This window comes from Polynucleobacter necessarius (genome assembly GCF_900096765.1).
In the GTDB taxonomy this organism is placed as follows: Bacteria; Pseudomonadota; Gammaproteobacteria; order Burkholderiales; family Burkholderiaceae; genus Polynucleobacter; species Polynucleobacter necessarius_F.
On the sequence record NZ_LT615228.1, the window covers coordinates 1,545,721 to 1,658,186 of the forward strand.

Genomic DNA, 112,466 nt, shown 5'->3' on the forward strand with positions numbered 1-112,466 from the left:
GTTTTCAAAGTCATAAAGCTTACATTTACGAGCTGTGTCGAAATACCAGGCCCAAGAGAACTTCTGAATAAAAATACGCTCTGGAAGGATGGTTTCAAGGGTTTTTTGAGCCTCTGGGAGGCGATATAGGGGTACGCTCATGTCGACGTGATGGGCAGTGTGCTCCATGATGTGGTGCATTAATGAGCCCCAGATCCAGCTAAATGTGAGATGAACGGTTGTAGACACGAAAGGTTGTGCGCGTAACCACTCTGATTTTTTGTCATACCAAGAAACAGAAGGATGGGTGTGATGAACGTAGACCACAAAACCAATCATTCCATTCCAGAATAAGAATGGGACGGCAAAACCGGCAAGCAAACCAACCCAAATAGACTGTCCAGTGGCAATTGCGCCAGCGATTAAACAGCTGACCCAGATCATTGCAAATGCAGTAACCAGTAAATTATCTTTTAAGAAGATTGGGCGATCGCCTGGTTTATTTTTAGCGTTCGGGAAGTACTCGCGTCTCCACCAAATTTCGATAAGGTAGTAGAAGACAGGACCCCAGCCGCTACGATATAAACGCTCTAGAGCCTTACGCCATCGGGGTAGCGCGTCGTATTCTGATTTTGATAAAGGCGCCCAAACAAAGTCAAAGCTCTTTAAATTTGTTTGACCGTGATGCACGACGTTGTGTCCAACATCCCACAAGCTATAAGGAGTGAGCGATGGAAGAAACGCGATGCGACCTAAAACTTTATTGAGTTCGCGATTGGGCGTGAAGCTCTGGTGACAGGCGTCGTGACCCAAGATGAAAATACGACCTGTGACAAAACCAGCAACTAAACCAAAAATCACTTTGAGGAAAATGTTTTCAACAAAAACGGTACCTGCAATGCATCCAATCCAAAGAGCAGCATCAATGAAGAGCAACATAATTGCTCGCCCAGTTTCACCTTGGGCCATTGGAATGAGCCAGCTCCGAATAATTTTGCGATGCGGCAGTGGCGCCTCAGGAGGCAGGGGATTGGTCAGGGACGGCTCAGAAAGGGCTGAATTTAGATGTGTCGACACGATAAGAATCAATAAGTTAGATGCGAATGATAGCGGTTTTTGCGATTTTTCGCATGATGTATATCAAAAATCCCCTCTATTTTGGCGCGCCCGGCAGGAATCGAACCTGCGACCCTTGGCTTCGGAGGCCAATACTCATATCCACTGAGCTACGGGCGCCAGCGAAAAATCTGATCGCCCTACTATTGTAAGTGCCTAAACCCCTTCTCTCTAGTTATAATCTGGGCAAATAAACCCTAAACCGTCAAACGATAAATTCTTATGAGCAACGAGCACGGAAATCTAATTAAGTCACCAAAACAACTCATCATCATGGTGTTTGCAAGCTTTTTTGTGCCCTTGATCATTATTTTGTTGTTGATGGTGTTTGTTAACAACGGCAAGCGCGGCGACTCATCTGCCACAACCGAGCAATTAATCAAGCCAGTGGCTCAATTAAATTTCCAGGGTGCAAGCGCAGGTTCAGTCGAGCCTCAATCTGGCGAACAAGTTTATAAGGCAGTATGTGCCGCATGTCATGCAACTGGTGCAGCTGGTGCCCCCAAATTTGGTGATACTGCTGCCTGGGCTCCGCGTATTGCTAAGGGCTATGAAGCTTTGCTGACATCGGTCCTCAAAGGCAAAAATGCGATGCCAGCTCGTGGTGGTTCAAACCCAGCAGATATCAGTGATTACGAATTAGGCCGAGCAGTTGTCTATATTGCTAATGGATCTGGTGGCAAATTGCCAGAGCCTAAGGCGCCTGCAGCTAAGTAAGGATTAAGTCATTTGAAAAAAGCTGGCTATATGCCAGCTTTTTTATTTGTTCTCGCCAACTGCTTTTGCATCCAAAGCAATTTGATAGGCGTCTTTTTTGCTGAGTCCCAGCGCCTGAGAAAGGACAGCAGCAATTTCTTTGCTGCCTAGATGTGGGCTCAAGGCATTAGCCCAGCGCAGTAACGAGCTGTGCTCTGGAGCTTCGTCCCCACTGTCTTGGCGGCCTGCTAATAGCACAACAAATTCGCCTTTTAAGCTTTCAGTATTCTCAAGCCATTGAGCTATCTCGCCTGCCTCTAATGAAATCAATTGCTCGAATTTTTTGGTTAATTCACGACAAACTAATATACGGTGTGTTGGTTCTAAATGTTTTGCAAGCGTTAAAAGAGTTTCCCGAATTTGATGTGGTGATTCAAAAAAGATGCTTGTTTTTTTGCTGGTGCAAATATCTTGTAAGAGCATTTCACGCTCTTTGGTTCTATGTGGCCAAAAGCCTAAAAATTGAAACCGCCCTTCTGAGTTCAGCATGACCGAACCAGCAGCAGAAATTGCGCAAGCAACAGAACTAGCGCCCGGGATGGGTATCACTTTAAAGCCGGCTTTTTGTACCTCATCAACCAAACGTGCGCCGGGATCTGAAACGCCCGGAGTGCCTGCATCTGAAATATAGGCCCAGCGTTCATTATTGCCAAGATGCTGAATGACGGTTTGCGCGCCACCCATTTCATTATGTGCATGTAGGGCCAAACATTTTTTGTGAATGCCAAATTGTTGGAGTAATGCGGCGCTATGCCGAGTGTCTTCACAAGCAATTCCGTCGACTAAATTGAGGATGTATAGGGCTCGAAGCGTGATATCGCCCAAATTCCCTATTGGTGTGGCAACCATGTACAGGGCCCCAGCTGGTAAATCTTGCTGTTTTAGAAAATCAAATGAGCCTAGTTCCATGGGGCTATTGTCTGCTGAAGGTTGATGAATAAGCAAGAGAATACGTTGCTTTTGGTTTAAGCTCCTTGTAGGGCAGGGCAAATTAGCTCTTCTTTGGCGCATAATATTGCTATGGAAAAAGACACTATCGAACGTTTGCGCAAGCGCGCATCCCAACATTTTTTAGACAGTATTGCGGTTAAGCAAGAAGCCGAAAAAACTCTCCCCCAATCAGTCGCACATGGTGTATTGGCGATGGTCGATTGCTTGCGGGCCGGCGGTAAGGTTATGGCATGCGGTAACGGTGGGTCGGCTGCTGATGCACAGCACTTTGCAGCAGAGCTTATTGGTAGATTTGAAAGAGAGCGCCAGGAGCTAGCAGCAATTGCCTTAACTACAGACTCATCGATCCTCACCGCTGTTGGTAACGACTACAGTTACGACGAAGTTTTTAGTAAGCAGGTGCGAGGCCTTGGTAAAAAAGCCGATATCCTTTTGGGCATATCAACCTCAGGAAATTCCAAAAACGTTATCAAGGCAATTGAAGCTGCAAAAAAATTGGGTATCAAAATTATTGCGCTTACCGGAAATGGCGGCGGAAAAATTGCTGGTTTATTAGACAAAGACGATATTCACTTGTGCGCACCATCGAATCGCACTGCGCGCATTCAGGAAACACACTTGGTCTTACTTCACGGTTTATGTGATGGCGTTGATCACGTCTTGCTCGATTAATTTTTCAATAAAGATAAGTAAATGCAAATCCAAACTTTCGGTAAGGTTGTTTTCGCTGCTATTCTTGCATCTCAATTGACCGCATGCGGAATATTGGCGGTGGGTGGTGTGGCTGCTGGTGCAAGTGTGATGGCTGATCGTCGTACCCCTGGCGTTCAAGCAATTGACCATGGCATTGAGATGGAAGCAAACGCTGCGCTATCAAAAAGATTGGGTGATAACGCACACATCAACGTTACTTCATTCAATCAGAAAGTTTTGCTAACGGGTGAAGCAAAAGATGCTGATGTGAAAGGGGAAGCAGGCGCTTATGTAAAGGCCATGAAGAATGCGCGCTCAGTGTTTAATGAGTTGATCATTGGCCCTAGTAGCTCCTACACTGCACGTGCAAACGATACTTATTTAGAGTCGAAGATCAAAACTCAGATGATCTTTACAGAAAAGTTACCGTCTAACTCCATGGCTATTGTTGCAGAAGGTAGCAATGTTTATTTGATGGGGATTCTTACTCAAAGCGAGGCGGATCTAGCCAAGAAGGTTGCGAGCAATACCAATGGTGTGAAAGAAGTGTTTGTATACTTTGACATTATTTCTGAGGCAGAAAAAAATCGTCTTGAGCAACAAGGTAAGGCCGAACAATCGCAACCAACTACCCCGCCTAAATTTCAATAAATATTTTTGAAGTGCTAATTGAGGTTTAAAGTGCGTCTGCTTACAAAAATTATTTTTGTATTTTTTGCTACGTCGCATTGCGTAGTTGTCTATGCCAATTCAGAAGACCAACAGGCAGTTGCTCTTGCAAAAAAAAGTGCATGTCTAGGATGTCATGCAACAAATAAAAAAATTGTTGGCCCAAGCTTTCAGTCGGTTGCGCAAAAATATAAGAATGATGCCGGCGCGCAAATGTTTTTGAAAAACAAAATCACAAAAGGTGGCGCAGGTTCTTGGGGTGTTGTTCCTATGCCTGCTAATCCAGGCTTAAGCGATGCCCAATTGACTTTATTAACCGGTTGGATATTGCGTGGGGCCCCCGCAGAAAACTAGCGTGAAAAACTTAGCGCGCGTGTCCTGGGCGACCTAAGAACCACCACCATACTTGACTAGCAAGTTTTAAGTTTTCTTTCACTGCGTAATCAAAGCCTGCCCACTGCTCATTAGCGGCTTCTTCCACAATGGTGCTTGGATTTGCGGGCGGTAATGTGAGGTAGGCATCTGCATCACCATAGGCATATTCGACTTTCATGCCCGCTTTTTGAGCCAAATGCATCATTGCCTTATTGTTTGCAAGGCAATGAACATAAAGTGTTTGAATATTGCTATTGCGGGAATGTACGGCTGAGCGCTGTAGCAGTGCGGTTCCCAGTCCTTGCGCGCGGCCCTCGGGGAGCACTGAGACGCCAAACTCAGACGCATGTACCCGTCCTTTAACTTGCGGTAAATAAGCCAGATGGGCCATACCTACAAGCCTTAAGTCCGAGTCAAAGACGCCAAACACAGAATCTTTATTGAAATCTAGATGCTCTACGTAATGCTTAATAACCTCGTCAGGTGTTTGAGTACCAAAGCGTAGACGACGATCTTCTTCATCTAGCTGCAGTAGATGGTTAAGAATTTGCTCGCGGTGCCCTGCGTGGAGTTCTCGAACTGGGACAGCCAGCCTTGCCAAATAGGGCTTGGTAGGTGAGTGCCGGCTCGCTAATATATTGTGCATAGCACAATATATTAACAGAGTACAAGCAAAATTTCAGGGTTTTCCCTGATTTGTGGTTAATGCGCAAAGAATCATCAAAAAGAGGGTTTAGTACTGTCAATCTTTTTCTAAAAATTGAAAAAATTTGAATTTTTTTAAAAAAATTTTCAAATTTTTTGAATTGGCAAACCACTGATTTTAATTGAGATTAATTCCCCTGTAGGAAAAAAAATTAAACTTTTTTAGGAAAAATAGTGGAATAGGTGTTGACGACCCCCCAAAAGTGCGCTATAGTTTAACCCCTCTGCTGAATGTTTTTTTAAATAATAAATAAAAATCAAAAATCAAAATCAGCCCTCTTTAAAAATTAGTCAACCGATAATTGTGGGTACTAAGTGAAAGCATCCAGTCCTTCGGGACAGATGTAAATAAATAGTACTCATAGACAGTAGATTTGGTTTTTTACCAAGTCGATTTCTTGAATGAGTGCGACGATCCGCAAGGATCACAGGAATTGAACTGAAGAGTTTGATCCTGGCTCAGATTGAACGCTGGCGGCATGCCTTACACATGCAAGTCGAACGGCAGCACGGGTGCTTGCACCTGGTGGCGAGTGGCGAACGGGTGAGTAATACATCGGAACGTACCTTATCGTGGGGGATAACGCAGCGAAAGCTGTGCTAATACCGCATACGCCCTGAGAGGGGGAAAGCGGGGGATCGAAAGACCTCGCGCGATTAGAGCGGCCGATGCCTGATTAGCTAGTTGGTGGGGTAAAAGCCCACCAAGGCGACGATCAGTAGCTGGTCTGAGAGGACGATCAGCCACACTGGGACTGAGACACGGCCCAGACTCCTACGGGAGGCAGCAGTGGGGAATTTTGGACAATGGGGGCAACCCTGATCCAGCAATGCCGCGTGAGTGAAGAAGGCCTTCGGGTTGTAAAGCTCTTTTGTCAGGGAAGAAACACCGGCTCTAACACAGTCCGGGAATGACGGTACCTGAAGAATAAGCACCGGCTAACTACGTGCCAGCAGCCGCGGTAATACGTAGGGTGCGAGCGTTAATCGGAATTACTGGGCGTAAAGCGTGCGCAGGCGGTTATACAAGACAGGCGTGAAATCCCCGGGCTTAACCTGGGAATGGCGCCTGTGACTGTATAGCTAGAGTGTGTCAGAGGGGGGTAGAATTCCACGTGTAGCAGTGAAATGCGTAGATATGTGGAGGAATACCAATGGCGAAGGCAGCCCCCTGGGATAACACTGACGCTCATGCACGAAAGCGTGGGGAGCAAACAGGATTAGATACCCTGGTAGTCCACGCCCTAAACGATGCTGACTAGTTGTTCGGGATTTACATCCTGAGTAACGTAGCTAACGCGTGAAGTCAGCCGCCTGGGGAGTACGGTCGCAAGATTAAAACTCAAAGGAATTGACGGGGACCCGCACAAGCGGTGGATGATGTGGATTAATTCGATGCAACGCGAAAAACCTTACCTACCCTTGACATGTCACTAACGAAGTAGAGATACATTAGGTGCTCGTAAGAGAAAGTGAACACAGGTGCTGCATGGCTGTCGTCAGCTCGTGTCGTGAGATGTTGGGTTAAGTCCCGCAACGAGCGCAACCCTTGTCTTTAGTTGCTACGCAAGAGCACTCTAAAGAGACTGCCGGTGACAAACCGGAGGAAGGTGGGGATGACGTCAAGTCCTCATGGCCCTTATGGGTAGGGCTTCACACGTCATACAATGGTGCATACAGAGGGTTGCCAACCCGCGAGGGGGAGCTAATCTCAGAAAATGCATCGTAGTCCGGATCGTAGTCTGCAACTCGACTACGTGAAGCTGGAATCGCTAGTAATCGCGGATCAGAATGTCGCGGTGAATACGTTCCCGGGTCTTGTACACACCGCCCGTCATACCATGGGAGTGGGTTTTGCCAGAAGCCGTTAGCCTAACCGCAAGGAGGGCGACTGCCACGGCAGGATTCATGACTGGGGTAAAGTCGTAACAAGGTAGCCGTATCGGAAGGTGCGGCTGGATCACCTCCTTTCTAGAGAAAGATGCTGGAGCTATAGTGCCCACACTTATCGGTTGACAATAAAAGCCACGGGTCTGTAGCTCAGCTGGTTAGAGCACTGTGTTGATAACGCAGGGGTCGTAGGTTCAAGTCCTACCAGACCCACCAATCAGAAGTGATATGGATTTAGTGGACGTTGGGGGATTAGCTCAGCTGGGAGAGCACCTGCTTTGCAAGCAGGGGGTCGTCGGTTCGATCCCGTCATCCTCCACCAACATATAGATGTCAAAACTAAGCGATTCTTTATTGTTTAGTTTTGCTATTTATGGCTGTTCTTTAAAAATTTGAGTAAGCAAAGTGTCAAACGTATCTTTGAGAGTGCGTTTGACAATGTAATAAGGGTAAAGATTGAATCATCAATCAGTAATATCAAACGAGTTTTACAAAGTTCTTAACAAGTACTTACAGTTTGGATTACGGCAAACATGTCAGAAGTAGAAGTAAAACCTATAACGGTTACTAGCAATGGTGCTCGTTATAGGATCAAGTGAATAAGTGCACATGATGGATGCCTTGGCGATTACAGGCGAAGAAAGACGTTATAACCTGCGATAAGCCCCGGGGAGCTGGTAAATAAGCTTTGATCCGGGGATTTCTGAATGGGGAAACCCACCACTTTTGTGGTATCCATACCTGAATACATAGGGTATGAAAAGCGAACCTCGTGAACTGAAACATCTAAGTAGCGAGAGGAAAAGACATCAACCGAGATTCCCAAAGTAGTGGCGAGCGAAATGGGAAGAGCCTTCTAGTGATAGCTCAGTAATTAACAGAATGGAATGGAAAGTCCAACAATAAAGGGTGATAGTCCCGTATGTGAAAATTATTGAGTGGTACTAGACTAGAGACAAGTAGGGCGGGACACGTGAAATCCTGTCTGAATATGGGGGGACCATCCTCCAAGGCTAAATACTCGTAATCGACCGATAGTGAACAAGTACCGTGAGGGAAAGGCGAAAAGAACCCCGGGAGGGGAGTGAAATAGATCCTGAAATTGTGTGCATACAAACAGTAGGAGCCTCGTAAGGGGTGACTGCGTACCTTTTGTATAATGGGTCAGCGACTTACATTCAGTAGCAAGCTTAACCGAATAGGGAAGGCGTAGCGAAAGCGAGTCCGAATAGGGCGCTAGTTGCTGGGTGTAGACCCGAAACCAGTTGATCTATCCATGGCCAGGTTGAAGGTGCGGTAACACGTACTGGAGGACCGAACCCACTAACGTTGAAAAGTTAGGGGATGAGCTGTGGATAGGGGTGAAAGGCTAAACAAAACTGGAAATAGCTGGTTCTCTCCGAAAACTATTTAGGTAGTGCCTCGTGTATCATCGTAGGGGGTAGAGCACTGTCATGGTAGTGGGGTCCATTGCGGATTACTGCGCCATAGCAAACTCCGAATACCTACGAGTGCAAGCACGGGAGACAGACATCGGGTGCTAACGTCCGGTGTCAAGAGGGAAACAACCCAGACCGCCAGCTAAGGTCCCTAATATATGCTAAGTGGGAAACGAAGTGGGAAGGCTAAAACAGTCAGGAGGTTGGCTTAGAAGCAGCCATCCTTTAAAGAAAGCGTAATAGCTCACTGATCGAGTCGTCCTGCGCGGAAGATGTAACGGGGCTAAGCATATAACCGAAGCTGCGGATCACAGCAATGTGATGGTAGGAGAGCGTTCTGTAAGCCTGTGAAGGTGTCTTGTAAAGGATGCTGGAGGTATCAGAAGTGCGAATGCTGACATGAGTAGCGATAAAGGGGGTGAAAAGCCTCCTCGCCGTAAGCCCAAGGTTTCCTGTTCAACGTTCATCGGAACAGGGTGAGTCGGCCCCTAAGGCGAGGCAGAGATGCGTAGCTGATGGGAACAAGGTTAATATTCCTTGACCATTGTTAGATGCGATGGGGGGACGGATCGCGGAAAGTTGTCCGGGTGTTGGAAGTCCCGGTTCTTGCGTTGGAGATGGCTATTAGGTAAATCCGGTAGCGCAATTCAAGGGCGTGAGACGAGAAACACAGCACTCTGCAAACACGAAAGTGGACGTATAGGGTGTGACGCCTGCCCGGTGCTGGAAGATTAAATGATGGGGTGCAAGCTCTTGATTGAAGTCCCAGTAAACGGCGGCCGTAACTATAACGGTCCTAAGGTAGCGAAATTCCTTGTCGGGTAAGTTCCGACCTGCACGAATGGCGTAACGATGGCCACACTGTCTCCTCCTGAGACTCAGCGAAGTTGAAATGTTTGTGATGATGCAATCTACCCGTGGCTAGACGGAAAGACCCCATGAACCTTTACTGTAGCTTTGCATTGGACTTTGAACCGGTCTGTGTAGGATAGGTGGGAGGCGTTGATAACAGGATGCTAGTTCTGTTGGAGCCAACCTTGAAATACCACCCTGATTTGTTTGAGGTTCTAACCTTGGCCCGTTATCCGGGTCGGGGACAGTGCATGGTAGGCAGTTTGACTGGGGCGGTCTCCTCCCAAAGTGTAACGGAGGAGTACGAAGGTACGCTTGGTACGGTCGGACATCGTACCTAAAGTGCAATGGCAAAAGCGTGCTTAACTGCGAGACCGACAAGTCGAGCAGGTGCGAAAGCAGGTCATAGTGATCCGGTGGTTCTGTATGGAAGGGCCATCGCTCAACGGATAAAAGGTACTCTGGGGATAACAGGCTGATACCGCCCAAGAGTTCATATCGACGGCGGTGTTTGGCACCTCGATGTCGGCTCATCTCATCCTGGGGCTGTAGCCGGTCCCAAGGGTATGGCTGTTCGCCATTTAAAGAGGTACGTGAGCTGGGTTTAAAACGTCGTGAGACAGTTTGGTCCCTATCTGCCATGGGCGTTGGAGATTTGACGGGGGCTGCTCCTAGTACGAGAGGACCGGAGTGGACGTACCGCTGGTGTACCTGTTGTTTCGCCAGAAGCATCGCAGGGTAGCTATGTACGGAAGAGATAACCGCTGAAAGCATCTAAGCGGGAAACTTGCCTGAAGATGAGATCTCCCGTAGGTTTAACCTACATAAAGGGTCGTTGAAGACCACAACGTTGATAGGTCGGGTGTGGAAGCGCAGTAATGCGTTAAGCTAACCGATACTAATTGCCCGTTAGGCTTGATCCTATAACCAGCACTATTGTGTTGGATGTTTGCCAGATTTAATCTGCATCCTTATTACATGCTTACTCAAATAGAGTTGTTGAACTATCAGCAACTCAACCCTCTACGCCCGGTGACCATAGCGAATTGGAACCACTCCTTCCCATCCCGAACAGGACAGTGAAACGATTCTACGCCGATGATAGTGCGGATTACCCGTGTGAAAGTAGGTAACTGCCGGGCACCAATGCGACGCCCAGACCCTTAAGGGGTCTGGGCGTTTTTACTTGTGCAGAGCGTTTAGAGAGATTGACAGATACTCCATTTGGAGTCAGAATATTTTGGGTTCGCGGAGGGGTGTCCGAGCGGCTAAAGGAGGCAGACTGTAAATCTGTTGGCTACGCCTACGTAGGTTCGAATCCTACCCCCTCCACCAGATGTGCGGGATTAGTTTAATGGTAAAACAGCAGATTTCCAATCTTCGGTCAAGAGTTCGATTCTCTTATCCCGCTCCAGTATTTGCAGGAAAAAGAAAGGCCCATGTGGCTCAGTGGTAGAGCACTCCCTTGGTAAGGGAGAGGTCGGCAGTTCGATCCTGCCCATGGGCACCAGGTTTCGTATTATTTTTTATTAAATGTGTATTCGTGTTTTGGTTTAAGAGTTAACTAAAGGCAGACAAAAATGGCAAAAGAAAAGTTCGAGCGGACAAAACCGCACGTAAACGTAGGCACCATCGGTCACGTTGACCACGGTAAAACCACATTGACAGCAGCAATTGCAACTGTGCTCTCAAAGGCATTCGGTGGCGAAGCGAAAGCATACGATCAGATCGATGCTGCTCCAGAAGAAAAAGCCCGCGGTATTACGATTAACACTGCCCACGTTGAGTACGAGACAGCGAACCGTCACTACGCACACGTTGACTGCCCAGGACACGCTGACTACGTTAAGAACATGATTACGGGTGCTGCTCAGATGGACGGCGCTATTTTGGTGTGTTCTGCTGCTGACGGCCCAATGCCACAAACTCGTGAGCACATCCTCTTGGCACGCCAGGTTGGCGTTCCATACATCGTTGTGTTCTTGAACAAGTGCGACATGGTCGATGACGCTGAATTGTTAGAACTCGTTGAAATGGAAGTTCGTGAACTTCTGTCTAAGTATGACTTCCCAGGCGATGACACTCCAATCATCCAAGGTTCTGCTAAGTTGGCTCTTGAGGGCGACGAAGGCAAATTGGGTAAAGAAGCCATCATGAAATTGGCTGAAGCACTCGATACTTACATCCCAACTCCAGAGCGTGCTGTTGACGGCGCGTTCTTGATGCCAGTAGAAGACGTATTCTCTATCTCCGGTCGCGGTACTGTAGTGACTGGTCGTATCGAGCGCGGCATCATCAAGGTTGGTGAAGAGATTGAAATCGTTGGTATCAAGCCAACTCTCAAAACCACTTGTACTGGTGTTGAAATGTTCCGTAAATTGCTCGACCAAGGTCAAGCAGGCGACAACGTGGGTATTTTGCTCCGTGGTACAAAACGTGAAGAAGTTGAGCGTGGCCAAGTATTGGCTAAGCCAGGTTCAATCACTCCACACACTCACTTTACCGCCGAGGTTTATATCTTGGGTAAAGACGAGGGTGGTCGTCACACTCCATTCTTTAACAACTATCGTCCACAGTTCTACTTCCGTACAACGGACGTCACTGGTTCAATCGAGTTGCCAAAAGATAAAGAAATGGTGATGCCTGGTGATAACGTCACTATTACCGTCAAGCTCATCGCGCCAATCGCGATGGAAGAAGGTTTACGTTTTGCGATCCGTGAAGGTGGCCGTACTGTTGGCGCCGGTGTGGTTGCAAAGATTTTGGCTTAAGTAGTTTCTATAAAGGGGTGTAGCTCAATTGGCAGAGCGTTGGTCTCCAAAACCAAAGGTTGGGGGTTCGATGCCCTCCGCCCCTGCCACGATTTGAACTGAAAGTAATATGTCTCATCAAACTGCAAGTCACACTGAAGAAAAGAGCAGCTGGGTTTCAGGCCTCGCTGCTTTAATCGTCGTTGCTGCGTTAGTGCTCTACTACACGCTCATTGACCAATCTTTATTGGTGCGCTTGGCAGTATTGTTTGGTGGCATTTCAGCTGCAGTTTTGATTGTGGCGATTTCTCCTGATGGGCGTCGTTTTATCGCCTACGCAAAAGATTCTTGGTATGAAGTAAAAAAGGTTGTTTGGCCGACTCGTAAAGAGACCACCCAAATGACTCTAGTCGTATTTGGCTTTGTTCTGATCATGTCCCTGTTTTTATGGATTGCAGACAAATTGATTGAATGGCTAGTTTTTTCAGTCTTTTTGGGCTGGAAGTGAGTAAAAAATGATTGATTCTGAAGTAGCCGCAAATCCACAAGCTACCGGCAATATGCGTTGGTACGTTATTCATGCTTATTCAGGCATGGAAAAAAGTGTCAAAAAAGGTCTTGAGGAGCGTATTGCGCGTTCTGGGATGCCTGAGAAATTTGGCCGCATTTTGGTTCCTTCCGAAGAGGTCGTAGAGATCAAATCTGGTGCCAAATCGGTTACTGAGCGCCGTTTTTTTCCTGGATATGTCCTAATTGAGATGGAAATGACCGACGAAAGCTGGCATTTGGTGAAAAATACGCCAAAAGTGACCGGATTCGTGGGTGGTGTACGTAACCGTCCAAGCCCGATTTCTACAGCAGAAGTCACCAAAATCATGGATCAAATGCAGGCTGGGGTGGATAAACCAAAGCCTAAAACCCTGTTTGAGGTGGGCGAGATGGTACGCGTTAAAGAAGGTCCGTTCACTGATTTCAATGGAAATGTTGAGGAAGTGAATTATGAGAAGTCAAGATTGCGCGTTTCTGTTACAATTTTTGGCCGCGGTACCCCAGTTGAGCTGGAGTTCGGTCAAGTAGAAAAGATGTAAAAACAAGGACTTAGTCCTGTTTTTGTAGTGCAACAAGTGGTTTTTAGTGGTTATTTAGTTTTTGTAATTAACCGAGGAGCGGAGCTAGAAAGCCAAAAACTAGCAAAGCGTTTACTCAACGGCGGTCTTTCCTAATGAGGTTAGGCGCGCTTTAAGGAGCAACACATGGCAAAGAAGATTATTGGCTTTATTAAGCTGCAGATTCCTGCAGGTAAAGCAAATCCATCACCGCCCGTAGGTCCAGCATTGGGTCAACGCGGCCTCAACATTATGGAATTCTGTAAGGCGTTTAATGCTCAAACTCAGAGCATGGAACCTGGCCTGCCAATTCCAGTTGTGATTACAGCGTTCGCTGATAAGAGCTTCACATTCATCATGAAGACTCCTCCAGCGACCATCATGATTAAGAAGGCTGCGAAAATCGAAAAAGGATCACCACGTCCTCATACCGATAAGGTAGGAAAAATTACACGTGCTCAAGCGGAAGAAATTGCTAAAGCAAAAATGCCAGATTTGACAGCAGCTGATATGGACGCAGCTGTTAGAACAATCGCTGGTAGCGCCCGTTCCATGGGCATCACTGTGGAAGGTCTCTAATCATGACTAAATTATCTAAACGCGTAAAAGCAATTCAATCTAAAGTTGATCGCAACAAGTTCTACCCATTAGAAGATGCATTGAACCTTGTTAAAGAGTGTGCAACTGCAAAGTTTGATGAGTCTATCGACGTTGCTGTTCAGCTCGGTATTGATGCCAAGAAATCTGACCAAGTTGTGCGTGGCGCAGTAGTGCTCCCAGCTGGTACAGGTAAGCATGTTCGTGTTGCTGTTTTTGCACAAGGCGAGAAAGCCGAACAAGCTAAAGCTGCTGGTGCAGAAATCGTTGGTATGGAAGATTTGGCCGATCAAATTAAGAGCGGCAAGATTGATTTTGATGTGTTGATCGCATCTCCAGACACCATGAAAATTGTTGGTACTTTAGGTCAAGTATTGGGCCCACGTGGCTTGATGCCAAATCCAAAAGTCGGAACAGTGACTCCTGACGTTGCTACTGCAGTTAAAAATGCAAAAGCAGGTCAGGTTCAGTTCCGTGTGGACAAAGCCGGTATCGTGCACGCAAGCATTGGCCGTCGTTCATTCGAGCCAGCTGCATTGAAATCGAACTTGCTCGCATTGCTTGAGGCTTTGAATAAAGCAAAACCTCCTGCATCTAAGGGCGTGTATTTAAAGAAGGTTGCCGTAAGCAGCACCATGGGTGCAGGCGTACGTGTAGACCAAGCATCGTTACAGGCAGCAGCTTAATTAGCTTGTAGCAAAAAAGAACTTTGGGTCGACTTTTGTCTAAAAGCAAAAGTCGAACATCAAAGACCGTTGGCGAGTTAATTGCATCCAAAGAATTAATTCTTAATTGTTACGAAAGTAATAGCCAACGCAGATGGCGACCCTGAAAAGATTTTCACAAGACACTTTGTGAACAAATGATCAGACGCTGGTGTGTAACCCCAACTTTTATTAGTTGGTTTTTATGGAGTTAAACCGTGCCTTTGAATGTACAAGACAAAAAAGCGATTGTTGCTGATGTCGGCGCTCAATTGGCTGGAGCCCAAACTGTCGTGCTTGCTGAATACCGTGGTATTCCAGTAGAGCAGTTGACAAAGCTACGTGCTAGCGCACGTGACCAAGGTGTCTATCTTCGCGTTTTGAAGAACACATTGGCACGCCGCGCAGCCCAAGGCACACAGTTTGAGCCTCTTGCTGATTCGATGGTTGGCCCCTTGATTTACGGCATCTCTGCTGATCCGATTGCTTCGGCGAAAGTATTGCAGAACTTTGCTAAGACTCAAGACAAGTTAGTCATTACTGCTGGCTTATATAACGGCAAGTTGTTAGACGTTGCAGGCGTAAAAGCTCTCGCAACAATTCCAAGCCGCGAAGAGTTGTTATCTCAGTTGTTGGGCGTGATGTTGGCCCCAGTTTCTGCGATGGCTCGCGTATTGGGCGCAGTAGCAGCTCAAAAGGCAGAAGGAGCACCTGCTCCAGCAGCCGAAGCCGCAGCACCTGTTGAAGCAGTAGCCCCGGCAGCAGTAGCCGCTGAAGCCGCACCTGAAGCAGTCGCTGAGCCTGCAGCCGCAGCCCCAGAAGCTGGAACAGAAGCAAACGAAACCCCTGCCGCTGAATAAGCGACAGATTAACTATTTAAGTATTAGGAGCTAAAAATGGTGATTACTAAAGAAGAAATCATTGAAGCAGTAGGTAGCATGTCCGTTATGGATTTGAACGACTTGGTTAAAGCGTTCGAAGAGAAGTTTGGTGTTTCAGCTGCAGCGATGGCTGTTGCTGGTCCTGCAGGTGCTGGTGGTGGTGATGCTGGTGGTGCAGAGCAAACTGAATTCACAGTAAACCTCGTTGAAGCTGGCGCAAACAAAGTTTCAGTAATTAAAGCAGTTCGCGAAATCACTGGCCTTGGTTTGAAAGAAGCTAAAGATTTGGTTGACGGTGCACCGAAGCCAATCAAAGAAGGCGTTGACAAGAAGACTGCTGAAGAAGCTAAGAAGAAGCTTGAAGAAGCTGGCGCTAAAGCAGAACTCAAGTAATACAAACACTGCTGGCGCCTCTCACAAAGGGGCGTTAGCCATGTTGGGTTTGCCTTCTGATACGACTGCAGAATGCAAGTTTGGTCGGACACTAGATCTATCGGTTTAGTGTTGTCCGCCAGTGATTGGTAGTGGCCAATCGCCAAATCTTTGTACAGTCGCTGAATTCGGAGATGAAATGAACTACAGCTTCACCGAACGCAAGCGAGTCCGTAAAAGCTTTGCTAAGCGAGTAAACAACCACCAGGTTCCGTACCTGATCGCAACGCAGCTGGAATCCTACGCTAAATTTTTACAGGCTGATAAGCCACCAATGTCTCGTCTTACTGAGGGACTTCAGGCTGCCTTTACATCAGCATTCCCAATTGTGTCTAACAACGGCTATGCACGTATGGAATACGTGTCTTACCAGTTGTCACAGCCACCGTTTGACGTTAAAGAATGTCAACAACGTGGTTACACATACCACTCAGCCTTACGCGCAAAAGTTCGCTTGATTATTTATGATCGCGAGGCGCCTACCAAGGTTAAAGAGGTAAAGGAGAGTGAAGTCTACATGGGTGAAATTCCACTCATGACAGAAAACGGCTCTTTTGTGATCAACGGCACTGAGCGCGTGATCGTTTCTCAGTTGCATCGTTCCCCAGGCGTGTTCTTCGAGCACGATAAGGGCAAGACACATAGCTCAGGTAAGTTGCTGTTCTCAGCACGCATCATTCCTTACCGTGGTTCATGGCTCGATTTCGAGTTTGATCCAAAAGATATTCTCTATTTCCGCGTTGACCGTCGTCGTAAGATGCCTGTCACCATTTTGCTCAAGGCAATTGGTTTAAACAACGAACAGATTCTTGCAAACTTCTTTAACTTTGACCATTTCTCATTGACCGCCAATGGTGCATCAATGGAATTTGTTCCAGAGCGTTTGCGCGGACAGTTGGCTAGCTTTGATGTGCTCGATAAGAATGGCGTTATAGTCATTCAAAAAGACAAGCGTATCAATGCTAAGCACATTCGCGAACTCGAAGCTGCCAAGACAAAGACAATCGCTGTACCTGATGACTACTTAGTTGGTCGCGTTGTTGCACGCAATATTGTTGATCCAGATTCTGGTGAAATCTTGGCTTACGCTAACGATGAAATCACTGAAGAGTTGTTGGCAACATTGCGCGATGCTGGCATCAAGCAATTGGAAACCATCTACACGAACGATTTAGATTCTGGTGCGTACATTTCTCAGACATTGCGTACTGACGAAACTGCTGATCAAACAGCAGCGCGTATCGCGATCTATCGCATGATGCGTCCTGGTGAGCCTCCAACAGAAGATGCTGTTGAGGCCTTGTTCCAGCGTTTGTTCTACAGTGAAGATACTTACGATTTGTCACGAGTTGGCCGTATGAAGGTCAATAGCCGTCTTGGTCGTGCTGAGATGGAAGGCCCAATGGTTCTGTCGAACGAAGATATTCTCGACACCATTAAGTCTCTCGTAGATTTACGTAACGGCAAAGGTGAAGTGGACGATATCGATCACTTAGGTAATCGTCGCGTACGTTGCGTTGGCGAATTGGCTGAAAACCAATTCCGCGCTGGTTTGTCACGTGTTGAGCGTGCAGTGAAGGAGCGTCTCGGTCAGGCCGAAACAGAAAACCTCATGCCGCATGACTTGATTAACAGCAAGCCAATCTCTTCTGCGATTCGTGAGTTCTTTGGTTCATCACAGCTGTCCCAGTTTATGGACCAAACCAACCCACTCTCAGAGATCACGCACAAGCGTCGTATTTCCGCATTGGGACCAGGTGGTTTGACACGCGAGCGCGCAGGTTTCGAAGTGCGCGACGTGCATCCAACTCACTATGGACGCGTTTGCCCAATTGAAACACCAGAAGGACCAAACATTGGTTTGATCAACTCACTCGCGTTGTTTGCGCGTTTGAATGAGCATGGCTTCCTCGAGACTCCATACCGTAAAGTTTCTAATAGCAAGGTAAGCGATGAAGTGGTTTACCTCTCTGCGATTGAAGAAGCCAAGTATGTGATTGCTCAGGCTAATGCGACGATCGACAAAAACGGTAAGTTGGCTGACGAATTGGTTTCTGCTCGTCAAGCTGGCGAGACGATGATGGTTGCGCCAGAGCGCATCGATTTTATTGACGTTGCTCCGAGCCAGATCGTTTCTGCTGCTGCTTCACTCGTTCCATTCTTAGAGCACGATGATGCAAACCGTGCGTTGATGGGTGCAAACATGCAGCGTCAAGCAGTTCCTTGCTTGCGTCCAGACAAGCCTTTGGTTGGCACTGGTTTGGAACGCATTGTTGCAGTTGACTCAGGCACCGTTGTATTAGCAGCGCGTGGCGGAATTGTGGATTATGTTGATGCGAATCGTGTTGTGATTCGTGTAAATGATGATGAAACTGCAGCTGGTGAAGTTGGTGTAGATATTTATAACCTCATCAAGTACACTCGTTCAAACCAAAACACCAATATCAATCAACGTCCAATCGTGAAGGTTGGAGATCGTGTAGCCCGCGGCGACGTAGTTGCTGACGGCGCTTCTACCGATTTGGGCGAATTGGCTTTGGGTCAAAACATGACTGTGGCGTTTATGCCATGGAACGGTTACAACTTCGAAGATTCCATTTTGATCTCTGAAAAGGTTGTTGCTGATGACCGCTACACCTCTATTCATATTGAGGAGTTGTCAGTGGTTGCGCGTGACACCAAACTTGGTTCAGAAGAAATTACACGCGATATCTCCAATTTAGCTGAGTCACAACTCTCCCGTTTAGATGAGAGCGGTATTGTGTACATTGGTGCCGAAGTTGAGGCTGGCGATGTATTGGTAGGTAAGGTAACTCCAAAGGGCGAGACTACACTCACTCCTGAAGAGAAGCTCCTACGTGCGATCTTCGGGGAAAAAGCATCTGACGTAAAAGATACTTCTTTGCGCGTTCCATCAGGTATGGTTGGTACGGTGATTGATGTTCAAGTCTTCACTCGTGAAGGTATTGAGCGCGATGCCCGTGCTCAGTCCATTATTCAAGAAGAATTACAACGCTATCGTTTGGACCTAAACGACCAATTGCGTATTGTTGAAGGCGATGCCTTCATGCGTTTAGAAAAACTGTTGGTTGGCAAAGTTGCTAACGGCGGTCCTAAGAAATTAGCTAAAGGCACTAAGATCGACAAGGATTACCTTACTGACTTGGATAAATACCATTGGTTCGATATTCGTCCAGCAGATGATGAGGTTGCCTCACAAGTTGAAGCAATCAAATCTTCTATCGAAGCGAAGCGTAAACAGTTTGATGAGGCGTTTGAAGAGAAGCGTACCAAGCTCACCCAGGGCGACGATTTACAACCTGGCGTAACAAAGATGGTTAAGGTGTACTTGGCAGTGAAGCGTCGCTTGCAGCCTGGAGACAAGATGGCCGGTCGTCACGGTAACAAAGGCGTGGTTTCTAAAATCGCCCCTGCGGAAGATATGCCATTTATGGCTGACGGACGACCTGTAGACATCGTCTTGAACCCATTAGGCGTTCCTTCCCGTATGAACGTTGGTCAGATCTTAGAAACCCACTTAGGTTGGGCAGCTCAAGGTATTGGTAAGCGTATCGATGAGATGGTTCGTCAACAAGCTAAGCAAGCAGAGCTGCGTAAGTTCCTCAAGCAACTTTACAACGAAACAGGTCGCATTGAAGACATCGACAATTTCACTGATGAGCAGATCACAGTATTGGCAGAGAATTTGCGCCAAGGTTTGCCATTTGCAACCCCAGTGTTTGACGGTGCTACTGAGGCTGAAATTGGTCGCATGCTCGAGTTAGCATATCCAGAAGAAGTTGCTGCATTACTGCAGATGACTCCTTCACGTCAGCAAATGGTTCTGTTTGACGGCCGTACTGGTGATCAGTTCGAGCGTCCTGTAACTGTTGGCGTAATGCACGTCTTGAAACTCCACCATTTGGTTGATGACAAGATGCATGCTCGTTCAACGGGGCCTTACTCTTTAGTAACGCAACAGCCATTGGGCGGTAAAGCACAGTTCGGTGGACAGCGCTTTGGTGAGATGGAAGTCTGGGCCCTTGAAGCATACGGTGCCTCATATGTCTTGCAAGAAATGCTGACTGTGAAGTCTGATGACGTGACAGGCCGTACCAAGGTTTATGAAAACATCGTCAAGGGCGAGCACACGATTGATGCTGGCATGCCCAAATCCTTCAACGTGCTGGTAAAAGAAATCCGTTCGTTGGGTATTGACATTGACATGGAGCGCAACTGATATGAAAGCATTGCTCGATTTATTTAAGCAAACGCAGGGTGATGAGCAGTTTGATGTCATCAAGATTGGCCTTGCATCTCCTGAGAAAATTCGCTCATGGTCTTTTGGTGAAGTACGCAAACCAGAAACCATCAACTACCGGACTTTTAAGCCCGAGCGTGATGGTTTGTTCTGTGCCAAAATTTTTGGACCAACCAAAGACTACGAGTGCTTATGCGGCAAGTACAAGCGCTTAAAGTTCCGTGGCGTCATTTGCGAGAAGTGCGGTGTTGAGGTTACTCTCGCTAAAGTACGTCGTGAGCGCATGGGCCACATTGAGTTGGCGGCCCCAGTAGCGCACATCTGGTTCTTGAAGTCCTTGCCATCCCGTTTGGGTATGGTTCTCGATATGACATTGCGTGATATCGAGCGCGTTCTTTACTTTGAAGCATATGTAGTGGTTGATCCTGGTATGACCCCTGAAGGCGCAATGAAGCGCGGTCAGATCATGTCTGAAGATGAATACATTGCTAAGACTGAAGAATATGGTGACGGTGCATTTACCGCCATCATGGGCGCAGAAGGTATTCGTGATCTCTTGCGTTCAATTGATATCGATCGTGAAGTAGAGACTATTCGTGCCGAATTGAAAGCCACTGGTAGCGACGCTAAGATCAAGAAATACGCTAAGCGCTTAAAAGTGCTTGAGGCATTCCAGACTTCAGGGATTAAGCCTGACTGGATGATCATGGAAGTGTTGCCAGTATTGCCACCAGAGTTGCGCCCATTGGTGCCGTTGGATGGCGGTCGCTTTGCTACTTCTGATTTGAACGACCTCTATCGTCGTGTGATCAACCGTAACAACCGTTTGAAGCGTTTGTTAGAGTTGCGCGCACCTGAGATCATCGTTCGTAACGAAAAACGCATGTTGCAAGAAGCGGTTGACTCATTGCTCGACAACGGCCGTCGTGGCAAGGCGATGACTGGCGCTAACAAGCGTCCTCTCAAGTCCTTGGCTGAGATGATTAAAGGTAAGAGTGGTCGTTTCCGTCAAAACTTGTTGGGTAAACGCGTTGACTACTCTGGTCGTTCAGTCATCGTGGTTGGTCCTACATTGAAATTACATCAGTGCGGCCTACCAAAATTGATGGCTTTGGAATTGTTCAAGCCATTCATTTTCAACAAGCTTGAGACTTTAGGAATTGCAACCACGATTAAGGCTGCGAAGAAAGAAGTTGAAAGCCAGACGCCAATCGTTTGGGACATTCTCGAAGAAGTGATTCGTGAACATCCAATCATGCTCAACCGTGCACCTACATTGCACCGTCTCGGTATTCAGGCTTTCGAGCCAATGCTGATTGAAGGTAAAGCAATCCAATTGCACCCATTAGTCTGCGCGGCATTTAACGCGGACTTTGACGGTGACCAAATGGCGGTTCACGTTCCTTTGTCGCTCGAAGCGCAAATGGAAGCTCGTACATTGATGTTGGCGTCGAACAACGTTTTGTTCCCAGCGAACGGCGAGCCATCCATCGTTCCTTCTCAGGACGTGGTGTTGGGTCTCTACTACGCTACACGTGACAAAATCAATGGTAAGGGCGAGGGTATGGTGTTCGCCAACATTACGGAAGTAGTGCGTGCATACGAAGCAGGTCAAGTTGAATTGGCTTCTCGTGTTGCTGTCCGTATTACTGAGTATGAGATCGTGGATAAGAAGGCAGAAGGCGACGCGCGTTTTGCTGAAAAAACCAAGATTTATCACACCTCAGTTGGCCGCGCTATCTTGTCTGAGATTTTGCCAAAAGGCATGTCTTTCGAAGAAATTAACAAGCCTTTGAAGAAAAAAGAAATCTCACGCTTGATCAATACATCATTCCGCAAGTGCGGTTTGCGTGAAACAGTGATTTTTGCTGACCGCCTCTTGCAGTCTGGTTTCCGCTTGGCTACTAAAGCCGGTATCTCGATTGCGATCGACGATATGCTGATTCCTACTTCTAAAGAGCGCATCATCACTGAAGCGTCTACCAAGGTTAAGGAGTATGACAAGCAGTTCATGTCAGGCCTTGTAACCAATCAAGAACGTTACAACAACGTGGTTGATATTTGGGGTGCTGCTGGTGACCAAGTTGGTAAGGCAATGATGGATGAGTTGTCACACGTTGACGTACTCGATCGTAACGGCAAGGCGGCTCGTCAAGAATCCTTTAACTCTATCTATATGATGGCGGATTCTGGTGCGCGTGGATCTGCAGCGCAGATTCGTCAGTTAGCTGGTATGCGTGGTTTGATGGCTAAGCCAGATGGCTCCATTATTGAAACCCCAATTACTGCGAACTTCCGTGAAGGTTTGAACGTGTTGCAGTACTTCATTTCAACCCATGGTGCTCGTAAAGGCTTGGCTGATACTGCATTGAAGACGGCGAACTCAGGTTACTTGACACGTCGTTTGTGCGACGTAACCCAAGATCTCGTAGTAATCGAAGAAGATTGCGGCGCGACTACTGGCGTAACAATGAAGGCTTTGGTTGAAGGCGGCGAAATTATCGAAGCATTGCGTGACCGTATTTTGGGTCGTGTATGCATCGGTGACATCGTTCACCCTGATACACAAGAAGACATCGTTCCTAACGACACATTGCTTGACGAAGATCACGTTGATCAAATCGTTGCATTGGGTATCGACGAAGTTAAAGTTCGTACAGTATTGTCTTGCTCAATCCGCTATGGTTTGTGCGCGAAGTGCTACGGACGTGACTTAGGTCGCGGTGGTTTGGTTAACGTTGGCGAGGCAGTTGGTGTGATCGCCGCTCAGTCCATCGGTGAGCCAGGCACACAGTTGACTATGCGCACCTTCCACATCGGTGGTGCAGCATCACGTGCTTTAGTTGCAAGCAATATTGAAGCTAAATCTAATGGTTCCTTGAAGTTCTCCGGCACGATGCGTGTTGTTAAGAACGCGAAGGGTGAGCAGATCGTGATTTCACGTTCTGGCGAGGCCTTGATCGTTGATGACAATGGTCGTGAGCGCGAGCGTCATAAAGTGCCTTACGGCGCAACTCTCTTGTTAAAAGAAGGTGCAGCAGTGAAGGCCGGCGCAAGCTTGGCGACATGGGATCCACTAACACGTCCGATTATTTCTGAGTACGCTGGTATTGCACGCTTTGACAACGTTGAAGAAGGTGTAACCGTTGCTAAGCAGGTTGACGAAGTGACTGGTCTTTCCACTTTGGTGGTGATTGACGGTAAGCGTCGTTCTGCGGCAAGCAAAGGCGTTCGCCCTGTGATCAATTTGATTGATGACAAAGGCAATGATGTGATGATCGCTGGTACTGATCACCCAGTAAACATTGGCCTCCAAGTGGGCGCTTTGATTACTGTGAAAGATGGTCAGAAAGTCGAAGTTGGTGAGGTATTGGCACGTATTCCAATCGAATCACAGAAGACTCGCGATATTACCGGTGGTTTGCCACGCGTTGCAGAATTGTTCGAAGCACGCTCCCCAAAAGATGCAGCTGTATTGGCGAAAGTTACTGGAACAGTTTCCTTCGGTAAAGAAACCAAAGGTAAGCAACGTTTGGTCATTACTGACATGGATGGCGAAGCGAATGAATTCTTGATTCCTAAAGAGAAGCAAGTTCTCGTTCATGACGGTCAAGTTGTGAACAAGGGCGAGATGATTGTGGAAGGCCCTGCCGATCCGCATGACATCCTCACTCTCAAAGGTATCGAAGAGTTGGCTATCTACATCGTTGACGAAGTTCAAGACGTTTATCGTCTCCAGGGTGTGAAGATTAATGACAAGCACATTGAAGTGATCGTGCGTCAGATGTTGCGTCGTGTTCAGGTAACTGATCCAGGCGATACATCATTCATCCCTGGTGAGCAAGTTGAGCGCTCCAAACTGTATGACGAGAATGATCGCGTCATTGCTGAAGGTAAGCGTCCAGCTTCATTCGATAACGTATTGCTTGGAATTACTAAAGCATCTTTGTCGACAGACAGCTTCATTTCAGCGGCTTCTTTCCAAGAAACCACCCGTGTATTGACCGAAGCCGCCATTATGGGCAAGACCGATACACTCCGTGGCCTCAAAGAAAACGTCATTATTGGTCGCCTGATCCCTGCTGGTACTGGCTTGTCTTACCGCCGTGCACGCAAGGTCAGAGAGCAGTTCGAGCGTGATCGTGCTCAAATGATTGCCGCCGAAGAGGAAGCATTGGCTAGCGCCCCTGTAGAAATGGAGGCGGAAGTCGTGGCTCCTACTGGGGAGGCTGATCCAAGCTAACTTAGTAATTCTGGCTAGAAATGGCCAGTTTTTCCCAGAAGGTTGACGGGAAAGGCTGGCCAAGCTAGAATGCTGAGTTCTACTGATTCAGGAGAGGATCTTTTTGACCTAGAAATTGTCTAAGTCATTGATTTTCTTGAAGAAAGCAACAAAGAAGTACTAACCGAGCTATTTTATGCCAACAATTAATCAATTATTACGCAAGCCAAGAACAAGACTTACCGTTAAAAGCAAAAGTCCTGCGCTGCAAAACAGCCCGCAGCGCCGTGGTGTTTGTACACGTGTGTATGCAACCACTCCAAAAAAGCCTAACTCTGCGCTTCGTAAAGTAGCCAAAGTTCGCTTAACCAATGGTTTTGAAGTAATTTCATACATTGGTGGTGAAGGCCATAACCTCCAAGAGCACTCAGTAGTTTTGATTCGTGGTGGTCGTGTGAAGGACTTGCCAGGTGTGCGTTATCACATCGTTCGCGGTTCTTTGGACTTACAAGGCGTTAAAGATCGTAAGCAAGCCCGTTCTAAATACGGTGCTAAGCGCGCTAAGAAAGCTGCTTAATTCTTCTGTAATTAAGCAGCTTTAGTATTTGTAGTAAGTCATCGTTTGTCAGACTTAAAAGACAAGTAAGTGGCTGTTCCGTCTAGGAGTTTCTTGGATAGTAGGACAGCCGGAGCGGGTGATTCGGGTGAATCTCCCCTAACTGAACTGAAGGAGTAGTTATGCCACGTCGTCGTGAAGTTCCCAAAAGGGAAATTTTGCCGGATCCAAAATTCGGTAATGTAGAAGTCGCCAAATTCATGAACGTCCTCATGTTGGACGGCAAGAAATCGGTTGCAGAGCGTATCGTTTACGGTGCCTTTGATCACATCGAGAAAAAAGCTAATAAAGAACCGCTCGAAATTTTTTCAACAGCCATGGGCAACGTTAAGCCAATGGTTGAGGTGAAGAGCCGTCGTGTTGGTGGTGCTAACTATCAAGTTCCTGTTGAAGTTCGCCCATCACGTCGTTCTGCTTTGGCAATGCGTTGGTTGCGCGAAGCTGCAAAGAAGCGTGGCGAGAAATCAATGGCTCAACGTTTGGCCAATGAATTATTAGAGGCTGCTGAAGGTCGTGGCGGCGCAATGAAGAAGCGTGAAGAAGTTCACCGTATGGCAGAAGCCAACAAAGCTTTCTCACATTTCCGCTTCTAATCCAATAGTTAAGAAAAAGTGGCACGTAAAACCCCCATCGATAAATACCGCAATATCGGTATTTCTGCGCACATTGACGCAGGTAAGACAACAACTACAGAACGCGTTTTGTTCTACACCGGTGTTAACCACAAGATCGGTGAAGTGCATGATGGCGCAGCTACCATGGACTGGATGGAGCAAGAGCAAGAGCGAGGCATCACGATTACCTCTGCTGCTACCACCACTTTCTGGAAGGGTATGGCAGGCAATATGCCTGAGCACCGTATCAACATTATTGACACCCCAGGACACGTAGACTTCACGATTGAGGTTGAACGTTCAATGCGCGTTCTCGACGGTGCCTGTATGGTGTATTGCGCGGTGGGTGGTGTTCAGCCTCAGTCTGAAACCGTTTGGCGTCAAGCAAACAAATATCAAGTGCCGCGTTTAGCATTCGTAAACAAGATGGACCGTACTGGTGCGAATTTCTTCAAGGTCTATGACCAAATGAAGACTCGCCTCAAAGCGAACCCAATCTTGATTCAAATTCCAATTGGCGCTGAAGAAAACTTCAAGGGCGTTATTGACTTGGTAAAAATGAAAGCCGTCATCTGGGATGAGGCTTCACAAGGTACTAAGTTCACATACGAGGATATCCCTGCTGAGTTGCAAGCTTCTGCTGAAGAGTGGCGCGAGAAAATGCTCGAAGCTGCCGCAGAGAGCTCAGAAGAGTTGATGGAAAAGTATCTCGGTGGCGAAGGCTTGACCGAAGAAGAAATCAAAAAAGCATTGCGTCAACGTACTATTGCTAACGAAATCGTTCCAATGTTGTGCGGAACAGCGTTTAAGAACAAAGGCGTTCAGGCCATGTTGGACGCGGTGGTTGAGTTGTTGCCATCTCCATTAGATGTGCCACCAGTTCCCTGTGAGTTGGAAGACGGTACACCTGCGGTTCGTCAAGCTTCTGATGATGAGAAATTCTCAGCATTGGCTTTTAAGATCATGACCGACCCATTTGTTGGCCAGCTCATCTTCTTCCGTGTTTACTCAGGCGTAATGAAGTCTGGCGATACCATCTATAACCCAATTAAGGGTAAGAAAGAGCGTGTTGGTCGTTTGTTGCAAATGCATGCAAACGAACGTGAAGAGATTAAAGAAGTTTTTGCGGGCGATATTGCAGCGGCTGTTGGTCTGAAAGACGCAACTACTGGCGAAACATTGTGTGATCCAGACAGCATCGTTGTCTTGGAGCGCATGGTATTCCCAGAGCCAGTGATCTCTCAAGCTGTTGAGCCAAAGACAAAAGCTGACCAAGAAAAAATGGGTCTGGCTTTGAACCGCTTGGCACAAGAAGATCCTTCTTTCCGCGTGAAGACAGACGAAGAATCTGGCCAAACCATTATTTCCGGTATGGGCGAGCTCCACTTGGAAATTTTGGTTGACCGTATGAAGCGTGAATTCGGTGTTGAAGCAACTGTTGGTAAGCCACAAGTTGCATACCGCGAAACCATTCGCAAGACTTGTGACGAAGTTGAAGGTAAGTTCGTTAAGCAGTCTGGTGGTCGCGGTCAATACGGTCACGTTGTATTGAAACTTGAGCCACAAGAACCAGGCAAAGGTTTTGAATTCGTTGACGCAATTAAAGGTGGTGTGGTTCCGCGCGAATACATCCCTGCGGTAGAAAAAGGCATTATCGAAACATTGAACTCCGGTGTCTTGGCTGGTTACCCAGTTGTGGATATTAAAGCAACCTTGTTCTTTGGTTCATACCATGATGTTGACTCCAACGAAAACGCATTTAAGATGGCGGGCTCAATGGCGTTTAAAGACGGTATGCGCAGAGCAGCTCCAGTATTGCTTGAGCCAATGATGGCTGTTGAAGTTGAAACACCAGAAGATTTCATGGGCAACGTAATGGGTGACCTCTCATCACGTCGCGGTATTTTGCAAGGTATGGATGACATTCCAGGCGGCGGCAAGATTGTTCGCGCTGAAGTGCCATTGGCAGAGATGTTTGGTTACTCAACTGGCTTGCGCTCGTTGACCCAAGGTCGCGCTACTTACACCATGGAATTTAAGCATTACGCAGAAGCACCTAAGAACGTAGCAGAAGCAGTTATGGCTGCTAAAGCGAAGTAATTGATTAATTTTTGAATATTGACTAGCTAAAGAAGGCAGACAAAAATGGCAAAAGAAAAGTTCGAGCGGACAAAACCGCACGTAAACGTAGGCACCATCGGTCACGTTGACCACGGTAAAACCACATTGACAGCAGCAATTGCAACTGTGCTCTCAAAGGCATTCGGTGGCGAAGCGAAAGCATACGATCAGATCGATGCTGCTCCAGAAGAAAAAGCCCGCGGTATTACGATTAACACTGCCCACGTTGAGTACGAGACAGCGAACCGTCACTACGCACACGTTGACTGCCCAGGACACGCTGACTACGTTAAGAACATGATTACGGGTGCTGCTCAGATGGACGGCGCTATTTTGGTGTGTTCTGCTGCTGACGGCCCAATGCCACAAACTCGTGAGCACATCCTCTTGGCACGCCAGGTTGGCGTTCCATACATCGTTGTGTTCTTGAACAAGTGCGACATGGTCGATGACGCTGAATTGTTAGAACTCGTTGAAATGGAAGTTCGTGAACTTCTGTCTAAGTATGACTTCCCAGGCGATGACACTCCAATCATCCAAGGTTCTGCTAAGTTGGCTCTTGAGGGCGACGAAGGCAAATTGGGTAAAGAAGCCATCATGAAATTGGCTGAAGCACTCGATACTTACATCCCAACTCCAGAGCGTGCTGTTGACGGCGCGTTCTTGATGCCAGTAGAAGACGTATTCTCTATCTCCGGTCGCGGTACTGTAGTGACTGGTCGTATCGAGCGCGGCATCATCAAGGTTGGTGAAGAGATTGAAATCGTTGGTATCAAGCCAACTCTCAAAACCACTTGTACTGGTGTTGAAATGTTCCGTAAATTGCTCGACCAAGGTCAAGCAGGCGACAACGTGGGTATTTTGCTCCGTGGTACAAAACGTGAAGAAGTTGAGCGTGGCCAAGTATTGGCTAAGCCAGGTTCAATCACTCCACACACTCACTTTACCGCCGAGGTTTATATCTTGGGTAAAGACGAGGGTGGTCGTCACACTCCATTCTTTAACAACTATCGTCCACAGTTCTACTTCCGTACAACGGACGTCACTGGTTCAATCGAGTTGCCAAAAGATAAAGAAATGGTGATGCCTGGTGATAACGTCACTATTACCGTCAAGCTCATCGCGCCAATCGCGATGGAAGAAGGTTTACGTTTTGCGATCCGTGAAGGTGGCCGTACTGTTGGCGCCGGTGTGGTTGCAAAGATTTTGGCTTAAGTTTTTAATAAATATTTAGCGGTTTGCTAACCGGTGACATCAGTGCTGCTGATGTCACCGCGCTCTTTAGATGTATAACGTGGCAGCACCACATCGCTCTTTGGAATTAATATGCAAAACCAAAAAATTCGTATTCGCCTTAAAGCATTTGATTACCGTTTAATCGACCAGTCTGCGGCTGAAATCGTAGATACAGCTAAGCGCACTGGTGCAGTTGTTAAGGGTCCAGTACCTTTACCAACCCGTATTGAGCGCTTTGATATCTTGCGTTCACCACACGTTAACAAGACATCCCGCGATCAGTTAGAGATCCGCACCCATCTTCGTTTGATGGATATCGTTGATCCTACAGAGAAAACCGTAGATGCTTTGATGAAATTAGACCTCCCAGCTGGTGTGGATGTCAAAATTAAGTTGCAGTAATTTGTTGTTTCCGGTCTTTTGCTTGTCAAGATCGGCTTTTCAGGATAGAATCTAAGGCTTCGCTCAACTATTTCAACTATTTGGGCGAAAATCTTGGTTTTATCAGCACTAAAAACATTGTAAGTTATTGATTTAGAAGTACTTTTACTTGTAAATCATTTAAATTAATTTTGCCGACCAATCGAAGTCGGGAAGTCGGCGTGGAGCATGAATATGAGCTTAGGCTTAATCGGCCGCAAGGTCGGCATGACCCGTCTATTTACGGACGAAGGGGAAGCGATTCCTGTCACCGTAATTGACGTGAGCGACAACAGAATCGCTCAAATCAAGACCCAGGCAACTGATGGCTATGACGCTATCCAGTTGGCACATGGCACACGTAGAGCTACTCGCGTTACCAAATCAATGGCTGGTCACTTTGCTAAGGCAGGTGTGATGGCTGGTAATGCGCTCAACGAATTTCATTTAGATGCAGCAAAAATTGCAGAAATGACGCCAGGACAAGTTGTGCCTGCTGATGCTGCATTTACAGCTGGTCAAAAGGTGGATGTGCAAGGCGTAACTATCGGTAAAGGTTACGCAGGTACCATCAAGCGTTATCACTTCGCTTCTGGTCGCGCATCACACGGTAACTCACGTTCACATAACGTACCAGGCTCAATCGGTATGGCGCAAGATCCAGGTCGCGTTTTCCCTGGTAAGCGTATGACCGGTCACTTGGGTGACGTTACACGTACCGTACAAAATTTAGTCATCGCACGCATTGATGCAGAACGTAATCTCATCATGGTTAAAGGCGCTATTCCAGGCGCCCCAGGCGGTAAAGTTATTGTTACTCCAGCGGTTAAGACACCGTTGAAGAAGAAGAATTAAGGAGAGCGAATATGGAACTTAAGCTTCTCCAGGACAACGGTACTTTAGGTGCAGGCGTACAAGCTTCACCAGAAGTATTCGAGCGCGAATATAACGAAGCGTTGGTACACCAAGTTGTAGTGGCTTACCAAGCAAATGCACGTAGTGGTAACCGTGCACAAAAAGACCGTGAGCAAGTTAAGCACACAACTAAGAAACCTTGGCGTCAAAAAGGTACTGGTCGCGCACGTGCTGGTATGAGCTCTTCCCCTCTGTGGCGTGGAGGTGGTCGTATATTCCCAAATTCTCCAGAAGAGAATTTCAGTCAAAAAGTAAACAAGAAAATGTACCGCGCTGGTATGAGATCAATTTTGTCTCAGTTAGCACGCGAAGGACGTTTGAATGTTGTTGATCAATTCAACCTTGATGCTCCAAAGACCAAAGTTTTAGCTGAGAAAGTGAAAGCAATGGGCTTGGATTCAGTCTTGATCATCGTTGATCAAGTTAGCGAGAATTTGTACTTGGCATCACGTAACTTGCATAAAGTTGCTGTGGTTGAGCCGCAGCACGCAGATCCATTAGCTTTGGTTCAATACAAAAAAGTATTGGTAAGCAAAGCCGCGATCGCAAAAATTGAGGAGTTGCTGAAATGAGCCAAGTCCGTAAAAACGATCACAACCTGATGAAGGTTCTGCTTGGTCCGGTGATCTCTGAAAAAGCCACTATGGTTGCAGAGAAAAACGAACAAGTAGTTTTCCAAGTAGCTCGCGATGCAAACAAGAGCGATGTAAAACAAGCAGTTGAATTGCTCTTCAAAGTGCAAGTTGACTCAGTTCAAATCGTGAATCAAAAAGGTAAGCCTAAGCGCTATGGCCGTTTTGAAGGTCGTCGTGACCACACTAAGAAGGCCTACGTGAATTTGAAGCCAGGTCAAGAAATTAACTTTGAAGCGGAGGCGAATTAATCATGCCTTTGATGAAAACAAAACCGACCTCACCAGGTCGTCGCTCAATGGTCAAGGTGGTCAATCCTGACCTGCACAAAGGTAAGCCTTTTGCAGCGTTGGTAGAGCCACAATTCCAAAAAGCGGGTCGTAACAATAATGGTCATATCACTACTCGTCACAAGGGCGGTGGTCATAAGCATCACTATCGTGTTGTTGATTTCAAACGCAACGATAAAGATGGCATTCCAGCAAAAGTGGAGCGCTTGGAATATGATCCAAACCGCAGTGCAAATATTGCATTAATCGTATTTGCTGATGGTGAGCGTCGTTACATTCCTGCCGCAAAAGGTATGACTGTTGGTCAGCCAATCATGAATGGCTCTGAAGCGCCAATCAAGTCTGGTAACAATTTGCCTATTCGCAACATTCCAGTTGGTAGCACTATTCACTGCGTAGAAATTTTGCCTGGCAAAGGTGCTCAAGTTGCACGTTCAGCTGGTGGTTCAGCAGTATTGCTAGCTCGTGAAGGCGTATACGCTCAAGTGCGCTTGCGCTCTGGTGAAGTTCGCCGTGTTTTGATCGAGTGCCGTGCCACTATTGGTGAAGTAGGTAACGAAGAGCACAGCTTGCGTCAAATTGGTAAAGCAGGTGCAAATCGCTGGCGTGGTATTCGCCCAACCGTTCGCGGTGTGGCAATGAACCCAGTAGATCACCCACACGGTGGTGGTGAAGGTAGAACCGGCGAAGGCCGTGTACCGGTATCCCCATGGGGCACTCCAACCAAAGGTTATCGCACACGTTGCAATAAGCGTACAACTTCGATGATCGTTCAACGTCGTCAAAAACGTTAAGCGATAAGGATAAATAGATATGACACGTTCAGCTAAAAAAGGCCCATTCTGCGACGCCAGCTTAGTAAAAAAAGTTGAAGTTGCACAAGCCAACAAGGACAAAAAGCCGATCAAAACTTGGTCACGCCGTTCAACAATCCTCCCAGACTTTATCGGTCTGACGATTGTTGTGCATAACGGTCGTCAACACGTTCCGGTTTATGTATCAGAAAGCATGGTGGGTCATAAGTTAGGCGAATTTGCTTTGACCCGTACTTTCAAAGGTCACGCTGCTGACAAGAAAGTAACGAAGAAGTAAGGGGATGATGATGGAAGTTAAAGCTATTCACAAGGGTGCCCGCATTTCTGCGCAAAAGACACGTTTGGTCGCTGACCAAATTCGTGGTTTGCCAATTGCTCGCGCATTAAACATTTTGAACTTCAGCCCCAAAAAAGCTGCCTTCATTGTGAAAAAAGTAGTTGAATCAGCAATTGCAAATGCTGAACACAATAAAGGTGCTGACATTGATGAGCTCAAGGTATCAGCGGTAATCGTTGATAAAGGTACCTCCTTGAAGCGCTTCACTGCTCGCGCTAAGGGTCGTGGCAATCAAATCGAAAAACAAACTTGTCACATTAGCGTGACCTTGAGTAACTAAGGAAAGATATGGGCCAAAAGATTAACCCCACCGGATTCCGACTCGCGGTAACGAAGAATTGGACATCACGTTGGTATGCAAACAATACTGACTTCGCAAAGATGCTGAAAGAGGACGTAGATGTCCGCAGCTATTTGAAGAAGAAGTTGAAGAATGCATCCGTTAGCAAAGTTGTGATCGAGCGTCCCGCTAAGAACGCACGTATCACCATCTATAGCTCACGTCCAGGCGTTGTAATTGGTAAAAAAGGCGAAGATATTGAAGTTCTCCGCCACGAATTGCAAAAGCGTATGGGCGTTCCAGTTCATGTGAATATCGAAGAAATTCGTAAGCCTGAAGTTGATGCGCAATTGATCGCTGACTCTATTACTCAGCAGCTCGAAAAACGGATCATGTTCCGTCGTGCAATGAAGCGTGCAATGCAAAGCGCAATGCGTCTTGGCGCACAAGGTATCAAGATCATGTCTTCTGGCCGTTTGAACGGCGCTGAAATTGCTCGTCGCGAATGGTACCGTGAAGGTCGCGTTCCACTTCATACGTTGAAGGCTGATATTGATTACGCAACATCAGAAGCTGAAACAACATACGGCATCATCGGTGTAAAAGTTTGGGTTTACAAAGGTGACACATTGGGTCGCGGTGCTGAAGCTCAAGTAGCTGCTCCATCTGCTGAGCCAGCTGCCGAAGAAAAGAAAACTCGTCGTGCTCCAACCAAAACAGCTGCTCGTAAACCAGCTGCTGGTGCTGACAAGCCATTAGTTGCTGCTAAACCAGCAGTAAAGCGTGTGCGTAAGGTTGAAACACCAGCCGCAGATACGCAGAAGTCAGGAGAGTAAGCATGCTACAACCAAAGCGTCGCAAGTATCGTAAGGAACAAAAAGGCCGTAACACTGGCGTGGCAACACGCGGTAGTTCTGTAGCTTTTGGTGACTTTGGATTGAAGGCCGTTGGACGTGGTCGTTTGACAGCTCGTCAAATTGAGTCAGCACGTCGTGCGATGACTCGTCACATTAAACGTGGTGGCCGTATTTGGATTCGCATTTTCCCAGATAAGCCAATTTCACAAAAACCAGCTGAAGTACGTATGGGTAACGGCAAAGGTAACCCAGAGTACTACGTAGCTGAAATTCAACCGGGCAAAGTGCTCTACGAGATGGACGGTGTTGATGAGCAATTGGCGCGCGAAGCTTTTAAGCTTGCTGCAGCTAAATTGCCTTTACAGACCACTTTCGTGATTCGCCACTTAGGTTGATCGGGATAGAGATTATGAAAAATACAGAATTAGCTTCAAAAGATCTGGCTGCATTGAATGCAGAGTTAACCGAGTTGTTAAAGACTGGTTTTAAGCTCCGTATGCAAAAAGGCACTCAGCAACTCACTAATACCAGCCAATTGGGTAAAAATAAGCGCGATATCGCTCGTGTGAAGACTTTTATTGCCCAAAAGACTGCACAGAAATAAGGAAAAAGGGATATGACGGAATTATCTAAACCCTTGCGCCGTACCCTAGTAGGACGCGTTGTTAGCGACAAAATGCAAAAAACTGTGACCGTGTTGGTAGAGCGTCAAGTTAAGCATCCTGTGATTGGTAAGTATGTTGGCCAGTCCAAAAAGTACCACGCTCATGATGAAGCTGGCACATACAAGATGGGTGATACTGTTGAAATTGCTGAATCTAAGCCAATTTCACGCACTAAATCTTGGGTTGTGACTCGTTTAGTCCAGGCCTCTAAGGGTATTTAAAGAAATTTTAGGGATTTTGGTGAAGATTCTTCCCAAATCCCTGTTTTACGTAGTAAAATGGAAAGCTTCTCTGGTTTTATTAGAGAAGTAGTGTTGTAGTGTTGAAGTAGTGTTTTTCATTAATTCCGGGTTTTAGCTCACGTTAAGACCCATAGACGGAACCAAGACTGTTTGCCTTTGGCTAATAAGTTGGGGATTAGAAATGATACAAACCGAAAGTAGATTGCAGGTCGCCGATAACACAGGCGCCAGTGAAGTTTTGTGCATCAAGGTATTGGGCGGCTCTAAGCGTCGTTACGCCAGTATCGGTGATGTGATCAAAGTCAGCGTTAAATCCGCTGCTCCACGTGGCCGCGTAAAAAAAGGTGATATTTATAACGCTGTTGTAGTTAGAACAGCTAAGGGTGTTCGCCGTCCAGACGGTTCATTGATTAAGTTCGATGCAAACGCTGCGGTATTGCTCAACGCAAAGTTAGAGCCAATTGGCACACGTATCTTTGGACCTGTCACACGCGAATTGCGTACTGAGAAGTTCATGAAGATCGTTTCTCTCGCCCCCGAAGTGATTTAAGAGGCTGACATGAAAAAGATTCGTAAAGGCGATTCGGTAGTTCTGTTGACTGGCCGTGATAAGGGCAAGCAAGGAACTGTAACGGCTGTTCTCGATAACAAATTAGTTATCGAAGGCGTAAATATTTACAAAAAGAGCGTTAAACCTAATCCAGCTGCTGGTGTTACTGGTGGCTTGATTGATAAGACGATGCCTGTTCACATTTCTAATGTGGCTTTGGTTGACGGTAACGGCAAACCATCACGTGTTGGTATCAAACTCGTTGATGGCAAAAAGCAGCGTTTCCTGAAAACCACTGGCGCAACATTAAGCGCATAAGGGGCACGGAGAAATTATGAGCACACGTTTTCAAGAGCACTATCAAGCTAAAGTAGTTGCAGATTTGATTGCTAAGTTTGGCTACAAGTCTGTAATGGAAGTTCCACGCATTACTAAAGTAACCCTGAACATGGGTCTTGGTGATGCGGTGAATGACAAGAAAATTATCGAAAATGCAGTTGGCGATTTAACTAAAGTTGCGGGCCAAAAGCCAGTAGTAACTAAAGCGAAAAAAGCGATTGCAGGCTTCAAGATTCGTCAAGGTTACCCAATCGGTGCCATGGTGACATTGCGTGGTTCACGCATGTACGAATTCTTGGACCGTTTTGTTACTGTTGCATTGCCACGCGTACGTGACTTCCGTGGTATTTCTGGCAAAGCATTTGACGGCCGTGGTAATTACAACATCGGTGTTAAAGAACAGATCATTTTCCCTGAAATCGAATATGACAAGATTGATGCCCTCCGCGGTCTCAATATCAGTATTACGACGACTGCTAAAACCGACGAAGAAGCAAAAGCTTTGTTGGCAGCATTCAAATTCCCTTTCCGCAATTAAGAGGCTAACGTGGCAAAACTATCCCTAATTGAGCGCGAAAATAAGCGCGCAAAAACTGTAGAGAAGTACGCTGCCAAGCGTGCTGAACTCAAAGCGATCATTGCTGATCAATCACGCAGCGATGAAGAGCGCTATGAAGCTCGCTTGAAGCTACAGGCACTTCCACGTAACGCAAGCCCGATTCGTCAAAGAAATCGTTGTTCATTAACCGGTCGCCCACGTGGCACATTCCGTAAATTCGGTTTGGCTCGTAGCAAGATTCGTGAAATCGCCTTCCGTGGCGAAATCCCCGGTTTAACCAAGGCCAGCTGGTAAGCGGCGTAAGAATTAGGAGAACTCATGAGTATCAGCGATCCAATCGCCGACATGTTGACCCGGATCCGCAATGCGCAAGCAGTGCAAAAACCGCTCGTCACAATGCCGTCGTCAAAAGTTAAAGTAGCCATCGCAAAAGTATTGCAAGATGAAGGCTACATCGAAAGTTTCGAAATCAAAGGTGAAGCAGCTAAGCCAGTGCTCCACATTGATCTCAAATACTATGCAGGCCGTTCTGTTATCGAGTGTATTGACCGCGTATCAACACCAAGTCTGCGTATCTATAAAGGCCGTCATGACATTCCAGAAGTAATGAATGGCTTGGGCATTGCAATTATTTCAACCCCTCAAGGCGTAATGACAGACCGTAAAGCACGTGCAACAGGCGTGGGCGGCGAAGTTATTTGCTACGTAGCTTAAGGAGCGAAATATGTCCCGCGTAGGTAAATCACTAATTCCAGTTCCTAAGGGAGCTGAAATCAGCATCAACGGTGCAAACGTGACAGTTAAAGGTCCATTAGGTACTTTGTCCCAAAATTTGCATCCTTCTGTTGGTTTGAAACAAGAAGATGGCGTACTGACAGTTGTTTTGAATAACGACTCACCAGAAGCTGGTGCTCAGTCAGGTACTGCACGTGCTTTGGTCAACAACATGGTTGTTGGCGTAACTACTGGCTTTGAGCGCAAGCTCAGCTTGGTAGGCGTTGGTTATCGTGCTGCTGCTCAAGGCGAAACATTGAAATTGCAGTTGGGTTTCTCACACGACATTATTTACAACCTGCCAAAGGGCGTGAAGGCTGAGACTCCATCGCAAACTGAAATCATTATCAAAGACTCCAACAAGCAGCAAGTTGGCCAGGTCGCAGCTGAAGTTCGCGCATACCGTTCACCAGAGCCATACAAAGGCAAGGGTGTTCGCTACGTAGATGAGGTTGTGCATCTAAAAGAAACTAAGAAGAAGTAAGCGAGATTAAAAAATGAATAAAGATGAATCCAGACAAAGACGTGCTCGGCAGACTCGTATTCGCATTGCTGAAGCAGGTGCAAATCGCTTAACTGTTATCCGTAGCAATTCTCATATTTCTGCGCAGGTTTATAGCCCGTGCGGAACCAAAGTTGTAGCAGCCGCTTCAACAATGGAAAAAGATTTGCGCCAATCGATCAAAAACGGCGGCAATGCTGATGCAGCTGCACAAATCGGTAAGTTAGTTGCTGAGCGTGCTGTTAAAGCAGGCGTTAGTGATGTTGCTTTTGATCGCTCTGGTCAACGTTACCACGGCCGTATTAAGGCCTTAGCTGAAGCTGCGCGTGAAGCCGGCTTGAAGTTCTAATCGGGTTTAGGAAAAAACATGGCAAAAATGCAAGCTAAGATGCAAAACGAAGAGCGTGATGATGGTCTTCGCGAGAAGATGATCGCTGTTAATCGTGTAACTAAAGTGGTAAAGGGTGGTCGTATTCTCGGCTTCGCTGCACTCACAGTGGTTGGCGATGGTGATGGTCGTATCGGTATGGGTAAAGGCAAATCAAAAGAAGTTCCAGTTGCTGTTCAAAAAGCAATGGATGAAGCTCGTCGCAAGATGATCAAGGTGCCTTTGCGTAAGGGTACATTGCAGCATTCAGTGATTGGTCAACATGGCGCGTCACGCGTTTTGATCTCTCCAGCGAAAGATGGTACTGGCGTTATTGCTGGTGGCCCGATGCGCGCTATTTTTGATGTGATGGGTGTAACCAACGTTGTAGCTAAGTCACTTGGCTCAACCAACCCTTACAACATGGTTCGTGCAACGATTGATGGTTTGAGCAAGATGAGTACTCCTGCTGAGATTGCCGCTAAGCGCGGTAAGTCAGTTGAAGAGATCCTCGGCTAAGACCAAAAAATTAGGAATCTACAAATGACAAAATCAAACTCCAAAGTCAAACTGCAATTAGTGCGCAGCTTGATCGGTACACGCGAAAGCCACCGTGCAACAGTACGTGGCTTAGGCCTTGGACGTATCAATTCAGTTTCTGAATTGGAAGATATGCCAGCTGTTCGCGGCATGATTAATAAAGTTTCTTATCTAGTTAAAGTCATTGGCTAATAACTAGCAAGTAAATAGGCGAAGAATATGCAACTCAACACAATTAAACCTGCAGAAGGCTCCAAGAAAAATCGTCGTCGCGTAGGTCGCGGCATTGGTTCTGGTCTTGGTAAAACTGCCGGCCGTGGTCACAAAGGTCAAAAGTCCCGCTCTGGTGGATTCCACAAAGTTGGATTCGAGGGCGGTCAGATGCCTATGTATCGTCGTTTGCCAAAACGCGGATTTGTGTCTTTGACACGCCGTCATATTGGGCAAATTACTTTGAGCGACTTGGCAAAAATCAATTTGCCAGAAGTAGATCTGTTGGTATTGAAGGCTCACGGTTTTGCTGGTGAACAAATCAATGCAGTAAAAGTAATCAAAACTGGTGAACTCAAGATTGCAGTAACCCTTAAGGGCATTACTGCGACTGCTGGCGCAAAAGCAGCAATTGAAGCTGCTGGTGGCAAATTGGTTGAATTGGCTTAAGGGTCTATACAGCAACTATGGCATTAGCACCTACCAATAACGCAAGCACTACAGCAGCAGGAGGCAAGTTCGGCGATCTTCGTCGTCGCTTGGTATTCCTGGTGCTGGCTTTGCTAGTCTATCGTTTGGGTGCTCATATTCCTGTGCCTGGTATTGATCCAGACCAGTTGGCCCAGTTATTTGCTGGTCAAAAAGATGGTATCTTGGGAATGTTTAACTTGTTCTCAGGCGGAGCTTTATCGCGTTTTACTGTATTTGCCTTGGGAATCATGCCTTACATCTCTGCATCGATCATCATGCAGTTGATGACGATTGTTGTTCCTTCTTTAGAGTCTTTGAAAAAAGAAGGTCAGGCTGGACAGCGCAAGATTACTCAGTACACCCGTTATGGAACTGTTTTCTTGGCAACTTTCCAAGCGTTAGGAATTTCGGTTGCACTGCAAGCTCAACCTGGCTTGGTGATTAACCCAGGTTTAATGTTTGAACTGAACACAGTTGTTACCTTAGTAACTGGAACAATGTTCTTGATGTGGTTGGGTGAACAAATTACTGAGCGTGGTCTTGGTAACGGTATCTCCATCATTATTTTTGGAGGTATTGTTTCTGGTCTGCCAAATGCCTTAGCAAGCTTGTTGGAGCTGGTTCGTACGGGCTCTATGAATATTATTTCTGCACTTCTTATCGTTGTGATTGTTGTGGCAGTGACTTACTTTGTAGTGTTTGTAGAGCGTGGACAGCGCCGTATTTTGGTGAACTACGCCAAGCGTCAAGTTGGTAACAAGATTTACGGTGGTCAATCTTCATACTTCCCATTGAAGTTGAATATGGCAGGCGTTATCCCTCCAATTTTTGCCTCTTCAATCATTTTATTTCCTGCAACGATTGCTGGTTGGTTCACATCGGGCGAGCCTACCAATGTATTTAGCAGAATTATTAAAGATTTAGCGGCAACTTTAGCTCCAGGACAGCCTGTGTACACCATCCTGTATGCAGCAGCAATTATTTTCTTCTGCTTCTTTTACACAGCTCTGGTGTTTAACAGCCGTGAGACTGCTGATAATTTGAAGAAGAGCGGTGCTTTCGTGCCTGGTATACGTCCTGGTGATCAAACAGCGCGCTACATCGATAAGATTTTGATGCGCCTGACTTTGGCTGGTGCAATTTATATGGTTCTGGTTTGCTTGTTACCAGAATTCTTGGTGTTGAAGTACAACGTGCCGTTCTATTTCGGCGGTACTTCATTGTTGATTATTGTTGTTGTTGCAATGGATTTCATGGCTCAAGTTCAGTCATTTGTCATGCAGCAGCAGTACGGCTCTTTGATGAAAAAAGCCAATTTTAAGATGGGCGCTTAACTGAATGTCTAAAGACGATGTAATTCAGATGGCGGGGGAAGTTGTAGAGAATTTGCCGAACGCAATGTTTCGCGTGAAGCTAGAAAACGGACATGTGGTTTTAGGGCACATTTCCGGAAAGATGCGGATGCACTACATCCGTATTTTGCCGGGAGATAAGGTGACGGTGGAGATGATTCCTTACGACCTAACAAGAGCCAGAATCATTTTCCGTGCGAAGTAAAGATTAAGTAGTACCTATTTTTAAGAGGTGAGTTATGAAAGTTTTAGCATCCGTTAAGTGTATTTGCAGAAATTGCAAGATCATTAAGCGCAAACGCGTTGTGCGCGTGATCTGTTCTTCAGACGCACGTCATAAGCAGCGTCAAGGCTGATCTGGTTAATTAAGAGGAAATCTCATGGCACGTATCGCTGGGGTAAACATCCCAAATCATCAACATACTGTTATCGGTTTAACAGCAATTTTTGGCATTGGCACAACTCGTGCTCACCAAATCTGCAAAACCACAGGTGTTGCAATCGACAAAAAAGTTAAAGATCTTACTGACGCTGACTTAGAAAAGTTGCGTGATGAAGTAGGTGAGTTCGTCACCGAAGGTGATCTACGTCGTGAAGTAACTATGAGCATCAAGCGTTTGATGGACTTGGGTTGCTATCGTGGCGTGCGTCATCGCAAGGGCTTGCCTGTACGTGGTCAACGTACTAAGACAAACGCACGTACCCGTAAGGGCCCACGTAAGTCTGGCATTGCACTGAAGAAATAATCAAGAAAGTTTATTGACATGGTACAACAAAAATCCGCTTCCGCTGCAGCACAGCGCGCTCGTAAGAAGGTTAAAAAGAACGTTGCTGACGGTATTGCACACGTTCATGCTTCTTTTAACAACACCATCATTACGATCACTGATCGTCAAGGAAATGCGCTTTCATGGGCAACTTCTGGCGGCCAGGGCTTCAAAGGCTCACGTAAATCAACACCTTTTGCTGCTCAAGTAGCTGCTGAAGTTGCTGGTAAGACAGCTATTGAATGCGGTATTAAGAACTTAGAAGTTCAAATCAAAGGCCCAGGCCCAGGTCGTGAATCAGCAGTTCGTGCATTGAACTCTTTGGGCATCAAGATCACTGAGATTCAAGACGTGACTCCAGTTCCACACAATGGTTGCCGTCCTCCTAAGCGTCGTCGTATCTAAGCTAGGAAGTTGGCATTACAAGTTTTAGTAGTTTTTTATTAAAGCCCACTGTTCGCCTGATTTAAAGGGCGAACTCACCGCCGGTCGATAGACTGCGGCAAAGAAAGGAAAGCATCGTGGCACGTTACTTAGGGCCTAAGGCCAAATTAGCACGTCGGGAAGGTACCGACTTATTTTTAAAGAGCGCACGTCGCGCCTTGTCAGACAAGTGCAAGTTAGATACTAAGCCTGGTCAACATGGTCGCACATCTGGCTCAAGAGCATCTGACTACGGTAATCAATTGCGTGAAAAGCAAAAGGTTAAGCGTATCTATGGCGTATTAGAGCGTCAATTCCGTCGTTACTTCGCTGAAGCTGAGCGTCGTAAGGGAAATACTGGTGAGACATTGCTCCAGTTGTTAGAGTCACGTCTCGATAACGTGGTCTATCGCATGGGCTTTGGCTCAACACGCGCAGAAGCACGTCAACTGGTTTCTCACGGCGCCATCATGCTTAACGGTAGCGCAGTGAATATTCCGTCTATCCAGGTTAAGCCTGGTGACGTTGTTGCTATTCGTGAAAAAGCGAAAAAGCAAGCGCGTATTGCAGAATCGCTGAGCTTGGTTGGACAAATTGCAGCTGTTACTTGGGTTTCAGTTGACGCAGCTAAGCTCGAGGGAACATTTAAGCAAGTGCCTGACCGCGAAGATATTAGCGGTGAGATTAATGAAAGTTTGATCGTCGAATTGTATTCACGCTAATTAGGCACTCTCAAGGAAAAAATATGCAAACAAATTTGCTCAAGCCAAAGATTATTTCTGTTGAAGCGCTTACTGCCAACCAAGCTAAGGTTGTTATGGAGCCGTTCGAGCGTGGCTATGGCCACACACTCGGAAATGCATTACGTCGCGTACTCTTGTCCTCGATGGTTGGTTATGCACCAACTGAAGTAGCCATTGCTGGTGTTGTACATGAGTACTCCACATTGGATGGGGTTCAAGAGGATGTTGTTAACCTCTTGTTGAACCTTAAAGGTATCGTATTCAAGTTGCAGTCGCGCGACGAAGTTACTATCAATTTGCGTAAAGAAGGTCCAGGCGTCGTTACAGCAAAAGATATTGATTTGCCACATGATGTAGAAATCATGAATCCTGATCACGTGATCGCTCACTTGTCTGCTGGTGGCAAGTTGGATATGCAGATCAAGGTTGAAAAAGGCCGTGGTTATGTTCCTGGTAACGTACGTCAATACAACGACGAAGCTACCAAGATCATCGGTCGTATCGTATTGGATGCCTCATTTAGTCCGGTTAGCCGTGTTAGTTATGCAGTGGAGTCTGCTCGTGTTGAGCAGCGTACCGATCTTGATCGTTTGGTAATGACTATTGAAACTAACGGAGTGTTGTCTCCTGAAGAGGCAATTCGTCAGGCAGCCAGCATCTTGGTTGACCAATTAGTTGTATTCGCAGCTCTTGAGAGCAGCGAAGTTTCTGGTGATCTTGCACCAAGCCGCTCTTCAATGGTTGATCCAATGTTGATGCGTCCAGTAGATGACCTCGAGCTCACAGTTCGCTCTGCAAACTGCTTGAAGGCTGAGAACATTTACTACATCGGTGACTTGATTCAACGTACTGAAAATGAATTGTTGAAGACGCCTAATCTGGGTCGTAAGTCTTTGAATGAAATCAAAGACGTATTGGCTGCTCGTGGCTTAAGTCTTGGCATGAAACTCGAAAGCTGGCCTCCAGCTAACCTCGAGAAATAATTAGAAAGGAAGCATCATGCGTCACGGAAACGGCTTACGCAAACTAAACAGAACATCTTCACATCGCTTGGCGATGCTGCGCAACATGTCCAATTCTCTTTTGGAGCACGAAGTGATTAAGACCACTTTGCCAAAAGCAAAAGAATTGCGCATGGTTGTTGAGCCTTTGATTACCTTGGGTAAAAAAGATAACTTGGCAAACCGTCGCTTGGCATTTAACCGCACACGTGATCGCGATATCGTGACCAAGCTCTTTACAGAACTCGGCCCACGCTATGCAACACGTCCAGGTGGCTACCTTCGCATTTTGAAGTTTGGCTTCCGTCATGGCGACAATGCTCCAATGGCATTGGTTGAGTTGGTAGATCGTCCAGAAGTTGAAGAAACAGCAGTTGTAGCGCAAGAGGCTTAAATCTCTTGGTTGCATTGAAAAGCCAGGCTTCGGTCTGGCTTTTTTCATTGATAGGTTTATAAATACGATATGCCTCAAAACTTCACAAACGACTTAATTACGAATCAAAACCAGCTCTTGGTGGTAGTCACGAGCCTTCCTAATATGGAAGACGCCAAAGCATTGGCTCATCATTTGTTGGGGGAAAAGTTAGCAGCCTGTGTTCAGTTAATGGGAGGAATGCAATCGTTATATCAATGGGAAGGAAAAGTTTGCGATGAGCAAGAGGTTTTGCTTGCAGCAAAAACGACTCAAAGTAAGTGGGCAGAAATCTCACGTTTTATCCAAGAAAAACATTCATATGATCTCCCAGAGATTTTGGCGTTCTCACCAATGCAATATGCACGGCAATACGGTGAGTGGGTGCAAGCTGAGGTAAAGTCAAAGCCATGAGAATGCATTCATTTCTGATAAAAATCTTTGCTCTAATGGCGCTGCTTTCAGCGCAAGTATTTGCAGCAACAGATTTCCTCCCCCCAGAAAAGGCATTCCGAGTTGAAGCCACATGGGTAGAAAATACCAATCAAGTTGAGATTGAGTTTTTGCCGGCTAAGGGCTACTACATCTATCAAGAGTCTCTCAAGTTTGATGCTGGCACGCAGCCTGGAAAGTTATATTCCATAAGGCCTGCCCTGCCATTGGGGGTAGAAAAGTTTGATGAAACTTTTCAGAAAAAACTACAGATATATAAACAAGCATTTTTAGTATTGCTTGATTTCAAATCAGAGCCAAGTAAGCCGATTCATCTTCAGGCAACTTTGCAAGGGTGTGCAGAGGCAGGAATTTGTTATCCACCGATGACCCTGAAATTTTTGTTAGCTGCTCCCGGGGTTAAAGTAGGTCCTGTCCCAGAAGCGCTGGGAGATATGCCTGTTGCGGTAAATATCCAATCTGAATTTAGCCTCTCGAATTTATGGCGTGAGAGAGATGACGTAAATGCAATAGGTCGTTTTTTAGAGGGTACTTCAACTACTTATTTATTTTTAGCCTTTTTTGTATTGGGATTGGCTTTAGCGTTTACGCCTTGCGTACTTCCAATGTTGCCAATTCTGTCTAGCGTGATTTTTGGAACTACTGATGGCAAGCCCATCTCTAAAGGCCGTGCGAGTACTTTGGCTGTGGCCTATGTCTTGGGTATGGCAACGATTTATGCCTTGGCTGGCGTCCTCATGGCGGCCTTGGGAGGCAGCGTTCAAAGGGTGTTGCAAAGCCCATTTGCACTGGCTAGTTTTGCTTTACTACTCTTGGTCCTGTCAGGCAGCCTATTTGGACTTTACGACTTACGTTTGCCCCAAGCTTGGCATCACCATGTTGATCGATTGGCAGGGCGTCAAAAGGGTGGCAGCGTCATAGGGGCCCTCGCTCTGGGCGGGATTTCGACGCTGGTCGCTAGCCCATGTATAACAGCCCCATTGGCGGGTGTTTTAGCCTTTATTGCTCAAACGGGGTCTATGACCCTGGGTGCCGGCTTATTGTTTGTGATGGCCCTAGGAATGGGCTTGCCACTCCTCTTTATCGCAGTCGAGGCGCGCATTCTGATTCCATCGACGGGCATCTGGATGGTGTACTTGCAACGTACTTTGGGTGTTTTATTAGTAGCCACAGCTGCCTGGATTGCATCACCCTTATTAAAAGCGAGCGAACCACTGGAGTTCGTCAAAACGATTAACGGTCAAGTTATTCATCAAATTGGTGATGTTAGTTTTGTGGTGATTCACTCACCAGCCGATCTAGAGGCGCAGTTAAGTAAAGCGAAAGAAGAAAAGAAATTATTGCTTCTCGATTTTTATGCCGACTGGTGTATTAGTTGTAAAGAAATGGAAGTGAATACGTTTGCAAATCTAGAGGTGGGTAAAGCGCTAAGAGAGTTTATCTTGGTTCAGGCAGATGTCACCGCAAATTCTCCTGAGAATCAGGCTTTACTAAAGCATTTTGGTTTATTTGGCCCACCAGGCATTTTGATTTTTAATCAAAATTCACAAGAACAAAAAGATCAGCGCATCATAGGCTACATGCCGCCTCAGCGCTTCATCGAGCGTTTGGGGGCGTTAAATAGCCATTGAAGTAGTAGTAATTATTTGCTTGCTTTCATTAGGCGTGCAGCTTCAAGTGCAAAATAAGTTAGTACGCCGTCAGCTCCTGCACGTTTAAATGCGAGCAACGACTCCATCATCACTGCATTATGATCTAACCAGCCATTTTGAGCGGCTGCTTTGAGCATGGCATATTCACCACTGACTTGGTAAGCGTAGGTCGGGTAATTGAATTCTTCGCGCACACGACGCACAATGTCCAGATAGGGCATCCCAGGCTTAACCATGACCATGTCTGCACCCTCGCTAATATCGAGAGCAACCTCCCGCAAAGCTTCGTCACCATTGGCGCAATCCATTTGATACGTTTTTTTATCTGCCTTGCCCAGATTCTTTGCCGAGCCCACTGCATCTCTAAAGGGACCATAAAAAGCAGATGCATATTTGGCGGAGTACGCCATGATACGTGTGTGAATCAAATTCTTTTGCTCAAGTGCTTCACGAATCTTTCCAATGCGCCCATCCATCATATCTGATGGCGCAACAATGTCTACACCAGCTTCGGCTTGCGCAATCGCTTGCTTTACGAGAATCGCTGTTGTCTCATCATTCAGAATGCGGCCTTGTTCATCAAGCACTCCATCTTGCCCATGGCTTGTGTATGGATCAAGCGCAACATCAGTCATGACGCCTAAATTGGGATAACGTTTTTTAAGTTCGCGAACAGCTGTCGGAATCAAACCATTCGGATTAAACGCTTCTTTGCCATCGGATGTTTTTAGTGCAGCATCAATGACCGGAAAGAGTGCTAGAACTGGGATCCCAAGATCAACACATTCGTGCGCAACTGGAAACAGTAAATCTAGAGAAACCCGATTGACGCCAGGCATGGAGGCAACGGCCTCTGATTTGCTTTGGCCTTCAAGTAGGAAAATGGGATAAATCAAATCATTTGCACTAACTTGATTTTCTTGTATCAAACGGCGCGACCAGTCATCACGACGCATGCGACGAGGACGATGACCTGGAAAATTAAGCAATAATTTAGGTGGTGATTTCATCTTCATGGGTTTCTGATTCAAATAGCCATTTAATAATTAAATTATCAGCCTCTTCAAGGCCAATACGTTTGGTACTTGAAAACAATTGTGCCGTAAGTTGTTTTGAGTCACCCGTTCCATCAGGTAAAGCTGGGTCGTATTGCTGGAGCTGCTTTTTGACAGCTTCAAGAGCGTGTTTGCATTCACTTTTGTTCAGCTTATCGCATTTGCTAAGCAAAACATGGATCGGCTTGCCGGTTGGGACAAACCATTCAATCATTTGCTCATCCAGATCGGTAATGCCCCGTCTAGCATCCACAATCAGAACCATTCCAACAAGCTGCTCACGCTCCTGGAGATAATCGCTTAGAAGGCTGTTCCAATGGTATTTGGTTTCATGGTTGACGGCAGCGTAGCCATAACCTGGTAAGTCAACCAAATTGGCTAAAAGGTCATCTTTGGCAAAAAGACCGAAATAATTGATATGTTGGGTCCTGCCGGGCATTTTACTGGCAAAAGCGAGCCTTTTTTGGTTACAAAGGACATTTATAGCGCTAGATTTGCCCGCATTTGACCGTCCAGCAAAGGCCACCTCACGCAGGGGTGAGGCAGGCAGGCAATGGGTGTCATTGACTGTGGTGGCGAATCGGGCTTGAAAGAGTTTAGACATGTCTAGAAGCTATTGTAAAATTACGCAAAATCATGAAATATCTCATGGTGTTGGGTAAGAAGGTTGTAAATGCAGGGCCCAAACACTTTTAGGAATTTTTGCCAAGGTAAACATAATGCGTCAAACCTCCCAAATCTCCAAATTCACTAGCTTGCGCGCTGGTTTTGCAACTCTATCCATTTTCGCTCTGATCGGCGTTTCGGGTTTTGTTGGTGCAAATGAGGCTGCGCCTGCTGCCCCAACCGCACAAGCCAAAGTCGAAGTTCCAGGCAAGCCAAAGGCTGATGCAGCTGCTGGCGAGACCCTGTACTCTGCTGGTGATGCAACGCGCGGAGTGACCGCCTGTATTATTTGTCATGGACCTAAGGGTCAAAGTGCAGTAGGAACATGGCCAAAACTCTCTGCTCAGCATGCTGCTTACACTGCAAAGCAATTAAAAAACTTTAAAGAAGGTACTCGCGCAAATGCAGTCATGATGGGTATGGCTGCAACTTTGACAGAGCAGGACATGATTAATATCGCTGCCTTTTTGTCTAAGCAAGCAGTATCTCAAGGTGTTGCTCAAAACAAAGACACCATTGAATTAGGACAAAGTATTTATCGTGGCGGCATTGCCTCTAAAGGCGTTCCAGCTTGTGCTGCATGTCATAGTCCAAACGGTGCCGGTATTCCTGCACAGTACCCTCGTTTAGGAGGTCAGTGGGCTGATTACTCCTATGCGCAGTTAGTTGCTTTCAGTAACGGTACTCGTAAGAATGGTCCAATGATGACTACCATAGCTAGCAAGATGTCTGATTCAGAGATGAAAGCAGTTGCTGACTACATGGCTGGCTTACATTAAAAACAACTCAGTGATTCAATAAAAACCCCGCTACATAAGCGGGGTTTTTATTTGTGCTGCACTACAAAATATGTGAGCTTATCTACAGAATTATTTAGGCAAAACCGTTTCGCTTGCAAATAAGTCTGAAGTGTTTTCTCGCGCGCGAATGACATAAGCATTTTTGCCCTCAACCATAATTTCTGCTGGCTTAGGGCGAGTGTTGTAGTTGGATGCCATCACAAAACCATAGGCACCAGCAGACAGAATGGCAAGCACATCTCCCTCTTCAACCTTGAGTTGACGATCTCTGCCGAGCCAATCACCAGATTCGCAAACAGGGCCAACTACGTCATAGGTCAAGCCTTTGGCGTCTTTGTTTTCTACTGGGACAATGCCGTGATGGGCTTCATACAGTGCGGGGCGCATTAATTCGGTCATGGCGGCATCAACAATACAAAAGTTTTTTTCTGCACCAGGTTTGAGGTACTCCACAGTGGTTAATAAGACACCAGCGTTGCCCACCAAGGATCTTCCTGGCTCGAGCACAATATCTAGATGGCCAAAGCCACGTTCAGCCACACGATTTAAGAGTGTATTGGTGAACTCTGTAATGTCGGGTGGGGTTTCGTCGCTATAAGAAATTCCTAGGCCGCCACCAAGATCTAAATGGTGAATCACAATGCCTTCTTTTTTCAGTTGCGCAACCAAATCTAAAACCTTATCGAGCGCGTCTAAGTAAGGTGCAGTAGTGGTAATTTGCGAGCCAATGTGGCAGTCAATGCCAACAACATCAATTTGTGAAAGTTGTGATGCTTCACGATAGGTTTTTAATATCTCATGGTAAGCAATACCAAATTTGTTTCCTTTTAAGCCGGTAGAGATATAAGGATGAGTTTGAGCATCCACATCGGAATTCACGCGCAAAGAAATTGGAGCACGAACTTGCAGCTCAGCGGCGACGCGATTAATTTTGTGGAGCTCTGCTATCGATTCCACATTGATGCATTTTACGCCGGCTTTAAGAGCTGCTGCGATTTCACTGGCAGACTTGCCGACACCCGCAAAGACCAGACTTTTCGGATCTGCACCAATGGCAAGGGCGCGCGCTAATTCACCGCCGCTGACTAAATCAAATCCGGCGCCCAATTGCTTAAAGCAATCAATCACAGCTAGATTGCTGTTGGCTTTCATAGCGTAATGAACCCGCGCACGTCGATTGCCTTTGTTATCTACACAGGCTTTGTCATAGGCCTGATATGCCAGTGTGAGGGCTTTTTTGCTATATACATAAAGTGGCGTGCCAAACTCTTTTGCTAAATCTGCCAAAGTAATATCTTCGACGAACCAAGTGCCATTACGTTCACTAAATCCGGAAAGCTGGGGGAGTGGAAGTGCTGTGCTTGTCATTACTGATTAGAAGTTGGGTTGCTTGCCGCAGGTGTCTGTGGTGGATAGAGTTTGCCTTTGGGCTCTGGCTCAGTAGGTGCTGTAGGGGCAGGTGGCACATTTGGCATATATAAAGGCCCTCTAACCCCACATCCAATAAGGGATATTAGGAGGCCAATACTAAGGGCTCGATGAAGAATCGCTATCATATCGCTATCATGAATGTCTCTAAAATGAATGATTGAATATAGCATGCAGGACACTGGTATGAACCCAAATAATTCAGGTGTAGAAACGATTGATGACAAGCAGTTTTATCTACTGGGAGCCCAGGTCTTGCATTCAATCGAAGTGGCTCTAGAGGCCGCAGACGATGCTTTAGATCTCGATTTGGATGTTGAGCGCCAAGGCGGTAATGTGATCAATATTCGCTTTAGGGATAAAAGCGTGATTGTGGTGAATACCCAACCTCCTTTGCATGAGCTTTGGGTTGCTGCTAAATCTGGCGGTTATCACTATCGTTGGGCCGGTACGCAGGCGCAACCCTTATGGCTTGATACTAAGACTGGAAATGAGCTGTTTAGCGATCTATCTCAGTTTGCTAGCGCTCAAGCTGGCCAATCAGTCAAAATCGACCTCATTAAGAGCTGAGTAAGAACTAAGTCTTCTCTAATTAGGCTGCGCCAGTAGCTACCAGCGTTTCAATCACCTGCTCATCAGCCACACTCTGAATTTTGGCTTTGCCGATATTTTCTAAAACGACATAGCGTATCTGACCACCTTCAGTTTTTTTATCCACTTGCATGAGTTCCATATAACGCTGGGAACCAAATTTTGGTGGCGTGATCGGCAAGTTCATAGACTGAATAATATTGGTCAGGCGCTGTACTTCTGCTTGGCTAATGTAGTTGAGTCTGCAAGATAAGTCTGCGCCCAACACCATGCCGCAGCCAACCGCTTCACCATGGAGCCATTCTCCGTAGCCCATCCCCGCTTCAATAGTATGACCAAAGGTGTGACCAAAATTGAGTGTCGCACGAATACCACCCTCTCTCTCATCAGCAGAAACAACCGCTGATTTGATTTCGCAAGAACGTAGTACTGCATGCTCCATGGCATCAGTGTCACAAGTTAATAACGATTTCGCATTAGCTTCGATCCAGTCTAGAAATTGCACATCAGCAATTGCCCCATGCTTTACTACCTCTGCAAGGCCGGCAGAAAGTTCACGTGGTGGCAAGGTTTTTAAAGTATTTAAATCCGCAATGACTGCAACAGGTTGATGAAAGGCGCCAATCATATTTTTTCCGAGCGGATGATTGATACCAGTTTTACCCCCAACAGATGAATCGACTTGAGAAAGCAGAGTGGTCGGTACTTGAATAAAGCGAACGCCGCGCATAAAGCTTGCCGCAGCAAAACCGGTCATATCACCAATAACGCCGCCGCCCAGGGCAACCAGCATGGTTTGACGATCGGCGCCAAATTTTAAGAGGTCATCAAATATGAGCTGGAGATTTTTCCAATCTTTGTATGATTCGCCATCAGGTAACACAATCGTTCTGACAGGCTTGCCAAAGGTCTCTAGTGTTTTGCAAAGACGCTGTGCGTATAGAGGGGCTACTGTGGTGTTGGTAACGATATAAATCGAGGTCGATTTTTCGCAAGCACCAAAGAGGGCTGATTGATCAATAAGGTCTGTCCCAATATAAATAGGGTAACTGCGATTCCCAAGATCAACTTCAAGTGTTTTCATTAAAGTACCAATCTATTTAAGCGGAGAGTTCAAGCTGCATGATTAAGGTATTGACCAATTGGTTGACGCTAGGCTTACCAGTTTCAATGACATGGTCGGCAATTTCCCGGTAAAGAGGGTCACGAATTGCATATAAGTTCTCGAGGATTTTTTTGGCATCACCATTGCGAAGTAGGGGCCTTCCTTCGCCTCCTTTAGTTCGGTGCCACAATTCAATTGGATTAGCGTGAAGATAAATGACGGTGCCGCGCTCACTTAGTACTTGACGATTTTCTGGTAACAAAACTGCGCCGCCACCGGTAGCTAGCACAATGTTTTCTTCGTCAGTGACTTCTCGTAGGGCCTGTGCTTCACGTTTACGAAATCCCTCCTCACCCTCCATCTCAAAGATGACAGGAATTTTTACGCCGCAACGCTCTTCAATAACATGATCAGCGTCTAAAAAGCGGCGCCCTAATTTTTTTGCCAACACTTTACCGACGGTCGACTTCCCGGCACCCATGAGTCCGATCAGAAAGATATTGTTTGTTGCGGTGTTCACCCCTAGATTTTATTAGGGTTTATCAAGAACAGTGGGGGTTAAGAAGACTAAGAGCTCCGTTTTATCTTTTAATTTGGATTTATGGCGGAATAAATTACCTATGAGAGGGATATCGCCTAAGAAGGGAACTTTCACATCATCTTCTCTTTCAGTTGTCTGGAAAATTCCGCCAATAATTGCAGTCCCACCATTTTCAACGGTGACCTCGGAACTGAGGCTCTTGGTATCAATTGCATAGCCTTGCTCAGTTTTCATTCCAATGGTGTCTTTATTAATGCCTATCAGTAGTGAAACTTTGCCGTCAGGATGTATCTTAGGTAGGACCTCTAGACGTAAGTTGGCCTTTCTAAACTGAAGTTTGCTGCCACTTTGCGAGGTGGTTTGGTAGGGAAGCTCGGTTCCTTGTTCTATAGTTGCCTTGACCTGATCGCCCGTCATGATTCGAGGATTAGAGAGAATATTGCCTTGCCCCCTCCGATTCCATGGCAGACAGTTCGATTTGTAATTGGCGACTAGCGTTCCTGGAGATGAGCGTTGCTGCAAGTGTGGCAGGATTAAATCCGTTCAAGCCTGCGCCTCCCAAATCAAGGTTTGAAGCCACCTTATTCTCTGGTACCCCATGAATTGAATTAGCTTGGTATCCCAGTTTTACGCCAAGCTCACGGGCGAAGCGCTCATCAGCTTCAACAATACGGGCTTCAATCAGAACTTGCTGGGGGCTATTAATGTGGTCACCTCCGAATGGAAGTGCTGCATCCTCCCGACGATATTTTTGAAATGCAGCAATTTCCGCATGGGGGCCTATCCAGTAGATATCGCCATTTCTGAGAAGTCTTAATCCTCTACTTGCCAATATTGAATGTAGTGCAGTTTGCCAAGGGGTATTTTGGAGGCTTACTGAAATCTTGCCTTTGATGGAGTCGCTTAACAAGAAATTCGTTTCACCAAGTGAGGCCAATATTTGCAAAAGCTCTGTCAACTCAATATTAGTAAATTGCAGGCTAATTGGTGTTTCAAATGAGCTGAGTTTTGCTGGAGATCCATTGCTTGCATTCGCTAAGAACAAGCCCAGCAATAGAATCCATTTGGACAGATTTTTGGCTGAGGAGATCATTCGCTTTGGGAGGGTTTTAGGGTGATGGATTTACCAATTGCGTGTGTCAGGACTACCGAGCCTTTATTGATGCTTGCAAGCCTCCAATCACCTATAACCACTGAACCTATTTCAAACATTAAGGCGGTTTTCCCATTGTGTAAAAAGGCCCGCTCCAATGTCCCCAAACGACTCGCTCCCAAGTATCGCCAGCGGGTGAGTTCAAGCTCATGAGCGATGGTTTGGTTTTTGGGTTTTGTAGGAGCATTTGCTCCCTTTTTAATTATTGAGTGAATACTTACTTCTAATTCATCGATTGTTTGATATATATGTTCTTCAAGACCCAGCATGTCATCACGCAAATGCTGAAGTTCTTGTTTTAGCTCAGTAACTTGCTTTTCAGAAGCCTGAAAGTCTGAAATTTGGCTGGCATGGAGTCTGTCATAGTGATGAAAAAAGGCAATAGTTGCAACAACTCCAGCAATCCCAAGAGCAACCCAAAGCGCATATTTTTTCCATTCAGGAGGTAGTGTAGAGAGCTCCGTTTTGGCTTGGATCTGAGGGTGATTGAATCCACTTGGAGAGTTAACCTTTGGGCTGTTGGGTTTGCGAATGCCGTGGGGATCTGCAATGGCGGGATCATCTCCCAATTCGCTCAAAATATCTTCGAAAGATTGAGGTGAAATATGGCGAGAAGGCATGACCACATTGTGAAAAAAGCGAGGTCGGAAAACTATCGGGTTGGCTTGAATTGGCCGTATGAAAATGCCCTCTAATGGGATTATTTGTCAGAGTTTCGGAGCTTTTAGTGAAATTGCTTAGGCATCCTATAATTTGGACTTATGGCTCCACCTCTAAAAGACAAGCCGACGTTTAATCGGCGTCCAACAAGTCAGCCCGATAGACGTTCGCGTCAACCTCGAGTGGAATCAGGCGCGTTTCGCAAGTCTTCGGGCAGCCCCTTAGTGAAAGCTTTGCTCATCATTGGGGTTGCTGCTGCATTGGTCGTCACGGTATTGTTAGGTTATGCATTTCTAATTGCTAAGCCGAATTTGCCTAAAATTTCCGCTTTGACGGAATACAACCCCAAAACACCATTACGAATTTATACCGCCGATAAGGTATTGATCGGTGAGTTCGGTGAAGAACGGCGTAAGGTGACCCCTCTGGATGAAATCCCAAAGAGCATGCGAAATGCAGTACTAGCTATTGAGGATGATCGTTTCTATTCTCACGGAGGCGTGGACTATATTGGCATATTAAGGGCCGCTGTCACTAATTTGCGTGGGCACCTGTCTCAGGGTGCCTCAACCATTACGATGCAGGTTGCCCGAAATTTTTTCTTAAGTAATGAGAAAACTTTTAGCAGAAAGATTTATGAAGTTTTACTAGCATGGGAAATTGAATCTCAGCTCACTAAAGACAAGATTCTGGAAATTTATATGAATCAAATCTTTTTGGGTCAGCGTGCGTTTGGTTTCTCTAGTGCAGCCCAGATTTATTTTGGCATTGACTTAAAAGATATTTCCGTTGCACAGGCGGCAATGCTGGCCGGCTTACCCAAAGCCCCCTCAGCCTACAACCCAGTGACAAACTTCCGGCGCGCCAAGATTCGCCAAGAATATATCCTGCAGCGTATGCGTGACCTTGGCTATATCAATACTGATGAGTATCAAAAGGCCATGGCTGAGGAGTTGCACATCCGCGGCCTAGGAAATGAGTTCGCTGTGCGCGCTGATTTCCCAGCAGAAATGGTTCGTCAGCTGTTATTTGCGCAATACGGAGAAGCCATTTATTCCCAAGGGATTGATGTTTATACAACCATCTTGAAGGCTGATCAGGATGCTGCATACAAAGCGGTGCGTAGAGGAATTTTCAAATACGATTTACGCCATGCCTATCGTGGACCTGAGGGCTTTATTGATCTTCCTGATGATCCAGTAAAACGACAGCGCGCTATTGATGAAGCATTACTTGCTTACCCTCAATTGGATGATTTGCAGTCTGGCGTAGTGCTTGATGTAAGGCCTAAAGAAATGCAGGTCATGATTGCTACTGGCGATACGATCAATATCAAGGGCGATGGTATGAAGTTAGCTGCTGCATCTCTAACCGATAGTACCCAGCCAAAGAAGCGATTGCGTCCAGGAGCGGTAGTGAGGTTACTTTCTGAAGGTGGAGTTTGGAAGCTTGCGCAGTTGCCACAAGTGGAAGCAGCTTTTGTATCCATGAATGCTGAAACCGGAGCGATCCTTTCCTTGGTGGGGGGCTTTGATTTCCGTCGCAATCAGTTTAATCACGTAACACAAGCTTTGCGTCAGCCGGGCTCATCTTTTAAACCTTTTATTTATGCAGCTGCGATTGAAAAAGGCTTTACTCCAAGTACGATGGTTAATGATGCTCCTTTATCAATTGGCAGTATGGAAACTGGTAGCCAAGCGTGGGAGCCCAAAAACTATGACGGCAAATACGACGGCATGATGCGATTGCGTAATGCGTTGGCTAAGTCAAAGAATTTAGTCTCTGTTCGTATTATTCGTGCGATTGGCCCATCTTATGCACAAGAATATATTCAGCGTTTTGGTTTTGAGCCTGAAAAACACCCGCCTTATTTAACAATGGCCTTGGGTGCGGGATCAGTTACACCTTTACAAATGGCATCGGCATACAGCGTCTTTGCTAATGGCGGATATCGAGTTGATCCCTTCTTGATCGACAAAATGGTTGATTCCAAAGGCACGGTGTTGTTTGAGGCAAAGCCAATGCGCGTAGGTGAAGACGCGCCACGTGTATTAGATGCACGTACTGCTTTTGTCATGGATAGCATGTTGCAAGAGGTCACTAAAACAGGTACTGCTGCGTCTGCTAGGGCCAAACTTGGTCGTACTGATATTGCAGGTAAGACTGGCACCACCAATGAGTCGCATGATGCTTGGTTTGCTGGCTATAACCCGAAAGTAGTGGCTATTGCCTGGATTGGTTTTGATAAGCCGGCTAGCTTGGGAGACCGCGAGACCGGAGGAGGTCTTGCTCTTCCAATGTGGATCTCATACATGCAAACTGCATTGAAGGACTCTCCGCAAATAGCGCGTGAGGTGCCAGAGGGAGTTACTCAGTTCGATGGAGATTGGTTTATTCCTGAGTTTTCGCGCAATGGCGGCGCTCGCGAACTACAGTAGTTCGTTTTCAAAATGGCTCGGCAAGCACGCACTGTAATACCTGGCCAAGCAATGCATGTGATGGTTCGCGGAAATAATCGCGAAACACTTTTTTTAGCGACCAAGACCGCATTAGGTACTTGCAGTGGCTACGCGAGGCAGCAGGGCAGTTTGCCTGTGCAGTACATGTTTTTGCTTTAATGCCGAATCATGTGCATTTATTGTTCACACCCCAAAATGCAGATTCACTGGCTAAAACTATGCAATCTTTAGGGCGGCGCTATGCCCAATACTTCAATCAACAGCATCATCGCTCTGGGACGATTTGGGAGGGAAGATACCGATCATCTTTGATTGACCCAGATTATTTTTTACGTTGTCAGCGTTATATTGAGCTCAATCCCGTCAGGGCGGGATACGAGTCAAGCCCTCAAGATTCTAGCTGGACCAGCTTTGCAACGCATATTGGAGGCAATTCTGAACCCTGGCTCGTAGATCATCAGCATTTTTGGAAGCTTGGCAACACGCCTTTTGAGAGGCAGATAAATTGGACTAACTTTGTAAAAGAGGGCGCTCCGCACTGGGAAGATCGTCAAATCACTGAATCATTGTTACGGTCAAAGCCTTGGGTTAGTGATATTTACGCAAAAAAGCTATTTAAAGACGCTCCAGATTTGGTAGCAATAAGGCGCCGTGGGCGCCCAAAGAAAATAAATTCTTTAAATTCAATAGCTTAATTTTTTTAATCGTAAAAGTGATTTATTAAGTAACGAGTCTGTCTCCATTATAGTAATTCATTTTGGTGCGATCTTAAAAAAAAATGGGACAGACACATTTTATTTCTATTGCATCGTTATGGGTATTCACCTATATTGGATCCTCCAAATGTTATTAGGCCTTTGTCGCCACTCAGAAAAACTATGACTACACAAATCCATTCTGATCTTCGCCCAATCGCTCAGGGTCTTTATGACCCACAAAATGAGCATGACGCTTGTGGCGTAGGATTCGTTGCGCATATCAAGGGTAAAAAATCCCACGAGATCGTTTCTCAGGGACTAAAGATTCTTGAGAACTTAGATCACCGGGGGGCAGTTGGTGCTGATCCACTCATGGGTGACGGTGCCGGCATTTTGATTCAGATTCCAGATACTTTGTATCGCGAAGAAATGGCAAAGCAAGGCATCACATTGCCGCCTTTCGGTGAATATGGGGTGGGCATGATTTTCTTGCCGAAGGAGCATGCATCTCGTTTGGCATGCGAGCAGGAGCTAGAGCGCACTGTTCGTTTAGAGGGTCAAGTAGTTTTAGGTTGGAGAGATGTGCCGGTAGATGTAAAACTACCAATGTCTCCAACAGTGCAAATGACAGAGCCATTTATTCGTCAAATTTTTATTGGACGTGGCCGCGACATCATGACAACCGATGCACTTGAGCGCAAGTTGTATGTGATTCGTAAAACAGCAAGTCATGCAATTCAGGATTTGCATTTGAAGCATGGCAAAGAATATTTTGTTGCTTCAATGTCCGCGAGAACCATTGTTTATAAGGGTTTGCTGTTGGCAAATCAGGTAGGCGCTTATTACCAGGATTTGCAAGATAAGCGCACAGTATCTGCGTTAGCATTAGTGCATCAACGCTTTTCTACGAATACTTTCCCAGCCTGGGAATTAGCTCACCCATATCGCATGATTGCGCATAACGGCGAGATCAATACTGTAAAGGGTAACGTTAACTGGGTTAATGCACGTGAAGGCGCAATTAGCTCGCCAGTACTTGGTGATGATTTGCAAAAATTGTGGCCATTGATTTATCCAGGTCAATCAGACACTGCATGCTTTGATAACTGTTTAGAGTTGTTAGTGATGTCTGGATATCCATTGGCACAAGCCATGATGATGATGATTCCCGAGGCATGGGAACAACACACATTGATGGATGACAATCGCCGCGCATTCTATGAATACCATGCTGCCATGATGGAGCCATGGGATGGCCCTGCTGCAATGGCATTTACTGACGGTCGTCAAATTGGCGCAACACTCGACCGCAATGGTCTGCGACCAGCACGCTATTACGTAACGGATGATGATTTAGTGATCATGGCATCAGAGGCTGGAGTATTACCAATCCCTGAGAGCAAGATCGTTCAGAAGTGGCGCTTACAGCCAGGCAAGATGTTTATGATCGATATGGAGCAAGGTCGCATCATTGATGACGTTGAGCTCAAGAACGCCGTATCAAAAGCCAAGCCTTATAAGAGCTGGATTGATGCCGTACGCGTGAAGCTTGATGAGGTTGATGCAAGCAAAGCTGACCTGATTGATGAGAAAAACAATATTCGCCCAGCTGCGAAGTTGCTTGATCGTCAACAAGCTTTTGGTTACACCCAAGAGGATATTAAGTATCTGATGGCTCCAATGGCCATGAACGGTGAAGAGGCTATCGGTTCAATGGGCAACGATAGCCCGTTAGCTGTTTTGTCTAATAAGAACAAGCCTTTATATAACTACTTTAAACAGCTGTTCGCACAGGTTACCAATCCTCCAATCGATCCGATTCGCGAGAACATGGTGATGTCATTAGTTTCTTTCATTGGGCCAAAGCCTAATTTACTCGACACCAACAACATTAATCCACCAATGCGTTTGGAGGTCAGTCAACCGATTCTGGATTTTGATGATATTGCCAAGATTCGTCATATTGAGCACTACACCAATGGTAAGTTCCGCTCTTATGAATTAGATATTTGCTACCCAGTTGCATGGGGTAAGGCAGGTATTGAAGCGCGCTTAGCATCTCTTTGTGCACAAGCGGCTGATGCTGTGCGTTCTGGATACAACATCTTGATCGTCAGTGATCGTCAAGTTGATGAGAAGCATGTTTCTATTCCAGCATTATTGGCAACTTCAGCAATCCATCAACACTTAGTTGAAAAAGGTTTGCGTACAAGCGTTGGCCTAGTTGTTGAAACGGGTAGCGCTCGCGAAACACATCACTTTGCTTTGTTGGCTGGTTATGGTGCAGAGGCTGTTCATCCATACCTTGCAATGGAAACATTGACCGAAATGGCTAAAGGCTTGTCAGGAGATTTATCTGGCGAAAAAGCAGTCAAGAATTTTGTGAAGGCAGTCGGCAAGGGCTTGCAAAAAGTGATGTCTAAGATGGGTATCTCTACTTACATGTCCTACACAGGCTCACAGATTTTTGAAGCCATTGGCTTAAATCGCGACATTATTGATCAGTACTTCAAGGGCACACCATCGAACGTCGGTGGTATTGGCGTATTTGAAGTAGCAGAAGAAGCCTTGCGTATGCATAGTGCTGCATTCGGTAATGATCCTGTCCTCACTAATATGCTTGATGCTGGAGGGGAATATGCTTTCCGTATTCGCGGTGAAAACCATATGTGGACTCCTGACACGATTGCGAAGTTGCAACACTCTACTCGTATCGGAACGGAAAAGGGCTACCAAACTTATAAAGAATACGCCAACATCATCAATGATCAGACTAAGCGTCAGATGACTTTGCGCGGCTTGTTTGAGTTCAAGATCGACCCAAGCAAAGCCATTCCATTAGATGAAGTTGAGCCAGCAAAAGAAATTGTGAAACGTTTTGCAACCGGCGCGATGTCTTTGGGCTCTATCTCCACAGAAGCGCATGCAACTTTAGCGATTGCAATGAACCGTATTGGTGGCAAGTCCAATACCGGTGAGGGTGGAGAAGATCCCAATCGTTATGTAAATGAGCTCAAGGGTATTCCAATTAAGAAAGGCGAAACCCTTTCCAGCATTTTGGGTAGCGATGTAGTTGAAGCCAATATTCCATTACAAGATGGCGATTCATTGCGTTCCAAGATTAAGCAGGTGGCCTCTGGTCGTTTCGGTGTAACGACTGAATACTTGCGCTCCGCAGATCAATTGCAAATTAAGATGGCGCAGGGTGCTAAGCCTGGTGAAGGAGGTCAGTTACCTGGTGGAAAAGTTTCTGATTACATCGGTAAGTTGCGCTTCTCTGTGCCAGGCGTAGGGTTAATTTCCCCACCCCCACACCATGACATTTACTCTATTGAAGACATTGCTCAGCTAATTCACGACTTGAAGAACGTCAATCCAAAAGCCGATGTTTCAGTGAAGCTGGTATCAGAGGTTGGCGTTGGTACTGTTGCGGCTGGTGTTGCTAAAGCGAAAGCAGATCACGTGGTGATTGCTGGCCATGACGGTGGCACAGGCGCATCTCCACTATCCTCCATTAAGCACGCTGGCTCTCCTTGGGAGTTGGGTTTAGCCGAAACTCAGCAAACTTTAGTGCTCAATGGTTTACGTAGCCGTATTCGTGTTCAAGCTGATGGCCAAATGAAAACTGGTCGTGACGTAGTGATCGGTGCTTTGTTAGGTGCGGATGAGTTTGGCTTTGCAACTGCTCCATTGGTTGTTGAGGGTTGCATCATGATGCGTAAATGTCATTTGAATACCTGCCCAGTTGGTGTGGCGACACAAGATCCAGAGTTGCGCAAGAAATTCTCTGGCAAGCCAGAGCATGTTGTGAACTTCTTCTTCTTTATTGCTGAAGAAGCTCGTGAAATCATGGCTCAGTTAGGTATTCGCAAGTTTGACGACTTGATTGGTCGTGTTGATCTTCTCGATACTCGCAAAGGTATTGAAAACTGGAAAGTACATGGATTAGATTTCAGCAAGATTTTTGCTGAGCCTCAGGTAGCTAGCGATGTTCCGCGCTACCAAGTGCTCACGCAAGATCATGGTTTGGCAAGCGCGCTTGACAATATCTTGATCGAGAAGAGCGAGCCAGCTTTAGAGCGTGGCGAAAAAGTTTCATTTATTGTTCCTGTAAAGAACGTGAATCGCACTGTTGGTGCCATGCTTTCTGGTGAAGTGGCTCAGCGTTATGGTCACGCAGGTCTTCCCGATGACACAATTCATATTCAATTAAATGGCACAGCAGGTCAAAGCTTTGCAGCCTTCTTGGCACGTGGCATTACCCTAGATTTAGTAGGGGATGGTAACGACTACGTTGGTAAAGGTTTATCTGGTGGGCGCGTTATCGTACGTGCTCCACATGAGTTCCATGGTGATACTGCAAAGAACATCATCGTTGGTAATACTGTTCTCTACGGTGCAATTGCCGGCGAAGCATTCTTTAATGGTGTTGCTGGTGAGCGATTCGCAGTTCGTAACTCTGGAGCCACTACTGTTGTTGAAGGCACTGGAGATCACGGTTGTGAGTATATGACTGGCGGAACAGTAGTTGTGCTTGGTACAACTGGCCGTAATTTTGCTGCTGGTATGAGTGGCGGTATTGCTTATGTTTACGATGAAGATGGCTTGTTCGATAAGCGTTGTAATACCAGTATGGCGACCTTAGAAAAAGTATTGCCCTCTGCAGAGCAGAGCTCCAAGATGCCTAAAGCCGAATGGCATGCTCCTATTGACGTTAAGGATGGCGGCGAGCGCTTAACAGATGAGCAAATCTTGAAAGGTTTGATTGAGCGTCATTTCCGTTACACCGGCTCAGAGCGCGCTAAGGCAATTTTGGCTGACTGGGAAAATGCTCGTGGTCGTTTTGTGAAAGTTCTTCCCACTGAGTACAAGCGTGCGCTTGGTGAGTTGTGGGAAAAATCACAAAAGAAAACGGTTGCTGCTTAATTAATAGAGACATTAAGAAAAGATACTAAGGATTAGATATGGGTAAGGTAACTGGATTTATGGAGTTTGAGCGCGTCGATGAAACATACGAAGCGCCTACTAAACGTCTCCACCACTATAAAGAGTTTGTTGCGGCATTAACTGATGAAGAGGCCAAAATTCAAGGTGCGCGCTGCATGGATTGTGGTATTCCATTTTGCAATAACGGCTGTCCTGTCAACAACATCATTCCTGACTTTAATGATTTGGTGTTTCATAACGACTGGAAGAATGCATTAGATGTTTTGCAGTCAACCAACAACTTCCCTGAGTTCACAGGACGTATTTGCCCCGCTCCATGTGAGGCAGCATGCACTCTAGGTATTAATCGTGCACCGGTTGGCATTAAATCCATTGAGCATGCCATTATTGATAAGGGTTGGGAAAATGGTTGGGTTAAGCCACAACCATCGAAAACCAAGACTGGTAAAAAGGTAGCCATCGTTGGTGGTGGCCCTGCGGGTATGGCGGCAGCTCAACAGCTTGCACGCGTTGGTCATGACGTGACTGTATTTGAAAAGAATGATCGAGTTGGCGGTTTACTTCGCTATGGCATTCCTGACTTCAAGATGGAGAAGTGGCTGATTGATCGGCGAGTTGAGCAAATGCAAGCTGAAGGCGTGAAATTTGAAACGGGTGTATTTGTAGGTAAAGAAGCTATTGGTGTTGAAGTAAAAAACTACTCTACTAAGACTGTTTCCCCAGAACAGTTGATGAAAGATTTTGATGCGGTAGTGATTACTGGTGGTGCAGAGCAGCCACGCGATCTTCCAGTCCCGGGCCGTGAACTTTCGGGCGTGCATTTTGCGTTGGAATTTTTAATTCCGCAGAATAAAGAAAACGCTGGCGACTCTAAAAATGAAATTCGCGCAACTGATAAACATGTTGTTGTGATCGGTGGTGGCGATACTGGTTCTGATTGCGTCGGCATATCGAACCGTCATGGCGCTACAAAAATTACTCAGTTTGAATTACTCCCTCAGCCGCCAGAAGTGGAAAACAAGCCCTTGGTATGGCCTTATTGGCCAACGAAGTTGCGCACCTCTTCTTCTCATGAAGAAGGTTGTGATCGCGACTGGTCTGTTGGTACTAAGCGTTTTGAAGGTAAAAATGGCAAAGTTGAGAAGCTGATTGGCGTACGCTTGGAGTGGAAAGACGGAAAGATGTCAGAAGTTCCAAACTCCGAATTTGAGATTAAGGCAGATTTAGTGCTTTTGGCGATGGGCTTTGTATCCCCTGTTCAGCAGGTATTAAATGTCTTTGGTGTTGAAAAAGACGCTCGCGGCAATGCAAAAGCCACTGTAGATGGTCAAAATGCCTATCAAACTAACGTTCCAAAGGTATTTGCTGCTGGTGATATGCGACGTGGGCAATCTCTGGTGGTTTGGGCAATTCGCGAAGGTCGTCAGTGTGCTCAGGTAGTAGACCAGTATTTAATGGGGTCATCTGTTTTACCCCGATAATATCGGGGATATGAAAAGTTCTGACCCAAACGTATTCGTTGTCAATAAATCTCTAGGAGAGGTTGTCGTTTCTATTGAGGACGTCAACTTTTCCTATGCGCCTGGCGAGCGTCAAATTTTGTCAGGTCTCAATATGGAGTTTCGCCGTGGCCAAGTGGTTGCGGTGATGGGCGGGTCTGGATGTGGCAAGACTACTATTCTGCGTTTAATCGGCGGTCAATTTTCAGCTCAATCTGGCCAAGTTTTATTTGAAGGTCAAGACATTGGCAAGATGAATGGTGAGCAATTGATGGCGGCTCGTCGTCGCATGGGAATGCTCTTTCAATTCGGTGCTTTGTTTACAGATCTGAGTGTTTTTGAAAATGTGGCATTCCCTCTTCGTGAACATACAAAACTAAGCGAAGAATTATTGCGCTCGTTGGTGTTGATGAAACTCAATGCCGTAGGATTGCGCGGAGCTCGGGACTTAATGCCCTCACAAATTTCTGGTGGCATGGCAAGACGGGTTGCGTTAGCAAGAGCAATCGCTCTAGACCCTCCGCTCATCATGTATGACGAGCCATTTGCTGGCTTAGACCCAATTTCACTGGGTATTACTGCGCGCCTGATTCGGGATTTGAATAACGCCCTGGGGGCGACGAGTTTGTTGGTCACTCATGATGTTGAAGAGACTTTTGAAATTGCGGATTATGTGTACTTTATCGCCAATGGAAAGATTGGTGCACAAGGAACCCCAGAAGAGCTTAGTCGCTCTACAGATCCCTTTGTAAGACAGTTTTTAGATGCTGCTCCAGATGGCCCTGTCCCATTTCATTACCCAGGCCAGAGCTTGGAAGAAGATTTTGGGATGAAAAAGTGATGACAGCCCTTCATAAACTTTTAGATCTGTTTGGAGATCTCGGATTTTTTATACGCCGCAATTTAAGTAGTCTGGGGCTTGCAGCAAGAATGTTTGCGGCAGTAATGTATCGCTCTGTATTTTTATTAAAAAGACCGGGTCTTGTTATTGATCAAATCTTATTTGTTGGTAATCATTCCTTTGTCATTATTGCGGTGTCTGGTTTATTCGTTGGTTTTGTATTGGGTCTGCAGGGTTACTACACATTAAATCGCTATGGCTCAGAACAAGCATTGGGTTTATTGGTTGCCTTATCTCTCACCCGTGAGTTGGGTCCAGTCATTACCGCCTTGCTATTTGCTGGTAGGGCGGGCACATCCTTAACAGCAGAAATTGGACTGATGAAGGCTGGTGAGCAACTGAGCGCAATGGAGATGATGGCAGTCGATCCGCTAAGTCGTGTGATTGCACCAAGGCTATGGGCTGGGATTATCTCAATGCCAATTTTGGCAACAATCTTTACTGCGGTTGGAGTGATGGGCGGATATTTTGTTGGTGTGCCTTTGATTGGTGTTGATTCAGGTGCTTTTTGGTCTCAAATGCAGGGTGGAGTTGATCTCTTCTCCGATATTGGGAATGGCCTGATTAAAAGTATCGTATTTGGTGTAGCCGTGACTTTCATAGCACTGTACCAAGGTTATGAGGCGAAACCAACACCAGAGGGTGTTTCACAAGCAACCACGCGTACTGTTGTGATCTCTTCTTTATCGGTTTTAGCATTAGATTTCTTGCTAACCGCAATGATGTTCTCAAACTAGAAAGAATAAACTGGAGCTCTTATGAGAAAAAGTGCAATTGATATTTGGGTAGGAATTTTTGTTGCCATTGGTCTGCTGGCAGCACTATTTCTTGCATTGAAAGTGGGGAATATGAATGCGGTTTCATTTACCCCAACTTATAAGATTTCAGCGCGCTTTGACAATATTGGGGGATTAAAGCCTCGCGCTCCCGTTAAAAGTGCTGGCGTAGTGGTGGGACGTATTGCCAATATTTCTTTTGACGACAAAACCTATCAGGCTACAGTCGTGATGACTATTGAAGACGCTTATAAGTTCCCAGCGGATTCTTCAGCCAAGATTTTGACTTCAGGATTGCTTGGTGAACAATATATTGGCCTTGAAGCTGGGGGTTCAGATGATATGTTGGCTGATGGCGGTAAGATCTCCCAAACACAATCTGCGATCGTTTTAGAAAGCTTAATTAGTCAGTTCTTGTATAACAAGGCTGCTGATAGCGGCCAAGAAAAGAGCCCGGCAAAATGATTTTATGGTTGCAGCTAAAACGCTTTTTTTTGCTTTGCTTAGCTGCTGTGCTTGTGGGATGTGCCTCTATTCCTGCTGGGGTGCCTCCGTCCCCAGATGACCCATGGGAGCCATTTAATCGCTCAGTTTTTGAATTCAATGAAGGTTTAGATGCCTATTTACTAAAGCCAGTGGTAGCTGGTTATCGCTTTGTATTGCCAGAATTTGTACGTGATGGTGTCTATAACTTTTTCAGCAACTACAACGATATCTATACGGCTTTATATAATTTATTACAAGGTAAGCCTGCTTATGCATTTAATGACCTTATGCGTGTCGCGGTCAACACCACAATGGGTCTGGGCGGACTTTTAGATTTGGCAACATCGGGTGGTCTTGAAAAGCACAAAGAGGATTGGGGTCAAACATTTGGTGTCTGGGGCGTTCCCGCCGGTCCATATGTTGTATTGCCTTTTTTTGGCCCAAGCAATGTACGAGATACTTTTGGAACCATTGCTGACTTGGAGTCGGACTATCTCTTTAAATATGTAAAAAATGTTGGCCTGCGAAATAGCATCACAGGATTGCGTGTAGTGAATGCGCGTAATACCTACTATGAGGCAGGGGATTTATTAGATAGTGCCGCTATTGATAAGTACAGCTTTATGCGAGATGCTTATATTCAGAGGCGTCAGTATCAAATCAATGAGGGCAGGGAAGATGAAGAGCCGCTGATGCCTGCATACGAAAACCAATACGAGTAAAGTGTGAGGGGCTAAAATTAGCCCCAATAAATATAGATAGTGAGATAGCGCAAATGAAAATTCACCAAATGATTTCTAGATTCCTAGCGACAAGTTTGCTGTTGGTTTCTGGCGCCTTATTTGCGCAAGCATCAGATCAAACCACTGCGCCAGACGCTCTCATTAAATCGGTTGTGACCGATGTAATGACCTCCGTGAAAGCTGATCCAGAAATTCAAAAGGGCAATATTCCAAAAATTGTGGAGTTAGTAGAAAAGAAAATTGTCCCTTATACCGATATGCGTCGTACTACTGAAATGGCGATGGGACCTAATTGGAAAAAGGCTAGTCCTGAGCAGCAGGCACAGCTTACTTCAGAGTTTAAAAATTTACTGATCCGTACCTATTCTGGAGCTCTGAGTCAGTTGCGTGATCAAACGGTACAGTTCAAGGCTTTCCGTGCTGCGCCTGATGATAAAGAAGTGGTTGTTAAAACAGTTGTTCTAGGCCGTGGTGACCCCGTGCCATTGGATTATCGTCTTGAGAAAACTGATAAAGGCTGGAAAGTTTATGACATGAATATCATGGGCGTATGGTTGGTTGAAGCGTACCGCAATCAGTTTTCCAATCAGATCAGTCAAAATGGTATTGAAGGCTTAGTGAAGTTCTTGCAAGACCGCAATAAACAGTTAGCAAGTGCTAAGCCAGCGAACTAACTTTTAAACTCATATGCCATTTTTATTGCCTAAGTCAGTAACACAAGAAAATGCATTACAAGTGCAGAAGGATGGTCTCTTGAATTTAGTAAGTCTAGGAACGGTCGATTGTTCTTCTTTAAAAGACTTTGATTCCACTGTATTGACTGTTCTTTTGACATGGCAAAAAAAATTATCTACTCAGGATCAGGCACTCATAGTGCTGCAAGCGCCTGAAAAGTTAAAAGTCTTGGCCAGTGTTTATGGTATTTCAGCATTGTTAGGCTTGTAGTCGCATGCACTCAGCGATTTCAATTCAACATATTTCGAAACACTATGGAGTTCTTCAAGCTCTTGATGATGTTTCTTTAACAATTGAGCCTGGAGAATTTTTTGGCTTACTGGGTCCAAATGGTGCAGGTAAAACCACTCTCATCTCTATATTGGCCGGCTTAGTCAGGGCCGATCAAGGTCACGCAGCAATTTTGGGTGCCGATGTTCAAAAATCGTTTCGAGACGCTCGTCGGATGCTGGGCGTTGTTCCTCAAGAATTAGTTTTTGATCCCTTTTTCACTGTTCGTGAAACCCTGCGTTTTCAATCGGGTTATTTTGGGATTCGTAATAACGATGCTTGGATTGATGAAATCATGGCTAACCTTGATCTCACTGGAAAAGCAGACAGCAATATGCGGGCTTTATCTGGTGGCATGAAACGTCGTGTCTTAGTTGCTCAAGCCTTGGTACATCGTCCACCGGTAATCATCTTGGATGAGCCAACAGCAGGCGTTGACGTTGAGTTGCGTCAATCACTCTGGCAATTTATCAGCAGACTCAATCAAGACGGCCATACGATTGTTCTTACTACACACTACTTAGAAGAAGCTGAAGCCTTGTGCCAACGCATTGCTATGCTTAAGCAAGGCAAGATAGTGGCTTTAGATACCACCGCTAATTTATTAACCCGTTATGGCTCGGTCAAGAAAGATGGCGAAGGTAAAACAGATTTGGAAGATGTCTTTGTCAACATCATGTCTGGAGGTGCATTATGAAATATGCACTAAATAAGCCTACTCTTGAGTACGGCAGTGGATTTCCGACGCTCTTGTTTAAAGAGGTCAAGCGTTTTTACAAAGTTGCTTTCCAGACGGTCGCCGCCCCAGTGCTGACGGCCATTTTGTATCTAATGATTTTTGGCCATGTGTTTGAAGGCAAAGAGGTATATGGCCGATTGAGCTATACCGCCTTCCTCATTCCTGGGTTAGTGATGATGAGTGTCTTGCAAAATGCCTTTGCGAATACCTCATCTTCACTGATTCAATCCAAGATTACTGGTAATCTTGTTTTTGTATTGCTGGCTCCATTAAGTCACATTGAGTTTTATACAGCTTATATTTTAGCTGCGGTATTTCGTGGGATTGTTGTGGGCTTGGGCGTATTTTTAATTACGGCCTGGTTTGCAATGCCATTACTTGAGTACCCCTTGTGGATTATTGCGTTTGCATTTTTAGGCGCCGCCATATTAGGCAGCTTAGGGCTGATTGCTGGTATTTGGGCGGATAAATACGATCAGTTAGCAGCGTTTCAAAATTTCATCATCATGCCGGCAACGATGTTGTCAGGCGTTTTCTATTCAATCCATTCATTGCCTTCAGCATGGCAGGTAGTTTCGCATCTCAATCCTTTCTTTTATATGATTGATGGATTTCGCTTTGGATTTTTTGGGGTGTCTGATGTTTCCCCGTGGAGTAGCTTGGCTATCGTGCTCTGCTTCTTTATTGTTGTATCAGTGATCGCTTTGCGATTGCTTCAGAAGGGTTATAAGCTTCGTCATTAATTACTACGCATTCGCATTATTAGGAGAGAAGTATGTTACCAACACCGGAGCAGATTGAGGGCTACATCAAACAAGGTATTGACTGCACCTATGTTCAAGTTGAAGGTGACGGACAGCATTTTTTTGCCACTATTGTGAGCCCAGCATTTGAAGGTAAGCGCTTGGTGCAGCGTCATCAATTAGTTTATGGTGCGATGGGTGATCGTATGAAGGCCGAGGTACACGCTTTGTCCATTAAAGCTTTTACTCCAGAAGAGTTTGCTCAAAACTCTGCCTCATAACAGTCATTTTTAACTACTACATCACACACGTTTTTAATAGAATCGGTTTATGGACAAATTACGAATGGTTGGCGGTACCCCCTTAAAGGGAGAGGTCCTCATTGCGGGAGCCAAAAATGCTGCGCTACCAATTTTGTGCGCCTGTCTATTAACCGATCAGACTGTGACTTTACGCAATGTGCCTGATTTACAGGATGTGCGTACGATGCTCAAGCTTTTACAAGAGATTGGTGTAGCCATCAGTTTTCCGGATCCATCTGATCGTAGTCACATTGTTTTAAACGCAGCCATCATCAAGAGTTCGGAAGCAACTTACGATATGGTCAAAACGATGCGCGCATCTATTTTGGTGTTGGGCCCACTTCTGGCCAGAATGCATAGTGCCAAGGTGTCTTTGCCAGGCGGTTGTGCCATTGGAGCACGTCCTGTAGACCAGCACATCAAGGGCCTAAAGGCCATGGGTGCCAATATCAAAATTAAGAGTGGCTACATTCAGGCAGAAACAAAGCCACAATCAGATCGTCTAAAGGGTGCCTCGATTCTGACGGATATGATTACCGTCACTGGTACCGAAAATTTATTAATGGCAGCAACCTTGGCATCGGGCACTACTATTTTGGAAAATGCGGCGCGCGAGCCAGAGGTTGGTGACTTAGCTGAATTATTGGTCAAAATGGGCGCCAAGATTTCTGGGATTGGTAGCGATCGATTGGTCATTGAGGGTGTGGAAAAGCTCCATGGTGCTGAGCACTCTGTTATTCCTGATCGCATCGAGGCGGGAACTTTTTTATGTGCAGTTGCTGCTGTAGGTGGCGATGTGCTGGTAAAGCAATGCAGACCAGATACTTTAGATGCGGTGATCGTAAAGCTTAAAGAGGCCGGCTTACAAATAGAAGTGGGCCCCGACTGGATTAAGGCTGCTATGCAAGTTCGCCCAAAGGCTGTTAGTTTTCGTACCTCAGAGTACCCAGCTTTTCCAACGGATATGCAGGCACAGCTAATGGCTGTCAATGCAGTAGCAACTGGCAGCTCAACGATTACTGAGACTATTTTTGAAAACCGTTTTATGCACGTTCAAGAGCTCAATCGTTTGGGCGCTGATATTGCGATCGAAGGAAATACTGCGATTGCCCAGGGTGTAGAAAAGCTATCGGGAGCAATTGTGATGGCTACTGATTTGCGTGCTTCCGCGAGCTTAGTGATCGCAGGCCTTGCAGCTCAAGGCGAAACTCAGGTCGATCGTATTTACCATTTGGACCGCGGATACGACCGCATGGAGCAGAAGTTAACCCTATTGGGCGCCAACATCGAGCGCGTGAAGTAAGGCTGAGGGATAATTAGGGCATGAAATTGACTCTAGCCCTATCTAAAGGGCGCATCTTCGAAGAGACTGCAGAGATCTTATCTAAGGCGGGTATCGCGCCTAAAGAAGATCCCGAGAAGTCATGCAAATTGATAATTGAGACGTCCAATCCAGATGTCCGCCTGATAATTGTGCGCGCTTCAGATGTGCCAACCTACGTTCAATTTGGCGGCGCTGATTTTGGCGTGGCTGGTTTAGATGTATTAATGGAAAAAGGTAGTGATGGTTTATATGTGCCTTTTGACCTCAATATTGCTAAATGTCGTATGTCGGTTGCAGTGCGCGATGGCTTTGATTACGCAGCCACCGTGAAGCAAGGATCTCGATTAAAGGTGGCTACTAAGTATGTCAATTGCGCACGTGAGCATTTTGCCAATAAGGGTGTGCACATCGATACGATTCAGTTATACGGATCAATGGAGTTAGCCCCCTTGGTTGGGATGGCAGATGCAATCGTTGACCTGGTTTCTACTGGTAATACGCTCAAGGCTAATGGTTTAGTGGAGGTGGAGCCTATCGCTGACATTAGTGCGCGCCTGGTTGTTAATCAAGCCTCATACAAACGCAAGCGTACTCAGTTGCAACCTATTTTTGAATTACTTAAGTAAGCGGTCAAACATGTCATCGACCGTTTCCATTCAGCGCCTGAAAAGTACCGATCCAGGGTTTGAAGAAACTCTGCTATCCAGCCTCTCTTTGCCTATGACGGATGATGCTGCAATTGATGCTGCTGTTGTCAAAATTCTCAATGCTGTTAAGCAAGAAGGTGATGAGGCGGTTCTCTCTTTTACCAAGCAATTTGATCGCCTTAATGTTACCAGTGTTGCTGAGTTGGAGATTCACAAGAAAGATTTGGAAAGCGCTTATCAGTCCTTATCTGCTGAGCAAAAGAGCGCTCTTGATATAGCCGCAAAAAGAGTACGCGCTTATCACGAGAGGCAAAAAATTGAAGCAGGTTGTCATTCATGGGAATATGAAGAAGCAGATGGAACGCGTCTTGGTCAAAAAGTAACTCCTTTAGATCGCGTGGGTATATATGTTCCAGGGGGTAAGGCTGCTTATCCCTCATCCGTTTTGATGAATGCCATTCCAGCAAAAGTGGCCGGCGTTGCTGAGGTCATCATGGTAGTGCCAACCCCGGATGGCGCTCGAAATCCACTCGTTTTAGCGGCTGCGTATTTGGCTGGGGTTGATCGTGTTTTCACCGTAGGAGGCGCTCAAGCAGTTGCAGCCTTAGCGTACGGAACAAAGACCATCCCTTCGGTAGATAAAATTGTTGGTCCGGGTAATGCGTATGTTGCCGCCGCTAAGCGCCGTGTATTTGGCACGGTAGGCATTGACATGATTGCAGGCCCTTCTGAAATTCTCGTACTGTGTGACGGCTCCAGCAATCCAGATTGGATTGCAATGGATTTATTTTCTCAGGCTGAGCATGATGAGCAGGCACAATCTATTTTGTTGTGCCCTGACCCAGCATTTATTGACCAGGTTCAAGCAAGTATTAATCAATTGCTTCCTGAGATGCCCAGGGCAAAAGTGATTGAGGCGTCCTTAACAAACCGAGCGCTTTTAATTCAAGTCAAAGATATGGCGCAGGCTTGTGAGATTGCTAATGCCATTGCCGCAGAGCATTTGGAGATTTGCGCTAAAGAACCTCGGCAGTGGGCAGAGCAGATTCGGCATGCGGGCGCGATCTTTATGGGTAATTACACTAGTGAGTCTTTAGGTGACTATTGTGCTGGCCCAAATCACGTTTTGCCAACTGCACGTACAGCCCGCTTCTCTTCTCCGCTAGGCGTTTATGACTTCATTAAACGCTCGAGCATGATTGAAGTTAGTGAGGCAGGTGCACAGACTTTAGGAGCTGTTGCTAGCACCCTTGCTCATGGGGAAGGTTTGCAAGCGCATGCTCACGCTGCAGAGATGCGCCTTAAAAAGTAAGCCTTACTTTTTTACTTAAGCCAGGATTTCTTTTAAAGCGGCGACAAGTTCGCCACTTTGTTCATCCGTGCCAATTGTTATTCGTAAAAACTCTTCAATCCGTGGAGATTTGAAGTGACGAACAATAATTCCGCGATCACGCAATGCTTGATAAAGCTTTGCTCCGGCATGCTTTGGATGACGGGTAAAAATAAAATTAGCAGTCGAGGGTAGTGTGTCAAAGCCTAAGGTACTTAATCGCCCTACTAGTGCCAATCTTGTTTTAATGACCTTGGCACTACTTTCTTCTAAATGTGCTTGATCTTCAATTGCAGCAATCGCACCAGCTTGTGCAAGGCGTCCTAGCGGATAAGAGTTAAAACTATTTTTAACGCGCTCCAAGCTTTCAATCAGATCAGGGTGACCAAGTGCAAAACCAACCCGCAGGCCTGCTAATGCACGTGATTTAGAGAGTGTGTGAACAACCAATAGATTTTCTGGACAAGCGTTACCACGCAATAGAAGAGCGCAAGATTCTGTTCCGTAGTCAACATAGGCTTCATCGATCACTACAACGGAATCTTTGTTTGCTGCTAGGAGCTTCTCAATTTCTGTGCGGGGTATTGATCTACCCGTTGGAGCATTAGGATTGGGAAAAATGATTCCACCATTTGGAGCGGCGTAATCTAAAATATTGATCTCAAAATTAGATCCTAGAGGGATGGTTTTGTAATCGATTTCGAACAGCTTGCAGTAAACCGGATAGAAGCTATAAGTGATGTCTGGAAATTGAACCGGTTTATTTTGTTTTAGTAAGCCCGCAAAAACGTGTGCTAGGACTTCATCTGAGCCATTTCCTAAAAACACTTGATTGGGGTTCAGACCATGCAGTTTGGCGATGGCTTGTTTAAGCGAGACACCTTCGGGGTCTGGATAAAGACGCAAATCATCTGTTGTTTGGCTACTGATTGCTGCAAGCGCTTTAGGTGAAGGGCCGTACGGGCTCTCATTGGTGTTGAGCTTTATCAAGCGCTGCATTTGTGGTTGCTCCCCTGGAACGTAGGGGGTCAAAGCTTGCACAACAGGGCTCCAAAAGCGACTCATGAGGGTACTCGGGTCAAAAAACACAAAGAAAGTAAATCAATATCCATATTTGAATATCTTCTAGGAATGATATTATGAGGCTTCAATCAACACTTCGCCTCGCGGCGTAAAGAAGCATGCGGCAAGCCGACGTAACCCGAAACACTTCGGAAACCAAAATTCAGATTTCCATCAATTTGGATGGTACCGGTAAGGCTGAGCTGGCCTCCGGCGTACCTTTTTTGGATCATATGCTTGATCAGATTGCCCGACATGGCATGATCGACCTCAAAGTGATTGCTCAGGGCGATATCTATATTGATGATCATCACACTGTTGAAGATGTGGGTATTACCTTAGGTCAGGCCTTTGCAAAGGCCGTAGGCGATAAGTCAGACATAACGCGTTATGGTCACTCTTACGTGCCTTTGGATGAAACTTTGTCTCGAGTGGTGGTGGATTTCTCTGGTCGTCCAGGCTTGGAATTTAATGTGCCATTTACCCGCGCTCGTGTAGGTGACTTTGATGTGGATCTGAGCATTGAGTTTTTTCGCGGTTTTGTGAACCATGCCGGAGTGACTTTGCACATCGATAATTTGCGTGGCATCAATGCTCACCACCAAATTGAGACTGTCTTCAAAGCCTTTGGTCGCGCCTTGCGTATGGCCTTAGCTATTGACCCACGCGCAGCGGGTGTCGTCCCTTCAACTAAAGGCAGCCTCTAATCTAGAATTTCTAGTTGCCTTAGATCACAGTAAAGATAGACTAAATTTTGGCGCAAACAATTGCGATCATTGATTACGGAATGGGTAACCTTCGTTCCGTTTATCGGGCATTTCGTCATGTTGCGCCCAATGATAATGTCTTGATTGCGCATCAGCCTGAAGAAATTCGTTCTGCTGATCGAGTAGTCTTACCTGGTCAAGGGGCTATGCCCGATTGCATGAAGCATCTGGAAGAATCTGGTCTCTTGGAGGTCTTGCTCGAAGCTTCTAAAAATAAGCCTTTATTGGGTGTTTGCGTAGGCGAGCAAATGTTGTTTGATCAAAGTGCTGAAGTGCGTCTTGGGGAAAGGTGGACGCCATGTTTGGGGCTAATTGCTGGTGAAGTTCGTCGTTTCGAACTTGCTGGAAAGAAGCAGGCAGATGGTTTAGCTTATAAAGTACCGCACATGGGTTGGAATCAGGTTCGCCAAGATCGCTCTCATCCCATTTGGAAGGGTATTCCTGATTTAACAAGCTTTTACTTCGTGCATAGCTACTATGTTGTGCCGCAGCGATTAGAAGATAGCGTGGGCTCCACTGAGTACGGAGATTGGTTTACATCTGCAGTTGCGCGGGATAATATTTTTGCAACGCAATTTCATCCTGAAAAAAGTGCAGAATACGGATTAATGCTTTATCAAAATTTTGTTTCTTGGCAACCTTAAATTCTTAACGATTCTTTATGCTGCTCATTCCTGCAATTGATCTAAAAGACGGCCACTGTGTTCGACTCGAGCAAGGTGACATGGACAAAGCTACAGTTTTTTCTGAAGATCCAGGAGCGATGGCAGCACATTGGATTAGTAAAGGTGCGCGTCGCTTACATTTAGTCGATCTCAATGGTGCTTTTGCTGGCAAATTAAAAAATGAGTCTGCGATTAAATCTATTTTGAAAGCGGTTGGCGATGAGATTCCGGTTCAGTTGGGTGGCGGTATTCGCGATCTAGAAACGATTGAGCGTTTACTGGATGATGGCATTAGTACTGTGATTATTGGAACGGCTGCAGTCAAGAATCCTGGCTTTGTACAGGATGCATGTACTGCTTTCCCTGGTCAGGTCATGGTTGGTTTAGATGCTCGTGATGGCAAAGTCGCGACCGATGGATGGAGCAAGATTACTGGCCATGAAGTGATTGATCTGGCTAAGAAGTTTGAAGACTGGGGTGTAGAGGCGATTATCTACACTGATATTGGTCGTGATGGCATGCTCAAGGGTGTCAATATAGAGGCAACGGTGAAGTTAGCCCAAGCGATTCGGATTCCCGTAATTGCTAGTGGTGGCCTTTCTAATAACCATGATATCGAGGCGCTTTGTAAGGCAGAAGAAGAGGGTGTGATGGGCGTGATTGCGGGCCGCTCAATTTATGCAGGTGATCTTGACCTTGCTGCTGCTCAAAAATATGCGGATGAATTAACCCTGAAATACGCAAAGAAAATTATCTAGTGCTAACTAAAAGAATTATTCCTTGCCTAGATGTCACTGCAGGGCGGGTTGTAAAAGGTGTGAATTTCGTTGGTCTGCGCGATGCGGGTGATCCTGTAGAGATTGCTAAGCGCTATGACACCCAGGGCGCTGATGAGCTTACCTTTTTAGATATAACAGCAACTTCTGATGGTCGTGATCTCATTTTGCACATCATCGAGGATGTGGCATCCCAAGTATTTATTCCGTTGACAGTTGGTGGTGGTGTTCGTGCCGTGTCTGATGTTCGTCGCTTGTTAAATGCTGGCGCAGATAAGGTGAGTATGAATTCTTCTGCAGTTGCTAATCCAGATTTGGTTACGGATGCCGCCGCTTACTACGGCTCTCAATGTATTGTGGTTGCTATTGATGCCAAGCAAACACTGGCGGGTAACTGGGAGGTGTTTACTCATGGCGGCAGGACTCCTACCGGTATAGATGTTGTGAGCTGGGCTAAGGAGGTAGCGCAGCGAGGCGCAGGTGAAATTTTGCTGACCAGCATGAATCGAGATGGTAGCAAGGATGGTTTTGATTTAGCACTCACCGCGGCGGTGAGTGATGCCGTTTCTGTTCCTGTGATTGCTTCAGGTGGCGTTGGTAACTTACAGCACTTAGTCGATGGCATTACAAAAGGCCATGCAGACGCAGTGCTGGCGGCCAGTATCTTTCACTATGGTGAATACACCGTAGGCCAAGCAAAAGAATATATGGCATCCCAGGGAATTCCAGTTCGCATATAGTGAGTGAGCGCCTCAGATTCGCGGTAAAGTTCTGGTATGAATAAGTTTCAGAGTGCCTTTACCCCCATCACCACAATCGAAGCTGGTCCATGGCTGGATGCTGTTACATGGAATGAGCAAGGTCTAGTCCCAGTGATTGCCCAGGAATTTGGTAGTAACGATATCTTGATGATGGCTTGGATGAATCGAGATGCCTTATTGGCCACTTTGCGTTTGGGTGAGGCAGTTTATTGGACTCGTTCCAGACAAAAGCTGTGGCACAAAGGCGAGGAGTCTGGCCATACCCAAAAAGTGAAAGAAATTCGCCTGGACTGTGATGGCGATACGATTTTGCTCATTGTCGAACAAAAGGATGGCATTGCCTGTCATACGGGCGAGCACAGTTGCTTCTTCCGGCAATGGGATTCTGATAAATTGACTTGGGTCGATGAGTCCAAGGTGAATAAGTAAAAGTCTTTTTATTAAAAGACATAAAATGAACCAATGAGTAGCCCCTCCAATAAAACCGCTAATTTAGACTCTGCATTGGCTCACTTGGCTGATGTTGTCGATCAACGTCGAGATGCGTTCAAAGCTGGTACAACAGATCCGAAGACTTCGTATACTGCTTTACTCTTTTCCAAGGGTGATGATGGTATTTTGAAAAAAATTGGGGAAGAAGCAACCGAAGTAGTTATGGCGGCGAAAGATGTGCGCTCCTCGAATTTGGCCGCAGAGCAAAAGAAGCTCTTAGTTGGTGAAATGGCAGACCTTTGGTTTCATTGTTTAATTGCGCTCTCACAATTTCATTTGCGTCCTGAAGATGTGATTGCTGAGCTCGATCGTCGCTTAGGAACCTCGGGCACTGAAGAAAAGGCTGCTCGTAAAGCCGCCGGTAAAGAGTAACTTTGGAATAGGCCATGTCACACGATCCTAATTGCTTGTTTTGTAAGATTTCTCAAGGTTTGATTCCGTCTCAGAAGGTATATGAGGACGAAGAGATATATGCATTTAAAGACATTAATCCAGCTGCACCAGTCCATTTTTTAATCATTCCCAAAAAACATATTCCAATGCTAGAGTCCGCACAAAGCGCAGATGCCCCATTGCTAGGTAGAATGATGGAATTGGCGCCCCGACTTGCTAGAGAACAAGGTTGTCGACCTGGAAAGGAAGGCGGCTTTAGGTTGATGGTAAATAATGGCGCAGATGGAGGGCAAGAGGTTTATCACCTGCATGTGCACGTGATGGGCGGTCCGCGCCCCTGGAAAAAATAATCCAAGGAGATTAAAGATGGGTTCATTTAGCATTTGGCATTGGTTAATTGTATTGGTCATCGTGATGTTGGTATTTGGTACCAAAAAATTGCGCAATATTGGCCAAGATTTAGGTGGAGCAGTAAAGGGTTTCAAAGAAGGCATGAAATCTGCTGATGAACCCTAAAGAGCAAATTTCCCAAAACTCTGCAAGCACCGATAAAACTGTTGATGTGCAAGCCAAAGATTTAAATAAGTGATTTTTGAAAGCGCAATTGAAATCGAACAGTCCCTATTTAGTTTCCTCAGATGATTGATTTAGGGGTTTCAAAACTTGCGCTCATTGCCGTAGTAGCATTAGTGGTGGTTGGTCCCGAGCGCTTGCCAAAGGTTGCCCGAATGGCTGGCAATCTATTTGGACGCGCTCAGAGATATATGGCTGACGTCAAGTCAGAAGTCAATCGCCAAATGGAGATTGAGGAATTAAAAAAGTTTCGCGAAGAAAGCGCCTCAGTACTTAGGGATGTTGAAAATAGTATTAGCTCGGTAGCTAAAGAGGCTAATGCGAATTTAACTGATCAAGCGGATATTTTTGAGACTAATTTTGAAAAGCTGCCCCTAGATGAAAAAGAGGTGCTTCGCAAGACCAAGCGACAAGGCCGTAATAGCTGGGGCGTCAGGCGTGCTGCAAGACCTATTTGGTTTAAGCGCTCTGCCGGAGTGCGTACTCGAGTGCAATCAGGTGCAGCAAGAATGAAACGTTTTCATCATAGCAGTGGCAAGTAATCCATTAGCGCAAGAGAATAACTAGAAGATATTTGCATGACAGAAAACCATTCACCTGCAGACTCGGGATTGCAAGAGTCATTTCTGTCCCATTTATTTGAATTGCGAGATCGCGTCATCAAAGCGGCGCTTGCAATCATCATCGTCTTCTTGTGCCTGGTGTATTGGGCACCAGACATATTTCATTTATTTGCCCAGCCCCTTTTGCAAGCACTGCCCGCAGGTGGAAAAATGATTGTGACTGATGTCACTGGTTCATTCTTTGTCCCAATGAAGGTGACAATGCTAGTAGCATTCATCATCGCATTGCCGGTGGTCATGTATCAGCTGTGGGCCTTCATTGCCCCTGGCCTCTATTTGCATGAGCGCAAATTAATTTTGCCTCTAGTAGTGAGTAGTTACACCCTATTCATTATCGGAATGGCATTTGCTTACTTCTTAGTATTTCCCACGGTATTTAAATTTATGGCGAGTTATAACGCACCATTAGGCGCTGAGATGTCAACTGACATTGATAACTACCTGAGCTTTGCAATGACAACTTTCTTGGCATTTGGTATTACATTTGAGGTTCCCGTGGTGGTGGTGGTGCTAGTTCGCGTGGGAATGGTATCTCTGGCTAAGCTAAAAGAAGTTCGCCCTTACGTCATCGTTGGCGCATTTGTGGTTTCAGCGGTAGTGACACCCCCTGATGTGCTCTCACAGCTGCTATTAGCTGTGCCGATGACCTTACTTTACGAACTTGGGTTATTGGTTGCCCATCTTTACGTGCCAAAGCCTTCCGAAGTTGAGGCCAATAGGGCGGCTTAAATATTCTCAGTCTCTTCTAAGGCTTTCATATTTTTTGAGAATGTATTTTTGAGCCAACTGCTGACTTGATCAAAGCGATAGCGTCTTTGTCTTAAGTTGCCTTCGATATCAGTCTCGGTACCTGCGAAAGCTTTGCCGGCAGCCAAGAGAGTGCGACGTTGCTGAATGGTTTCAATCTGAATAAGTCTAGGCAGTATCTTAGGTAATTCCCAGCGGATGTCGACAACCACACAATGTTCATGTTGAAGTTGACCTACTTCACAGAGTAACAACTCTGCTTTGCTAAAGTTAAATTGATTGGCAATGAGAATGCGATGACACAGTAATAGCCAATCATGATCCATCTTATGTTCTGCGTGATGATTGATGGCTTGCTCGGCATATTGTGCCAGTTCATACCAGTCATTTGATTTAGGATTGGGACAACTACCCAGTATTTTATTGAGCAACTCTTTTGCTTCAGGTACGCCTTGTTGGTGGGCTTGCCATGCCCAATAAGAGGCTTGTAGACCACGTACTTTTTCCTCTAACTTCTCGCGCTTACGCCATAAGTTGGCGCCTTTACGTAGTTGAGCTTGCGGATGTCCTAGGTCTGCTGCGCGATCGAAACAACGATCACTTTCATTAGCGTTATATCCAGAAAATTGTGGGCGACGATAAATCTCTCCAAGAGCGTACCAAGCATCACGATCACCATCTTTTGCTGCAAGTTCTAACCAATGAGCAGCTTTCTTGAGTGAGGCGTTCGATTTGTTGTCGCCACTACCATCTAACTGTGCAAGGCGCAAACCTAAAGTGAGTTTTGCAACGGTGAGGCCTAGTTCAGCTGCTTGCGTCAAGGCATCTTCATTTTGAGTGTCGAGCCATACATTCCACAATGAAGTGAGCGCTTCATTTTTAGGCTGAAGCTTAATGAGTAACTCCTTTGCGTGATCTGAGAACGCACAATTTATCTCTGCTAGCTCTTTAAGAAATTGGTGAGCTATTTTTTGTAGATCACCAAGATCAGTATTGGGTGATGTCTCGTCTAATGCGCTGGATGATCTTTTTTTCAGCCAGTTGGCTAGTTCAGCTTGCGCTTCTTTTTTGCTGGGATTGATCAGAAGGTTAGCAATCTGCCACTTAGCAGCAAATACTGAATCTGAGTCGGTGTTGTCCTTAGCTAGCTTCCATAAGGCATCCCACCCGAATCCAAAAGCAGGGGACTGAACAGTTTGATCGAGTGGAATATTCGCAATTTGTTTAAGGATCGTCAGATTTTCAGCGCCGCTTGAGCTTTCATTGCCAAGTATTTGATTTTGAATTGAAAAATAAGATTTTTCTAACCAAATCAGGGCATTAGAAGGCTGTATCGGGGTTTTAAAAGCGCCGGTAAGGTAAGCTTGCGCCAATTTTTGTTGCGCGAATATATCACCAAGGCGGGCTGAACTGAGGATTTTTAAGAATTCGCGACTTGCCATCTGACAATTTTGACATTCAAGACGCCTAAAAGACAGAAAACCAAGCCCATGTTGCCCTGATACAACGAAGAAAGCCAAAAAACTACCTTTTGACAAGCAAAAAGAGGTCATAAATACCCTTACCCCCAGTCTAGCGGGGCAAAGGAGAGAAAATTCTCGAGTCCCAGCTTTATTTGGGCATTACTTTCAATTTATGGAGATTTACAGAATGAAAAAATCGCTATTCGCACTCGCAGCTTTGACAGCTGTTGCCGGCGCAGCTCAAGCTCAGTCCAGCGTTACCGTTTACGGTATTTTGGACGCTGGTTGGGTTGGTGGTAACTCAAAGTTATCTGGTCCTAATGCAACTCCTCAGAACCAAGCTGGTACATGGAGCAAGTTCAGCATCTCTGGTGCAGAAGCTACTAGCCGTTTAGGTTTCAAGGGTACTGAAGATATTGGCGGCGGCACATCTGCTTTCTTCACTGCTGAAATGTCTTTGACTGGTGATTCAACAGCACCTTTGGGTTCTGTTCGTCAAATGTTCGTTGGTCTGAAGAAAAATGGTATCGGCGCTGGTTCTATCGGTACTGTTAATACAATCATCCACAACGCTGTTGCTGTTACTGATCCAGGCGCACACATCGCTGGTAACGTCTATGCAACCAATACTGGTGCAACTGCAACTCCTGATTTGACAAACTATGGTCAATCAGCTGCTTACACAGTTCGTACAGCAAATACATTGGCTTTGGCTACTGACACTTTTGCTGGTTTTAGCTTGAATGCTAACTACACACAAAACGGTGCAAACGTTAACCAACAGGGTAACTACAACATCAGTGGCGGCTCTTCAAACGGTGGCTCTACAAACTTCACAGGTTGGGGCTTAGGTGCTAACTATGCTTGGCAAAAATTGTATGCAACTGCTAACTACCAAGCTTTGAGGAGCGTTCAGCCATATGGTAGTGCTGCTACAGCATCCAATCCGTACTCTGCAGCTGATGCAATCTGGTCCAATTCTCTTGGTGGTGTTAACACTCAAGACAACCAGGCATACATCGCTGCAACTTATGACTTCGGTATCTTGAAGGCCTACGGTCAGTGGGTAAGCCGTAAAGCAACTGCTGTTCAATTTTCAAACTTCTACGCTAAGCGTACAGCTCAGCAGTTAGGTGTTCGTAGCTTCATTACCCCTACTGTTGAAGCATGGGCAAGCTTAGGTAATGGTCGTTACACAGCATTCGGCAACGGTCAACCAACAGCTAACTTCACCGGCTATCAATTAGGTGGTAACTACTACTTGAGCAAGCGTACAAACTTGTACGCAATCTACGGCTCAACAGAAACTTCAAGCGTATCAACCCAAGGTTCTGCTAGCCAAAACAACTATGCAGTGGGCGTTAAGCACACTTTCTAATTCCGATGCTAGCGTAAGCTAGTTGAAGATTTAGTTGTATAGAAGTTCAAACCCACCGTGGTAACACGGTGGGGTTTTTTATTTGGCAAGTATCATTTAGTTTCATCTAACTAAGTCGGCAATTCATGAACTATCTTCTACAACAGGCAGTTATTTATCATCAGCAAAAGAACTGGTCTGAGGCTAAAAGGTTGTATGAGTATTTGCTAAAGGTTGAGCCTAAAAATTTTGATGCCTTACTTCTTCTGGGTCTACTACATGCCGAAAAGGGAGACTCTGATCAAGCCTTAAAATTTTTGCAAAATGCCGTGAAAATTAATCCATCCTCTGAGGCTGCTAAATATAACTTAGCGTGCACATTTGTCGCCAAGGGTGATCTAAGTTCGGCTGAGAAGTATTTCTTACAAACTCTAAAAATAAATTCTACGAATGTAAGAAGTTATTTTGAGCTGGCGAAAATAAACAGGCTTCTTGGCAAAAATAGTGTTGCACAGAAGTACTTTGATGAGTTGATTAAAATCGAACCAAATAATGCAGAAAATTACTATGAGTATGCCTTGTGCCAAGTTGACTGCAAGAACTATGAAGCTGCAGCAGAATTACTTCAAGTCTCTTTAAAACTAAATCCCTCTTATGTGGATGCTTTGATAGTTTTGGGTCGAACGTACTTTGAACTGAGAATGTTCGATGATTCAAGAAGAATATACGATCATTTATTGGGCATAGACCCTCATTCAGCAGTTGCCAATCGGAGTTTGGCAAATTTATGTAAGCGTTCCGGTCAGTATTATGAAGCCATGCTTTTTATTGATAAAGCAATCGAGATACAACCAAACACAGTGACAGACTTTATCAATAAAGGGGGCATTTGGCAGTTAGTAGGCAATTATTTAGAGGCTATTAATGCGTTTTCCCATGGTATTAGTATTGATGCGGATGCACCGAATTTATATGGAGCATTTATTGATTCGAAATTACATCTATGTGATTGGACCGGACTTCAAGGTTATGTGAATTTAATGAAGCAAAAAATTGTTGCTGGAAAGCCGGTCTGTGATCCATTCATAGCGTTGGCACTATACGATTCCTTGCAGACTCAGAAGCAGTGCACTGAAGCATCGGTGGCTACGCGTTTCAAAAATCAGGATGGGGTTTTAAGCTTTTCTTCTCGATTTTCTAGGTCTTCGGAAAAAATTGTTGTTGCTTACATATCTGCTGACTTTAGGAACCATCCGATTTCATTCCTAATGGCTGAACTATTTGAGCTCCACGATCGAGAGCGATTTGAGATTATTGGAATTTCTTCCTCACCTACTAAAGACAATTTAACTGAGAGGCTTTCGAAAGCATTTGATCAATTTATTGATGTACATGACAAATCTGACCAAGAAATCATTTCTATATTGAAAGATTTAAATGTTGATATTGCGATTGATTTGGGTGGGTATACGCAGGATTCTCGTTTTGGAGTATTGGCTCAAAGAGCTGCCCCTATCCAAATGAGTTATTTGGGATTCTTGGGCACAACTAATCACCCCTCTATTGACTACATTATTGCTGATGAAGAAACTATTCCCCCAGAGTCACAACCGTTTTATAGTGAAAAGATTGCCTACCTTCCAAGCTATCAAGTTAATGATAGTAAGCGTAAGGCATCTGACCGAATATTTACAAAAAAAGATTTTGGAATACCTGAGGATGCATTTGTATATTGTTGCTTTAATAACAACTACAAACTCATGCCAGAAGTTTTTTCGTGTTGGATGAATATATTAAATCGAGTCAGCAAGGGAGTGCTATTACTCTACGCTGAGAATGAAGCAGTCAAAGAGAATCTGAAAAAAGAGGTGGTTGTTAGAGGCGTCGATCCCGCTAGACTTTTCTTTGGTGAGAGACTCTCTCAGCCCGACTATCTTGCAAGATATAGATTTGCCGATTTATTCCTAGATACCTTTCCTTATAATGCAGGCACTACTGCTAGTGACGCATTATGGATGGATGTTCCGGTACTCACTCGGCAGGGGGAGACCTTTGCAAGTCGCGTTGCGAGTAGTATTCTCAAGTCCATTGGTTTGCCTGAGCTGATTACTAAAACAGTTGAGGAGTATGAGTCACTAGCTTGCGAGTTGGGTACTAATGAACTAAAGATGCGTACATTAAAGGAAAAGTTGATTTCGAATAAATCAACTACGCCCCTCTTTGATACACCAAAATTTACTCAAGACCTTGAGCGCTTATATGAGATAGCCTTTCAAAAACTGCAAAGAGGAGAGGGGCCAAGCAATATCCGGGTTATTCCATAAAGGAGTGATTTAGATAAGCTTGACCACTTTGAAGACCTACTTTTTCAGGCTATCGCGAATCTCACGCAACAAAACAATGTCTTCTGGGGTTGGAGGGGGTGGAGGTGCATCTAATAACCTGACTTTATTGACCACTTTCACCATTTGAAAGATAACAAAAGCCAAAAGGATGAAATTGATCGAAATAGTGATGAAATTTCCGTAGGCAAAAATCGGGACACCAGCTTTTTTCAGTGCATCAAAAGTTCTAGGCACCCCATCTGGAATATGACCCAAAACAATGAATAGGTTTGTAAAGTCGATATGGCCGTCCAAAAGGGTCGAAATCACTGGCATCATGATGTCATTAACTAGGGAATCAACAATCTTGCCAAAGGCGCCACCAATAATTACACCTACCGCCAGATCGATTACGTTGCCTCTTACGGCAAAATCCCTAAATTCCTTTAAAACGCTCATAATTACTCCCTTTTTTGAATAGTGATTAACCCGAGATTAACCTCATAACTTTCTTGCTTACCCCACTTTTTACTTTAAAATCTTAACTTTTAGCAATATCCACCCATAGATACCCTTTTTAGGAATTTTGTAAATGAGTGACAAGCCCTGTATGGACAAAGATCGCCGTAATTGGTTGATTGCCACATCGGCGGTTGGTGGCGTAGGTGCAGCCGCGGCCCTTTACCCTTTTGTAGACAGTTTTGAGCCTTCTGAGCGTGCTAAGGCTGCTGGTGCTGCTGTTGAAATTGATATCACTGGTATGAAGCCGGATGAGATGAGAACGGTAGAGTGGCGTGGTAAGCCAGTATGGGTGGTGCGCCGTACCCCAGAACAGGTTGCCGAGCTCTCTAAATTAGATGGCGAATTAGCCGACCCCAATTCCTTACGTGATCCATCCCAATTTACGCCTCCATATGCCCAAAATCAATGGCGCTCAATTAAGCCTGAGTATTTAGTGGTCGTGGGGATTTGTACTCATTTGGGTTGCTCGCCATCAGCGAAGTTTGAAGCCGGTCCACAACCATCCCTACCAAGTAGCTGGCCAGGTGGCTTCCTATGCCCATGCCATGGCTCTACATTTGATATGGCGGGTCGTGTATACAAAAATAAACCAGCCCCAGATAACCTTGAAGTGCCGCCGCATATGTACCTAAGCGACACCAAGATTCTGATTGGCGAAGACAAGAAGGCCTAAGGAGAGATAAATGGCATTCCAAGAAAAACAAGTCCCAGCAGATGCTCCGGTAGCCCAAAAGGTATTGGCTTGGGTCGATTCCCGCTTTCCATTGACATCCACTATTAAGGATCACTTAACCGAGTATTACGTCCCTAAAAACCTGAATTTTTGGTACTTTTTTGGCTCTTTAGCAATCGCTGTTTTAGCGCTTCAGATCATTACCGGAATTTTCTTGGTAATGAACTACAAGCCTGATGCTGCCAAGGCCTTTGAGTCCGTTGAGTACATCATGCGCGAAGTACCTTGGGGATGGTTGATTCGCTATTTGCATTCAACCGGTGCCTCTATGTTCTTCGTAGTGGTTTATATGCACATGTTCCGTGGATTGATTTATGGTTTATATCGCAAGCCACGTGAACTTATTTGGATTTTTGGTTGCGCAATCTTCTTGTGCTTGATGGGCGAAGCATTCTTCGGCTACTTGCTCCCATGGGGTCAGATGTCTTATTGGGGCGCTCAAGTGATTGTGAACTTGTTCTCTGCAATTCCTTTCATTGGCCCAGATTTGTCTCTCTGGTTGCGTGGTGACTATGTTGTGGGTGATGCAACTCTCAATCGCTTCTTCGCATTCCATGTGATCGCAATTCCATTGGTATTGATTGGTTTGGTTGCTGCCCACATCATTGCTTTGCATGAAGTGGGTTCAAACAACCCGGATGGCGTTGAGATCAAAGAAAACCTTGATGCAAACGGTCACCCAGTAGACGGCATTCCTTTCCATCCTTATTACACCGTGCACGATGTTTTTGGTTTGGGTGTGTTCTTGATGATCTTTGCATGCATCGTATTTTTTGCTCCAGAGATGGGCGGATATTTCCTTGAGGCAAATAACTTTATCCCTGCAAATCCATTGCAAACGCCTCCGCACATTGCTCCAGTTTGGTATTTCACGCCGTTCTATTCGATGTTGCGTGCAACCACTTCCAACTTCTTGCTGCCTTTGTGGATTTTCTTGGCAGTGATTCTTGGGATGTTTGCGAAGAGTGCTAAGGACATCAAAATCAAAGGTGTTTGTGCTGCGATCGCCTTGGTGTTAGCTGCTGGCTTTTACATGTTTGATGCAAAGTTTTGGGGCGTTGTGATCATGGGCGGTTCTGTTGTGATCATGTTCTTCTTGCCTTGGCTCGATCATTCACCTGTTAAATCCATTCGCTACCGCCCACAGTTCCATAAATATATCTATGGTGTGTTTGTGGTGAGCTTTGTGATCTTGGGCTATTTGGGTATCCAGCCACCATCTCCAGTGTTTGAAAAGATTTCTCAGATTTGCACTATTTATTATCTGGGCTTCTTCTTGGCAATGCCGTTTTGGAGCAAGCTTGGCACGTTCAAGCCAGTTCCAAGCCGCGTTACTTTCAAGTCCCATTAATTGAGCCTGAGATATCAGCAAAGAGAAATTAGGAACTAGTATGAAACGAATTCTGCAAACTTTGATGGGCGTCTGCCAAGCAACAGTATTGGTTGCCGCTCTTGGCTTTGGTGTAGCCGCCAATGCAAATGAGGGTGGCTACCCATTAGATACGGCACCTAATCGTGTAAGCAACAATGCATCCTTGCAAAATGGTGCCAAGTTGTTTGTGAACTACTGCTTAAACTGTCACGCTGCCTCCAGCATGCGTTACAACCGCTTGCGCGATATTGGGTTAACCGATCAACAAATCAAAGACAACCTCATCTTGAATGATGCCAAAGTTGGTGATTTGATGACCATTTCCATGACACCGAAAGAAGGTAAAGCGTGGTTTGGTAAGACGTCGCCAGATTTATCCGTCGAAGCCCGTGCTCGTGGAACGGATTGGCTCTATACCTACCTGCGCACTTTCTACAAAGATGACACCACTCAAACTGGTTGGAATAACTTGGTATTTCCAAAAGTGGGTATGCCTCACGTTCTTTGGCAATTGCAAGGTGAGCGCGCTGCTAAATTTGAAGAGCGTAAAGATCCGCACGATGAAAGCAGAACCGAGGAAGTTTTTGTTGGCTTTGAGCAATTAACTCCAGGCACTATGAAGCCCCAAGAATATGATGACAATATCGCTGATTTAGTTGCGTTCATGTCTTGGATGGCTGAGCCTGTTCAGTTAGAGCGTAAGCGTCTTGGCGTTGTTGTTCTCCTGTTCTTGGCGATCTTCACATTGCTAGCATGGCGCTTGAATAAGGCCTACTGGAAAGATATTCATTAATTTAAATCCATAGCACTACCTAAGTGGTGCTATGGAAAAGATTTAAAGTCGCTGTTTGTTGTGTGTATGTTGTATTGAAGTAGAAATTTAAGGAAATAAATTTATGATGGTGTTGTACTCGGGCACTAACTGCCCATTCTCGCAATGCTGCCGTTTGGTGCTTTTTGAAAAAGGCATGGATTTTGAAATCCGCGATGTTGACTTATTTAATAAGCCAGAAGATATCTCAGTAATGAACCCTTATGGCCAAGTTCCTATCTTGGTAGAGCGGGATCTGATTTTGTATGAATCAAACATCATCAATGAATATATTGATGAGCGTTTCCCTCATCCTCAGTTGATGCCGCCCGATCCCGTAGCGAGAGCACGTGCACGTCTCTTCCTCTTTAATTTTGAAAAAGAGCTGTTTGTTCACGTCGTTGCTTTGGAAAATGAAAAAGGTAAAGCTGCAGAAAAAGTTCATGAGAAAGCGCGCTTAGCTATTCGTGATCGCTTAACTCAACTAGCGCCTATTTTTGTAAAGAATAAGTACATGTTGGGCGATGAGTTCTCCATGTTGGACGTTGCAATTGCGCCCTTATTGTGGCGTCTTGAGCACTACGGAATTGATTTGTCTCGGAATGCAGCTGCTCTATTGAAATACGCTGAGCGTATTTTCAGTAGACCTGCTTATATTGAGGCTTTGACTCCATCAGAGAAGGTAATGCGCCGCTAATTTATTGGCGACTCAGTCCAACTAGTCAGGATGTCTGACGTTCCAAGCAACAAACCCTACCTAATCCGTGCCCTACATCAGTGGTGCACGGATTTTGGTTTTACACCTTTCATTGCTGTTTTTGTGGATGCCAGAGTAGAGGTCCCTATGGAGTATGTCAAAAACGATGAGATCGTGCTGAATCTCTCGCTTGAGGCTTGCCATCAATTGCAAATAGAAAATGACTGGATCAGCTTTCAGGCAAGGTTTGGGGGTATTCCGCGGAAGATCATGGTCCCAGTAAGCCATGTTTTAGCAATCTATGCTCGTGAAAATGGTCAGGGGATGTCCTTTCCATTTGACCCGTCAAAAATTAGTGATTTACATCTTGCTGACAATGCAGATGATCCTGTTGAAAAGCCAAAAGTTGGAAAACCTTCACTCAGAATTGTTAAATAATTCTTATGGTTGCAAACAGACTGCAAGAAAATATAGGTTTGGCAGAACAGTATTTTCTTCAGAATAATTTTTCTCTAGCAAAATCCATATTAGAAGACGTAATTAAAGAATACCCTGATAGCCCCCGGGCAAATGAGCTTCTTGCCTATGTTGTTGGAAATGAAGGCGATCTTAATAATGCATTAAGTCTTTTAGAAAAAGCCGTTTCATTTAAAGACTGCTCTCCTACAGCGTTTTATGAGCTTGGTAGTATTTACTTAAGTTGTAATGAGGATGAGAAGGCTGGACAGGTGTTTCAAAAGGCAATTGCACTTGGTTTAAAGACTTTTGGGTTGCACTTTGAATATGGTCAAGCGCTCGCTTGACTCGGTATGTATGAAAAGGCTGTAGAGCAATTCCATATTGCCAAGGCTATTCAAGATAATGTACCCGAGGTATTTTTTAATTTAGGTAAATTACATGAGTGCTTGGGAGATCGAAAAACTGCTTTTGCTCAATATGAAAAGGTACTTGAGCTTGACCACAATTTTGTTCCGGCATGGGTGGGAGGCGGCGCCATCTTACAGGGTGAGGGAAAATTAGATGCTGCATTAAGTGCTTTTGATAAAGCCCTCACGCTTTCTCCGGATTATGCAGAAGCACTTTTTTTAAAAGGGAATGTATTGCGGGCCCTTAGGCGGTATCAAGAGGCTTTGGATGCTTATTCGAAGTGTCTGAGTATTGACCCTAAGGTTCCTTTTGTATTGGGTGCATATGCCAATACTAAGATGCTGATATGTGATTGGAGTCATTTTGATGAAGATCTTGACAAAATCAAGAGCCAAATCCTGCAATCTCAGGAAGTAATTCCACCTTTTCCTCTGTTGGCGTTGATTGATGATCCTGATCTGCAATTAATGGCAGCAAAGACGTGGACCAACAACGAAAATAAGAACCTAGAAGTTTCCAGGGTGGTGCATAAAGATACTCATAGCGAAAAAATTCGGATTGGCTATTTTTCTGCAGATTTCGGCTTTCATCCAGTTGCATTTCTGATAGCCGAAATTTTTGAATTGCACAATCGACAGCAGTTTGAGATATATGGATTTTCAACTGGACCTAACACTGAGGATCCTATGAGAAAGCGCCTTGAGCAGTCTTTTGATGAGTTTATAGATGTTCATAGCTGGTCGGATGCTCAAATAGCAGCCAAAGCTAGAGATTTGAAGATTGATATTGCGATTGATTTAACGGGCTTTACTCAAGATGGTAGAACTAACATTTTTGCATTGGGCGCTGCTCCTGTTCAAGTGAATTTTTTGGGCTATCCCGGAACTCTGGGTGCCTCATACATGGATTACATCATTGTTGATCCTGTTATAGCGTCTGAAAATAATCAAAGATATTATGCGGAAAAATTAGCCTTCCTTCCTGATGCTTATCAGCCTAACGATAGGAAGCGTACCCGACCTAAAAATAGAGTGAACCGTAACAAGGCTGGATTACCTGAACAGGACTTTATTTTTTGCTGTTTTAATAATAATTTTAAAATCACTCCACATCAATTAGATCTGTGGGCGTCAATATTGAAGCAGGTTGAGGGCAGTTTTCTCTGGCTACTTGAAGACAACCCGATGGCATCGCAAAATTTAAGATATGAGATTTCCAAAAGAGGGGTGTCGATAGACCGTCTGATATTTGCCTCTCGCGTAGCACCGGAAGATCATTTGCATAGAATGTCTGCGGCAGATTTATTTCTGGACACCTCACCTTACAATGCGTACACCACTGCTAGTGAGGCATTATGGGTGGGATTGCCCATACTAACTCGTATTGGCAAAAGCTTTTGTAGCAGGGTGGCGGCAAGTCTAATAAGGGCCGCGGGGGTTCCAGAGTTAATAACCACTACCGATGATGAATATGTTGAGCTTGCTGTGAATTTGGCTAGGTCTCCATCAAAATTGGATGCCCTAAAATGGCGACTTGGACAGGCACAAGAAAATGCCCCATTATTTGATTCCGAGAGATTTACTAGAAATCTTGAAAATTTGTACCTTCAGATGCACGAAAAATCAGAGCTAGGTCAACCTCCCGCTCAAATTTCAGTTTTTGAGGGTAAAGCTTAAGTTTGGGTTAAAATAACTGCGTTGCCCCTTTAGCTCATCTGGTAGAGCAACTGATTTGTAATCAGTAGGTGGTCTGTTCGAGTCGGACAAGGGGCACCAAATTTCTTGATGTTATTTGCATAAGAGCTGATTGGCCAGCAAAAACCTAGGCTTTTTAAATGGCTGAAATAATACAATGTCGATTATGTGAGGGGCCCTGCGACATTTTGTTTTGAGAAGCTTGTCCTCAAAAAATATTTAGTTTCCTACTATCGGTGCGAATCTTGCGATTCTCTCCAAACCGAAAATCCTTATTGGTTGGCCGAGGCTTATGACCCCCTTAATGAAAGATTTGATACGGGGCAGTTAATTAGATCGATTAATAATGCTGCATTTATAAACGCACTATTAAAAACCCTGGATCTGAATAAGCAAGCAGTCCTTGATTATGGATGTGGCTCTGGGTTATTTGTCAGATTGCTACGGGATATTGGAGTTGATGCCTGGGGTTATGATGCTTACGGAGCCCCTCGACTTTCAGTTGGATTTCAAACAGACTCTTTAAAAGACGCCAAGATCATAAACCTGAGCTTTTAGTTATGCAGACTGGGATCATTCAGGATTTGAATCCTGAATGGGACTATTTATCGGTAGAGCATGGGCAGCATATTTTCTTTTACTCCTCTAAGAGCATTGAATATTTAGCCAAAAGATATGGAATAGCTGCAACATTCCTCGAGGGTTTCATCGTTTTCTTTAAGCCTGTATATTTATATCATCTGTTTATTGCAAATTCGTCAGAAATTAGCCCTAAATTAGGTACGCATTTAAGAGGATATGTACCAAATTACATGGAAAAGTTGCTCACCAGTGGTTACAACTATGCTCTTTTGGATCATAGCCTCATTGCGGCGAGGGACTTATGACGCTGAATGATAAAAAACCCCTTAAATTAATTTTTGCAGGCGTAGCTCGTGATTGTGAAAAATATTTACCAGCGGTTTTGAGGGGTATTGAAGCACTAGCTGAGCACTATTCTGATTCGGCCTTTATTTTTGTTGAAAATGACTCTTCGGATTCAACAAAAAAAGTATTTGGGGAGTGGGGCGAAAAAAGAAGCAATTTCTACCCAATTAATATAGATGGCTTAGGTGCAATACCCAGAAGAGGGCTTCGCTTAGAAATTGCTAGGGCCAGCTATGTTGAGTTTATTAAGAGTGACGTCCAATTAATCTCCTATGATTATTTAGTTGTTTTAGATATGGACGATGTGAACACTTTGGGCGTTAACCCCCAAAAATTTATTGAAGCCACAACCTTCCTGCAGGAGCGTGATGAGAGGGCTGCGGTTTTCGCTAATCAGCTTGGTACTTATTATGATATGTGGACTTTTAGGCATGAGTCCTTGTGCCCAGGGGATGTGTGGGAAGAGATTTTTGATTGTGTTCAGCATAGCAATCTTTCAGATGAGGAGGCATATTTAAAGACATTTTCGCCGAAAATTTTATCGTTACCACCAATTAATGAAATGCTTGAAGTGGAATCTGCTTTTGGTGGATTTGGAATCTACAAACTTAGCTACGTATTGAAAAATAAAAATCCATATTTAGGTTCAAAGGTAAAAATTTCTAAAGATGCAAATGGGCGGCGTACACTTTGTAGGTGGGAGATATGCGAGCATGTTCACTTTAATCTCGGAATAAGAAATTTAGGTGGTAAGCTTTTTATTAAACAAGATCTCATTAACGCTGCTAATCATGGCCTTAGTTTCCCACCTTCAGCTTACAGAAACTTTATTTTTTAATCAGATAACTTAAATTTATGAGTTTCTGGAAGCAATCTTGATGCACTAATCGCTGCAAGCATTAAAAATAAAGTGGGATACCAAAGCCCTGCTAAGCTAGTTCCCCAGACCTGATTTATCCAGGTTACTATTAATGGCAGCAATCCCCCTACCCATCCAGCTGCAAGATTATGTGGCAGAGTTGCTGCGCTATTTCTAGATCTTGCTGGGAAAAGTTCTGCAAGAATTGCCGATTGTGGACCTACAACTAGGCTAAGGAAGAGTGACAAAATAGTCATCACAATACCAATAGCAAGTAAGAAGATATTTTCTTGGAGTTGAAGATACTGGCCTCCAAAACTTTCTAATAATTGAAATGCCGGCAATAAAAGTGTGGAACCCAAAAAGATTCCGCTAACAATTACAGGTTTTCTGCCAATTTTGTCAGATAACCACCCTGCAAAAATTGTGAGCGGTAAAAGAACTATCGTTGCAAAAATGTTTAAGTGATCCACTAATTGGGGTGGTAGCTTAACGCTGGTTTTTAGAAAAACGGAGACGTATACCTGTACGCAAAAAAATAGAATTGCGCCGCTTGAGGAGATGCAAAAAAATAGGAGAAACATTCTCTCTCTAATCTCTTGATCTTTGAAATTATTAAGTAATTGAGATTGATTTTTCTCAATGCCTTGCGTGAGTTGTAAAAAAACAGGCGTTTCTTCTAGTGATTTCCTAATATAGAAGGCGATCATTAGCAGTAACAGAGACACCCAAAATGGAACGCGCCAACCCCATGACAGAAATTCTGCAGGGGTGAGAGATTGCTGCAAAAAAGTAATTTGTAATGTTGATGCCAGAATTCCTAATGGCCCCATGAGCTGCAAGAAACTTGTTTTAAACCCACGATTTTCATCGCCCGCATGCTCTGTGAGATACACTGCGCTACCACCAATCTCGCCTCCTGCAGAAAGGCCCTGCATGAGACGCAAGCCTACTAGTAGAATTGGGGCCCAAATACCAATTTGTGCATAAGTTGGCAAAAACCCCACGCAAACAGTAGCAAACCCCATGAGGGATATTGTGATCATAAAAACAGGCTTGCGACCAATTCGGTCTCCTAAGGACCCAAATAGCGCCGATCCAATCGGGCGCACAACCATGCCCACTCCAAACGTTGCCAAACTTGCCAAAAGGCCTGTGTTGGCATTATTTGAGGGAAAAAATAAAGGCCCAATTATCACCGCAAGAGTGGCAAAAGTTAGGAAGTCATACCACTCTAAAAAAGTCCCAAAACAAGCGGCTATGGCTACTTTTCTATAAGAATGATTCTTCTTGAATAAAGGATAGTAGGTATTGCTCAATTTAGAGGCGAATAATCTTTGCCTGATGATGGGTTATAGGGATCATTCAGAATCGGAGGCTGATTCTATTAATGGAGGGGATAAATTCTTGCTTGGCTTTACACCAAGCTCTCGAACCTTCTCTGCGGCACGAATAAGATTACCTTTGCCAGTCTTGAGTTTATTAAAGGCGTCGTGATAGCTTGTCTGGGCTTGATCAAGGCGTTGCCCAAGTTTTTCAAGGTCATCAACAAAGCCCACAAACTTGTCATAGAGATTGCCACATTGCTTAGCGATTTCTAGAGCATTGCGATTTTGATGATCCTGCCTCCATAAATGGGCCACAGTGCGAAGAGTTGCCATTAATGTGCTTGGGCAAACCAAAACAATATTTTTAGTCAAAGCCTCTTGATATAAATTGGGTGCAGCTTTTAGCGCTGACAAGAAGGCTGGCTCAATCGGCACAAACATGAGTACAAAATCTACAGATCCAAGGCCATAAAGCGAGCTGTAGTTTTTTCCTGATAAGCTCGCAATGTGTTGGCGCAAGGATTGAATATGGGCAGCAAGCTCTTTCTCTGCAGCGATGGGATCGGTAGTTTCTGCGTGCCTTGCATAGGCGGTGATCGAGACTTTACTATCAACTACTAGGCTTCTGCCTTCTGGTAACTTAATAACAACGTCAGGCTGAAGGCGTGCGCCATCACTCTGGGTATGACTGTCTTGAACAATGTACTCTTCGCCCTTGCGTAGACCGGAAGATTCAAGGATGGATTCAAGGACGAGTTCACCCCAGTTCCCTTGAACTTTTGAGTCGCCCTTTAATGCTTGGGTTAATGAGCGCGTTTCATCAGACATGCGCAAGTTTAGATTGGCTAGACGCTCGATTTCGCTCTTCAGAGCAAAGCGTTCACGCGCTTCATTTCCATAAGAGTTATTTACTTGCTCTTTAAATTCAGTAAGCTTAGTTTGCAGAGGTTTTAAGAGCGCATCTAAGTTTGCTGCATTTTGCTCTGTGAAGCGTTTTGATTTATCTTCCAGAATTTCATTAGCCAGATTTTTAAATTGACTGGTTAATGCTTCTTTGGCCTCATTGAGTGATTCAATTCGACCAAGTCCTTGCTTACGCTCAGACTCTAGTTCTGCTTCTAGGCGAATAGCATTTTGTACAGCTTGATCACGCTCATTTCGAAGACTTAGTGCTAGAGATATTTCTGATTGCACCTGTTGTTCTAAGCGCGCCAAAGAGGATCGTAAGCTCAGGGCATAAACTATAAGGCCCGCACACAGTCCAAGTGGCAGGCCAAATAGTAGAAGTGAGCTTAAATCAAAGATCACTGAGGTTGAGCTAAATTAAGCTTTAACTAATTTTTGCAACTCACCAGACTGATACATTTCAGTCATGATGTCTGAGCCACCAATGAACTCACCATTGATGTAAAGCTGCGGAATAGTTGGCCAGTTGGCAAATTCTTTGATGCCTTGGCGAATTTCTGCATCTTCTAATACGTTCACAGTGTGAAGTTTTTCAACGCCACTGGCACGCAAAATATTTACAGCGTTTCCTGAGAAACCGCATTGAGGAAATTGAGCAGTTCCCTTCATAAACAATACAACGGGATGGCTAGTAACGATTTCTTTGATTTTAGCTTGTGTATCCATAAATTCTTTCTAGAAAAACACTGATTCAGTAAGGAAGATTTGTAGTGCTGTTGCTCTGATTTTAAGACTTTATCCAGAAAAAGGTGGTGAAGTAGCTTATTTCCTTGCGGAAACGACTCGATCATGGCCGGATAAATCTAGATGCTTTTGAATGTCGCTAAATCCGGCTGTTTTTATTAGACTAATCACCGCCTCGGACTGGTCAAACCCATGCTCAACTGCAATGAGGCCATCATTTTTTAGATGCCTTGGAGCATTGGCTATGATCTCCTCAAGGCAGCTCAAACCGCCGGCATGGTCGGTTAATGCTGAGATGGTCTCAAAGCGAAGATCTCCCCGCTCAAGGTGTGAATCCTGGTGGGCAATATAAGGCGGGTTACTCAAGATGATGTCAAAGGGAGCGTCGTCACTAAGTGATTCATACCAGCTACCCTGTTTAAATTGCACGCGAGATTCAAGTTTTAGTAGTGCGGCATTTTTTTTCGCGATGGCAAGGGCATCGGGAGACTGGTCTGTCGCAGTGACTTTGACATGGGGTGCTGAATGGGCAATCGCCAACGCAATTGCTCCTGACCCAGTTCCTAAATCGAGAATTCGCACTTCTTGATTGAGTTGCGAAATTTCTTTTAACGCGATCTCAACCAAGAGCTCGGTTTCGGGGCGCGGTATCAATACTCCAGGTGCTACAAAAAGTTCAATCTCATGGAAACCCTTTTTGCCCACAAGATAAGCAATTGGTTCACCTCGCAAACGCCTTGACTGAAGGTCTTCCCATTGTATTTGAGCATCTGAATGAATTTGCATGTCATCACGCGACAATAGGGCAGAGCGAGGGAGTTGATAGTGCTTTTCAAGCACATGAGCCAGAAGTATGCGCGCTTCATTTGGTGGCAGCATGGTCTGTGCCAATAGTGAGCGCAAGCTTTGGGTTTTACCCATTTTTACTTAGTTATCACCCAGCGCTGCAAGTAACTCGGCTTGATGCTCGGATGCAAGGGCATTGCATAAATCATCAATATTACCATCCATCATCGCGTCGATCTTGTAAAGCGTGAGATTAATGCGGTGGTCAGTAATCCGGCCTTGTGGAAAGTTATAGGTGCGGATGCGGTCGCTACGATCACCTGATCCAATGAGTGACTTTCTGGTTTGAGCCTCTAGTTGGTGTTTCTCGCGCTCACGTGCATCCATGATTCGAGAGACTAATACTTTCATTGCTTGTTCTCGATTGCGATGTTGGCTGCGGTCGTCTTGACACTCAACTACAGTTCCAGTTGGTAAGTGAGTAATCCGTACAGCGGAATCGGTTTTATTAATATGTTGCCCACCCGCACCTGAAGCTCTGAAAGTATCAATCCGTAATTCAGCAGGATTAATTTTGACTGCCTCTAATTCATCTGCTTCTGGCATCACAGCGACAGTGCAAGCGGAGGTATGAATACGACCTTGCGTTTCAGTTTGCGGAACACGTTGAACGCGATGTCCGCCCGACTCAAACTTCAGGCGAGAATAGACAGACTGGCCTACCAGTCTGAGAACGACTTCTTTATAGCCGCCTAAATCAGATTCAGCTGCGCTAACGATCTCAACCTTCCAGCCTTGACGTTCTGCAAAGCGGGTATACATGCGCAACAGATCACCTGCAAAAAGCGCGCTTTCATCTCCGCCAGTGCCTGCGCGGATCTCTAAGAAAACATTACGCTCATCGTTCTCATCTTTAGGTAGTAAGAGTTTTTGTAAGGTCCCCTCAAGCACTTCCATCGTTTCTTGAGCTCGTTTTTGTTCTTCATCGGCAAAGTCCTTCATTTCTGGATCTTTACGCATTTCTTCGGCAGCCTGCGCATCAGCTTCAGCTTGCTTATAAAGACCAAATTGCTCAACTACAGTGGCAATATCAGAATGTTCACGTGTAAGCTTCCGATAGGCTTCCATATCTTTGGTCGCTTCTTCAGAAGTTAAAAGGGAGTTGAGTTCGGCTAAGCGTGTATCGAGATGTTCCAGCTTAGCCCGCATGCTGGGCTTCATCTAATGGTCTTCAGGCTTGGCGTGAGAGGCGAATAGTTTTGGTAGCAACTTAATCAAGGCATCACGCTCAGCGCCATTAGAGTGTTGTAATGCATGCAAGGATCCATGTAAAAATTTATTTGTTAAGCCTTGAGCCATTGCGTTTAGTACTTCCTGAGGATCATCGCCACGAACTAAGCGTTTCATAGCGCGCTCTAATTCAAGTTGTCTTAAGTGCTCACCCTGTTGCTGAATGTCCTGAATCAAGGGCACAGCATTGCGGCCTTGCATCCAGTGTATGAAATTACCAACGCGATCTTCGATGATAGCCTCGGCTTGGCTGACTGCTGCTTGACGTAAGTTAGCACCTGTTTGGATCATGACACCAAGATCGTCGACGGTATAGAGATACACATCATCGAGTCTGGAGATTTCTGGTTCAAAGTCACGCGGTACTGCTAAGTCAATCATGACCATCGGCTTGTGGCGTCGTTGCTTGAGAGCACTTTCAACCATACCAAGCCCAATAATGGGTAAGGAAGAGGCGGTGCTGGAAACAATAATATCGAATTCGTGAAGTCGCCCTGGAAGCTCTGACAATTTGAATGACTCAGCTTGTACTTCTTGTGCGGAAATAGAGTCAGCCAATTCTTGGCCACGCTCAATCGTGCGATTAGCAATAGCCACATTTTTAGGTTTACGTGCTACAAAGTGAGTGGCGCACAAGGTAATCATGTCACCCGCACCAATGAATAACACTTTTTGTTCGGATAACTTTTCAAAAATACGCTCAGATAGACGCACTGGTGCAGCGGCCATCGAAATAGAGTGCGCTCCGATTTCAGTAGAGCCCCGAACTTCTTTTGCTACTGCAAATGTTTTTTGAAACAATTGATTTAAATAAGTGCCTAGTACCCCTGCATCATTTGCGGTACGGACAGCATCTTTCATTTGACCTAATATTTGGGTCTCACCGATTACCATGGAATCAAGACCGCAGGCCACTCTAAATGCATGTCGCACCGCATCCGATTGTGGAAGCGAGTAGATGTGGGGCTCAAGACTGCTGGGCGCTAGTTTCTGCGTCTTGGCTAGCCAATCAAAAGTAGCTTCATGCAGAATGCTGGCGGCATCTGCATCATTGGCAGCGCAATAGACTTCGGTGCGATTGCAGGTTGACAATATGGTGGCTTCGGGCAGGCCGGATTGATTCGCCCCAAGTAAATGTTGGCGAAGATTGTGCAACGCTTCTTGAAGAAATTCAGGATCGAAGGCGACCTTTTCCCGAATGGCGACCGGCGCTGTGTGATGATTGATGCCGAGTGTCAACAACTTCATAATGGTGATTATAGATTTGATGACGTGATTATTGGGGGTAAGAATGGGGTTTTTAGCTTTTCTGCTAATTGGCGGGATATCCGGGACTTCTGCTTGGATTTTTTACCCTGGAAATGCCGCTGGACGCAGGCCTAGAAAGCTATTGACCGCTTTTCTGTTGGGATTTATGGCTGCCATTCTGAGCTCATATGCAGGGCAGTACGCTGGGTTATTTCAATCGGGTCAAATGTTGGAATGGCTTAGCGCCATTTTAGGGGCCTGTCTTGTAGGTTGGCTCTACACGACCTTATTTAAATAAATCAGGCTGTTTGAGGGCGTTGCCCCTTGCTGTCGGGGCTTTAACCCATTGAATTGGTTTTAGGCCACGTGAAGTAAGCCAGTCATTTGCTTTTGAGAAATGTTTGCAGCTACCACCAGTTTTTTCCAAAAAGGGCTTATCGGTTTTATAGACTCCAAGCCCAGAAGGATGTGAAGACAGCAAAATGTTCTGCTCTTTTCCAGTTTTAATGAGGTCAAGCTTGGATTGCGCATGAGCACCCCAAAGCATCCAAGTAAGACCAGGCTTTTCTTTGCTTAGGCAGATGATGATTTGATCGACCAATCCTTTCCATCCTAAATGGGCATGGCTTCCAGCTTTGCCTAATTTCACGCTAAGAGCCGTATTGAGCAATAGAACACCCTGTTCGGCCCAGTGATGTAAGTCACCATCTCCAAGTGGACCAAAGCCTTCAATAGCTAGTGCTTTGCTGATATTGCGAAGTGAGCTTGGAAATTCACGCGAGTTAGGGGGAATCTCAGCCGGTATCGAAAAGGCAAGACCTTGTGCCAGTCTTGGTGAGTGATAGGGATCTTGACCAACAATAACCACTTTTACCGAGCTTACGGGTGTTAGTTGTAGGGATTTGAAAAAATTCTGCGGTTCAGGACGAACACTATCGAAATCTTGTTCAAGGACTGATTGAATATTTTTTTCTAAGTGAATCCATTCATTTGACTCAAGGTAATTTCTAAGTAGCCTACGCCAATCTTCTGGGATATCGTTTTTAGAAAAAGCAGGCATCAGATGATGAAGGCATTAATTGATTGAGCTTATCTCATATTGAGCCGGCTGCTGGGAAGCCTTCAGCACCAAAATACGCTCATACTCTAAATCATCTCGATAAAAAGTGAGATGAACTAGCTGATCTTCAGAGAGGCCGGCGAGAACTTTATCTAAGCGAGCACTGGTAAGGCGTTGACCATTAATGCTTGCAAGTAAATCTCCTGCCGCTAAACCAGCGGCTTGCGCTGCACCGCCGTCTAGAACGTGACTTACTTTAAGCCATCCATTGCTATCTGTATGGCGCATTCCCAGCTGCAATTTTATTTTTTCGAGCTTCGATTGATTTTTGAGGTTTACAGAAATTGTTTTAGATGGAAGCCATTTCTGTAGCGGAATATCTTTTGTACCAAAAATATAGTCTGATTTAAATTGATTCCAGAGTGACTTGAATGCATCGCCAAGAAGCTCTCTTATCAATGGATCTAAACCATTCTCAGAAATTCCCTCTTGAGGTTGACCATGTTTTTGCCAAAGCAGGCACATCAGATCATCTAAAGATTTTGTATTTTTTGAAAACGCACGAATTTGTAAATCCAGACCCAGGGCTAGCAGAGCGCCTTTGCCATAGTAACTCACCACAGCATTGGGGGTATTCTCATCGGTTTGGTAATACTTAGTCCATGCATCAAATGAGCTATCAGCCAGACTTTGCTTCAGTCGACCTGGTCCTCGCAGAACGCCATTCCAGTTATTAGCAACTAATTTCAGATAGGTATTTAAATCAATGCGCTTGCTGCGCAACAGTTGTAAGTCATCGTAATAGCTGGTGAAACCTTCAAATAGCCAAAGTAGTCTTGTGTAATTTCTATCGCTCAGTAAATACGGCTGGAAAGCCTTTGGCTGAATACGTTTAACAAGCCATGCATGAAAGTACTCATGACTGCATAGACCCAGAAATTCACGATAGGCTTCTTCATCAAATGGAATATTGTCTTGCGGGATTTGATCGCGGCGACATAGTAATGCAGTGGTATTACGATGCTCAAGTCCGCCATAGCCACTTAAGACGGCATTAACTAAAAATAAATAGCTAGAAAATGGCGCTTGTTTTGTTTTGGGTTCGAAGAGCTTTATGGTTGAGCTACAGATGGCTTGAAGATCTTGCGCTAAACGAGTGGCGTCTACCGGATGAATGCACCCCTGAATCGCCATGCTGTGATTTGTATTGTTTGACTTCCAGTGAATTAACTGAAACTCGCCCAACGCAATTGGATGATCCATCAGATCATCAAAATTTTGGGCAAGATAAAAACCAAAACCTCGAGCATCTGTCTTGACAGGCCTCAAGTTTGTTTGAACTGACCAAGCGTCAGCAAAGGCTACTTCTGGAGCTGTAATGGCTAACGAGCAGGGGGCGTGTTCTTGCCCCAAAACCTCTAAACATAGGCTGGTGGGGTTAAAAAATCCGCGTTCAGTATCCAGATAGGCGGCACGAACAGAAGAGTCAAACGCATACACCGTCATCAGGATATCTACGGCACCATCAATCTTAGGTAGACGCCATTGATTGCTATCCACTCTCTCTAAAACAATTTTTTTCTTGGTGGCGCTTGCAGTAAAGGCCTCAATTGTTTCAATGTGTTTGGCAAAGTCACGAATTAAATAGCTTCCTGGGATCCATGCTGGCATTTGCATAATCTGTCCCTCGGGGGCAGGATTGGCAATATGAAGTTTTACCTGAAAACGATGACCATGAAGGTCGGCCGGCCAGACGGTGTATTGAATTTGTGGAAGGTCAGACATTTTGATTGCCTCTATTGCTTACTTAAGGGTATTGAGCTTCTTCTCAATATCGGCAATCTGAACAGCCCCAGGAAAGCGGCTGCCATCTGTAAAAAAGATGGTTGGAGTGCCAGTAATTCCGTAACTCTTGGCAATATTAAGATTTTTATCTAAGGGTGTGTTGCAATCCATTTTTCCAGCTGGGGGAACGCCGTTGACCATCCAGTCAATATAGGTTTTAGAGGCATCTGATGAGCACCAAATTTGCTTTGCTTTATGGGTTGAATCAGCAGACAAAATAGGAATGAGATAGGTATAGATTGTGACGTTGTCAAGTTGTAATAAAGATTTCTCTAGGCGTTTACAGTAGCCACAATTAGGGTCGGCAAATACAGCTATTTGACGGCTACCATTACCACGAACGGTTTTAAAGGCGTTGGCTGTATTGAGGTCAGCCCATTTAATGCGATTCAGGTCTGCTTGCCTTTGTTCGGTAATATTTTTTCCTGTAGATAACTCAATAATCTCACCTTGAATAAGGTATTTTCCAGTGCTGTCGGTATAAAAAATATCGTTACCAACCAGTACTTCGTACAAGCCTGAAACTGGCGCAGGACTTACGCTTTTCACTTTTGCATTGCTACCCAATTTTTTTTTTGTAAATCTGTTTTGATTTGTTGGCCGACTTGCGCATTAGCAAAATTGGCCAGAAAGGCCCAAACAATAAGAAGTGCTGAGCCGTTTAAATATTTATTCAAAATGAATTTCTCCTAGCGCGCGCTCGATGAGACGCTGTTTTATAAAATGACTTTTATTTACCAGGCCAAGACCCCAGTTGCGTAATTGTTTTTCAGAAGCGCTAGTCCCGGAAAATAACTTTTTCAGTTTGTCTGTTACCAAAAGAAGGGCGCTAGTATCACCCTGTCGTTGGCGTTCGTAGCGACGCAATAGTTTGAGATCATTGAGCGGTCTGAATGACTCACGCTTAGATAAAATATTGAGAAGAACAGCGACATCGCGCAAGCCCAAATTTAATCCTTGTCCAGCAAGTGGGTGCATGACATGAGCTGCATCACCAACCAGTGCAACACTTGGATTATCTTCGGGCCCAATAAAGCGTGCTGCGCGAATCTTTCGTAAAGGAAAGGCTGCAGGGTTCGAGTTCAGGGTGAGCTCACCAAGCTGTTGGAATATTGCACCATTCGCAATTGAAGCAAATTCATCTTGCCATTCATTTGGATTTAATTGCAGCAACTTGGTGGCATGCTCTGGTGAGGTAGACCAAACCATAGACACTTGTTTATTCGGGAGTGGTAGCATGGCAACAATATCCCCGCCAGGCAAGAACCACTGGAATGCAGTTTCAAGGTGTGGGAAAGTGCAATTCCAGTTAGCAACCACCGCACTTTGTGAGTAACTCTCTTCGCTCGTAGTAATTCCAATGGCGGTCCGAATTGGAGAGTTGGCGCCATCTGCGGCAATGACCAATTTCGTTCGAATAGATCCGCCATTTTTCAAATACAAGGCGCTGTCATTTATATCGGCAGCAATATTTTCAACTACATCATTGATGCGTTCTAATTTATTTTGAAAGCGTGATGCTTGATCAAGGGTATGCTCGATTAGGTCAGATTCACCAATCCACGCAAGCTGAGGAGTTCCGGCTTCGAAGGCTGATAAATGAAGTTGATCAGTTTTTTCTCCGCGATCGCCATAAATTCGCATATCGCGCACTGGCTGCAATCGATTTTGGTCCAGAGCATCCCATATTTGTAAATTTGCCAAGAGATTTCGGGTGCTTGGGGAGAAGGCGTAAATTCTTTGTCCCCATTGACTACCTTGGGGGATTGGGATCGCATGGTCCAGATCTGGGGCAATCTGTGCAGTTTGAAGGCCTAGTTGGGCTAAACCCAGAGCGCAGGCCTTCCCAACGATGCCTCCGCCGACCACGGCGACATCTACGGAGCGAATTTGTGATGGATTTGCAGTCGATTTACGCAAACGAATTTGATGAGCTTCTGACATAACTCGATGATATCGAAACCAGCCCCTTTACAATATCGGTATGTCTTTAAAATGTGGTATCGTCGGCCTGCCTAACGTCGGCAAATCTACTCTCTTTAATGCGCTTACCAAGGCTGGGATCGCAGCGGAAAACTATCCTTTCTGCACGATTGAGCCCAATGTAGGCGTTGTAGAGGTTCCTGACCCCCGTCTTGCCGCTTTGGCTGAAATCGTTAAGCCTGAGCGAATTTTGCCTGCCGCTGTCGAATTTGTTGATATTGCGGGACTGGTTGCGGGTGCTTCTAAGGGTGAGGGGCTGGGAAACCAGTTTTTGGCCAATATCAGGGAAACTGACGCTATTACCCATGTGGTACGTTGTTTCGAGGATCCCAACGTGATCCACGTTGCTGGCAAGATCGATCCAATTGCTGATATCGGTGTTATTGATACAGAACTCGCTTTATCTGACTTGGCAACCGTCGAAAAGACCCTCAATCGCTCTAGTAAGGCAGCAAAGTCGGGTAACGATAAGGAGGCTGCTGCCTTGGTTGCTGTCCTCACTAAAGTGCAGGCCCATTTGGATTCCGCATTGCCGGTTCGAAGTTTAGATTTAACTGATGATGAAAAGTTATTGATAAAACCGCTTTGCCTGATTACCGCAAAGCCAGCAATGTATGTCGCAAATGTGAAAGAGGATGGTTTTGAAAATAACCCCCATCTTGAAGCAGTAAAACAGCATGCGGCCAGAGAGAAGGCCCCTGTAGTGGCAGTATGCGCAGCAATTGAAGCAGAAATTGCTGATTTAGATGATGCCGATAAGACCGAGTTTTTAGCTGATCTGGGTATGGATGAACCAGGATTGGATCGGGTGATTCGTGCCGGCTATGCGCTACTTGGCTTGCACACCTACTTTACTGCGGGCGTAAAAGAAGTGCGCGCTTGGACAATTCATCAAGGCGATACCGCACCACAAGCTGCTGGCGTGATCCATACGGATTTTGAGCGCGGCTTTATTCGTGCCCAAACAATTTCTTACGATGATTTCATCCAGTTTAAAGGTGAGTCGGGTGCAAAAGAGGCCGGTAAGATGCGGGCCGAAGGTAAAGAGTACGTCGTGAAAGATGGGGATGTGTTGAATTTCTTGTTCAATGTTTAATTGATATCAATGCTTCCTTAAATAAAAAAGCCCTTTAACCAAGGGCTTTTTTATTGGGTAAAGAGAATCAAAAAAATGCTTAAGCTGCCTTAACTGCTTTCTCCAGGCAGCGAGAAATTTCTTCGTAACGTTTAATGGCTAGCTTGGTCGGTAACACTTCTTTTTTTCGACCATCAATATTCTCGACCATCTGGATATAGCCCATAGCAACCAGATTCTTAAGGCGACCATGTAATGTGGCTTGTGAACCTAATTGAGACATAGAAATTAAGTTGCCAACCAAAATCAGTTTTTGAGCATGAGCGTAAGTGACGATTTTGTCTAAAAGACCCTTTTCAATTTCATCCGGTTTTTTGCCGGGATTCATGCGATCTAGGGCATCAAGGAGATTTAAAAATCGCAGGTAAGGGGTTTGTTTGGTCACTGACATAGTTGGGGCTAAATGAGTTTGATAGCTCTAGGGCTAATTTGATTCTATTCTTCGCTAGAGGTCCCAGCAATTGATGGCTATCAAGGGAAAATGATTTTTTCTTGAATTCGGCGCTACTTTTGATGAGTTTTTGGGCTTTAGTCAAATAGATCGCTAAGTGCTTTACCAGGATCAGTGGATCGCATGAATGCCTCACCAACTAAAAACGCATGAATTTGGTTATCCCGCATCAATTGCACATCGGCCCTATTGAGAATTCCAGACTCGGTGACGAGTGTTTTGTTTTGAGGAATTGAAGGCAAGAGCGAAAGTGTAGTTTGGAGTGTTACTTCAAAAGTTTTCAGGTTTCGATTGTTGATTCCCAGTAGCGGAGTCTTCAGTTCAAGCGCCTGGTCAAGCTCAGCGCCATTGTGCACCTCGACTAAAACATCCAAACCAAGCTCATGAGCGCATGCCTCCAGCTCTTTCATTTGATTGAGCTCAAGACAAGCAACAATTAGCAAAATGGCATCTGCGCCAATCGCGCGAGCCTCATAGATTTGGTATGGGTCAATCGTAAAATCTTTGCGTAGTACTGGGATCGCGCAGGCCGCACGCGCCTCTTGTAGGTAGGCATTGCGGCCTTGAAAATAATCCACATCCGTCAGCACTGATAAACATGCGGCGCCATGCTTTTCATAAGAGCGAGCAATATCAGCAGGTACAAAATTTTCTCGGAGGATGCCCTTGCTTGGACTTGCCTTTTTAATTTCAGTGATTACACCTGCTTTGCCGGCTGTGATTTTTTGTTCGATAGAGCGAATAAAACCTCGGGACTTTAAGAGTGCATCTAAATTATTCAGCTTTGCAAGCTCTTGCTGATTAGATAGAGAAACTTTTTTTAAGTTGTTTGCAATTTCTACTTTTTTGGTTGCAACAATTTTCTCTAGGATATCGCTCATGACTAATAATTTATTTAGATTGAGTTGCTGCAACAAAAGTATCTAGCTTTTTACGGGCAGCGCCGGAAGTAATGGCTTCTCTCGCCTTTGCAATCCCGCTAGCAATATCTGGTGCAACACCGGCTACGTAGAGTGTAGCGCCTGCATTTAAGCAAACAATATCGCTAGCAGCTCCAGACTGGTTGTCTATGACTTCTAAAACAATTTGTTTTGATTCTTGGGCATTGGCAACTTTAAAGCTGTTGGTAGGTGCAGTATTAAGCCCAAAGTCTTTAGGGTGGATTTCATATTCACGCACAGTACCATCTTTAAGCTCTCCAACGAGAGTAGGGCCTTCAAGGGAAATTTCATCTAAGCCGTCACGACCATAAACAACGAGGGCATGTTCCATTCCCAAGGCTTGTAATACGCGCGCCTGAATACCAACAAGGTCTGGATGAAATACGCCCATCAAAATGCGTTTAGCATCGGCAGGATTAGTTAAGGGTCCCAAAATATTAAAAATCGTTCGCACGCCTAGTTGCTTGCGAATTGGAACAACATTTTTCATGGCAGGGTGATGATTTGGTGCAAACATAAAACCAGCGCCCATTGAAGAAATGCAATTGGCAACCTGTTCGGCCGATAGGTTGAGATTGACTCCTAAAGATTCCAGTACGTCCGCACTGCCAGATTTACTGCTGACACTGCGATTTCCGTGTTTAGCAATTTTTGCTCCAGCTGCTGCTGCAACAAACATGGCTGCAGTGGAAATATTAAAAGTGTGGGCACCATCACCGCCGGTGCCAACGACATCGACGAGGTGGGTGCGATTTTGTATATGAACTGGGGTTGCAAATTCGCGCATGACTTTTGCTGCAGCTGCAATTTCACCAACAGTTTCTTTTTTAGTTCGCAATGCTACCAAAAGACCTGCAACTAGCTCTGGCGCCATTTCGCCACTCATGATAAGACGCATCATGTCTGTCATTTCATCATGAAATAGTTCACGATGTTCGATGCAACGTTGCAGTGCTTCTTGCGGAGTAATTGCCATGACGAGGATTGTTTAATTGTTGAGTAAAAAATTCTTGAGTAAAGCGTGACCATGCTCGGACAAAATGGATTCAGGATGGAACTGCACCCCTTCTACCTTGAGATCGCGATGACGAACACCCATAATTTCGCCATCTGAGGATGTAGCGGTGACTTCTAACACTGCAGGCAAAGAAGTCTGCTCAATTGCTAGCGAGTGGTAACGAGTTACCTTGAATGGATCAGGTAAATTTTTAAATACACCTACCCCAGTATGGTGAATGCTATCGGTTTTTCCGTGCATCACTTTCTGTGCACGAACCACTTTACCGCCAAAGGCCTCACCAATGGCTTGATGCCCTAGGCACACTCCCAAGATTGGAATTTTTCCTGCGTAGTGTTTGATGGTTGCCACTGAGATACCTGCTTCTGCTGGGCTGCAGGGGCCAGGAGATATACAAATGCGCGCTGGATTTAACTTGGCAATATCTTCAACTGCAATTTCATCATTGCGTAATACTTTGACCTCTTCACCGAGCTCTGCAAAATATTGCACGAGGTTGTAAGTGAATGAATCATAGTTATCAATCATTAGGAGCATTAAGCCCTCCTTGTACTAAATCAGCGGCAGTGAGTACTGCACGTGCCTTTGCTTCAGTCTCTTTCCACTCAGCTGTTGGATCTGAATCTGCAACTACTCCCGCACCTGCCTGAGAGTGCAACATACCGTTACGTATGACGCCGGTACGAATGGCAATGGCCACATCCATATCGCCCGAGAACGAAAGGTATCCCACAGCGCCGCCATAGATGCCGCGCTTCACAATTTCCATTTCATCAATGATTTCCATTGCCCGAATTTTCGGTGCGCCGGATAAGGTTCCTGCTGGGAAGGTGGCACGTAACACATCCATATTGCTCATCTTATCCAAGAGATTGCCCTCAACAGAGCTAACAATGTGTTGAACATGAGAGTATTTCTCAATAGACATGGAATCAGTCACTTTGACTGAGCCAGTTTTTGCAATGCGACCCACATCATTGCGCGCTAGGTCAATTAGCATAACGTGCTCAGCAATTTCTTTGGGGTCTGCTAGTAATTCTTTGGCCAGGCGATCATCTTCTTCTGGACTAACTCCGCGTGGACGTGTGCCAGCAAGTGGGCGAATCGTCACAATTTTTTCGTCAGCACGCTTTTCTTGGCGCACTAGTATTTCAGGGGAAGACCCAACAATTTGTAAGTCCCCAAAATCGTAAAAATACATGTAAGGAGATGGATTTAAAGAGCGCAACGCTCTGTATAGCGCCAAAGGTGAATCGGTGAAGGGCTTGCTAATACGTTGACCGATAACAACCTGCATGCAGTCGCCAGCCAAAATATATTCTTTGGTTTTTCGAACCGCTTCTTCAAAATCAGCCGCTTTAAATTGGCGGATCAATTCGGTTTTTGAACTAGGCAAGAAAGGAGGCGTAGCAACGGGCTTACTCAGGCAAGCCATTAATTCTTTTAAACGTGCCTGCGCTATTTCAAAGCTACCAGTGATGCTTGGGTCGGCACAAACAATGAAGTAGATTTTTCCAGCTACGTTATCAATCACTGCCAACTCTTCAGTAAGCATTAACTGTATGTCTGGCACGCCTAATTCGTCAGGCAAATGATATTTGGCGAGGCGTGACTCGATATAGCGAACTGTATCGTATCCGAAGTAGCCCGCTAGGCCTCCGCAAAAACGTGGCAAGCCTGGTTGGACTGCGACTTTAAAACGTTTGAAATAAGCATCAATAAAATCTAATGGATTGTCCGTGCTGCTCTCAACTACTTTGTCATCAGTCAGCACTTCATTTATTGGTGCTGTTGGGCTTCCTACAGCGCGGATCAGGGTTCTTGCCGGTAAGCCAATAAATGAGAAGCGACCAAAGCGTTCCCCGCCCAAAACTGATTCCAGAAGATAAGTATTTTTTTTGCCAAAGGTTTGGCTTAGCTTGATATATAGGGATAGTGGGGTTTCTAAATCTGCTAACACCTCTTTTACAAGGGGTATCCGATTGAAGCCTTGTTTCGCTAAAGCATTAAATTCTTCGCGCTGCATTAAGCTTTACCCATCTTTCTTAGCTCTGCACGCATCGCCTCAACTACTTCGGTGTAATTGTCTTTACCAAAGATAGCTGAGCCTGCAACGAAAGTATCTGCACCAGCTTGCGCAACTTGTCCAATGTTATCAACCTTAATTCCACCATCAACTTCAAGACGAATGCGACGACCCGTTTCTGCTTCGTAACGATCTAAGCGAGTGCGCACTTGAGTAATTTTTTGCAGAGTACTGGCTATAAATGATTGGCCACCAAAGCCTGGGTTCACTGACATGAGTAACACTAGGTCTAGTAATTCAAGTGTGTGATCTAAGTGATCAAGAGGGGTTGCTGGATTTAATACCAAGCCTGCTTGACAACCCTGATCTCGAATCAAGTTGAGTGTGCGGTTAACGTGCGGGCTTGCTTCAGGATGAAAGCTAATTAAATTGGCGCCAGCTTTTGCAAAATCTGGAACGATACGATCTACTGGTTCAATCGTGAGGTGAACATCAATCATTGCAGGTTTGCCGTTTTTAACTGCGTAAGGGCGAATAGCCTCGCAGACTAAAGGCCCAATAGTGAGATTGGGTACATAGTGGTTATCCATCACGTCAAAGTGAATCCAGTCAGATCCAGCTGCAAGTACGTCCTGAACCTCTTTGCCCAGACAGGCAAAGTCAGCCGACAAAATAGATGGGGCGATAACAAATTCGCTTGGAGATAGTGATTTTTGGCTTTCCATCCCTAGATTCTAGCTTGCAGTTGGCCTTGGGATAGAGCAGAATTCGTGCATGAACCCCCACGAAATCAGTATTACTGTCAAAGCCCAGTATTTACCGGAGCAATCTGACCCTGATAATCGCCAATTCGCCTTTGCCTATACTGTTAGTATTTGCAATTCTGGCACTGCCAGTATTCAGTTGATTGGGCGCCACCGGTTTATTACCGATGGCGATAACGACGTTCAGGAGGTGCGTGGTTTAGGGGTAGTAGGGCAGCAACCCTTACTACGCTCTGGAGAGCATTTTGAGTACACCAGTTGGGCTACTCTGCCAACGCCCGCCGGAACCATGCGGGGAGAGTATTTTTGCGTTACTGAAGATGCACAATTTTTCCAAGCGCAAATCCCTGAATTTGCCCTAGTAATGCCTAGAACTCTGCATTAAGACTGAAGGCGGCTATTTTTTGCCGTTTCCTGTCCAAAGAACAATAAATAACAAAAGTCCCAAAGCGATAGCGCCTTCAACGATAAAAAGCAACATTGGGTATTCATCAAGTAAATTGGCGATCATGATTTCTAAATTTAAATTAATTCAGCTAAGTGTATTCGCAATCGTAATCGCAAGTTTGACTGCGGGATGTTCCACTCCCCCCACACGTGGGACTGGATATAGATCGGGTACACAGGGCTCTGGAGCTAGCCCAACGACTTATAGTTCGCCCATAGCTATGTTTAGTGCGGTTTCATTTCAGGCCTTGCCTGGTTGGCAAGAAGATGACTTGTCACAAGCTTGGCCAGCATGGTTAAAAAGTTGTGATGTGTTGCGTCGAAAAAATACCGAAGTAAATTGGCGGCCAGTTTGCGCACAGGCGGCGAGTGTTTCTGGTCGAGATAATCAGGCCATTCGTCGTTATTTTGAAAATAATTTTCAAGCGTATGAAATTCGTAATACCGCTGGCAATGACACTGGCTTAATCACTGGTTATTACGAGCCATTAATGAATGGTTCTCTGACACGCACTAGTACCTATACTGTGCCACTCTATGCCTATCCAAAAGCCTGGCGCAGATCTAAACCGAGTCCAGCACCTACTCGAGCGGAGCTCATCAGTTCTGGCATGTTGAATGGATCTGAAATTGCATGGGTTCAAGATCCAGTAGCAGCAGCATTTATGCAAATCCAGGGCTCTGGAAAAATTCGCTTAGAAGATGGACGTATTCTTCGTCTTGGTTTTGCAGGAACAAATGACCAGCCATTTAAATCATTTGCCCAGTGGCTGTTAGATCGCAAAGATATTACCCGTAGTGAAGCAACAATGCAGGGAATTTCTCAATGGGCAAAGCGCAATCCTGATCGCGTTGAGTCCATGCTTAATGCAAACCCCCGTTTTGTTTTCTTTAGAGAATTACCTGGTAATGTGGATCCAAGTTTGGGACCGGATGGTGCTCTTGGTGTGCCTTTGACAAATGAACGAAGTATTGCTGTTGATTTGCAAGCCATGCCTTTGGGCGCTCCAGTCTTTTTATCCACTACTAAGGCGGTAACTGGGCAATCTTTGCAAAAATTAGTCATAGCCCAAGACACTGGTAAAGCGATTGTTGGTGGTGTCAGAGCAGATTACTATTGGGGTTCTGGTGAAGCAGCTGGTGAAATGGCTGGTAGGATGAAACAAAACGGCAAGATGTGGTTATTGTTGCCACGTTGATTAAATACTGACAGAGAGAAATTCATGAGCTATAAAACTATTTTGACCGAAGTTGAGGGTAAAGTTGCTACAGTCACTTTAAATCGCCCTGAAGTACTCAATGCTCTCAACGATCAATTGATGGATGAGTTGGGGGCTGCACTTCTTGCATACGATGCAGATGACAATATTGGTTGCATCATCGTAACCGGCAGTGAGAAGGCATTTGCAGCTGGAGCCGATATTGCATCGATGGCCAAGTATGGATTGAAAGATGTATACCGTGGCGATTTTATTTCTCGAAACTGGGAGCATATTCGCAAGGTACGTAAACCAGTGATTGCTGCAGTCTCTGGTTATGCACTTGGCGGTGGCTGCGAATTAGCAATGATGTGTGACACCATCATGGCTGCGGATAATGCAAAATTTGCGCAGCCAGAAATAAAGTTGGGGATTATTCCTGGCGCCGGTGGAACTCAGCGTTTGCCACGTGCAGTATCGAAAGCAAAGGCGATGGATCTAGCCTTGACTGGTCGCATGATGGATGCCGCAGAGGCTGAGCGTTCAGGCTTAGTGTCCCGCATTTTTCCTAAGGAAGATTTATTAAGGGAAGTCAAAGCCGTTGCCAAAGATATCGCTGATATGCCTTTGTTAGTCAGCATGATGGTGAAAGAGAGCATTAATACTGCGTATGAGACAA

At 45.4% G+C, this 112,466-nt stretch carries 121 protein-coding genes, 8 tRNA genes, 3 rRNA genes and 2 pseudogenes (2 of these 134 only partly in view); 102 read left to right on the forward strand and 32 right to left on the reverse strand.

The window, feature by feature from the left end:
• Positions 1 to 948 carry the 5' portion of a fatty acid desaturase gene (locus DXE33_RS08020; protein ID WP_114639417.1) on the reverse strand. It extends 87 nt beyond the left edge of the window, so 948 of the gene's 1,035 nt are visible here — the first part of the coding sequence; its start codon is at positions 946 to 948; the stop codon falls past the left edge of the window.
• Between the two features lie 190 nt (positions 949 to 1,138).
• Positions 1,139 to 1,215: transfer RNA gene (locus DXE33_RS08025), tRNA-Arg, on the reverse strand.
• A gap of 102 nt (positions 1,216 to 1,317) precedes the next feature.
• Between DXE33_RS08025 and DXE33_RS08030 the strand changes: the two genes are divergently transcribed.
• Entirely contained in the window at positions 1,318 to 1,812 is a 495-nt protein-coding gene (locus tag DXE33_RS08030; protein ID WP_114639418.1) for a c-type cytochrome, read from the forward strand.
• Positions 1,813 to 1,854: 42 nt separating this feature from the next.
• Here the strand turns inward: DXE33_RS08030 and rsmI are convergent, their stop codons facing one another.
• The gene (gene rsmI, locus DXE33_RS08035) at positions 1,855 to 2,760 is read right to left on the reverse strand and encodes a 16S rRNA (cytidine(1402)-2'-O)-methyltransferase (protein ID WP_114639775.1); all 906 of its coding nucleotides are present in this window, start codon (positions 2,758 to 2,760) and stop codon (positions 1,855 to 1,857) included.
• A gap of 111 nt (positions 2,761 to 2,871) precedes the next feature.
• Between rsmI and DXE33_RS08040 the strand changes: the two genes are divergently transcribed.
• The 3 genes from DXE33_RS08040 to DXE33_RS08050 are packed head-to-tail and all read left to right on the forward strand — an operon-like array spanning position 2,872 to position 4,518.
• A complete protein-coding gene (locus tag DXE33_RS08040) occupies positions 2,872 to 3,474 on the forward strand; it encodes a phosphoheptose isomerase (protein WP_114639419.1) in 603 nt (200 codons plus the stop codon).
• Positions 3,475 to 3,495: 21 nt separating this feature from the next.
• On the forward strand, positions 3,496 to 4,146 hold the full coding sequence (locus DXE33_RS08045) for a BON domain-containing protein (protein WP_114639420.1): 651 nt from the start codon (positions 3,496 to 3,498) through the stop codon (positions 4,144 to 4,146).
• A gap of 30 nt (positions 4,147 to 4,176) precedes the next feature.
• Positions 4,177 to 4,518 (forward strand): c-type cytochrome, encoded by a 342-nt coding sequence (locus tag DXE33_RS08050; protein ID WP_114639421.1) that lies wholly within the window; start codon positions 4,177 to 4,179, stop codon positions 4,516 to 4,518.
• A gap of 10 nt (positions 4,519 to 4,528) precedes the next feature.
• Here DXE33_RS08050 and DXE33_RS08055 read toward each other — a convergent pair whose 3' ends face one another.
• Positions 4,529 to 5,185: a GNAT family N-acetyltransferase gene (locus DXE33_RS08055; protein ID WP_114639422.1), complete on the reverse strand. Its 657-nt coding sequence runs from the start codon at positions 5,183 to 5,185 to the stop codon at positions 4,529 to 4,531.
• A 495-nt stretch (positions 5,186 to 5,680) separates the two neighbouring features.
• Here DXE33_RS08055 and DXE33_RS08060 point away from each other — a divergent pair.
• From DXE33_RS08060 to dsbD, 53 genes and pseudogenes are all read left to right on the forward strand, one after another.
• A 16S ribosomal RNA gene (locus DXE33_RS08060) occupies positions 5,681 to 7,215 on the forward strand.
• Positions 7,216 to 7,273: 58 nt separating this feature from the next.
• Positions 7,274 to 7,350, forward strand: a tRNA-Ile gene (locus tag DXE33_RS08065).
• A gap of 30 nt (positions 7,351 to 7,380) precedes the next feature.
• Positions 7,381 to 7,456: transfer RNA gene (locus DXE33_RS08070), tRNA-Ala, on the forward strand.
• 267 nt (positions 7,457 to 7,723) lie between these two features.
• Positions 7,724 to 10,348 (forward strand): 23S ribosomal RNA (locus tag DXE33_RS08075).
• 105 nt (positions 10,349 to 10,453) lie between these two features.
• Positions 10,454 to 10,567, forward strand: a 5S ribosomal RNA gene (gene rrf, locus DXE33_RS08080).
• The 16S, 23S and 5S rRNA genes sit together here with 5 tRNA genes alongside, the layout of an rRNA operon.
• Positions 10,568 to 10,675: 108 nt before the next feature.
• A tRNA-Tyr gene (locus DXE33_RS08085) sits at positions 10,676 to 10,760 on the forward strand.
• A 5-nt stretch (positions 10,761 to 10,765) separates the two neighbouring features.
• Positions 10,766 to 10,839, forward strand: a tRNA-Gly gene (locus DXE33_RS08090).
• A 21-nt stretch (positions 10,840 to 10,860) separates the two neighbouring features.
• Positions 10,861 to 10,935, forward strand: a tRNA-Thr gene (locus DXE33_RS08095).
• A 70-nt stretch (positions 10,936 to 11,005) separates the two neighbouring features.
• Positions 11,006 to 12,196: an elongation factor Tu gene (gene tuf, locus DXE33_RS08100; RefSeq protein ID WP_114639423.1), complete on the forward strand. Its 1,191-nt coding sequence runs from the start codon at positions 11,006 to 11,008 to the stop codon at positions 12,194 to 12,196.
• A 13-nt stretch (positions 12,197 to 12,209) separates the two neighbouring features.
• Positions 12,210 to 12,285: transfer RNA gene (locus DXE33_RS08105), tRNA-Trp, on the forward strand.
• 20 nt (positions 12,286 to 12,305) lie between these two features.
• Positions 12,306 to 12,683: a preprotein translocase subunit SecE gene (secE, locus tag DXE33_RS08110; RefSeq protein ID WP_114639424.1), complete on the forward strand. Its 378-nt coding sequence runs from the start codon at positions 12,306 to 12,308 to the stop codon at positions 12,681 to 12,683.
• A 7-nt stretch (positions 12,684 to 12,690) separates the two neighbouring features.
• Complete coding sequence (gene nusG / locus DXE33_RS08115; protein ID WP_068947685.1) at positions 12,691 to 13,263, forward strand: transcription termination/antitermination protein NusG; 573 nt, start codon at positions 12,691 to 12,693, stop codon at positions 13,261 to 13,263.
• A 165-nt stretch (positions 13,264 to 13,428) separates the two neighbouring features.
• Complete coding sequence (rplK, locus tag DXE33_RS08120; protein WP_011901890.1) at positions 13,429 to 13,860, forward strand: 50S ribosomal protein L11; 432 nt, start codon at positions 13,429 to 13,431, stop codon at positions 13,858 to 13,860.
• Positions 13,861 to 13,862: 2 nt separating this feature from the next.
• Positions 13,863 to 14,564, forward strand: coding sequence for a 50S ribosomal protein L1 (rplA, locus tag DXE33_RS08125; protein ID WP_114639425.1), 702 nt, complete (start codon positions 13,863 to 13,865; stop codon positions 14,562 to 14,564).
• Positions 14,565 to 14,800: 236 nt separating this feature from the next.
• Positions 14,801 to 15,319 (forward strand): annotated as a pseudogene (gene rplJ / locus DXE33_RS08130) (50S ribosomal protein L10); the annotation flags it as partial.
• A gap of 159 nt (positions 15,320 to 15,478) precedes the next feature.
• Entirely contained in the window at positions 15,479 to 15,856 is a 378-nt protein-coding gene (gene rplL, locus DXE33_RS08135; RefSeq protein ID WP_114639427.1) for a 50S ribosomal protein L7/L12, read from the forward strand.
• Positions 15,857 to 16,034: 178 nt separating this feature from the next.
• On the forward strand, positions 16,035 to 20,135 hold the full coding sequence (rpoB, locus tag DXE33_RS08140; RefSeq protein ID WP_114639428.1) for a DNA-directed RNA polymerase subunit beta: 4,101 nt from the start codon (positions 16,035 to 16,037) through the stop codon (positions 20,133 to 20,135).
• 1 nt (position 20,136) lies between these two features.
• Complete coding sequence (gene rpoC, locus DXE33_RS08145) at positions 20,137 to 24,399, forward strand: DNA-directed RNA polymerase subunit beta' (protein WP_114639429.1); 4,263 nt, start codon at positions 20,137 to 20,139, stop codon at positions 24,397 to 24,399.
• A gap of 175 nt (positions 24,400 to 24,574) precedes the next feature.
• The gene (rpsL, locus tag DXE33_RS08150) at positions 24,575 to 24,955 is read left to right on the forward strand and encodes a 30S ribosomal protein S12 (RefSeq protein ID WP_114639430.1); all 381 of its coding nucleotides are present in this window, start codon (positions 24,575 to 24,577) and stop codon (positions 24,953 to 24,955) included.
• 161 nt (positions 24,956 to 25,116) lie between these two features.
• Positions 25,117 to 25,587, forward strand: coding sequence for a 30S ribosomal protein S7 (rpsG, locus tag DXE33_RS08155; protein WP_068320103.1), 471 nt, complete (start codon positions 25,117 to 25,119; stop codon positions 25,585 to 25,587).
• A gap of 18 nt (positions 25,588 to 25,605) precedes the next feature.
• Complete coding sequence (gene fusA, locus DXE33_RS08160; RefSeq protein WP_114639431.1) at positions 25,606 to 27,708, forward strand: elongation factor G; 2,103 nt, start codon at positions 25,606 to 25,608, stop codon at positions 27,706 to 27,708.
• Between the two features lie 45 nt (positions 27,709 to 27,753).
• Positions 27,754 to 28,944, forward strand: coding sequence for an elongation factor Tu (gene tuf / locus DXE33_RS08165; protein WP_114639423.1), 1,191 nt, complete (start codon positions 27,754 to 27,756; stop codon positions 28,942 to 28,944).
• Positions 28,945 to 29,055: 111 nt separating this feature from the next.
• Entirely contained in the window at positions 29,056 to 29,367 is a 312-nt protein-coding gene (rpsJ, locus tag DXE33_RS08170; RefSeq protein WP_114639432.1) for a 30S ribosomal protein S10, read from the forward strand.
• A 213-nt stretch (positions 29,368 to 29,580) separates the two neighbouring features.
• Positions 29,581 to 30,240, forward strand: a complete 660-nt coding sequence (gene rplC, locus DXE33_RS08175) for a 50S ribosomal protein L3 (protein WP_114639776.1) — start codon at positions 29,581 to 29,583, stop codon at positions 30,238 to 30,240.
• Between the two features lie 11 nt (positions 30,241 to 30,251).
• On the forward strand, positions 30,252 to 30,872 hold the full coding sequence (gene rplD, locus DXE33_RS08180) for a 50S ribosomal protein L4 (protein WP_114639433.1): 621 nt from the start codon (positions 30,252 to 30,254) through the stop codon (positions 30,870 to 30,872).
• Positions 30,869 to 31,183 carry a 50S ribosomal protein L23 gene (gene rplW, locus DXE33_RS08185; RefSeq protein ID WP_068947693.1) on the forward strand — a complete coding sequence of 105 codons (315 nt, stop codon included), beginning with the start codon at positions 30,869 to 30,871 and terminating at the stop codon, positions 31,181 to 31,183. The genes rplD and rplW overlap by 4 nt, the downstream gene beginning before the upstream one ends.
• 2 nt (positions 31,184 to 31,185) lie before the next feature.
• Positions 31,186 to 32,016, forward strand: a complete 831-nt coding sequence (gene rplB, locus DXE33_RS08190) for a 50S ribosomal protein L2 (RefSeq protein ID WP_114639434.1) — start codon at positions 31,186 to 31,188, stop codon at positions 32,014 to 32,016.
• Between the two features lie 19 nt (positions 32,017 to 32,035).
• A complete protein-coding gene (rpsS, locus tag DXE33_RS08195) occupies positions 32,036 to 32,314 on the forward strand; it encodes a 30S ribosomal protein S19 (protein WP_114639435.1) in 279 nt (92 codons plus the stop codon).
• A gap of 7 nt (positions 32,315 to 32,321) precedes the next feature.
• On the forward strand, positions 32,322 to 32,654 hold the full coding sequence (gene rplV, locus DXE33_RS08200) for a 50S ribosomal protein L22 (protein ID WP_197712017.1): 333 nt from the start codon (positions 32,322 to 32,324) through the stop codon (positions 32,652 to 32,654).
• Between the two features lie 8 nt (positions 32,655 to 32,662).
• A complete protein-coding gene (gene rpsC, locus DXE33_RS08205) occupies positions 32,663 to 33,490 on the forward strand; it encodes a 30S ribosomal protein S3 (RefSeq protein WP_114639436.1) in 828 nt (275 codons plus the stop codon).
• Positions 33,491 to 33,492: 2 nt separating this feature from the next.
• Entirely contained in the window at positions 33,493 to 33,906 is a 414-nt protein-coding gene (gene rplP / locus DXE33_RS08210; RefSeq protein ID WP_011901907.1) for a 50S ribosomal protein L16, read from the forward strand.
• Positions 33,907 to 33,920: 14 nt separating this feature from the next.
• The gene (gene rpmC, locus DXE33_RS08215; protein WP_114637472.1) at positions 33,921 to 34,115 is read left to right on the forward strand and encodes a 50S ribosomal protein L29; all 195 of its coding nucleotides are present in this window, start codon (positions 33,921 to 33,923) and stop codon (positions 34,113 to 34,115) included.
• A 12-nt stretch (positions 34,116 to 34,127) separates the two neighbouring features.
• Positions 34,128 to 34,397: a 30S ribosomal protein S17 gene (rpsQ, locus tag DXE33_RS08220; protein ID WP_114639437.1), complete on the forward strand. Its 270-nt coding sequence runs from the start codon at positions 34,128 to 34,130 to the stop codon at positions 34,395 to 34,397.
• Positions 34,398 to 34,599: 202 nt separating this feature from the next.
• Entirely contained in the window at positions 34,600 to 34,968 is a 369-nt protein-coding gene (gene rplN, locus DXE33_RS08225) for a 50S ribosomal protein L14 (RefSeq protein WP_011901910.1), read from the forward strand.
• A 9-nt stretch (positions 34,969 to 34,977) separates the two neighbouring features.
• Entirely contained in the window at positions 34,978 to 35,286 is a 309-nt protein-coding gene (gene rplX, locus DXE33_RS08230; RefSeq protein ID WP_114639438.1) for a 50S ribosomal protein L24, read from the forward strand.
• A 16-nt stretch (positions 35,287 to 35,302) separates the two neighbouring features.
• Entirely contained in the window at positions 35,303 to 35,845 is a 543-nt protein-coding gene (gene rplE / locus DXE33_RS08235; RefSeq protein WP_114639439.1) for a 50S ribosomal protein L5, read from the forward strand.
• Between the two features lie 9 nt (positions 35,846 to 35,854).
• On the forward strand, positions 35,855 to 36,160 hold the full coding sequence (gene rpsN, locus DXE33_RS08240; RefSeq protein WP_071464445.1) for a 30S ribosomal protein S14: 306 nt from the start codon (positions 35,855 to 35,857) through the stop codon (positions 36,158 to 36,160).
• Between the two features lie 24 nt (positions 36,161 to 36,184).
• The gene (rpsH, locus tag DXE33_RS08245) at positions 36,185 to 36,580 is read left to right on the forward strand and encodes a 30S ribosomal protein S8 (protein ID WP_114639440.1); all 396 of its coding nucleotides are present in this window, start codon (positions 36,185 to 36,187) and stop codon (positions 36,578 to 36,580) included.
• A 10-nt stretch (positions 36,581 to 36,590) separates the two neighbouring features.
• Entirely contained in the window at positions 36,591 to 37,124 is a 534-nt protein-coding gene (gene rplF / locus DXE33_RS08250) for a 50S ribosomal protein L6 (RefSeq protein WP_114639441.1), read from the forward strand.
• Between the two features lie 13 nt (positions 37,125 to 37,137).
• Positions 37,138 to 37,491, forward strand: a complete 354-nt coding sequence (gene rplR / locus DXE33_RS08255) for a 50S ribosomal protein L18 (protein WP_114639442.1) — start codon at positions 37,138 to 37,140, stop codon at positions 37,489 to 37,491.
• Positions 37,492 to 37,509: 18 nt separating this feature from the next.
• Positions 37,510 to 38,028 (forward strand): 30S ribosomal protein S5, encoded by a 519-nt coding sequence (gene rpsE, locus DXE33_RS08260; RefSeq protein WP_114639443.1) that lies wholly within the window; start codon positions 37,510 to 37,512, stop codon positions 38,026 to 38,028.
• Between the two features lie 24 nt (positions 38,029 to 38,052).
• Positions 38,053 to 38,241: a 50S ribosomal protein L30 gene (gene rpmD / locus DXE33_RS08265; RefSeq protein WP_114639444.1), complete on the forward strand. Its 189-nt coding sequence runs from the start codon at positions 38,053 to 38,055 to the stop codon at positions 38,239 to 38,241.
• A 27-nt stretch (positions 38,242 to 38,268) separates the two neighbouring features.
• A complete protein-coding gene (gene rplO / locus DXE33_RS08270) occupies positions 38,269 to 38,709 on the forward strand; it encodes a 50S ribosomal protein L15 (RefSeq protein WP_114639445.1) in 441 nt (146 codons plus the stop codon).
• Positions 38,710 to 38,726: 17 nt separating this feature from the next.
• Positions 38,727 to 40,064 carry a preprotein translocase subunit SecY gene (gene secY, locus DXE33_RS08275; RefSeq protein WP_114639446.1) on the forward strand — a complete coding sequence of 446 codons (1,338 nt, stop codon included), beginning with the start codon at positions 38,727 to 38,729 and terminating at the stop codon, positions 40,062 to 40,064.
• Between the two features lie 4 nt (positions 40,065 to 40,068).
• Positions 40,069 to 40,287 carry a translation initiation factor IF-1 gene (infA, locus tag DXE33_RS08280; RefSeq protein ID WP_114639447.1) on the forward strand — a complete coding sequence of 73 codons (219 nt, stop codon included), beginning with the start codon at positions 40,069 to 40,071 and terminating at the stop codon, positions 40,285 to 40,287.
• A 34-nt stretch (positions 40,288 to 40,321) separates the two neighbouring features.
• Positions 40,322 to 40,438: a 50S ribosomal protein L36 gene (gene rpmJ / locus DXE33_RS08285; protein WP_012357167.1), complete on the forward strand. Its 117-nt coding sequence runs from the start codon at positions 40,322 to 40,324 to the stop codon at positions 40,436 to 40,438.
• 24 nt (positions 40,439 to 40,462) lie between these two features.
• On the forward strand, positions 40,463 to 40,828 hold the full coding sequence (gene rpsM / locus DXE33_RS08290; protein ID WP_114639448.1) for a 30S ribosomal protein S13: 366 nt from the start codon (positions 40,463 to 40,465) through the stop codon (positions 40,826 to 40,828).
• Positions 40,829 to 40,846: 18 nt separating this feature from the next.
• A complete protein-coding gene (gene rpsK, locus DXE33_RS08295) occupies positions 40,847 to 41,254 on the forward strand; it encodes a 30S ribosomal protein S11 (RefSeq protein WP_114639449.1) in 408 nt (135 codons plus the stop codon).
• Between the two features lie 116 nt (positions 41,255 to 41,370).
• A complete protein-coding gene (gene rpsD / locus DXE33_RS08300; protein ID WP_114639450.1) occupies positions 41,371 to 41,994 on the forward strand; it encodes a 30S ribosomal protein S4 in 624 nt (207 codons plus the stop codon).
• A 23-nt stretch (positions 41,995 to 42,017) separates the two neighbouring features.
• Positions 42,018 to 42,998, forward strand: a complete 981-nt coding sequence (locus tag DXE33_RS08305; RefSeq protein WP_068320137.1) for a DNA-directed RNA polymerase subunit alpha — start codon at positions 42,018 to 42,020, stop codon at positions 42,996 to 42,998.
• A gap of 16 nt (positions 42,999 to 43,014) precedes the next feature.
• Positions 43,015 to 43,410: a 50S ribosomal protein L17 gene (gene rplQ, locus DXE33_RS08310; protein ID WP_114639451.1), complete on the forward strand. Its 396-nt coding sequence runs from the start codon at positions 43,015 to 43,017 to the stop codon at positions 43,408 to 43,410.
• A 69-nt stretch (positions 43,411 to 43,479) separates the two neighbouring features.
• The gene (cutA, locus tag DXE33_RS08315; protein WP_114639452.1) at positions 43,480 to 43,842 is read left to right on the forward strand and encodes a divalent-cation tolerance protein CutA; all 363 of its coding nucleotides are present in this window, start codon (positions 43,480 to 43,482) and stop codon (positions 43,840 to 43,842) included.
• Between the two features lie 2 nt (positions 43,843 to 43,844).
• The gene (gene dsbD, locus DXE33_RS08320; protein WP_269460044.1) at positions 43,845 to 45,512 is read left to right on the forward strand and encodes a protein-disulfide reductase DsbD; all 1,668 of its coding nucleotides are present in this window, start codon (positions 43,845 to 43,847) and stop codon (positions 45,510 to 45,512) included.
• An 11-nt stretch (positions 45,513 to 45,523) separates the two neighbouring features.
• Here dsbD and hemB read toward each other — a convergent pair whose 3' ends face one another.
• Both hemB and yihA read right to left on the reverse strand, forming a co-directional pair.
• Complete coding sequence (gene hemB, locus DXE33_RS08325) at positions 45,524 to 46,543, reverse strand: porphobilinogen synthase (protein WP_114639777.1); 1,020 nt, start codon at positions 46,541 to 46,543, stop codon at positions 45,524 to 45,526.
• Positions 46,527 to 47,192 (reverse strand): ribosome biogenesis GTP-binding protein YihA/YsxC, encoded by a 666-nt coding sequence (gene yihA / locus DXE33_RS08330; protein ID WP_114639454.1) that lies wholly within the window; start codon positions 47,190 to 47,192, stop codon positions 46,527 to 46,529. The genes hemB and yihA overlap by 17 nt, the downstream gene beginning before the upstream one ends.
• 115 nt (positions 47,193 to 47,307) lie before the next feature.
• On the opposite strand from yihA, the gene DXE33_RS08335 reads away from it, so the two are divergent.
• Positions 47,308 to 48,033 carry a c-type cytochrome gene (locus tag DXE33_RS08335; protein WP_114639455.1) on the forward strand — a complete coding sequence of 242 codons (726 nt, stop codon included), beginning with the start codon at positions 47,308 to 47,310 and terminating at the stop codon, positions 48,031 to 48,033.
• 90 nt (positions 48,034 to 48,123) lie between these two features.
• Here DXE33_RS08335 and lysA read toward each other — a convergent pair whose 3' ends face one another.
• Positions 48,124 to 49,422: a diaminopimelate decarboxylase gene (gene lysA, locus DXE33_RS08340; RefSeq protein WP_114639456.1), complete on the reverse strand. Its 1,299-nt coding sequence runs from the start codon at positions 49,420 to 49,422 to the stop codon at positions 48,124 to 48,126.
• Positions 49,422 to 49,655, reverse strand: a complete 234-nt coding sequence (lptM, locus tag DXE33_RS10735; protein WP_408634187.1) for an LPS translocon maturation chaperone LptM — start codon at positions 49,653 to 49,655, stop codon at positions 49,422 to 49,424. Before lptM ends, lysA begins: the two co-directional genes overlap by 1 nt.
• Before the next feature lie 13 nt (positions 49,656 to 49,668).
• On the opposite strand from lptM, the gene cyaY reads away from it, so the two are divergent.
• A complete protein-coding gene (gene cyaY / locus DXE33_RS08350; RefSeq protein ID WP_114639779.1) occupies positions 49,669 to 50,052 on the forward strand; it encodes an iron donor protein CyaY in 384 nt (127 codons plus the stop codon).
• A 22-nt stretch (positions 50,053 to 50,074) separates the two neighbouring features.
• On the opposite strand, the gene aroB is transcribed toward cyaY, so the two are convergent.
• From aroB to DXE33_RS08370, 5 genes are read right to left on the reverse strand one after another with little or no spacing between them, the layout of a single operon-like run.
• Positions 50,075 to 51,157, reverse strand: a complete 1,083-nt coding sequence (gene aroB / locus DXE33_RS08355) for a 3-dehydroquinate synthase (RefSeq protein ID WP_114639457.1) — start codon at positions 51,155 to 51,157, stop codon at positions 50,075 to 50,077.
• Between the two features lie 16 nt (positions 51,158 to 51,173).
• Positions 51,174 to 51,698 (reverse strand): shikimate kinase, encoded by a 525-nt coding sequence (locus DXE33_RS08360; protein ID WP_114639458.1) that lies wholly within the window; start codon positions 51,696 to 51,698, stop codon positions 51,174 to 51,176.
• A gap of 12 nt (positions 51,699 to 51,710) precedes the next feature.
• The gene (locus DXE33_RS09875) at positions 51,711 to 52,136 is read right to left on the reverse strand and encodes a hypothetical protein (RefSeq protein ID WP_197712018.1); all 426 of its coding nucleotides are present in this window, start codon (positions 52,134 to 52,136) and stop codon (positions 51,711 to 51,713) included.
• A 10-nt stretch (positions 52,137 to 52,146) separates the two neighbouring features.
• Positions 52,147 to 52,773 (reverse strand): secretin and TonB N-terminal domain-containing protein, encoded by a 627-nt coding sequence (locus DXE33_RS09880; protein WP_197712019.1) that lies wholly within the window; start codon positions 52,771 to 52,773, stop codon positions 52,147 to 52,149.
• 35 nt (positions 52,774 to 52,808) lie between these two features.
• The gene (locus DXE33_RS08370) at positions 52,809 to 53,492 is read right to left on the reverse strand and encodes a hypothetical protein (protein ID WP_114639459.1); all 684 of its coding nucleotides are present in this window, start codon (positions 53,490 to 53,492) and stop codon (positions 52,809 to 52,811) included.
• Positions 53,493 to 53,633: 141 nt separating this feature from the next.
• Here DXE33_RS08370 and DXE33_RS08375 point away from each other — a divergent pair, with 141 nt between their 5' ends.
• The 16 genes from DXE33_RS08375 (at position 53,634) to hisD (ending at position 72,113) form a co-directional block, all read left to right on the forward strand.
• Positions 53,634 to 55,970, forward strand: a complete 2,337-nt coding sequence (locus tag DXE33_RS08375) for a penicillin-binding protein 1A (RefSeq protein ID WP_114639460.1) — start codon at positions 53,634 to 53,636, stop codon at positions 55,968 to 55,970.
• A 119-nt stretch (positions 55,971 to 56,089) separates the two neighbouring features.
• Positions 56,090 to 56,686, forward strand: a complete 597-nt coding sequence (locus tag DXE33_RS08380; protein ID WP_197712020.1) for a transposase — start codon at positions 56,090 to 56,092, stop codon at positions 56,684 to 56,686.
• A gap of 183 nt (positions 56,687 to 56,869) precedes the next feature.
• Positions 56,870 to 61,615, forward strand: a complete 4,746-nt coding sequence (locus DXE33_RS08385; protein WP_114639461.1) for a glutamate synthase-related protein — start codon at positions 56,870 to 56,872, stop codon at positions 61,613 to 61,615.
• Positions 61,616 to 61,653: 38 nt separating this feature from the next.
• Positions 61,654 to 63,117 carry a glutamate synthase subunit beta gene (locus DXE33_RS08390; RefSeq protein WP_114639462.1) on the forward strand — a complete coding sequence of 488 codons (1,464 nt, stop codon included), beginning with the start codon at positions 61,654 to 61,656 and terminating at the stop codon, positions 63,115 to 63,117.
• A 10-nt stretch (positions 63,118 to 63,127) separates the two neighbouring features.
• Positions 63,128 to 63,976 (forward strand): ABC transporter ATP-binding protein, encoded by an 849-nt coding sequence (locus tag DXE33_RS08395; protein WP_114639463.1) that lies wholly within the window; start codon positions 63,128 to 63,130, stop codon positions 63,974 to 63,976.
• Complete coding sequence (mlaE, locus tag DXE33_RS08400; RefSeq protein WP_174222306.1) at positions 63,976 to 64,773, forward strand: lipid asymmetry maintenance ABC transporter permease subunit MlaE; 798 nt, start codon at positions 63,976 to 63,978, stop codon at positions 64,771 to 64,773. Before DXE33_RS08395 ends, mlaE begins: the two co-directional genes overlap by 1 nt.
• A 21-nt stretch (positions 64,774 to 64,794) precedes the next feature.
• Complete coding sequence (mlaD, locus tag DXE33_RS08405; protein WP_114639464.1) at positions 64,795 to 65,277, forward strand: outer membrane lipid asymmetry maintenance protein MlaD; 483 nt, start codon at positions 64,795 to 64,797, stop codon at positions 65,275 to 65,277.
• Positions 65,274 to 66,020, forward strand: a complete 747-nt coding sequence (locus DXE33_RS08410) for an MlaA family lipoprotein (protein WP_114639465.1) — start codon at positions 65,274 to 65,276, stop codon at positions 66,018 to 66,020. The genes mlaD and DXE33_RS08410 overlap by 4 nt, the downstream gene beginning before the upstream one ends.
• Positions 66,021 to 66,088: 68 nt before the next feature.
• A complete protein-coding gene (locus tag DXE33_RS08415) occupies positions 66,089 to 66,715 on the forward strand; it encodes an MlaC/ttg2D family ABC transporter substrate-binding protein (RefSeq protein ID WP_174222307.1) in 627 nt (208 codons plus the stop codon).
• Positions 66,716 to 66,728: 13 nt separating this feature from the next.
• Positions 66,729 to 66,986 carry an STAS domain-containing protein gene (locus DXE33_RS08420; protein ID WP_114639467.1) on the forward strand — a complete coding sequence of 86 codons (258 nt, stop codon included), beginning with the start codon at positions 66,729 to 66,731 and terminating at the stop codon, positions 66,984 to 66,986.
• Between the two features lie 4 nt (positions 66,987 to 66,990).
• Positions 66,991 to 67,743 (forward strand): ABC transporter ATP-binding protein, encoded by a 753-nt coding sequence (locus DXE33_RS08425; RefSeq protein WP_114639468.1) that lies wholly within the window; start codon positions 66,991 to 66,993, stop codon positions 67,741 to 67,743.
• Complete coding sequence (locus DXE33_RS08430; protein WP_114639469.1) at positions 67,740 to 68,528, forward strand: ABC transporter permease; 789 nt, start codon at positions 67,740 to 67,742, stop codon at positions 68,526 to 68,528. The genes DXE33_RS08425 and DXE33_RS08430 overlap by 4 nt, the downstream gene beginning before the upstream one ends.
• Positions 68,529 to 68,560: 32 nt before the next feature.
• Entirely contained in the window at positions 68,561 to 68,809 is a 249-nt protein-coding gene (locus tag DXE33_RS08435; protein WP_114639470.1) for a BolA family protein, read from the forward strand.
• Between the two features lie 49 nt (positions 68,810 to 68,858).
• Positions 68,859 to 70,133: a UDP-N-acetylglucosamine 1-carboxyvinyltransferase gene (gene murA, locus DXE33_RS08440; RefSeq protein ID WP_114639471.1), complete on the forward strand. Its 1,275-nt coding sequence runs from the start codon at positions 68,859 to 68,861 to the stop codon at positions 70,131 to 70,133.
• 20 nt (positions 70,134 to 70,153) lie between these two features.
• A complete protein-coding gene (hisG, locus tag DXE33_RS08445; protein WP_114639472.1) occupies positions 70,154 to 70,780 on the forward strand; it encodes an ATP phosphoribosyltransferase in 627 nt (208 codons plus the stop codon).
• Positions 70,781 to 70,790: 10 nt separating this feature from the next.
• Complete coding sequence (gene hisD / locus DXE33_RS08450; protein ID WP_114639473.1) at positions 70,791 to 72,113, forward strand: histidinol dehydrogenase; 1,323 nt, start codon at positions 70,791 to 70,793, stop codon at positions 72,111 to 72,113.
• 15 nt (positions 72,114 to 72,128) lie between these two features.
• Here hisD and hisC read toward each other — a convergent pair whose 3' ends face one another.
• Positions 72,129 to 73,196 carry a histidinol-phosphate transaminase gene (gene hisC / locus DXE33_RS08455; RefSeq protein WP_114639474.1) on the reverse strand — a complete coding sequence of 356 codons (1,068 nt, stop codon included), beginning with the start codon at positions 73,194 to 73,196 and terminating at the stop codon, positions 72,129 to 72,131.
• A 116-nt stretch (positions 73,197 to 73,312) separates the two neighbouring features.
• Between hisC and hisB the strand changes: the two genes are divergently transcribed.
• The 10 genes and pseudogenes from hisB to tatC all read left to right on the forward strand — a co-directional run bounded on the left by hisB (position 73,313) and on the right by tatC (position 78,972).
• A complete protein-coding gene (hisB, locus tag DXE33_RS08460) occupies positions 73,313 to 73,900 on the forward strand; it encodes an imidazoleglycerol-phosphate dehydratase HisB (protein WP_114639475.1) in 588 nt (195 codons plus the stop codon).
• 47 nt (positions 73,901 to 73,947) lie between these two features.
• The gene (hisH, locus tag DXE33_RS08465; RefSeq protein WP_114639476.1) at positions 73,948 to 74,604 is read left to right on the forward strand and encodes an imidazole glycerol phosphate synthase subunit HisH; all 657 of its coding nucleotides are present in this window, start codon (positions 73,948 to 73,950) and stop codon (positions 74,602 to 74,604) included.
• A gap of 17 nt (positions 74,605 to 74,621) precedes the next feature.
• Entirely contained in the window at positions 74,622 to 75,383 is a 762-nt protein-coding gene (gene hisA, locus DXE33_RS08470) for a 1-(5-phosphoribosyl)-5-[(5-phosphoribosylamino)methylideneamino]imidazole-4-carboxamide isomerase (protein ID WP_114639477.1), read from the forward strand.
• Positions 75,383 to 76,141, forward strand: a complete 759-nt coding sequence (hisF, locus tag DXE33_RS08475; RefSeq protein WP_114639478.1) for an imidazole glycerol phosphate synthase subunit HisF — start codon at positions 75,383 to 75,385, stop codon at positions 76,139 to 76,141. Before hisA ends, hisF begins: the two co-directional genes overlap by 1 nt.
• Positions 76,142 to 76,177: 36 nt before the next feature.
• Positions 76,178 to 76,591 (forward strand): phosphoribosyl-AMP cyclohydrolase, encoded by a 414-nt coding sequence (gene hisI, locus DXE33_RS08480; RefSeq protein WP_114639479.1) that lies wholly within the window; start codon positions 76,178 to 76,180, stop codon positions 76,589 to 76,591.
• Between the two features lie 33 nt (positions 76,592 to 76,624).
• The gene (locus tag DXE33_RS08485; RefSeq protein ID WP_114639480.1) at positions 76,625 to 77,026 is read left to right on the forward strand and encodes a phosphoribosyl-ATP diphosphatase; all 402 of its coding nucleotides are present in this window, start codon (positions 76,625 to 76,627) and stop codon (positions 77,024 to 77,026) included.
• 14 nt (positions 77,027 to 77,040) lie between these two features.
• Entirely contained in the window at positions 77,041 to 77,397 is a 357-nt protein-coding gene (locus tag DXE33_RS08490) for a histidine triad nucleotide-binding protein (protein ID WP_114639481.1), read from the forward strand.
• Between the two features lie 16 nt (positions 77,398 to 77,413).
• Positions 77,414 to 77,636 (forward strand): annotated as a pseudogene (gene tatA, locus DXE33_RS10600) (Sec-independent protein translocase subunit TatA).
• A 49-nt stretch (positions 77,637 to 77,685) separates the two neighbouring features.
• A complete protein-coding gene (gene tatB, locus DXE33_RS08500) occupies positions 77,686 to 78,162 on the forward strand; it encodes a Sec-independent protein translocase protein TatB (protein WP_114639482.1) in 477 nt (158 codons plus the stop codon).
• Positions 78,163 to 78,198: 36 nt separating this feature from the next.
• Positions 78,199 to 78,972 carry a twin-arginine translocase subunit TatC gene (gene tatC, locus DXE33_RS08505; RefSeq protein WP_114639483.1) on the forward strand — a complete coding sequence of 258 codons (774 nt, stop codon included), beginning with the start codon at positions 78,199 to 78,201 and terminating at the stop codon, positions 78,970 to 78,972.
• Here tatC and DXE33_RS08510 read toward each other — a convergent pair.
• Positions 78,969 to 80,432, reverse strand: coding sequence for a tetratricopeptide repeat protein (locus DXE33_RS08510; RefSeq protein WP_114639781.1), 1,464 nt, complete (start codon positions 80,430 to 80,432; stop codon positions 78,969 to 78,971). The genes tatC and DXE33_RS08510 overlap by 4 nt on opposite strands.
• A 208-nt stretch (positions 80,433 to 80,640) precedes the next feature.
• Between DXE33_RS08510 and DXE33_RS08515 the strand changes: the two genes are divergently transcribed.
• Positions 80,641 to 81,831: a porin gene (locus DXE33_RS08515; protein ID WP_114639484.1), complete on the forward strand. Its 1,191-nt coding sequence runs from the start codon at positions 80,641 to 80,643 to the stop codon at positions 81,829 to 81,831.
• Between the two features lie 125 nt (positions 81,832 to 81,956).
• A complete protein-coding gene (locus DXE33_RS08520) occupies positions 81,957 to 84,134 on the forward strand; it encodes a tetratricopeptide repeat protein (RefSeq protein WP_114639485.1) in 2,178 nt (725 codons plus the stop codon).
• Between the two features lie 36 nt (positions 84,135 to 84,170).
• Here the strand turns inward: DXE33_RS08520 and mscL are convergent, their stop codons facing one another.
• Entirely contained in the window at positions 84,171 to 84,593 is a 423-nt protein-coding gene (gene mscL / locus DXE33_RS08525; RefSeq protein ID WP_114639486.1) for a large conductance mechanosensitive channel protein MscL, read from the reverse strand.
• Between the two features lie 133 nt (positions 84,594 to 84,726).
• On the opposite strand from mscL, the gene petA reads away from it, so the two are divergent.
• From petA to DXE33_RS08580, 11 genes are all read left to right on the forward strand, one after another.
• Positions 84,727 to 85,329 (forward strand): ubiquinol-cytochrome c reductase iron-sulfur subunit, encoded by a 603-nt coding sequence (gene petA / locus DXE33_RS08530; RefSeq protein ID WP_114639487.1) that lies wholly within the window; start codon positions 84,727 to 84,729, stop codon positions 85,327 to 85,329.
• A 10-nt stretch (positions 85,330 to 85,339) separates the two neighbouring features.
• Positions 85,340 to 86,740, forward strand: coding sequence for a cytochrome b (locus DXE33_RS08535; RefSeq protein WP_114639488.1), 1,401 nt, complete (start codon positions 85,340 to 85,342; stop codon positions 86,738 to 86,740).
• Positions 86,741 to 86,780: 40 nt separating this feature from the next.
• Positions 86,781 to 87,554, forward strand: a complete 774-nt coding sequence (locus DXE33_RS08540; protein WP_114639489.1) for a cytochrome c1 — start codon at positions 86,781 to 86,783, stop codon at positions 87,552 to 87,554.
• A gap of 103 nt (positions 87,555 to 87,657) precedes the next feature.
• Positions 87,658 to 88,269, forward strand: coding sequence for a glutathione S-transferase N-terminal domain-containing protein (locus tag DXE33_RS08545; RefSeq protein WP_114639490.1), 612 nt, complete (start codon positions 87,658 to 87,660; stop codon positions 88,267 to 88,269).
• 30 nt (positions 88,270 to 88,299) lie between these two features.
• Complete coding sequence (locus DXE33_RS08550) at positions 88,300 to 88,707, forward strand: ClpXP protease specificity-enhancing factor (protein ID WP_114639491.1); 408 nt, start codon at positions 88,300 to 88,302, stop codon at positions 88,705 to 88,707.
• A gap of 5 nt (positions 88,708 to 88,712) precedes the next feature.
• Entirely contained in the window at positions 88,713 to 89,072 is a 360-nt protein-coding gene (locus tag DXE33_RS08555) for a tetratricopeptide repeat protein (RefSeq protein WP_114639492.1), read from the forward strand.
• Positions 89,073 to 89,078: 6 nt separating this feature from the next.
• Positions 89,079 to 90,812 carry an O-linked N-acetylglucosamine transferase, SPINDLY family protein gene (locus tag DXE33_RS08560; RefSeq protein ID WP_114639493.1) on the forward strand — a complete coding sequence of 578 codons (1,734 nt, stop codon included), beginning with the start codon at positions 89,079 to 89,081 and terminating at the stop codon, positions 90,810 to 90,812.
• Between the two features lie 23 nt (positions 90,813 to 90,835).
• A tRNA-Thr gene (locus DXE33_RS08565) sits at positions 90,836 to 90,911 on the forward strand.
• A gap of 87 nt (positions 90,912 to 90,998) precedes the next feature.
• Entirely contained in the window at positions 90,999 to 91,388 is a 390-nt protein-coding gene (locus DXE33_RS10740) for a methyltransferase domain-containing protein (RefSeq protein WP_114639494.1), read from the forward strand.
• 2 nt (positions 91,389 to 91,390) lie between these two features.
• Entirely contained in the window at positions 91,391 to 91,717 is a 327-nt protein-coding gene (locus tag DXE33_RS08575; RefSeq protein WP_114639495.1) for a hypothetical protein, read from the forward strand.
• Positions 91,714 to 92,595, forward strand: a complete 882-nt coding sequence (locus tag DXE33_RS08580; protein WP_114639496.1) for a glycosyltransferase family protein — start codon at positions 91,714 to 91,716, stop codon at positions 92,593 to 92,595. Before DXE33_RS08575 ends, DXE33_RS08580 begins: the two co-directional genes overlap by 4 nt.
• Here DXE33_RS08580 and DXE33_RS08585 read toward each other — a convergent pair.
• The 10 genes from DXE33_RS08585 to DXE33_RS08635 all read right to left on the reverse strand — a co-directional run bounded on the left by DXE33_RS08585 (position 92,592) and on the right by DXE33_RS08635 (position 103,767).
• Complete coding sequence (locus DXE33_RS08585; RefSeq protein ID WP_114639497.1) at positions 92,592 to 93,935, reverse strand: MFS transporter; 1,344 nt, start codon at positions 93,933 to 93,935, stop codon at positions 92,592 to 92,594. The two genes, DXE33_RS08580 and DXE33_RS08585, sit on opposite strands and share 4 nt — an antisense overlap.
• Before the next feature lie 42 nt (positions 93,936 to 93,977).
• Entirely contained in the window at positions 93,978 to 95,159 is a 1,182-nt protein-coding gene (locus DXE33_RS08590; protein ID WP_231970447.1) for a DNA recombination protein RmuC, read from the reverse strand.
• Positions 95,160 to 95,267: 108 nt separating this feature from the next.
• The gene (gene grxD / locus DXE33_RS08595) at positions 95,268 to 95,576 is read right to left on the reverse strand and encodes a Grx4 family monothiol glutaredoxin (RefSeq protein WP_114639499.1); all 309 of its coding nucleotides are present in this window, start codon (positions 95,574 to 95,576) and stop codon (positions 95,268 to 95,270) included.
• 96 nt (positions 95,577 to 95,672) lie between these two features.
• Positions 95,673 to 96,515, reverse strand: a complete 843-nt coding sequence (gene prmC, locus DXE33_RS08600) for a peptide chain release factor N(5)-glutamine methyltransferase (protein WP_114639500.1) — start codon at positions 96,513 to 96,515, stop codon at positions 95,673 to 95,675.
• A gap of 6 nt (positions 96,516 to 96,521) precedes the next feature.
• Entirely contained in the window at positions 96,522 to 97,601 is a 1,080-nt protein-coding gene (gene prfA / locus DXE33_RS08605) for a peptide chain release factor 1 (RefSeq protein WP_114639501.1), read from the reverse strand.
• Positions 97,602 to 98,918 carry a glutamyl-tRNA reductase gene (hemA, locus tag DXE33_RS08610; protein ID WP_114639502.1) on the reverse strand — a complete coding sequence of 439 codons (1,317 nt, stop codon included), beginning with the start codon at positions 98,916 to 98,918 and terminating at the stop codon, positions 97,602 to 97,604.
• Between the two features lie 286 nt (positions 98,919 to 99,204).
• The gene (locus tag DXE33_RS08620; protein ID WP_114639504.1) at positions 99,205 to 99,978 is read right to left on the reverse strand and encodes a uracil-DNA glycosylase; all 774 of its coding nucleotides are present in this window, start codon (positions 99,976 to 99,978) and stop codon (positions 99,205 to 99,207) included.
• Between the two features lie 15 nt (positions 99,979 to 99,993).
• Positions 99,994 to 101,763: a M61 family metallopeptidase gene (locus tag DXE33_RS08625; protein ID WP_114639505.1), complete on the reverse strand. Its 1,770-nt coding sequence runs from the start codon at positions 101,761 to 101,763 to the stop codon at positions 99,994 to 99,996.
• 18 nt (positions 101,764 to 101,781) lie between these two features.
• Positions 101,782 to 102,372: a DsbC family protein gene (locus DXE33_RS08630; RefSeq protein ID WP_231970448.1), complete on the reverse strand. Its 591-nt coding sequence runs from the start codon at positions 102,370 to 102,372 to the stop codon at positions 101,782 to 101,784.
• A 120-nt stretch (positions 102,373 to 102,492) separates the two neighbouring features.
• A complete protein-coding gene (locus DXE33_RS08635; RefSeq protein WP_114639506.1) occupies positions 102,493 to 103,767 on the reverse strand; it encodes an FAD-dependent monooxygenase in 1,275 nt (424 codons plus the stop codon).
• A 40-nt stretch (positions 103,768 to 103,807) separates the two neighbouring features.
• Between DXE33_RS08635 and ychF the strand changes: the two genes are divergently transcribed.
• On the forward strand, positions 103,808 to 104,902 hold the full coding sequence (gene ychF, locus DXE33_RS08640; protein ID WP_114639507.1) for a redox-regulated ATPase YchF: 1,095 nt from the start codon (positions 103,808 to 103,810) through the stop codon (positions 104,900 to 104,902).
• Positions 104,903 to 104,981: 79 nt separating this feature from the next.
• Here the strand turns inward: ychF and DXE33_RS08645 are convergent, their stop codons facing one another.
• The 6 genes from DXE33_RS08645 to rpe form a co-directional block, all read right to left on the reverse strand.
• Entirely contained in the window at positions 104,982 to 105,332 is a 351-nt protein-coding gene (locus DXE33_RS08645) for a hypothetical protein (RefSeq protein ID WP_114639508.1), read from the reverse strand.
• A gap of 137 nt (positions 105,333 to 105,469) precedes the next feature.
• Positions 105,470 to 106,273, reverse strand: a complete 804-nt coding sequence (trpC, locus tag DXE33_RS08650; protein ID WP_114639782.1) for an indole-3-glycerol phosphate synthase TrpC — start codon at positions 106,271 to 106,273, stop codon at positions 105,470 to 105,472.
• Between the two features lie 10 nt (positions 106,274 to 106,283).
• Entirely contained in the window at positions 106,284 to 107,309 is a 1,026-nt protein-coding gene (trpD, locus tag DXE33_RS08655) for an anthranilate phosphoribosyltransferase (protein WP_114639509.1), read from the reverse strand.
• 12 nt (positions 107,310 to 107,321) lie between these two features.
• Positions 107,322 to 107,888: an anthranilate synthase component II gene (locus DXE33_RS08660; protein ID WP_114639510.1), complete on the reverse strand. Its 567-nt coding sequence runs from the start codon at positions 107,886 to 107,888 to the stop codon at positions 107,322 to 107,324.
• Positions 107,872 to 109,377, reverse strand: coding sequence for an anthranilate synthase component I (gene trpE, locus DXE33_RS08665; RefSeq protein ID WP_114639511.1), 1,506 nt, complete (start codon positions 109,375 to 109,377; stop codon positions 107,872 to 107,874). The genes DXE33_RS08660 and trpE overlap by 17 nt, the downstream gene beginning before the upstream one ends.
• Positions 109,377 to 110,102, reverse strand: a complete 726-nt coding sequence (gene rpe, locus DXE33_RS08670; protein ID WP_114639512.1) for a ribulose-phosphate 3-epimerase — start codon at positions 110,100 to 110,102, stop codon at positions 109,377 to 109,379. Before rpe ends, trpE begins: the two co-directional genes overlap by 1 nt.
• A 49-nt stretch (positions 110,103 to 110,151) precedes the next feature.
• Here rpe and apaG point away from each other — a divergent pair, with 49 nt between their 5' ends.
• From apaG to DXE33_RS08685, 3 genes are all read left to right on the forward strand, one after another.
• Positions 110,152 to 110,526 (forward strand): Co2+/Mg2+ efflux protein ApaG, encoded by a 375-nt coding sequence (apaG, locus tag DXE33_RS08675; protein ID WP_114639513.1) that lies wholly within the window; start codon positions 110,152 to 110,154, stop codon positions 110,524 to 110,526.
• 283 nt (positions 110,527 to 110,809) lie between these two features.
• Entirely contained in the window at positions 110,810 to 111,787 is a 978-nt protein-coding gene (gene mltA / locus DXE33_RS08680) for a murein transglycosylase A (protein ID WP_231970449.1), read from the forward strand.
• A 24-nt stretch (positions 111,788 to 111,811) separates the two neighbouring features.
• A protein-coding gene (locus tag DXE33_RS08685) for an enoyl-CoA hydratase (protein ID WP_114639515.1) crosses the window boundary here: on the forward strand, positions 111,812 to 112,466 show its 5' portion. Its footprint extends 122 nt past the window's final position; only the first 655 of its 777 coding nucleotides appear in the window; it begins with the start codon at positions 111,812 to 111,814; its stop codon lies beyond the right edge, outside the window.

Bases quoted from the DNA above. Each gene is read 5' to 3' on its own strand.
- nusG (WP_068947685.1), top strand. From the start codon at position 12,691: ATGATTGATTCTGAAGTAGCCGCAAATCCACAAGCTACCGGCAATATG.
- hisC (WP_114639474.1), bottom strand. From the start codon at position 73,196: ATGAGTCGCTTTTGGAGCCCTGTTGTGCAAGCTTTGACCCCCTACGTT.
- rpsE (WP_114639443.1), top strand. From the start codon at position 37,510: ATGGCAAAAATGCAAGCTAAGATGCAAAACGAAGAGCGTGATGATGGT.
- rplP (WP_011901907.1), top strand. From the start codon at position 33,493: ATGCTACAACCAAAGCGTCGCAAGTATCGTAAGGAACAAAAAGGCCGT.
- trpD (WP_114639509.1), bottom strand. From the start codon at position 107,309: ATGGCAATTACTCCGCAAGAAGCACTGCAACGTTGCATCGAACATCGT.
- rplO (WP_114639445.1), top strand. From the start codon at position 38,269: ATGCAACTCAACACAATTAAACCTGCAGAAGGCTCCAAGAAAAATCGT.
- trpE (WP_114639511.1), bottom strand. From the start codon at position 109,377: ATGCAGCGCGAAGAATTTAATGCTTTAGCGAAACAAGGCTTCAATCGG.
- DXE33_RS08410 (WP_114639465.1), top strand. From the start codon at position 65,274: ATGATTTTATGGTTGCAGCTAAAACGCTTTTTTTTGCTTTGCTTAGCT.
- DXE33_RS08575 (WP_114639495.1), top strand. From the start codon at position 91,391: ATGCAGACTGGGATCATTCAGGATTTGAATCCTGAATGGGACTATTTA.
- DXE33_RS08375 (WP_114639460.1), top strand. From the start codon at position 53,634: ATGGCTCCACCTCTAAAAGACAAGCCGACGTTTAATCGGCGTCCAACA.
- hemA (WP_114639502.1), bottom strand. From the start codon at position 98,918: ATGAAGTTGTTGACACTCGGCATCAATCATCACACAGCGCCGGTCGCC.
- DXE33_RS08625 (WP_114639505.1), bottom strand. From the start codon at position 101,763: ATGTCTGACCTTCCACAAATTCAATACACCGTCTGGCCGGCCGACCTT.
- DXE33_RS08520 (WP_114639485.1), top strand. From the start codon at position 81,957: ATGAACTATCTTCTACAACAGGCAGTTATTTATCATCAGCAAAAGAAC.
- DXE33_RS08055 (WP_114639422.1), bottom strand. From the start codon at position 5,185: ATGCACAATATATTAGCGAGCCGGCACTCACCTACCAAGCCCTATTTG.
- rplX (WP_114639438.1), top strand. From the start codon at position 34,978: ATGAAAAAGATTCGTAAAGGCGATTCGGTAGTTCTGTTGACTGGCCGT.
- infA (WP_114639447.1), top strand. From the start codon at position 40,069: ATGTCTAAAGACGATGTAATTCAGATGGCGGGGGAAGTTGTAGAGAAT.
- hemB (WP_114639777.1), bottom strand. From the start codon at position 46,543: ATGAAATCACCACCTAAATTATTGCTTAATTTTCCAGGTCATCGTCCT.
- tuf (WP_114639423.1), top strand. From the start codon at position 27,754: ATGGCAAAAGAAAAGTTCGAGCGGACAAAACCGCACGTAAACGTAGGC.
- DXE33_RS08395 (WP_114639463.1), top strand. From the start codon at position 63,128: ATGAAAAGTTCTGACCCAAACGTATTCGTTGTCAATAAATCTCTAGGA.
- DXE33_RS08540 (WP_114639489.1), top strand. From the start codon at position 86,781: ATGAAACGAATTCTGCAAACTTTGATGGGCGTCTGCCAAGCAACAGTA.
- hisD (WP_114639473.1), top strand. From the start codon at position 70,791: ATGTCATCGACCGTTTCCATTCAGCGCCTGAAAAGTACCGATCCAGGG.
- DXE33_RS08485 (WP_114639480.1), top strand. From the start codon at position 76,625: ATGAGTAGCCCCTCCAATAAAACCGCTAATTTAGACTCTGCATTGGCT.
- DXE33_RS08435 (WP_114639470.1), top strand. From the start codon at position 68,561: ATGTTACCAACACCGGAGCAGATTGAGGGCTACATCAAACAAGGTATT.
- DXE33_RS08415 (WP_174222307.1), top strand. From the start codon at position 66,089: ATGATTTCTAGATTCCTAGCGACAAGTTTGCTGTTGGTTTCTGGCGCC.
- DXE33_RS08560 (WP_114639493.1), top strand. From the start codon at position 89,079: ATGTATGAAAAGGCTGTAGAGCAATTCCATATTGCCAAGGCTATTCAA.
- tatC (WP_114639483.1), top strand. From the start codon at position 78,199: ATGACAGAAAACCATTCACCTGCAGACTCGGGATTGCAAGAGTCATTT.
- DXE33_RS08030 (WP_114639418.1), top strand. From the start codon at position 1,318: ATGAGCAACGAGCACGGAAATCTAATTAAGTCACCAAAACAACTCATC.
- murA (WP_114639471.1), top strand. From the start codon at position 68,859: ATGGACAAATTACGAATGGTTGGCGGTACCCCCTTAAAGGGAGAGGTC.
- petA (WP_114639487.1), top strand. From the start codon at position 84,727: ATGAGTGACAAGCCCTGTATGGACAAAGATCGCCGTAATTGGTTGATT.
- yihA (WP_114639454.1), bottom strand. From the start codon at position 47,192: ATGTCTAAACTCTTTCAAGCCCGATTCGCCACCACAGTCAATGACACC.
- hisG (WP_114639472.1), top strand. From the start codon at position 70,154: ATGAAATTGACTCTAGCCCTATCTAAAGGGCGCATCTTCGAAGAGACT.
- DXE33_RS08335 (WP_114639455.1), top strand. From the start codon at position 47,308: ATGCGTCAAACCTCCCAAATCTCCAAATTCACTAGCTTGCGCGCTGGT.
- rplV (WP_197712017.1), top strand. From the start codon at position 32,322: ATGATGGAAGTTAAAGCTATTCACAAGGGTGCCCGCATTTCTGCGCAA.
- DXE33_RS08580 (WP_114639496.1), top strand. From the start codon at position 91,714: ATGACGCTGAATGATAAAAAACCCCTTAAATTAATTTTTGCAGGCGTA.
- lysA (WP_114639456.1), bottom strand. From the start codon at position 49,422: ATGACAAGCACAGCACTTCCACTCCCCCAGCTTTCCGGATTTAGTGAA.
- prmC (WP_114639500.1), bottom strand. From the start codon at position 96,515: ATGGGTAAAACCCAAAGCTTGCGCTCACTATTGGCACAGACCATGCTG.
- mscL (WP_114639486.1), bottom strand. From the start codon at position 84,593: ATGAGCGTTTTAAAGGAATTTAGGGATTTTGCCGTAAGAGGCAACGTA.
- mltA (WP_231970449.1), top strand. From the start codon at position 110,810: ATGTTTAGTGCGGTTTCATTTCAGGCCTTGCCTGGTTGGCAAGAAGAT.
- ychF (WP_114639507.1), top strand. From the start codon at position 103,808: ATGTCTTTAAAATGTGGTATCGTCGGCCTGCCTAACGTCGGCAAATCT.
- aroB (WP_114639457.1), bottom strand. From the start codon at position 51,157: ATGAAAACACTTGAAGTTGATCTTGGGAATCGCAGTTACCCTATTTAT.
- DXE33_RS08555 (WP_114639492.1), top strand. From the start codon at position 88,713: ATGGTTGCAAACAGACTGCAAGAAAATATAGGTTTGGCAGAACAGTAT.
- rpoC (WP_114639429.1), top strand. From the start codon at position 20,137: ATGAAAGCATTGCTCGATTTATTTAAGCAAACGCAGGGTGATGAGCAG.
- rpsH (WP_114639440.1), top strand. From the start codon at position 36,185: ATGAGTATCAGCGATCCAATCGCCGACATGTTGACCCGGATCCGCAAT.
- rplW (WP_068947693.1), top strand. From the start codon at position 30,869: ATGAGCCAAGTCCGTAAAAACGATCACAACCTGATGAAGGTTCTGCTT.
- tuf (WP_114639423.1), top strand. From the start codon at position 11,006: ATGGCAAAAGAAAAGTTCGAGCGGACAAAACCGCACGTAAACGTAGGC.
- DXE33_RS09875 (WP_197712018.1), bottom strand. From the start codon at position 52,136: ATGACGGGCGATCAGGTCAAGGCAACTATAGAACAAGGAACCGAGCTT.
- DXE33_RS08425 (WP_114639468.1), top strand. From the start codon at position 66,991: ATGCACTCAGCGATTTCAATTCAACATATTTCGAAACACTATGGAGTT.
- rpmD (WP_114639444.1), top strand. From the start codon at position 38,053: ATGACAAAATCAAACTCCAAAGTCAAACTGCAATTAGTGCGCAGCTTG.
- DXE33_RS08390 (WP_114639462.1), top strand. From the start codon at position 61,654: ATGGGTAAGGTAACTGGATTTATGGAGTTTGAGCGCGTCGATGAAACA.
- cutA (WP_114639452.1), top strand. From the start codon at position 43,480: ATGCCTCAAAACTTCACAAACGACTTAATTACGAATCAAAACCAGCTC.
- lptM (WP_408634187.1), bottom strand. From the start codon at position 49,655: ATGCTATATTCAATCATTCATTTTAGAGACATTCATGATAGCGATATG.
- DXE33_RS08515 (WP_114639484.1), top strand. From the start codon at position 80,641: ATGAAAAAATCGCTATTCGCACTCGCAGCTTTGACAGCTGTTGCCGGC.
- cyaY (WP_114639779.1), top strand. From the start codon at position 49,669: ATGAACCCAAATAATTCAGGTGTAGAAACGATTGATGACAAGCAGTTT.
- DXE33_RS08545 (WP_114639490.1), top strand. From the start codon at position 87,658: ATGATGGTGTTGTACTCGGGCACTAACTGCCCATTCTCGCAATGCTGC.
- DXE33_RS08550 (WP_114639491.1), top strand. From the start codon at position 88,300: ATGTCTGACGTTCCAAGCAACAAACCCTACCTAATCCGTGCCCTACAT.
- grxD (WP_114639499.1), bottom strand. From the start codon at position 95,576: ATGGATACACAAGCTAAAATCAAAGAAATCGTTACTAGCCATCCCGTT.
- hisA (WP_114639477.1), top strand. From the start codon at position 74,622: ATGCTGCTCATTCCTGCAATTGATCTAAAAGACGGCCACTGTGTTCGA.
- rplR (WP_114639442.1), top strand. From the start codon at position 37,138: ATGAATAAAGATGAATCCAGACAAAGACGTGCTCGGCAGACTCGTATT.
- DXE33_RS08535 (WP_114639488.1), top strand. From the start codon at position 85,340: ATGGCATTCCAAGAAAAACAAGTCCCAGCAGATGCTCCGGTAGCCCAA.
- DXE33_RS08620 (WP_114639504.1), bottom strand. From the start codon at position 99,978: ATGCCTGCTTTTTCTAAAAACGATATCCCAGAAGATTGGCGTAGGCTA.
- DXE33_RS08660 (WP_114639510.1), bottom strand. From the start codon at position 107,888: ATGCTCCTAATGATTGATAACTATGATTCATTCACTTACAACCTCGTG.
- hisB (WP_114639475.1), top strand. From the start codon at position 73,313: ATGCGGCAAGCCGACGTAACCCGAAACACTTCGGAAACCAAAATTCAG.
- DXE33_RS08490 (WP_114639481.1), top strand. From the start codon at position 77,041: ATGTCACACGATCCTAATTGCTTGTTTTGTAAGATTTCTCAAGGTTTG.
- rplE (WP_114639439.1), top strand. From the start codon at position 35,303: ATGAGCACACGTTTTCAAGAGCACTATCAAGCTAAAGTAGTTGCAGAT.
- DXE33_RS08510 (WP_114639781.1), bottom strand. From the start codon at position 80,432: ATGGCAAGTCGCGAATTCTTAAAAATCCTCAGTTCAGCCCGCCTTGGT.
- rplK (WP_011901890.1), top strand. From the start codon at position 13,429: ATGGCAAAGAAGATTATTGGCTTTATTAAGCTGCAGATTCCTGCAGGT.
- tatB (WP_114639482.1), top strand. From the start codon at position 77,686: ATGATTGATTTAGGGGTTTCAAAACTTGCGCTCATTGCCGTAGTAGCA.
- DXE33_RS08370 (WP_114639459.1), bottom strand. From the start codon at position 53,492: ATGCCTTCTCGCCATATTTCACCTCAATCTTTCGAAGATATTTTGAGC.
- prfA (WP_114639501.1), bottom strand. From the start codon at position 97,601: ATGAAGCCCAGCATGCGGGCTAAGCTGGAACATCTCGATACACGCTTA.
- rplF (WP_114639441.1), top strand. From the start codon at position 36,591: ATGTCCCGCGTAGGTAAATCACTAATTCCAGTTCCTAAGGGAGCTGAA.
- rplL (WP_114639427.1), top strand. From the start codon at position 15,479: ATGGTGATTACTAAAGAAGAAATCATTGAAGCAGTAGGTAGCATGTCC.
- rpsG (WP_068320103.1), top strand. From the start codon at position 25,117: ATGCCACGTCGTCGTGAAGTTCCCAAAAGGGAAATTTTGCCGGATCCA.
- DXE33_RS08430 (WP_114639469.1), top strand. From the start codon at position 67,740: ATGAAATATGCACTAAATAAGCCTACTCTTGAGTACGGCAGTGGATTT.
- rpmJ (WP_012357167.1), top strand. From the start codon at position 40,322: ATGAAAGTTTTAGCATCCGTTAAGTGTATTTGCAGAAATTGCAAGATC.
- DXE33_RS08040 (WP_114639419.1), top strand. From the start codon at position 2,872: ATGGAAAAAGACACTATCGAACGTTTGCGCAAGCGCGCATCCCAACAT.
- rplN (WP_011901910.1), top strand. From the start codon at position 34,600: ATGATACAAACCGAAAGTAGATTGCAGGTCGCCGATAACACAGGCGCC.
- rpsS (WP_114639435.1), top strand. From the start codon at position 32,036: ATGACACGTTCAGCTAAAAAAGGCCCATTCTGCGACGCCAGCTTAGTA.
- DXE33_RS08420 (WP_114639467.1), top strand. From the start codon at position 66,729: ATGCCATTTTTATTGCCTAAGTCAGTAACACAAGAAAATGCATTACAA.
- dsbD (WP_269460044.1), top strand. From the start codon at position 43,845: ATGCATTCATTTCTGATAAAAATCTTTGCTCTAATGGCGCTGCTTTCA.
- DXE33_RS08645 (WP_114639508.1), bottom strand. From the start codon at position 105,332: ATGTCAGTGACCAAACAAACCCCTTACCTGCGATTTTTAAATCTCCTT.
- rpe (WP_114639512.1), bottom strand. From the start codon at position 110,102: ATGGAAAGCCAAAAATCACTATCTCCAAGCGAATTTGTTATCGCCCCA.
- rpsK (WP_114639449.1), top strand. From the start codon at position 40,847: ATGGTACAACAAAAATCCGCTTCCGCTGCAGCACAGCGCGCTCGTAAG.
- rplC (WP_114639776.1), top strand. From the start codon at position 29,581: ATGAGCTTAGGCTTAATCGGCCGCAAGGTCGGCATGACCCGTCTATTT.
- rpsC (WP_114639436.1), top strand. From the start codon at position 32,663: ATGGGCCAAAAGATTAACCCCACCGGATTCCGACTCGCGGTAACGAAG.
- rplQ (WP_114639451.1), top strand. From the start codon at position 43,015: ATGCGTCACGGAAACGGCTTACGCAAACTAAACAGAACATCTTCACAT.
- secY (WP_114639446.1), top strand. From the start codon at position 38,727: ATGGCATTAGCACCTACCAATAACGCAAGCACTACAGCAGCAGGAGGC.
- rplB (WP_114639434.1), top strand. From the start codon at position 31,186: ATGCCTTTGATGAAAACAAAACCGACCTCACCAGGTCGTCGCTCAATG.
- mlaE (WP_174222306.1), top strand. From the start codon at position 63,976: ATGACAGCCCTTCATAAACTTTTAGATCTGTTTGGAGATCTCGGATTT.
- rpsJ (WP_114639432.1), top strand. From the start codon at position 29,056: ATGCAAAACCAAAAAATTCGTATTCGCCTTAAAGCATTTGATTACCGT.
- rpsL (WP_114639430.1), top strand. From the start codon at position 24,575: ATGCCAACAATTAATCAATTATTACGCAAGCCAAGAACAAGACTTACC.
- hisI (WP_114639479.1), top strand. From the start codon at position 76,178: ATGAATAAGTTTCAGAGTGCCTTTACCCCCATCACCACAATCGAAGCT.
- rpoB (WP_114639428.1), top strand. From the start codon at position 16,035: ATGAACTACAGCTTCACCGAACGCAAGCGAGTCCGTAAAAGCTTTGCT.
- secE (WP_114639424.1), top strand. From the start codon at position 12,306: ATGTCTCATCAAACTGCAAGTCACACTGAAGAAAAGAGCAGCTGGGTT.
- rpmC (WP_114637472.1), top strand. From the start codon at position 33,921: ATGAAAAATACAGAATTAGCTTCAAAAGATCTGGCTGCATTGAATGCA.
- DXE33_RS08385 (WP_114639461.1), top strand. From the start codon at position 56,870: ATGACTACACAAATCCATTCTGATCTTCGCCCAATCGCTCAGGGTCTT.
- apaG (WP_114639513.1), top strand. From the start codon at position 110,152: ATGAACCCCCACGAAATCAGTATTACTGTCAAAGCCCAGTATTTACCG.
- rsmI (WP_114639775.1), bottom strand. From the start codon at position 2,760: ATGGAACTAGGCTCATTTGATTTTCTAAAACAGCAAGATTTACCAGCT.
- rpsM (WP_114639448.1), top strand. From the start codon at position 40,463: ATGGCACGTATCGCTGGGGTAAACATCCCAAATCATCAACATACTGTT.
- trpC (WP_114639782.1), bottom strand. From the start codon at position 106,273: ATGAGCGATATCCTAGAGAAAATTGTTGCAACCAAAAAAGTAGAAATT.
- rplD (WP_114639433.1), top strand. From the start codon at position 30,252: ATGGAACTTAAGCTTCTCCAGGACAACGGTACTTTAGGTGCAGGCGTA.
- DXE33_RS08635 (WP_114639506.1), bottom strand. From the start codon at position 103,767: ATGTCAGAAGCTCATCAAATTCGTTTGCGTAAATCGACTGCAAATCCA.
- mlaD (WP_114639464.1), top strand. From the start codon at position 64,795: ATGAGAAAAAGTGCAATTGATATTTGGGTAGGAATTTTTGTTGCCATT.
- rplA (WP_114639425.1), top strand. From the start codon at position 13,863: ATGACTAAATTATCTAAACGCGTAAAAGCAATTCAATCTAAAGTTGAT.
- DXE33_RS08045 (WP_114639420.1), top strand. From the start codon at position 3,496: ATGCAAATCCAAACTTTCGGTAAGGTTGTTTTCGCTGCTATTCTTGCA.
- rpsQ (WP_114639437.1), top strand. From the start codon at position 34,128: ATGACGGAATTATCTAAACCCTTGCGCCGTACCCTAGTAGGACGCGTT.
- DXE33_RS08305 (WP_068320137.1), top strand. From the start codon at position 42,018: ATGCAAACAAATTTGCTCAAGCCAAAGATTATTTCTGTTGAAGCGCTT.